We start from the raw sequence: 95,806 nt of genomic DNA on the forward strand, positions 1-95,806 counted from the left end.
CTGGCGTATTTTAAAGAATTTCTGCACAAATTGCAGGTGTTACTGTGTCGGCGGCCATTTTTGCTACAATGGCGCAGGCTATTTTTCAGGATAAGTTATGCATATTCATATACTGGGCATTTGCGGCACCTTTATGGGCGGCATTGCCGCCATTGCTAAAGCCCTGGGCCACAAGGTTACCGGCGCCGATGCCAACGTTTATCCGCCGATGAGCACCCAGCTGGAACAACTGGGTATTGAACTGACGCAGGGCTGGGACCCGGCGCAGCTGGAGCCAGCACCGGATTTGGTCATTATCGGTAATGCCTTATCACGTGGTAACCCGGCGGTAGAGTATGTGCTTAATACCAACCTGCGCTACAGCTCTGGCCCGCAGTGGCTGGCCGAGCAGGTGTTGTTTGACCGCTGGGTGCTGGCAGTATCGGGCACGCACGGCAAAACCACCACCAGCACCATGCTGGCCTGGATTTTAGACTGTGCCGGCTTGAAACCCGGCTTTTTAATTGGTGGCATACCACAAAACTTTGACTGCTCGGCCCGCTTAGGCGAGTCGCCATTTTTTGTTATTGAAGCTGACGAGTACGACACGGCCTTTTTTGATAAACGCTCCAAGTTTGTGCATTACCGGCCACGCACGCTAGTGATTAACAACCTGGAATATGATCACGCCGACATTTTCCCCGATCTGGCGGCCATTCAGCGCCAGTTCCACCATTTATTGCGCATGGTGCCGGCTAACGGCCTGGTGCTGTCACCGGAAGATACACCGGCAGTGCAGCAAACGCTGGAGATGGGCTGCTGGAGCGAACGGCAAAGTTATGGCAAAGACTGGCGCGCCGAGCTGATAAGCCCGGACGGCAGCCAGTTTGCGCTGTATTTACAGCAGCAGAAGCTGGGCGAGCTTCACTGGCAGTTAAGTGGCCAGCATAATGTGGACAACGCGGTAATGGCGATGGCCGCTGCGCGCCATGCCGGGGTGCCGGTTGAGGTGGCGCTGGAGGCGCTGACACGCTTTGTCGCGCCCAAACGGCGGATGGAGCTAAAAGCCGAGGTGGCCGGCATTAAGGTGTATGACGATTTCGCTCATCACCCCACCGCCATTAGCACCACCTTGCAGGGTATTCGCAATAAAGTGGGCCAGCAGCGCGTTATTGCCGTATTGGAACCACGCTCGAATACCATGCGGATGGGCGTGCACCAGGCGGCGCTGCCATTAGCCTTAGCCCTGGCCGATCAGGTGTTTTTATACGAGCCCGCCAATGCTAACTGGTCGCTGGAGCCGTTAACGCGGGCATTAGCCCCTAAAGCTGGTCTGAGCCGGGATATTGATGCTTTAGTTAACGAGTTAACCACACAGGCGGCCACGGGCGATAGTATCGTCATTATGAGTAACGGCGGCTTTGGCGGTATTCACGACAAGCTAATTAGCGCACTTAAGCAAAAATGGGAGCCATAATGGCCAAACCACAGGAAATTACGCTGGCCTTTAGTGGCGCTTCAGGTGCGCCCTATGGCTGGCGCTTGCTGCAAGTGTTACTGGCGCAGGGCATTAAGGTGCACTTGCTGGTGTCCAGCGCAGCGCGGGTGGTGTTTGCCACCGAGCATGATATTAAGCTGCCGGCGGCGCCGGATAAATGCACCGACATGCTGCAACAGCATTTTGCCTGCGCCCCCGAGCTGCTGAAAGTCTACGGCAAAGACGACTGGTTCTCACCGGTCGCTTCCGGTTCGGCGGCGCCGAAGCAAATGGTGATTTGCCCGTGCTCTACCGGCACCGTATCGGCTATTGCCTGTGGCGCCAGTGACAATCTGATAGAGCGCGCCGCTGATGTGGTGATAAAAGAAGCCGGCCAGCTGATTTTAGTGCCACGGGAAAGCCCGCTTAGCGCCATTCATCTGGAAAACCTGCTAAAGCTTGCCAAACTGGGTGTCACCATTATGCCGGCGGCGCCGGGTTTTTATCATCAGCCGAAACAGATAAGCGATTTAGTCGACTTTATGGTGGCGCGCATCTTAGACCACTTAAAACTGCCGCATCAGCTGACCCAGCGCTGGGGCTATGGCAATAGCGGGCAAACAGGAGAGCAAGATTGAGTTTAGCTTTAGATATTCAAGGCCTGCATAAGGTGTATAAAAGCGGTACCGTGGCACTAAGCGGTATCGATTTACAGGTAAAGCAGGGCGATTTTTTTGCCCTGTTAGGCCCCAACGGCGCCGGCAAAAGCACCACCCTTGGCATTATCAGCTCGCTGGTGAATAAAACCAGTGGCAGCGTTAAGGTGTTTGGCCATGATATTGATACCGAGCTTGAAGCGGCGAAAAGCCAGCTCGGTTTAGTGCCGCAGGAATTTAACTTTAACCAGTTTGAAACCCTGCTGCAGATCGTGGTGAATCAGGCCGGTTATTACGGCGTGCCGAAAAAACTGGCGCTGGAGCGGGCGGAAAAATACCTTGGCCAGCTGGGGCTGTGGGAGAAACGCCATGCCCGCTCGCGTGAGTTATCCGGCGGCATGAAGCGCCGGCTGATGATAGCCCGTGCCCTGATGCATGAGCCTAAGCTGTTGATCCTCGATGAGCCGACCGCCGGTGTTGATATTGAGCTGCGCCGCTCCATGTGGGAGTTTTTGCGCCAGATTAACCAGCAGGGCGTCACCATTATTCTGACCACCCATTATCTGGAAGAAGCCGAAATGCTGTGCCGCAATATCGCCATTATCGATAAAGGCCAGATCATCGAAAACACCAGTATGAAAGCGCTGTTAAGTAAGCTGACGGTCGAAACCTTTGTACTGGATGTGGCCGGTGACGTGGCCAGGGTGCAACTGGACGGCTTTAGCTGGCGCCAGCTGGACGACCACAGTATTGAGGTCGATGTCGAAAAATCTCAGGGTTTAAACCCGATTTTTGCCAGGCTAACGGCACAGGATATTAAGGTGTTATCGATGCGCAATAAAGCCAACCGGCTGGAAGAGCTGTTTGTCACCCTGGTAGAAAACGGCCGCGGAGGTGCCAAATGATTAAAGCAAATTATATGGTGGCACTGAAAAGCATTCTGGATAAGGAAACTAACCGCTTTTTGCGCATTTGGGTGCAAACCCTGGTACCGCCAGCCATTACCATGACACTGTATTTTGTGATCTTTGGTAGCCTTATTGGCTCGCGCATTGGCGATATGGGCGGTTTTAGTTATATGGAGTTTATTGTACCGGGCCTGATTATGATGTCGGTCATTACTAACTCCTATGCCAACGTGGCGTCGTCATTCTTTAGTGCCAAATTTCAGCGCAACGTGGAAGAGCTGTTGGTGGCGCCGGTGCCTAACTACATTATTGTGCTGGGGTTTGTCGGCGGCGGTATGGCGCGCGGTATGCTGGTGGGCTTAATTGTGACGATACTGTCGCTGTTTTTTGTCACCATTCAAATTCATAACCTGGCGGTGATTATTGTTACTGTCACGCTGACCTCGATGCTGTTTGCTTTAGGTGGCCTGATTAACGCGGTGTACGCGAAAACCTTTGACGATATCAGTATTATTCCGACCTTTGTGTTAACGCCGCTCACTTATTTAGGCGGGGTGTTTTACTCGTTAACCTTGTTGCCGGGCTTTTGGCAGCAGGTGGCCGCGTTAAACCCGGTGGTGTATATGGTTAATGCGTTTCGCTATGGCTTTTTGGGGGTTAGCGATGTCAGCCTCTGGCTGGCACTGGCCGTCGTGCTGGGCTTTATTGTGGTGCTGTTTAGCTATGCCATGTACCTGATTAACCGGGGTATTGGCCTGCGAAGCTGACAGCTGCAATTTGCTTGGCATAGTCGGACCGGATTACTCACACCAACCGATCTTTTTTTTGCAGACATTTTTCGGCGCTTGCAGTAAAGTGAGCGCCATTTTCCGGCTGTTTTAGCCACTGCTAAAGTGAACAGGCAGAGTAATTAGTTGATGACAGAATCAAGCAAACGACAGGCAACGGCTTCTGAAGACGCGTTATGGCGCATCTTTACCGTGCCTGAAGCACCTGACTCTACGCTGAGCATTATCGAGCAAAACCTGTCGCAGAATCTGGCCGGTTTTTTGCGCGAAAGTATTGTCGCGGTGGAAAAGCCACTGTGGCAAATTGAGCGCGATTTTCAGGCGCATCAAATTCCACAGCAGCCAAACTTTGTCTCTGATTACGCCGAAGGGTTAATGCAAAAACTGGTGGCGCACTCGGTACATACCGCTGCGCCCAGCTTTATTGGCCATATGACGTCGGCCTTGCCATATTTCGTGCTCTCGCTGTCCAAAATGATGGTGGGGCTAAACCAGAACCTGGTCAAAATTGAAACCTCCAAAGCCTTTACGCCAATGGAGCGGCAGGTGCTGGGCATGATGCACCACCTGGTGTATGGCGAGAACGATGGCTTTTATAAAAAATGGATGCACAGTGCTAACCATTCGCTGGGCGCGTTTTGCTCCGGCGGTACCATCGCCAACATTACGGCGCTTTGGATAGCGCGTAACCGGCTGCTAAAAGCCGATGGCGACTTTAAAGGCATTGCCCGCGAAGGCCTGTTTAAGGCCATGAAGTACTACGGCTATGACGGCCTGGCGATACTGGTGTCTGAACGCGGCCATTATTCGTTAGGTAAAGCGGCCGATGTATTGGGTATCGGCCGTGAGTCGCTGATTTCAATAAAAACCGATGCCGACAACAAAATTGACACCACGCTGTTGGCCGAAAAAATGGCCGAGCTTAAAGCCGCCAATATCCGGCCACTGGCGATTGTCGGCGTAGCCGGCACCACCGAAACCGGTAACGTAGACCCGCTGCATCAACTGGCCGATTTGGCCGAGCAGTATCAGTGTCACTTCCATGTCGATGCGGCCTGGGGCGGCGCGACCTTGTTATCAAACAAATACCGCCATCTGCTTGCCGGTATAGAACGCGCCGATTCGGTTACCATCGATGCACATAAACAAATGTATGTGCCGATGGGTGCCGGTATGGTGGTGTTTAAGCACCCCTCGGCGGCGCATGCTATCGAACACCATGCCGAGTATATTCTACGTAAAGGCTCAAAAGACTTAGGCAGCCAGACGCTGGAAGGCTCGCGCCCCGGTATGGCCATGCTGGTACACGCCTGTTTACAGGTAATTGGCCGCGAAGGTTATGAAATTCTGATTAACCGCAGTCTGGAAAAAGCGCGCTATTTTGCTACTTTAATCGCGCATAATATCGACTTTGAGCTGATCACTGAGCCCGAGCTGTGCCTGCTGACCTACCGTTATGTACCGGCGCAGGTGCAAAAAGCGATGAGCAAAGCCAGCCCCGAGCAACTGCAGCGTTTTAACGAACTGCTAAACGGCTTAACTAAGTTTATTCAAAAGCGCCAGCGCGAAGAAGGTAAGTCTTTTGTCTCGCGTACCCGCTTAACGCCGGCCAAATATCAGCGTCAGGAAACTATAGTGTTTCGCGTGGTGCTGGCTAACCCGCTGACCACTGAGCAAATTTTGCATGATGTATTGGTAGAGCAAGATCAAATTGCCCAGCAGGATAAAGAGTTTTACCCCAAGCTGCTGCAGCTGGCGAAAGAGCTGGCAGCCTAGGCTGCCAGCTATACCACTTTGCATTTGTTCTGCCCGGCTTAAGCGGCTATTATCAGCCGGTATTGTCTAAGCAACGGATTGAAACTATGCGCTATTTGACCCTTCTGTTTCCCCTATTTTTAAGCCTCACTGCTTGCCAAAGTGCGTATTATTCGGCAATGGAGAAAGTGGGCGTGCATAAGCGCGACATTTTGGTAGACCGGGTTGAAGAAGCCCAGCAATCACAACAAGAGGCGCAGCAGCAGTTCAAGTCTGCGCTGGAGCAATTTAGCAGCCTGATTAATTTTGATGGCGGCGATTTGCAGCGTATATACGAAGCCACCGACAGCGAATATCAGGCTTGCAGTAAAGCGGCTGAGGACGTCAGCGCCCGCATAAACAGTATAGAAAACGTAGCCGAGGCCCTGTTTGATGAATGGCAGGATGAGCTGGAGCAATACAGCAACGCCAAGTTAAAACAAGACAGTGCCCGCAAACTGGCCAACACGCGCAAGCAATACGCCAGCCTGCTAAAAACCATGCGCCGTGCTGAGCAAAGTATGCAGCCGGTGCTGGCATCGCTAAAAGATAATAGCCTGTATTTAAAACATAATTTAAATGCCAAAGCCATTGGTGCGCTGCAGGGCGAATTTGGCAGTATTCAGCGTGATATTAACCGGCTGATCAAAGAAATGAATCAGGCAATTGCCCAGTCAGAGCAATTTGTCGCCACCTTAAAACAATAACAGGAGAGTGTCATGTCAGGTCAGGGTTCTGGCGGTAATGTTATCGCCGCGTTATGTAATGTGTTTTTCCCCGGTTTAGGTCAGTTAGTTCAGGGCCGCATTTTGGCGGCGATTGTATTCTTTTTAGTGTGTGCAGTGGGTTATGCATTATTTTGGCTGGTCATTCCTGCCATTATCGCTGCCATTGTGCATCTGTGGGCCATTATCGACGCGGCTAAATTTAAGCCATAGGTTAATCCAGCGGCCGGGCGGCATGCCCGGCGCCGTAAGTTATTACAACATACTTTTAAGCACCTTATCTTTACGGATAACGTGGTGATGCAATGCGCCGGCAATATGCAGCATAATTAACGCTACCAGCGCTAATGCCAGGATGCCGTGCATTTCGCGAAAGAGTGAGTACAGGCCGATATTAACTTCCAGTGCAGCCGGCAGGCGAAACCAGCCGAATACCTCAACTGGCCGGCCGGCAAAATACTGCATGGCATAACCGGACAGTGGCATGGCAAACATCAGGCCGTACAGCAGATAATGCGACGCCCTGGCGATGGCTTTTTGTATTGCAGGTAAGCTGTCGGGCAATGCAGGTAGCTGCTGGCGCAAGCGGTTAACCAGCCTTAAGCTCACCAGCAGCAGTGCCAGCAGGCCAAAGGCTTTATGCAGGTTTAGTACGTTAAGCTGCCAGGGCTCCAGCGATTTCACCATCAATAGCCCTGCTGTCAGCATGGCCAGCATCAGCGCCGCCATGCCCCAGTGAAACAGCCGCATAGATAACGGGAAGCGTGTTGGCTTAGTCATGGCTGCTCTCCTCTAACGCGCCCTGAAACTGCTCTTTCGCCCGGCGCCGGTAGGATTCGGCATAGGCCGCCGAGCGTGCGCGTAAAATCGGATCTGCAGTGGCTTTAATGCCACTTGGCAGCACCAGTGGATCAAAGTTAATGCCATGGCAGTTGCTCTCAAGTTGTGCTGCTGTACCGGTGAGCACTATTTGCCCGGCGTTAACTTGCCTGCGGCTTGCTGGCCAGGCTTTAGTGGCATTGTTTTCATCGTCGCTGGCATCGGCCAGGGTAAATACCCAGTTAAACACCACCGGCCCCTCTGCAATGCGGGCGCTGATTTCTTGCTGCAGCGCGTTATCGCCGTCAAAAGCCATCGTGTCCGCGGTAACGGTGGGCATCAGTGCCCAGCGCACCGCTTGCTGCTGGCCATCGCTGTTAATCAGATAAAACGCATTGATGCTGTGATAGGTTTCGCCGGCGAAGCTGCCGCTGGGCTTGTACTGTGCAGCCCAGGTACGAAACTCGCTGCTTTCAGGGTGTGCAGCAAAAAATTGCTGAATGGCTTCAGGGCCAGCCTGAATCGCCTGTATTTGCTGATAAAAGGTGTGCGGATCGGCCACGGCCATCACCGGCGGGGTGTTCATTGCCAGGCGCCATTGCTCTGTGCGGCTTAGGCTGAAACTTAATGCCAGGCTGCGTACCGGCGCCTTCAGATCCGGTGCGGTGGGGTTATTGCCAGCAATAGATAAGCGACCGACAAAGGGCGTAACGCCCGCCTTAAACAGACTGGCGGAGCTGTAGGGTGCCAGCTCGCCGTTAGATCTGAACTCACCACTTACGCACAGGCCTTTGGCATGGGCGCGGCGAAAACCGGCAAACAGGCTGTTGCCCTGTTGCAAATCGACAAACTGCTGCGCGCTTACTTTGGGCGGGGTTTTGGCGGCTGCACTGCCGGCTGACAGCAGCAGTGTCAGTAAAGCTGGCAGCATCAGGGTGTTAGGTTGCATCATACAATACTCGTTGTTAGCAGTGATTATGGGAAAGATAGGTCAAAAACACCTTTCTGGTTCACCAAGACCTGAGTATTAGCAAAAATCTTTCCGGCGCTGAGAATAAGTGATGTATAAATGCAAAAGCCGCTGTGGGGCATTGCCCCACAGCGGCGTGTTATGACTGTTGCGCCAGATGTACCTGGTAAGCGGCTTAAAGCTCCAGATTATCAATCAGCCGGGTGCTGCCCAGGCGGGCAGCGGCCAGAATAACCTTTGGCTCTTGCGCAGAGGTGGCAAGCGCCAGACTGTGCTGATGGCTGATATTCACATAATCAGGCTCAAAACCGGCGGCGGTCAGCTGCGCTTTGGTCTGAAGCTCCAGCGCGCGATAGTCGTGATTGCCCGCCTCGATCTGCTGTTTCAGTTGCTGCAACAGCTGATACAGTTTGGGCGCAGTGGCACGTTGCTCAGCGGTTAAATAACCATTGCGCGAGCTCAGTGCCAGGCCATCGGCCGCACGCTCTGTCGGTACACCAATAATCTCAATCGGCATGGATAAATCAATCACCATCTGGCGGATAATCGCCAGTTGTTGATAGTCTTTCATGCCAAAGCAGGCGATATCCGGCTGCACCAGATTAAACAGCTTGCAGACGATGGTGGACACACCACGGAAATGGCCGGCCCGGCTGGCGCCGCAGTGTAAGTCGCCCAGCAGCGGTACTTCAACATAGGTTTGCACATCCAGCCCGCGCGGGTACATCAGTTGTGGTGTTGGCGTAAAGACGGCGTCAGCATGGTGCTCGGTTAGCCCGGCACAGTCATCTTCCAGTGTGCGTGGGTATTTGTCTAAATCTTCGTTTTTACCAAATTGCATCGGGTTAACAAAGATGCTGACAACCACTCTGTCGGCGCGGCTTTTCGCCACGTCGACCAGCTTCAAATGGCCGTTATGTAAATTGCCCATGGTAGGCACAAAGGCGATGGTTTCGCCCTTTTTGCGCCAGGCAGCAATTTGCGCCCGTAGCGCCTCAACAGTGGTAATAATGTTCATCTTGTTAAAAACTGTGCTGATCGGTAGGGAAGGCCTGGCTTTTTACTTCGCTGACATAAGCGGCTATCGCGCTTCTGATCTCGCCGGTTTGCGCCAGATAGTTCTTGGAAAACTTCGGAATATAGCCGCTGCTAATGCCCAGCAGATCATGCATTACCAGCACCTGGCCGTCGGTCACATTACCTGCGCCTATGCCGATAACCGGAATCGTCAGCGCGTCGGTAATGCGTTTGGCCAAGGTCTTTGGAATGCACTCCAGCACCAATAGCTGCGCGCCGGCATCCTGCAAGGCTTTGGCCTGCGCGACCATCGCATCGGCGGCAGCATCGGTTTTACCCTGCACTTTATAGCCACCAAAAATATGCACCGACTGTGGCGTTAAACCTAAATGACCACATACCGGCACGCCGCGCTCTGTTAAGGCTTTTACGGTCGGCAGTAAAAAGTCGCCGCCTTCCAGTTTTACCATATTGGCACCGGCTTGCATCAGCGGTACCACACTTTGCAGTGCCTGCTCCAGGGTGCCATAGCTCATAAAGGGCATATCGGCGATGACAAAAGCATCCGGCGCACCGGCGCGCACAGCGCGGGTATGGTAGGCAATATCGTTAATGGTAACCGGCAGCGTATCGCTGTGGCCTTGCAGCACCATACCCAGTGAGTCGCCAATTAACAGCACCTCGACGCCTTGCTCGGCAAACAATTTGGCAAAGCTGGCGTCGTAGGCGGTCAGCATGCTGATCTTGTCGCCTTGCTGTTTCATTTTCTGTAATACGGCAGTGGTGATCTTAGCCATAATAATCTCATCCGACCATTTAACGCAGGAGGCGCAAGATCGCACAAAGTGCCATCAGCTGCAACTGCTGTGAAGCTTTTGCAGGCCGTTAAGCGCTACCTGCTCAAGTAAAGAGGATAGTACAGTGCCATCAGGCAGCTGTAATTCAGCGGCAATTTCTGCCAAGGGGTACAACACAAATTCACGCTGCTTCAGGCCATAGTGCGGCACGGTCAGCCGTTCAGTGTTAATGATCTGCTCGCCATACAGCAAGATATCCAAATCCAGCGTGCGTGGCCCCCAGCGCTCAGCTTTGCGCTGCCGGCCCTGATTTTGCTCTATGCGCTGCAGTGCATCCAGTAGCTGCTCAGGTAGCAACGTGGTGTCAAGCGCAGCGACAGCATTCACATAGTCAGGCTGATCTTGCGGCCCCATAGGTTTAGAGCCATACAACGACGATACGGCCACTAAGCGGCTTAGTGGCACCTGATGCAAAGCGGCTATCGCCAACTCAAGTTGCTGCACCGGGTTGGCCAGGTTTGCCCCCAGCCCGATATAACAACGAACCTCTGAGCGTGTCTTTGAGCGCTTTTGTGACGGTATCTGGGCCATTATTCTGCGGTGCGCTTACGTTTGTAGTTGCGCCGCCGGCGCGGGCCTTTGTCGATGCCGTCTTTACCCAGCTGGTTAATCAGCTGTAGCCGGCCTGCTTCATCAGCAAACTGGAAGCGCTCCCACCACAGTGCCAGCTCGGTCAGCTCGCCGCCTTCAGCCTGGGCACGTAGCTGTAAAAAGTCAAAGGCGCCGCGAAACTTCGGTTGCTCCAGCAATTTAAAGGCACGACGGCCAGCACGCTTGGTTAAGCGGCTTTGCAGTGCCCAAATATCGCGCATCGACAGTGTAAAGCGTTTTGGAATAGCAATGGTGCGCTGCACATCGTCCAGTACTTCGGTCATGGCGATATTCATTGCGTCCATTTCGCTTAAGCCATCAATCACTAACGCCTGGCTGCGCCGCTCTACCGGGTACCACAGCAGGGCCGCGAAGATAAAGGCCGGCGTAACCGGCTTATCGGCATCGACTCTGGCGTCGGTGTCTTGCAGCGCCTTGGTTGCCAGTAAAAAGGCTTTGCCCTCGGGCTCTTGTTTTAGCAGTTTGTCCAGCTGCGGCAGCAGTTGCTTTAATACGCGGGTATCGCGCATCAGCATAAAGTTGTCAAAGGCTTTGCCGGCCAGCAAGAGTTTTACCAGCTCGTCAAATAGCCGCGGTGCCGGAATGTTTTTCAGCAACACCGCCAGCTCCGTAATAGGCGCGGCAGTGGCCGGCGCGATTTGCATATTCAGTTTGGTGGCAAAGCGGATAGCGCGCAAAATACGCACCGGATCTTCGCGGTAACGCGTTTGTGGGTCGCCAATCAGTTCAATTTTACGCTCGGCAATGGCCTGAAGGCCGTTGGCAAAGTCGTAAACGGAAAAGTCACTGACCGAGTAATACAGTGCATTAATGGTAAAGTCGCGCCGCTCGGCGTCTTCTTCAATAGTGCCGTACACATTGTCGCGTAAAATCTGGCCTTGCTCGCTGGAGCTGGCGGTTTTGGCTTTGGGCGTAGTGTCTTCATCGTCATCACTGCCGCTGTGGTGGCCACGAAAAGTAGCGACTTCTATCACTTCACGGCCAAACACCACATGGGCTAAGCGAAAACGCCGGCCAATCAGCCGGCAGTTACGGAACACCTGTTTTACCTGCTCTGGCTCGGCATTGGTCACCACATCAAAGTCTTTTGGTTTTAAACCCAACAGCAAATCGCGGATACAGCCACCGACTAAATAAGCATCAAAGCCGGCATCATTAAGCCGGTACAGCACTTTAAGCGCATTGGGGCTGATGTCTTTGCGCGAAATATTGTGCTGGTCACGGCTTAAGCGCTGTACTGCTGGCAGCAAGCTGGCGCCAGGTTTGGGCCGCGCTGCTTTGTGGCCTGAGGCTTTATGGCGTTCTGGCTGAGCCTGGTCAGTAGCAGCGTTGTCCGAAGCTGTTTTGCCCGCCTGGGGTTTGCTTTTAGCTACCTTTTTTGTTGCACCTACGCTGCGGCGCAAAAAATCTAACACTCGAGAAATAATGATCCATCTCCTGCACGATACCGCCACTGGCGGCCGTTTAAAAAAACCGGCTAATAATACCGCAGCTGCACGGAAAAAAGAACGCAGGCGCGCCGGGTTAGCTAAATTCTGTGCTGGGCATTTCCAGTTGGCGTGGAATGGCACCTAACTGCCAGTGTGCACAGGCCCAGCGTAGTTGCTCTGCTACCGGCGCCTGCTGCAGCTGTGCCGGTAGCGGCTGGCCTAAAAATGCCAATACTTTGGCCATTACCTGATTGGCTGGCCATTGGCTTATGGCTGCGGCATGGTTTTGTTTGCTTAATTTAAAGCCGGGCTTTACCACCGCCAGCGGTAAATGGCCGTAGCGGGGGGGCTGCTGGCGCAGCAAGTGGCACAGTGCCTGCTGCCGCGGGGTCATTTGCAGTAAATCGGCGCCGCGGATCACTTCAGTAATGCCCTGATCAATATCATCCACCACCACCACCAGCTGATAAGCGAACAAGCCATCGCGGCGTTTAATGATGTAGTCTTCCTCTGCCAGCGGGGCGTCAATTTGCTGCGGGCCAAAAATCAGATCAGTAAAGTTGCAGCTAACGCCCTGGCTGCGTAAACGCCAGGCCAGTGGCGGCTGGGTTAGCCCCAGGTGGGCGCAATGACCATCGTACAGGCCGCCCATTTCACTGATTTGCTTGCGGCTGCACTGACAGCCATACACTAATTGCTGCTGTTGTAACTGATGAAAAATATGCTGATAACGCTCCAGCCGCTGGCTTTGATACAGCACACTGTCGTCCCAGTGCAGGCCGAATTGCTCTAGCGTGCGCAAAATGTCGCTGTCGATACCGGCCACCATGCGTGGTGTGTCGATATCTTCCATTCGCACCAGCCATTTGCCGTGCTGACTTTTTGCTTGCAGGTAGCTGCCGACAGCAGCAATCAGGGAGCCAAAATGAAGCGGGCCGGAAGGCGAGGGCGCAAACCGGCCGATATAAGCAGGGGAGCCGGCCATGTTAGCCGCCGAGTTGCTTTTCCTTGATCTCTGCTAAGGTTTTGCAATCGATACACATATCCGCCGTAGGCCGGGCTTCTAAGCGCTTAATACCAATTTCAATACCGCAGGTGTCGCAATAGCCGAAGTCTTCGTCTTCGATTTTTTGCAGCGTTTTTTCAATTTTTTTCAGTAGCTTACGCTCACGGTCCCGGGCGCGCAGCTCTAAGCTGAACTCTTCTTCCTGGGCGGCACGGTCGACCGGATCCGGGAAGTTAGCCGCTTCGTCGGCCATATGGTTTTTGGTGCGGTCAACTTCTTCGCGTAATTGCTGGCGCCAGGCATCCAGAATGCGGCGGAAATGTTCCAGTTGCTTCGGGTTCATATATTCTTCCCCGACAGCTTCCTGATATGGCGCTACGCCTGCAAGGGCCAGTAAGCCCAGCGTTTTGGTAGTATTGCCCTCTGGCATAATCATCTCCTGTATAATGCCAAGCAAAAAATATGGCGGCTATAGATAGCAGAATATCGCTGGCATCGCAATCAGATTTAAAAAGACGCGGAAGTATACAGATTGCTTTGCTGGCCGTCATCATATTTAAACACTGGCTTTGCACGGTGCGGGCTATACACTGCCAGCTGTGGTGCCATTGACAGCTTGTGGTACACTGGCAGCCATTTTTCGGTATTGGCGAGAATAAGGACAACAGATGGCAGATCTGATCCAAATCCAGCTTCAGTTTAGTGCACCAGAGGCAAAGTGGGGCAAGGCCAGCGTGATCCCCAATACAACGGGATTTGCGCTCTGTGTCAATGAAACAGACCCGTTACGCAGTGTGCAAAAAGCGGCCCGTAGCCTTGATGCGCTGGGTATCAGCGAGGTAGCGCTGTGTGGTGATAACTGGACACTGGAGCTGCAATGGGCGTTTTATCAGGGCTTTTGTAACGCCAAACGTCACGCCGGCGTGCAATTTTGTGGTGACAAGGCCTGTCAGCGCCAACTGGCGCAGCTGCAGCAGTGTTTTAGTTTCGCCAAACAGCTCACTAACCAGACACCGGATGAACTGTACCCAGAGCAATTAGCACAGCAGGCAGCCGATTTTATCAGCAGCATTGCCGCCAAAGGCACAGTAAAAAGCCAGATCTTAGTGGGGCAGCAGTTAGTCGATGCCGGTTGGCACGGTTTGCACGCTGTGGGCCGCGGCAGTGCCAGAAAGCCTGCCATGCTGGTGCTGGATTACAACCCAACCGGCAATGCTGCTGCACCGGTGTCGGCAGCGCTGGTCGGTAAAGGCATTACCTTCGACAGTGGTGGCTATTCGATTAAAGCCACCGAAAGCATGCTGACGATGAAATGTGATATGGGCGGCGCGGCTACGGTAACGGCGGCGCTGGCGCTGGCGATATTGCAGGGGCTGAATAAACGCGTACAGCTGATTTTGTGCTGTGCGGAAAATCTGATCAGCGGTGATGCCTACAAGCTGGGCGATATTATCCGCTATAAAAACGGCACTACGGTGGAGATTGTTAACACCGACGCTGAAGGGCGTTTAGTGCTGGCCGATGGCTTAATGTGCGCCGGCGAGTCGGGCGCTGGCCTGATTATTGATGCGGCAACCTTAACCGGCGCGGCGATGACCGCAGTTGGGGCCGAATATAACGCGCTGTTTGCGCTGGACAAAGCGCTGGCGCAGCGCACCCTGGGCTATGCAGCGCAGGTGCGGGAGCTAACCTGGCAATTACCGCTGGAGCTGTGGCATCAGCAGCAGTGTCCGTCAGCTTATGCCGATACTGCCAACAGCCGGCCGGTAAAAGGCGGCGGCGCCGGCGGGGCCAGCAATGCGGCCGGTTTTTTAAGCCGCTTTGTGCCAAACGACGGCCAGGGCTGGCTGCACTTTGACCTGGCGGCAGCGTTTAATACCAGCAGCAATGCTTACTGGGCGGCCGGAGCAACCGGCCAGGGTATTCGCAGTATTTGCCATACCTTACTGGCTGAACTGGGTTAAAGGTTATTGGTGTTTGTATTTTGCATAGTGAACGGCCTGCCCGCTGAACGGCATTGGGTAGGCCGGCTGTTGTCCGTTAGCGGGGTAAATAGTGTTACCTGTTGCTGATATTCTGCCGCAGTTAACGGAACTGCTTGCCCGGCATAACCGGGTGGTGTTGTCGGCGCCGCCTGGTGCCGGTAAATCAACCTATCTGCCGCTGTACTTACTAAAGCATGCCGATTTTGCCGGTAAAACCCTGCTGATGCTCGAGCCTCGCCGCCTGGCGGCTAAAAGCATCGCGGCCTATCTGGCCAGCCAATTGGGTGAAGAGGTGGGCGTTACTGTCGGCTATCAGATCCGGCAAGAGCAAAAGCGCAGTAGCGCCACCCGTTTACTGATTGTGACCGAAGGCGTACTAACGCGAAAATTACAGCAAGACCCCGAACTTAGCGCGGTTGACCTGCTGCTGTTTGACGAATTTCATGAGCGCTCATTACATGCCGATCTTGCGCTGGCGCTGTGTTTAGAGGTGCAGCAGTTAAGACCTGAGCTTAAATTGCTTATTATGTCGGCCACGCTCGACACCGCTGAGCTGGCCAGCGCACTTGAGGCGCCGGTGCTGCAAAGTGAAGGGCGCAGCTATCCGGTAGCTATTGAGTATCTGTTACCGGATCAGCGGCCGTTAGCGGCGCAAATCGCCAGCGCGGTACAGCAGGCGCTGGCTAAACATGCTGGTAATATACTGGTGTTTCTGCCAGGACAGGCAGAAATAAACCAGACGGCGCAGTTATTGGAGCAGCAAGGCTTGCCGCCACAGGTACAATTACACCGCCTGCTTGGCAGCTTAACGCTGCAGCAACAGCAAGCCGCGATAGCCCCGCCTGCTGTGGGCCAGCGTAAAGTGGTGCTGTCGACCAATCTGGCCGAAACCAGCTTAACCATTGAAGGCATTACCGTGGTGATTGACAGCGGCCTATGCCGGCAAAGCCGGTTTTATCCGCGCCATGGTATCAGCCTGCTGGAAACTGCGGCGATTAGCCAGGCCGCTGCGATTCAGCGCGCCGGCCGGGCTGGCCGGCTGGCGCCGGGGCATTGTTACCGGTTAGACAGCAGCGACAAGTGGCAGCGGCGCGAACGGTTTACGGCACCGGAAATTGCGGTGGCAGATTTAACCGCCCTGCGCTTAGAAGTCGCTGCCTGGGGCTGCCAGGTGGCTGAACTGGCCTGGCTTACCCCGCCGCCTGCGCCACATCTGGCGGTGGCAGAGCAGTTGCTGCAGCAACTGCAGCTGCTGGATACTAAAGGCAGCATCACTGCCCTGGGCCGGCAGGCGCATCAACTGGGCACTGAGCCGAGGCTGGCAGCCATGCTGTTGCATGCCAAAGTGCTGGAGCAACAAGGCGCAACGGGGGCCATGGCGCTGGCCTGCATACTGGCCGCCGTGCTGGAAGATAGCCGGGTGCTGCAGGGCGATATTGCGCAGTTACTGGGCCGGGTGAAACACAGCCTGCCGCTACAGTGGCAGCAAGCGCAGCGCTTTGCCAGCTTGCTAGGGTGTAGCCTGACGCCACCGCTGCCGCTGCAGCTAAGCGCTGTGCTGGCGCTTAGGGCCTATCCGGACAGGCTGGCGCGTCAGCGTGGTCAGGGGTATCAGCTGGCCAACGGCAGTGGTGCTGTGCTATCACCAGAGCATGCGCTAAGCGGTCAGCCGCTTTTGGTGGCGCTGCATGTACAACAAATTGGCCGGGAAAACCGTATTTACCATGCGCTGCCCATTACGCTCACTGACGTGCTAAGCGACTGGCAGGACGATCTTAGTTGGCAAACCCTCACCCTGTGGGATGAGAACAGCGGCAGTTTTTACACCGAGCAGCAGCTCAATTTTGGCCAACTGGTGTTAAATGCCAAGCCGGCCAAATTGGCGCTCAGCGCCGAGCAAAAGCAGCAGGCCTGGCAGCGCTATATTGCTAATAAAGGCCTTAGCTGCTTGCCGTGGAATGACGCCGCCAGCCAGCTGTGCCACCGTATGCAGTTATTGGCGCAGTTACAGCCGGCTGCCAACTGGCCAGACTTTAGCGATGACGCCCTGCTTAGCACGCTGGACAGCTGGCTTGGGCCTTATCTTGGCAGTATCAGTAAAAGTGCTGCACTGGCGCAGCTGCCTCTGTATGAGGCCTTGCTGCAACGGCTGAGTTACCCACAGCAGCAGCAACTGCAACAGTTATTGCCAACACACTGGCAGGCACCTACCGGCTCAAAGCTGCCAATAGATTATGCTGGCGAGGGCGGGTCGCGTATTTCAGTGCGGGTTCAGGAAATGTATGGCCAGATCAGCTCGCCCACCGTGCTACAGGGCCAACTGGCAGTGACGGTTGAACTGTTGTCGCCATCGCGGCAACCACTGCAGGTAACACAAAATCTGGCCAGTTTCTGGCAGAATGCCTGGGTTGAGGTACGCAAAGAGATGCGAGGCCGTTATCCGAAACATTATTGGCCGGACGATCCGGCCGCAGCAGCACCTACCACCAAAACCAAAAAAGCGATGGCAAGATGAGCAGTAAAACCGGGCAACGTAAAAGCGCAAAAACCACGGCTAAAGCCAAAGCCATTCAATTTTGGCTAAAAAACGCCGCACTGTTTTTGGTAAAGCTGGCGTTGGTGTTAGTGCTGGTACTGGTGTTTTATCTGGTGTACCTGGACAGCAAAATCAGCAAAAAATTTGCCGGGCAAAAATGGCAGGTGCCGGCACAAATTTATGCCCGCAGTCTGGAGTTAGTACCGGGCAAAACCCTCAGTCAGCAGCAACTGATTAGTCAGCTCGATAACTTACAATATCAGCGCAACGCCAAGCTGGACGCACCCGGCCAGTACAGTGTATCGCGTAATCATGTCAGCGTTTACCGGCGCTCTTTTACCTATATTGATGGCTTTGAGCCCGCGCAGCTATTTAGTGTTGAATTTAATCGCAGCGGTATAAACCGCATTATGCAGCGCCAGCAAAAAGAGCCGCTGAATTTTGCCCGCATAGAGCCACAACTGATTGAGCACTTAGTGGCAGCACAGCAGGAAGACCGCGAGTTGGTGCAACTGCAACAGGTACCAGAGCTGTTTAAAGACACATTGTTACTAGTGGAAGACCGTGAGTTTTATCATCATCACGGCGTATCACCCTGGTCGGTGCTCAGAGCATTTTGGGTTAACCTGGTGGCGGGGCGCACAGTACAGGGCGGCTCTACCTTAACGCAGCAGCTGGCAAAAAACATGTTTCTTAGCAGCGATCGCACTTTGTGGCGCAAAGCCAACGAAGCGTTGATTGCACTGGTGCTGGATTACCGTTTTAACAAAGATCAAATTCTCGAAGCCTACTTAAATGAAGTCTTTGTCGGTCAGCATTATGCCAACGCTGTGCATGGTGTCGGCCTTGGCAGCCGCTTTTATTTCGGTAAGCCACTCTCTGAATTACAACCGGCTGAATACGCCTTGTTAATTGGCATTTTAAAAGGGCCGTCTTATTTTGACCCCCGGCGCTTCCCCAAGCGGGCGCAACAACGGCGCGACCTGGTACTGCGGCTAATGTTTGAGCAGCATTTGCTCAGCCGTCAGCAGTATCAGCAAGCGGTAGAGCAACCGCTTAAGGTGATCGCGCGTGAGCAATACCGGCGCAACAGCTCGGTAGCCTATCTGGATTTAGTGAAAAAAGAGCTGCGCCAGCTCAGTATTGACAGCAAATATCAGCATCAGGGCATTAAGGTATTCACTTACCTGGATCTACAGGCACAACAAGCGGCAGAGCGGGCAGTGCAGCAACAGCTGTCTAACCTTGATACTGAGCTGCAAGCCGCTATGGTGGTGGCTGATTACCGGCAGGCCGAGCTTATTGCGCTGGTAGGCGGCAAAGAGGCGCTGGCCGGTGGTTTTAACCGGGCGCTGGATGCTAAGCGGCAAATTGGCAGTATTGTTAAGCCGGTCATATACTTAGAGGCGTTGGCGCAGCGCGGCCGTTATACGCTGGCCAGCCGGCTGCAGGACGAGCCTATCCGGCTGCGCAGTAACGATCAGGACTGGCAGCCGCAGAACTTTGATAAGCAATTTCGCGGTGAAGTGAGTTTGCTGGATGCTTTAGCGAACTCGCTAAACGTACCCACCGTGCGTCTGGGATTGCAACTGGGGTTGCCGGCACTGAATGACGGTATGCGCAAGCTTGGCTTAAACCGTAAAGTGAAACTGCACCCGGCAGCACTGCTTGGCGCGGTGGAGTTAAGCCCGCTGGAAGTGACGCAGCTGTATCAAACCCTAGCCAATAATGGTCTGCATCAGCAGCTTACCACCTTGCAGGCGGTTACCGACCATACCGGTTTTACTCTGTATCAGCGCCAGCACCAGTTAACCCGCCGCTATGATGAGCAGGAAGTGTACCTGCTACAGTATGCACTGATGCAGGCAGCGAGAACGGGCACTGCTCGTGCATTGCAAAGCAGTTTTCCCGGTGTAACCTTGGCCGGCAAAACCGGCACCTCCAGTGATTACCGCGACAGCTGGTTTGCAGGCTTCGACCAGAATTTAGTCAGCACTGTCTGGCTGGGACGAGACGATAACAAAGCCATAGGGTTAACCGGCGCGAGCGGAGCGCTCGGTGTATTTAGCGGTTTTCACCGACATTACGGCGCAGAATCACTGATCCGTGCCATGCCTGAACAGGTATCTTTACAGGCGTTCTCGCTTAAAACCGGTTATCCACAAGCACAAAATTGTATTAACGTATTGTTATTACCTGCGATTTCAGTTGAAATGCCGGTAATGTCCGAATGTACCGACGACTAGCCGCAATTAGCAGACTTTATGAACATTAAACCTGACAGGCCATTACAGGTTGGCGATTGGCAATATTTACCCGAGCAGGACAAACTGGTGCAGTTTGATGCCGCCGGCAAAATTGCCGTTACCGCCGATCTGGACAACCTGTCACAGAAAGTCGCCAACTACTTTATTGTCAATGTCGGTAAGCTGATAACCAAAGACGAATTACTGCAAGACGTCTGGGGTATCCGTGATGTGTCTGATGGCCGCGTAACCCGGGTAATCCGGGTGCTGCGCGTCGCCTTGGGTGACGATACCCGCGAACCGACCTACATTGAAACCATCCCCAAACGCGGCTACCGCTTTATCGCCCCGGTAACCGAGATAGCAAAAGCCGAGCAAGTCGAAGAATCTGAACAGGCAGCGCAAGTTGCAGTAAACGTTACTCGCCGGCGTTATTGGCCTACTGTTGCCGCTTTAGCTGCAGTGTTCACGTTGTTTATTGGCGCTTTGACGTGGTGGTTATGGCCCAAAGCGGTGGATGACACTGAAAAGTCTATACCCTTATTGCGCTATAAACCGGTTACCGCGCTGGATGGGTTGGAGTTTTATCATAATATGTCAGATGATGAGCGTTACCTGGTATACAGCTACGCCAGTCCCGATAACGAAAATGTCACTGTGCTTATGCTGGAAGATCTTCAACAGCATAAACGTATCCAGCTAACCGAAGATTCTTACAGTAGTTTTGGCGCGGCGTTTAGTCCCGATGGAAGGTATATCGCATACCAACGGCTACTCAAAGATACTATATGCGAGATTCGATTAGTTGAAATGGATTTAGTTAGCTTTACGCCAATCTCTGATTCGGTGCTAACAGAATGCGGCAGAGCAGCTGTGTCAAGCAGGTTAAGTTGGTCACCAAATGGAGCTTTCTTGGTTTACCCCGATATGCCCGGCGGTGAGAAGCAAATGAGCATTCATTTATTGAGTTTGGCGTCCAAATCAGTAGAGAGAATAACGATACCGCCTGTAAGTAGTTTTGGCGATTATAGTGCTAGATTTTCTAGAAAAGGCGATAGGATAGCATTTTTACGTGAGTCGGCTGGTTCTGCTCAGATATGGCTGATGGATTTGAGCACGCGGGAAACCAACTTGCTCACAAAAATAGCAGACTCCTTTCCTGGTAATATCGATTGGGGATTGGATGATAGCTACATTATTTATCCGTCATCATCTGTAAGCCTAAGCAAAGTGAAACTTAACGGTGAAGCAGAAATAATTGCCTACACTGACGAGAGCAGCAACGAAATTCAGTTGACGAAATCAGGCAGTGTTGTAGCCACAGTAGGCAGCTTTTCGAGTATTAATTTACGTAAACTTGCCAACCGTATAAATAACAATGAACTTCTTAACGAAAAAGTATTTAGCTCTAATCGAAATGAAACTTATGTTGAAACGAGTCCGGTAAACTCGGGCCCTCTTGCTGTTTTGTCTAGAAGAACTGGGTTACCCCAGGTCTGGTTAATGTTTGCAGATGGTACACAAAGACAACTAACTCACTTTTCTGAGGTAGAGCGAATTCGTAGTCTAATGTTTTCACCTGATGGCACTAAACTTCTGATTCAAATGAATCAGAAGATTTTAGTTTACAGCATGAACTCATTTCTAAATGAAATTAAAGGCAATACTGGTGCAGTAATCGGAACTGCATCATGGCGAAGTGATGGCGAGGGAATATATTTTCCAGAGGTTAACAACGGAAAATGGCAGATCATCGAAGCGAGTATTGCAGACGTCACTGAGAGAAGAACAATATCTGTAGAAAAAGAGCTTTATCTGCCAAGCCATGATGGTGATTACGTTTTTTGGCGCGACAGCAACACGAAAAAGTTCTATATACAACGCAAAGGTTTAGAGCCTGAATTACTTCAATTTACCTTGCCTGAGACTCAGATTGCTTTTAAGTTCCAGGTAACTGCAGATGGCATATACTTCTCTAAACTTATTAGTGAGTTAGATTATGGTCTGTTTTATTACAATTTAGCCAAGCATAGTGTTGAACCCGTCGTAGAAAAAATGCGATTAAGTCGTTTTAGTGTTACCGCAGACCAAAAATATGTGTATTTATTGGATTATGAGTTGGGAGACCTTGATGTTGCCATTCTTCCAAATGTCATCGAGTCTTTATAAAGAATTTATCCAAAAATCATAGAGTTTCCCCCAACTGTTGGTACTACGTTGTTGACAACCAACAAAGGAGAAACTGCACATGAAAGCTTTAACTTTAATTTTAATCGCACTTGTATTATTCGTAGTCGAAGCCTCAACTGGGGTGTTGATAAAACAAACTGAAAGTAAGATTAAGCTAGAGAATACTTACGCTTGCATATGGTACACCTATTGCAACGATCCTGAATCATACAGCCCTATCCTACAACCCAAGAGCGACAAAACTGAAACTCAGGACACTAAAGACGAAAAACTAGCCTGATACATTGTCTTACAAATAGAGACGCTAAACCTTTCTAAGGCTTAAGGTATAATCCGCCCAGATAACATGTTATCGGGCGGACCTTAATTTACTTGCCATTACGCTTCGCCGTTACTCGCCATGCCATTCTTATATTCCGCATCAAGGTACGATCTGGTCCTTGCTCATTGACAAACCGACTTTCAACTGAAAAAATTCACCGTTAATTTTCGTTATGTTAACTTTCTCGTAAGGCAGCAGGATGCAAAACCAGCAATATAACGGCGTAATTCTTGAAGATAAATGGGGTAAAACCTATCTTTGCAGCAGTTGCTTATTGGCTTACGCTGATTTAGGAGAAGGCTATATTTCTGACGTCAACGACAAGGAATATGGCCGCTATTTTTTGCACGACTTAGAACCGCATTGGAATTTACGCCAAATTTGGGTCGAAATGTATCAACACGTCAAACCCTGGGCGTTAGATTTATCTAAGTTTACTGATTTTCAGTTGCGTGATGCTTTATTGCAAATATTTTCTGCTGGCGAAATGCGCGTCTGGCAACTCAGCGAGGGCTGGGGCAAACAACCGGAAGGCAACGGCATAGGCGAAGGTCGTTTAGCGCCACAAACCAGCAGCAACGTAGGCCCTGCAACTGTCAGCAAAAAAGCACTTAAACCCGGTGGTGGCGTAACGCCGGCAAATAGCAGTAACGCCACAACGGCAGTGCATAGCAGTATAACCACCAACACGGTAGCACCGACTGCGACAGATGATATTGCAAACAACCCGGCAGCCCGTAAAGCGTTGTATGTCAAGCATGGCATTGAAGTTGGCCCTTACAAAGAGCTGCAAAAAATCACCAAACCGGGTTACCAACGTGAGCACTTTATTCCGCATAGCTGTTTTATGGTGCGCTCTGTCGCCAGTGGTGAGAGCCGTGCTAATGTGCCTATTGGTGCGGCCTTTGGTTCTTATAATGAAGGCGATGCTATTACCTATTTTGTGTTTGATGACCAAAGCAAAGGTACAGAGCACCGCTATCTTACCGATATTGAAAAAAACTATGCCAAATCACTGAATGATGCTGGCGAGTATGCGACAGTGAATCAATGGTTAGACCATATGGAGCACGAAACCGCAACATCCTTATGTATGGACACCATAGAGCGCTCACCTGGCGTATATGAAGCGCGTGTACCAGACGACGAAGCAAAACTGGTGGCTAAGGCCATACGGATTGACACAGAAAGCTACTTGGACAGTGCTGGCGTGAATAAAAATGCACCGCTATCTAATCTGGTGGGTGGTGGAGATGTGCCAGGTGGCACAGAAATCGGTAGCGGTGATGACTTCTAATTAAGGTATTGAAAATGAACGTTAGAAATCAATATGACATTGTACATGCGATAGATGTTGCCCATTCTCAATATGGTTATCATGCCATTTTAACTTTTTACAACGAGTCAAACCCTTTAGCGGCGGTTGGGATGGTATCAGTAAATAATGAGCCCGTAGAGGGACTGATTAAGACATTCTTAGGCGCCAATTTCCAGCTAAACGCAATGTGGGTATCCGACAGCGGTAATTTATGGGTAGTTGATGATCAAGGCGATGTATTTACCACTGCTAAGGTCAGCTTTAGCCAGCCACCTTATCGCTTATTAAAGTTTAACGCGGGTAGTTTTGATATTGACTGGCAGGTAACTGAAGCCTTTAAAGGTCAACTAAACGGTATTTGGGGCACAACTGACAGTGATGTGTGGGTAACTTCCTTTAAAGGGCCGGCCTTACACTGGAATGGCAAAGACTGGACCGAGTACGCCCTACCGCAAGCACCTAACGCCATTGATGGCTCTGCCAGCGATGATATTTACATCGTTGGTTATCATGGCAATATTCACCATTTTGACGGTAGCCGTTGGCGCAAAGTAACTCTGCCTGCCAACATTCCCCAGCAAGATGCCTTTACTGATGTAAAAGTGGTATCAAAGCACTTAGTTTACATTACAGGGCGCAGCGGTTGCCTGTTGGTTGGTAATGCCGCTGACGGTTTTAAAGATATTGGTTCACCTAAGTTTAGTTGGTATGGCGTAGGCACTTTGGCTGAACGGGTATTTTTAGCCGGTGGTGAGGCAGGTATATTTGAGTTAATAGACAGCCAGTTTATTTGCCTGAAAGACAAAGGCCAACCGGTAGGCGTTTTTGAAACGCCAAACGCCATTAACTTTATTCCTGCTGAGCAGCAACCTAACCCATGGTTTGTCAGGTATGAACCTAGTGCTGCCCGCGAATGGACAAAGGTAAATACGTGATAAAACTCACTTACCTTGTTATTACAGCCACACAGGCCAAAGCTGAACTTAGGCTATGGCAACAACAGGGTAAAAACCTGCTGGCGCTGGTTAAATTACAACACAGCAAACCCGGCTTTAGCTTGTATATTCCCGGTTATCGCTGTAATAACTGGTATCGGTTGGATAGACAATACTACCCCAGCCAGCAAGCCGCATTAGCGGCTTATGGTGAATTATTGGACTCACTGACTGATGAGTATACTCAGAAGGGGGTGAGTAGCGTTCCTTTTATCGGACATTCAAAACTGAATCATCAAATTACAGAAGAGGCAAAATGATCAGATTTTTACTTTCAGTACTTTTAGCGATTGGATTATCAGCTTGTAGTCAGAACGCTGATCCAGACAAAGCCGATATATTAGCAGCGCTAAATGACTTAGCGACCAAGAAAGCTTGTGTCAGTTCCACTTTGTTCCAGGCGTTTCCAATTTCAAAGACCAACCAAACTGAAGCAAATCAAGATATTATTCAGCCGTTTGTCGAGCTCGGCTTTATTGCAAACAAACCAGATGAATATACGTTATCGGAAAAAGGGCAATTGGTTTACGACAAAAATCAAGCTGGGTTTTGTTACACAAACCAATTTAAAATCAGCGATATTTCAGTAGTTAAGAAAGAGTCTGATAATAATTTACCTCCTGGATTATCAGGAGTTTGGTATGTCAGATTCAACATTGAACCGGAAAGTACTGAAGAATGGGTTCTGAGTTCAGCAATGTTGCAAGTTGTAAGTCATTTGACGCCGGACCAAATTACCAAGACACACTCATTTACTGTGCGGTTAGCAAAAAAACATGGCGAAGAAGAGCTAATTATTGCGGACCCACGCTTTAGCTTTAACCCAGGTATGCGTTTAAATACCAAATTTACGTTTTAAAGCTTAATAGAGAAAATAGCTATTCTTGTCGCTTCCCGGTTAACGCTGCGAGACTAGGTATCGGGAGACTAAACAACTTTCGTCAGTGGGCGCAACATTTACCTGCCTTACCACCGATAATCTATTTAGGAGAATGATATGCGAAAAGTTTTAGTAGCGGTTATTTTAGGAACGATATTTTTTGTTGGCTTTTATATGTATTGCTTAGATTTGTCTTCCGATGCTCCGAAAGCTTTCGGTATAGCCGGTGTTGCTGGGGTAAGCCTTATGATCTTCTCTACGGCAGGTGGTTTTATCAGCATGGTACTGAAGAGAGCTACTTTCAAAAGCAATTTTGACAGGGGGCTTATGCTGTGTACGTATGGGGCTATTACTGCATTCATTCCGACTTTAATTCAGGCGTTTATGGCAAATAGACACGTGATATTGGACAGTGACCTTCAACTGATTATGTCGATACATATGATTTTTTTTACGACAATTGCATTTGCTTCAGCTGGAGCTGGAGGGAGCTTAATTGCCGCAGATATTGTTTTGAATAAAGAACCTTGAGAGAAGAAACTGACTCAAATCTAATCTGACAGACAACACTGAAAAACTGGGAACTGTCAGGTCAAGTTTGAGCCAGCACAAATTAGAAGGACTTGACGACTCGTTTATCATCCTTCCCATAGTAGACTTCACCATCAAGGATTTCGGCATAAAAGATACCTTCTCCTTCATCAAGCCTTACAAGCTTGAAGTAAAACATAGCTGGCAGTTCTCGATTGATTGTACCGCGTGAATTTTTCTTTTTCTGAAGGAATACCTTGGCTGCTTCTGGATCCATCTTCAAATTGCCAATGACCTCTGGATTTGTGAAATATAGTCTGAACTCACGAGGAAAATTATTGCTCGGCATGCGTAGACTATCTTGTTTAAAGCTATAGCTGGTTGTCGTTGTAAGGGAATCCAGTGGGAATTCGCTCTTTTCAAAGTCATAGGTGCCAAAATCCCACTCGGTGAAAAGCTGATGAACCCGTGTTTCATCAAATTCTTCCGTGGTTTGTTTAATTTTACTGACCGCGGCCTGTCTTTTGCTAGCCAGCTCGAATTCGTCATTCCGATATTTTGTATAAATATCAGGATAATAGATTCGCATTAGATCAGTTGCATTTTGATCATATGAAAAATACTTGGACATCTTTCTGTAGGCAGTGAAAAAGTAGGCCCAGTTATACCCCTCATCGTAGACATTTTGATGTCGGGACTGTTGCACTCGCGGGGAAACTTCTGCCATAACATCATCAGAAACTTGGTCACTTTGAGATTCGGCCTTTCCCCAAATCATTTCTGATACTGGGCCTCTCTTTACGCCCTCAGTCGGCTGAGGAAGCGTTGATTTACATGCTGTCATTGATAGCGCCACAAACAGCAATAGGACTGTTTTATTCATGTTTACAACTCCTCATATAAAACTCAGTCATACTTATTGAAATAGATATTTTTTCAAGCGGAAATGTCCCTTTGCCATCCCAAACAGCATTTCAGTCGCAACTGTCGCCATTAATCGGCTTCATCTATTTGAAATAGACGCGATGAATGTCGGCCAGTTTTCTGAGCATCTAAAAATGTACGGTGCGAGGACAAGTTCTAAATCCACATATGCGGAAAATTCTGTTATTTGTCGCCTGATATATTGTCTTACAAATAGAAACGCTAAACATTTCCAAGGCTTAAGGTATAATCCGCCCAGATAACAAGCTGTCGGGCGGACCTTAATGTCACATCTGGACCCTGTGGTACAAATTGGTGACTGGTATTATCAGGTGATCTACGGTCAGCTGTGGCCTGCTGCTGTACCCGTAAAGCCCGAACACATGGTGCGCTTGGAGCCACGACTACACAGCCTGCTGAATTTCTTTTTGCAACACCCCAACACCCTGTTAGCCAAAGATACCTTGATTGAAAAAGTCTGGCCGGCTGAAGAAGGTACCGATGCCGCAGTGATGCGTGCTGTCGGCGCACTGAGAAAAGTGCTGGGTGATGATGTGCGAGCGCCGGTCTACATAGCCACGATATCGAAAAAAGGTTACTGCTGGCTGGCCGATATTAACCCCGTTGCACCCGGCACCCTGTTGCCTCATGTTGAACTGCCTGAAACAGCGCAGCCGGCCCTTACCAAGCCTGATGTATTACCACCGCGCTGGCCCTGGCGCTTTATCAGTCTGACGGCTGCAGCGATACTGCTTGGCTGTGCCAGCGTCGCTTATGTGTTGGCGAGTCTCACTGCAGCGCCGCTGCTGAAGTTGCCTGATACGATTACACCAATTAGCGCGTTAAGCGGGCAGGAATACTGGCCTGTGCTAAATGACGCGCAAAGCCATGTGGTGTATCAACAGCGGCCGCTGGATGCTAACAGCCTGAACTGGAACCTGCAAAACCTGACTGATTTACGGGTAAGCCCATTACCGCAGCAGTTTAATGCCCTGTCACAACCACACTGGCTGGATGCCGAGCAGGTGCTGTTTCGTGGCGAAAAACCTGGCGAGTCATGTCAATTTTACCGGCAGCGGCTGTTACCGCAGCCGGCAGCGCCAGTCGCTTTGTGGTCTTGTACTGCTGTATTGCCGCAAGCGTTGGTGCGCTGGCAGCAGCAGTGGCTGTGGTTAGATAATACTGCTGACGATACTACGCAGGCGCTGTGGATTGCTGAAGCCCAGCGACCACCACAGCTGCTGCGAAGCCTAACCAGCCTGTACTGGCCAGTGCAGCATATGCTGATACAGGATGACATGCTGTACTTGCTGGTGCAGCAAACGCAAAACAGCAGCAGCTTGTTTAGGATGCAACTCCCTGATGGTGAGGCTGAAGTTGTCCGGCAGTTTCCTTATCTGATAGAGCAGTTCTCCTGGTGGGATCAGCATAAGTTGTTATTGTCACCCGCACAGCACGAGCTGCAACTGTATGATATTAAACGTGACACTAGTCAAAGCCTTGGACCGTTAACGCGTGAGTTGACTCAGGCACAGCGCTACGACAACCGTATCCTTGCTACGCAATATCTAGATTACACTACGGATATTTACCGGCTCGAGCCGTTTGACAACCCGGTAACGGTTACTCCCTGGCAAGTGTCAAACCGCAGCGAGCGCTTGGTGGCGCATGGTGACGCTGGTACTGCCTTTGTGTCAGACAGGGCGGGTATAAGCCAAATTTGGCTGGAGCAGGGCCGTGACAGCATACAGCTTAGCCGGTTAAACGAGCAGCAGCAGTTGCAGCAACTGCTGTGGCATCAGGGCGAGCTACTGGCGCTGCTGAACAGCCAGTTATACCGCTTAGCACCTGACAGCAGCGAGCTGAGCCTGTACCCGCTGCAAGCTAAGGCTGCCGGACGTTATGCCAGTTGTACCAACCAACTATATTGGACTGAGCGGCGCGAAGAGCAGTGGTGGTTAATGACAGCGCACCAGCAGCAGGCTAAGCCAGTACGTGCCGGCGTGGTTGATGTGCGCTGCGGGCCCGATGAGAGGCTGCTGCTGCAGTTAGCCGACGACCGCAGCCTGCATCTGTTGGAGCCAGGCGGTCAGTTAACTGCACTGCCGGTGCAACTGGACTGGCGTTACGTTAAGCCAGAGCAGTGGTTTAGCGACCAGAGCGGCATTTACTGGTTAACCGCACAAGGCACTGAAGTACAGGCGTATCTATGGCAGGAACAGCAGGTGTCCATATTTAACTTGCCGCTAGAAAAACGCGCCATCGCAATTTATAGCAACGGTGCAGGTTTGGGTTATCTGGTGCGGCCAAGGCCGCACGATACCGATATTGTCTGGCTGCACAACCGCCGTTAAAGCTGTTTAAAGCTATGCTCGGCCGCTGCGATAGTTTGGACTAAATCTTCTGCTGTATGCGCCAGTGATAAAAAGCCAGCTTCGTAGGCAGAAGGCGCCAGATAAACACCTTGCTGCAGCATCAGGTGGAAAAAGCGTTTGAAGGCGTCGATATTGCATTGCGTCGCCTGGGCAAAGTTATTCACCTGTGGCTCGCCGGTGAAGAAGAAACCAAACATACCGCCAACCTGGTTAGTGGCCAAAGGTACGCCGTGTTTGGCAGCGGCCGCGCGCAGGCCATTGACCAGTTGCGTCGTTTTAGCCGTAAGCGCCTGATAAACGCCGGGTTTGCTGATTTCAGTAAGGGCAGCTAAACCCGCTGCCATCGCAATAGGGTTGCCTGACAGCGTACCAGCCTGATACACCGGGCCTAACGGTGCAATAAACGACATAATGTCGCGTTTACCGCCAAAGGCACCTACTGGCATACCGCCGCCGATAATTTTACCTAAGGTGGTTAAATCCGGTTTCACCTCGTAAACGGCCTGGGCACCGCCTAATGCAACGCGAAAGCCGGTCATCACTTCATCAAAAATCAGTACCGAACCATAGTCGTCACAGAGTTTGCGCAGGCCTTGTAAAAACCCCTCTACCGGTGGAATACAGTTCATATTACCAGCGACTGGCTCTACGATAATACAGGCGATGTCATGGCCATGCTCGGCAAACAACTGCTCCAGCTGTGCCAGGTTATTAAACTCGCTGGTCAAGGTGTATTTGGCAAAGTCGGCCGGTACGCCGGGTGAGTTGGGGACTCCCAGGGTTAACGCGCCCGAGCCGGCTTTTACCAGTAAGGAATCGGCATGGCCGTGATAACAGCCTTCAAATTTTACGATCATATTGCGGCCGGTGTAGCCGCGCGCTAAACGGATGGCGCTCATGGTGGCTTCAGTGCCGGAGCTGACCATCCGCACCATTTCCATACTGGGTACTAACTTACTGACCAGTTCTGCCATGGTAACTTCCGCCGGGCAGGGTGCGCCAAAGCTCAGGCCCTTGCCGGCCGCTTCAATCACCGCATTACGAATAGCCGGGTGGTTATGCCCCAGCAGCATAGGGCCCCAGGAGCCGATGTAATCGATATAACGTTTGCCGTCGACATCATATAAATAAGCGCCATCGGCGCGGTCGATAAATACCGGAGTGCCGCCCACGCTTTTAAAGGCGCGTACCGGCGAGTTTACGCCGCCGGGAATGGTATGCTGGGCACGTTGAAACAATTCTGCAGATAAAGACATAAGGTAATTCCGCTTAAAAATTAACACAAACAGCCGGCTTAACCGCTGTGCTTGTTGCTATACCAGGGCACAGCACATTCATAATTGCCGACAATATTTTCTACCCCCAGCGTAAGGGCAAACAGCGCCATCCGCACCAGAATGCCGTTATCGGCCTGGCGGAAAATCGCCAGATTAGGGTTCAGGTTTAAGTCGTTATCCAGCTCGTTGGCTTCCTGACGTGAATCACGCGGCAGCGGGTGCATAATCACAGTATTGGATTTGCAGTAACGGGTATAAATTTCCTGATTTAACCGAAACTTACCGCGGTACAAATTCGCTTCAGCTTTGGACGGGAAACGCTCTTCCTGAATGCGGGTCTGGTAGACGATATCGGCGTTAAGGTTACCTTCCAGTACGTCGGTAATGCTAACCTGATGGCCGGCATTTTCGATGGCGCTGACAATCTCATCCGGCATTGCCAGCTCGTTGGGTGAAATTAAGGTAAAGCGCACATTTTTATACAGCTTTAACAGCTTAGACAGCGAGTGCACGGTGCGGCCGAATTTTAAATCACCCACCATAGCGATATGCATGCCGTCGATGCACTGGCCGCTGGCGGCCAGCTCGCGCTCTATGGTGAATAAATCCAGCAGCGCCTGGGTCGGGTGCTCATTGGCACCGTCGCCGCCATTTAGTACCGGTACCCGGCTGCCCTCAGCAAATTCGGCCACAGAGCCGGCCTGTGGGTGGCGCATGGCAATCACATCGCTGTAGCTACTGATCACGCGGGCAGTGTCGAACAGCGACTCACCTTTTGACAGTGCTGATGATTCCATACCGGTGGTTTCGCGCACTTCACCGCCCAGCAAGTTAAAGGCACAGCCAAAACTTACCCGGGTGCGGGTGCTGGGTTCAAAAAACAAATTGCCTAAAATTGCGCCTTCCAGCACCTTAGTGCGTTTCTGCCGGCTGGCATAAGGCTGCATATTGCGGGCAATATGAAAAACCTGTTGGATGGTATCGCGGTCAAACTGGCTTACTGAGAGGATGTGTTCGCCTTTAAAGCTCATAATCAGTGCTCTTTACGCTGAGAGTTAAGCCGCGCCAGAGGCCCCGGCGCCGGCAGTAGACGGCCGTTATTATACGGCAAAGTCGCCGTTAAAAGCGAATCGGCTGCTAAATAGGCTTTACGTAGGCCAGCAGTACCACCGCCAGCAAAAGCAGTACCGGCAATTCGTTAAAAATGCGGTAAAAGCGTGGGCTGCGCTTGTTACGGTTGTGTTTAAAGTCGGCCAGCAGCTTAAAGCAGTAAGCATGATAGCCATACAACAGGCCCACCAGCACTAATTTGTAATGCAGCCAGCTGCTAACGGCAAACCAGGCACGGCCATAGCTGTAAATCAGCAGCAGGCCAAACACTAAAGTCAGAATGGCGAAGGGGGTGACAAAGTAGAGTAAACGCCGCTCCATCACTTTGAATTCGGCGTCACAGTCAGGGCTTTGGTTGGCAGCGTGATAGACAAACAGCCTGGGCAGATAAAAAATGCCGGCAAACCAGGCCACCATAAAAAACACATGCAAGGCTTTGTACACAAGGATGGTTGTCATAATAAGTTGTTCTGTTTTACTAATAAGCTGCGTACCTGATCCCAGCGGATAATACCAATCAGCTGGCCGGGCTCCTGTTCACGGTAGATATACACGGCGCCTTCGCGTTTATCCTCTAAAATGGCAAACACTTCTGCCAGCGTGGCCTGATGGTTCAGGCCTTGCAACGGCTGATAATGTACAGCACTGGCGCCGGTCATCGATAACTGTACATCGTAGCTGGCCAGTAAAAACTCGACGCTGTCGGCGTGCTGACGGCGGATAATGAGTTGCTGCGGCGGCTCCAGCTGGTCCAGCGCTTGCGTTACCTGTGGCTCGTCCGGGTTATCCAGCAGCTGGTACTGATTATCCAGCATGGCCAGTACGCCAACTTTTTGCAGTACGTCATCGGCCGGTGACAGCTTATAAGGCATTTGCAGAAAATCCAGCTGCAGCAAAAACAATGATTTATTGTTAAAAAACTGCACGCCGGTAATGTAAGCGGTAGTGATCACTAACATGGCCGGTACAATAATACCCGGGTTGTGCGCCAGCTCCATCACCGCCACCAGCGCAGCTAAAGGCGCATGCATAGTGGCGGCCATCAAGCCGGCCATGCCCAGCACCGCATAGGTGCCGGCAACACTGTTATCGCCAATAATAGCCGATGGAATGATCGCTAAAATGGTACCCAGCACTATACCGATACCAAACACCGGGCCGATAACGCCGCCCGGCACGCCAAGGCCAAGGGCAAACAACGTTAGCAGCATTTTGCCGATAAAAATGGTCAGCAGCAGGGCAATATCATCAGGTGCATTAACTGCGTAGTGAATCGCGCCGGCTTCAGCGCCCATCGCATGCGGGATCAGGTAACCAATGGCGGCGGTTACTGCCCCGGCCAGGGTTAAGCGTAGCAGCAAGGGCCAGTTACGAAACAACTTAATCAGCCGCATCATATTGTTATTAAACACAAAAGCGATAGCGCCAAACACAATGCCGCACAGCACCAGATAAGGCAGATGCCAGCCGCTGATGGAGACGATATTCAGCAGGGCTAATTCCTTGTCACTGCCAAACACACCTTGGGTAACCAGGGCGCCGACCACCGAGGACAACATAATCGGAATAAACACATGCACGCGGTATTCGCGCAGCACCACTTCCATCACAAAGATCACAGCCGCTAAGGGGGTATTAAACGACGCTGAAATGCCGGCAGCGATACCGCAGCCGGCCAGAATACGGATACTGTTATACGGCAGCTGTAAATACTTGCCTAAAGTGCTGGCGCCATAGGCGCCCAAATGCACTGAGGGCCCTTCGCGGCCAACGGAAAAGCCGCTGCTTAGGGCCAAAATGCCGCCAAAAAACTGATTTAGCGTATTGCGCGTCGGCATGATGCCGTACTTCAGCTTCATCCGGTGGATAACAAAAGGAATACCCAGCCGGTAATGTTTGTAACCGGTTATCCAGGCAATCAGGCCAATCAGCACCGCCCCAACTAAGGGCAACAGCCAGCGTATTTCACTGTCAACACTGGAGAAATCATCGGTTTTATCAAGAAAAAAGCTTTGCAGGCCAATAATGGCCAGACGGAACAGGATTATAAGAATGGCCGCCGCTAAGCCGCCGAGCATGCCCAATATGCACAGTTGCAAAGATGTTTGTGGAAACGCCAAACGGCGTTGTAACGACACAAGCCTGATCTGCCAGCGCTGCATAGCCATAATACCTGTAAGAGTTAAGCCAAAGTTTAACATAAGTGGCTGAGCTTTCAGCTTAAAAATGAAGCTGCGCGTTAAACTGCCGGCTAATCCGGCTAATACTTGAATAAATTACTCAGGTATTAGATAATTTGCCGCCCGGCGAAACCCTTGGAGTTGTTATGTCAGAGCCCGTTGTACCTATTGAATTTACTGAAGCGGCGGCCCGTAAAGTCGCGCTGTTGGTCAGTGAGGAAGAAAATCCGGATCTGAAACTCAGGGTATATATCACCGGCGGTGGTTGCTCAGGTTTTCAGTATGGCTTTACCTTTGATGAAAAGGTGAACGAAGGTGATTTTGTCGTTGAGAAGCAAGGCGTTGCTATGGTAGTTGACCCCATGAGTTTGCAATACCTGATGGGCGGGGTAGTAGATTACACCGAAGGCTTACAAGGCAGCCGCTTTATTGTACAAAACCCTAACGCCACAACGACCTGTGGCTGTGGCTCATCATTTTCTGTTTAAAATTATTGTTTAATGTAAATTAAACAATACATTAACACTGTCCTGCCCGCTGCTCAGCTTAACGCTGTGTCAGCAGCAGGATCAGCCACAAGCTGGCGCCAATCGCCAGGTTAAAGCCAATAATATACGCGAAGCCTTTCTTACCCTGCGTTATGCTCCAGCCGTGTTGCCTAAGGTACCAGTACCAGGCCATACACATTAACAGTGGCAGCAAAAATAACAATTTGACCATGTGAGCTCCCAGTTTGTACCCGGTTATGCAGGCCAGCATAGCGGTATTTTTAGCATAGAAACAACAACTAAACGCTAATGTAAAGTGGCTGTACAGTTTTTAACGCTTGTAGCTGTACGCTTGTCGCGTCCTGTGGTTTAATTAACCGATTTTTATTGCTTATTGCGCTGGCAATAAGGTTTGGATTTTTTTTGCAGGAAGTATTTTTGACATAATAAAAGCGTAACACGCTGGGAGAAGAAAAAACATGAAAGGTACCAAAAGCGTTACTTCTGATGAGAACAAGCGTTTGTGTGTTTGGCTGAAGCGTCAGCGTCAGGAAAAAGGCCATACTATGCGCAGCTTATCGGAGATTTTAGGGACGCCGCATTCCTTTATTGGCAAAGTAGAAAATCAGGAACGCCGGTTGGACGTGGTTGAGTACGTCCGTTATTGCCAGGCACTGGGTGTTGACCCCACGGAAGGGCTAAAACAGGTATTAACAGCCTGACATTAACGCAAACGCCGCTACCCAGCGGCGTTTTGTTTTGTTAACCGTTGCTTTTCAATCAGTATAATTAAAAGCAGTGCCGGGATGCCCATGGCTGCTGTCATGGTAAAAAACGGGCTGTAGCCCATTTGTTCAACCCAGCTGCCGGAAAAACCGCCAACAAACTTCGGTAACAGCAACATCAATGAGCTAAACATTGCGTACTGGGTGGCGGTAAAGGCCAGGTTAACCAGTGAGGATAAATAGGCAATAAAGGCGCTGGTGGCAATGCCGGCACTTAGGTTGTCTGCCGAGATAATTAAGGTTAACCAGGCCAGGTCATAGCCAATCTGGCTAAGCAGGGCGAACAACAGATTGGTAGTTGCACTTAGTACACCACCTAAAAACAAAATCTTTGCCGTGCCAAACCGGTTTATCAGCACGCCGCCCAGCGCAGCGCCTGCCAGCGTCATGATCACACCATAGACTTTTGAGATGCTGGCCACTTCCTCTTTGCTGTATCCCATATCGACGTAAAAGGCATTGGCCATCACACCCATCACGATATCCGTTAACCGGTAGCAGGCGATAAGCGCCAGAATAAGCAGCGCCTGCCATTTATAGCGCTGAAAGAAATCAATAAAAGGCGCAACCACCGCTTGTTGTAACCAACCGAGCAGGCGCTGCCAGGCCGGGCCCTGTTTGCTAACATGCTGTTGCAGCTGCGTCAACGGCTCCTGGCATACCAAAGTGGTGACAATACCCGGCACCATGCACAGCGCCATCACCAGATAAGCGTGTTGCCAGCCGGCCAGATCATAGCCCTCGGTAGCGGAAAACAGCGCCGCCAGCCACAAGGTGCCGGCTGATGCCAGGATCATCGCCAACCGGTAGCCGGTTAAATAGGCCGCTGCCAGGGCGGCCTGCAGTTTCTCTGGTGCACTCTCAATGCGAAAGGCGTCGACGTTAATATCCTGAGTGGCCGAAGCAAAGGCCAGCAGCACGGCAAAGGCGGCCATTAACGCCAGGTCTTGTTGCGGATCGGTCATCGCCATACTCATCACTGCCAGCAATACCGCCAGTTGTGAGCTGAGCAGCCAACTGCGCCGCCGTCCCAGTTTGGCATGTAACAGCGGAATTTTCAGCTGATCACACAGTGGTGACCACAACCACTTGATTGCATAGGCCATTGCCACCCAGCTGAAATAGCCAATGTCAGCGCGGGATACGCCGGCCTCACGCAGCCAAAAGGATAACACGCCAAACACCAACATCAGCGGCAGGCCGCTGGAGAAGCCAAGGATAAAAATAGCCAGCACTCTACGCTGGAAGTAAATGGTCAGGCTGTTAAGCCAGGAGCGGGCGTGTGACAAAATCGTATCTTATAAAGGGCAACAATAACCGTAGCTTACCTGGCGTTGGCGTGCAGTCAACTGATTATGGCCGGATCCCCACACAGTCCGGTGGTGCAATACCCAGCCCTTTCAGATAGCAGATACAGTCCTGAATACTGCGTCTTAGCTTTCTGTCCTGTCGCAGCTGTTGCTCGGGCCAGTATTCCAGCTGATGAATTAAATGCCAGAACACCTGTTCGCGCCGGGTGCAAGGCTGCTGCGGGGTAATGTGAAGCTGCGCCCATTCCTCCAGCGTGTCCCAGACAAACAGATGCAGTTCGCTATGAGGTAAACGCCCGCGCAGATAACGCGAGATGTAAAAAACCAGCTGCTGCGATTTATGCTCAATAAACTGCTCTGACATAGCCTGGCTTAACAGCATCCTGTGGTTGGTGTTGTTAAGCCAAGTATAGCCGGTTTTATTGCTCTGGCAGGACGATAGCCGTTTTTAACAGCACCTTTTCTACCGGTACATTAGGCCAGCCTAGTTCGGCAGAAGTATCTGTCTGAATCGCCCTGATTTTTTCAAGCACCTCTGTGCCTTCGGTCACGTAACCAAATACCGCATAACCCCAGGTCCGGCCCGGGTCTAAATGCGGATTATCTTTTAAATTAAAGTAAAACTGACTGGTGGCACTGTGTGGATCGTTCAGCCTGGCCATAGCAACAGTGTAGAGCTGGTTTTTCAGGCCATTACCCGACTCATTAAAGACAGGCTTTAGCTCTTCTATCGGTTTGTAGTTGGCATCATAGCCGCCACCTTGCAGCACAAACTCCGGTTCCAGCCGGTGAAACAGCGTGTTGTCATAGCGCTTTTGCTTTACGTAGCTTAGGAAATTATTCACGCTAATAGGCGCGCGGCTGCGATCGAGCTCAATCACGATATCGCCTTGCGATGTCATCAGTTTTACTTTGGGAAATAAATTGTTTGGCTGTACAAACTGGCCTGCCTGGCTGCAAAAAGCAGCCAGCGCCAGCAGCAGGGTAATACCCAGGCGCATGTTACCCCCTTACTGCGTCATGCCAGCTGCGATCTTGCAGCAGCTGCGCCAGCACCTGTTCGGTTAACACCCGCAACTCGCGCTCTACGGCGGCAATGTCCATTTTAAAGGGGGCGGTAAAGCTGCTATCGCCCGAGTAGGTTTTGCTAAAGGTGCCCTGGTTGCTTTGAATAAACACGGTTAATGCCACCTGGTTCGTCACCGCATGCTCCAGGGTGCGCTGCTCAACCAGCGCCTGCAGCTGGGCAATACGTACTGTCATCTGGGTGCTGCTGTTTGGGTTCAGGCGCGCGCCTTGTTCGGTTAGCGCTGCGCTCAGGGTTTGCTCCAGCTGTGCACGTACGTCGTTACTGGTTTTAATTTGCTGTACTTTATCGGCGTTACGTAAGCGCAGGGTATAGCCTACCGGGCGCTCGTCCGATACGCTAAAAGCGAAACTGCTTTGCTGCAGCTGGTTTGACTGGGGCCAAAACACCTGAGGCGCCAGGATAAAGCCTGGGGTAGGGCTGCTGCAGCCGGCTAATAGCAATACAGCAATAAGTAAAGCGCGCATGGTTAACTCCTTTTTATCGTTTCTAGAATAATAAATTTCGGATCGGCTGCCAGTTGGCGGCAGTTGCCAAATAAGCGTTTTAAACTGTCCTGATAGGCCAGATGGCGGTTTGCCACAATACGCAAGCGGCCACCGGGCTTTAATACCCGTTTGGCGTCAATAAACATCTGGCTGGCAATGTGGCTGGTAATTGCCTGCTGCTGATGAAACGGCGGATTACACAATACCCAGTCACAACTGTTGTCAAGGTGGCGGGTTAAACAATCATCCACCACAAAATGGCATTGGCTCAACTGCTGTGGCAGGTTATAACCTATGCTCAATTTGGCCGACTCAACGGCCATATAAGACTCATCATAGCACCACAGCGACACAGCTTCTTTTGCCTGGTTTAACAGGCTAAGCGCCAGCACACCATTACCGCAGCCAAGATCTATCACAGTTTGGCCATCCTGCAGCCTGGGTAAATGCTGCAAGAAAAAGCGGGCTCCCTGATCCAGCTTTTCCCGGCTAAACACATTGGCATGGTTAAATAGCGTAAACTGGCTCTGTTCCAGCGGCCATTGCAGCGGAAAGCTTTCCAACTGGCGTGTTAATGCCGGGTCGAACTGACACTGAATTAAGCGGCACTTTTTTACCGTTAATGATGCTGAAGCCGGCCCCAGCGTGTGGTTAAAACGGGCCAGCACATTGCGGCTGATATCTTTGGCCTTGGCGCTGGCCAGGATCAGCGTTTGGTTGCTTACCACCTGTGCCAGTTGCTGCAATATATACTGCAGGTAACTGTGGTTGTTTGGCAGCTTTAACAGCACTATATCGGGTTTATCCGGATACGCCGCCAGGCTGGATTGCTGGCGAAAATGGCTGTTATCCAGCTGATTTTGCGCCCGGTTATGCTGGCTTGCCAGCTCGGCCAGCCAGGAGTCGTTTACCTGCACCTGCGGATAATCGGACAGTGCGCAGGACAGCGCACCAAAACTGTCGTTTATCAGCAGTAACACGGGCTTGCGCTGTTGGCGGCTACTAAACTGCGCCGCTGCCTCAAGCGTATATGCAATCAACAGCTCGTCGGCGGCATCCCAGGCTTGTAAACTGCCGTTGGGCTGGTTTAGCGGCCAGCGTTGTAATTGCCAGGTGCCGCTGGCACAGGTAAAAGTTGTATTCATCAGAACAAGGCCAAAGCAAGAAGATGTGCATTTTGACACGCCAGACCGATAGCGACAACCAACAAAGCCCGCCGCAGCAGTTTAACCTGCCGGATGCGCGCATCCGCTTCTGGCCAAACTGGCTTGACGAGGCTCTAGCGCAGCAGTTGCTTGAGCAGCTACAGCAGCAACTGAACTGGCAACAGGAGCGCATTATGATGTTTGGCAAGCCGGTACCGATCCCCAGACGGCAGGTGTGGATGGGTGACGCGCACTGTGTGTATACCTACTCGGGTAGCCGCTTTGTGCCGCAGCCCTGGCAGCCTCGTTTGCAGCAACTGGCGGCGCAGCTCAGCGAATTTTTGCAGCAACCGTTTAACTGTGTGTTGCTGAATTTATACGCAGACGGGCAGCAGCATATGGGCTGGCATGCTGACAATGAGCCGGAACTGGGGCATGATCCTGTTATTGCTTCGCTGAGTCTGGGCGCCAGCCGCCGCTTTGACTTAAAGCATCGCCGGCAGGACTGGCAGTTACAGTTGGCACTCGGCAGCGGCAGTTTGCTGGTGATGGACAACGGTTGTCAGCAGCATTGGCTGCACCGCTTACCGAAACAAACTAAGGTTAACAATGCACGGCTGAATCTGACCTTTCGTTATATTGCAGCGCCGTCTTAGACAAATTTATTTTTTACAGCAACGCCAGCTCTTTAGCATCGTTTATTTTGCTTGACAACAAAACGGGCTGGCAACTTTAACCGGCCCATCTAGAGTTAACAACAGGGATAAAAAAAGGATTAGGACTATGTTGATTCATACCGCTATTGAACAGAAGTTACTTAGTGCATTCGATCCTGTGTTCCTGGAGGTGGTAAACGAGAGCCACCTGCACAACGTGGCACCCGGCTCAGAGTCTCACTTTAAAGTGGTGATCGTTACCAAGCAGTTTGACGGCATGCGCCTGTTACAGCGCCATCGCGCCGTGAACGCTGTGGTGGCCTCAGAGCTGGCAGAGAAAATTCATGCACTGGCGCTGCACACCTACACGCCATCAGAATGGTACGAGTACTATGCTGAAAAGCCGCCGGTATCGCCGCGCTGCTACGGTGGCAGCAAACTGGATAAAGCAGAAAAAGCGTCAGTATGACGCTTTTTTTTCGCACTCTTTTTCGCACTAATGCCGCACAATAAACGCTTATTCTGCGATAAAACCGCTGATCAGACCTGTTTTCTGCGGTAAAGTTTTACACTATCGCCAATTTTGTTCAGACAACAGCAGGAGCTGTCATGGTTATCCAACCGAAAATTCGTGGTTTTATTTGTACTAACGCCCATCCTGTCGGCTGTGCCGAACATGTAAAAGAACAAATTGAATACGTAAAACAGTTAGGCCCGGTGGCTAATGGGCCGAAAAACGTGTTAGTTATCGGTGCTTCTACCGGTTATGGCCTGGCTTCGCGTATTACCGCGGCGTTTGGCTCAGGCGCGAAAACCTTAGGTATCTTCTTTGAAAAAGAGCCCAGCGATAACAAAACCGCCTCAGCCGGTTGGTACAATACGGCAGCCTTCGAGCAGGCGGCGGATGCCGCCGGCCTGTGGAACAAACACATCAACGGTGATGCCTTCACTGACGAGCTAAAAGCCCAGGCCATCGATATTATCCGCAGTGAAATGGGTAAAATTGATTTAGTGGTTTACAGCCTGGCGGCGCCACGGCGTAAAGATCCGGTTACCGGTGAGGTTTTCAGCTCGGTGCTAAAACCTATTGGCCAGGCCTACACGGCCCGCACCCTCAACACCAGCAAGCGCGAAATTGAAGAAGTATCAGTAGAGCCTGCCAACGATGAAGAAATTTACCACACGGTAAAAGTAATGGGGGGGGAAGACTGGGAACGCTGGCTGGATCAGTTAAACGCCGCCGGTGTGCTGGCAGATAACTGTCAGACCGTTGCTTATACCTATATTGGCAAAGAGTTAACCTGGCCTATTTACGGTAAAGCCACTATCGGCAGGGCAAAAGAAGATTTAGACCGCGCTGCCGCAGCGATTACCGCCAAATTAGCCGATAAAAAAGGCAAAGCCTATGTCGCATCGCTCAAAGCGTTGGTTACCCAAGCCAGTTCAGCCATTCCGATTATGCCGCTGTATATCTCTTTGCTCTACCGGGTAATGAAAGCAGAAGGTAGCCATGAGGGCTGTATCGAGCAGATCAACGGCTTATTCCGTCAAGGCTTGTATAGCGCGAACCCGGTGTTGGATGAGGCGGGCCGCTTACGTCAGGATGGTAAAGAGTTAAGCGAGCATATTCAGCAAGCAGTAAAAGATTTATGGGAGCAGGTGACGACCGACACCATCGACAGCCTGACGGATTACAAAGGCTATCATAACGAATTTTTAAGATTATTTGGCTTTGGCTACAGCCATGTAGATTATGATGCCGATGTGTCGCCAATGGTGCCACTGCGTAATATCGCCGGATAAAAATTTAAGCCGCCATCAGGCGGCTTTTGTTTAGCTGAAAATGGACTAAAGTTGACTACACTTTGTACTTAGTATTCGTTACAGTCGCACCGTTTTTTGTTCGCGCCCGGTTGCGGTTATAGCGGGGTAGATTGTTGGAAAATTTAGCGAACAGCATAGATAGCCAGCGGGTTTAATGCTAGAATCCGCGACTTTAATACGTGTATCTGGTGCAAAAATAACCAGCTGTAATGGCTGATATAATAATACCGGATGCGCTGCGCACTAAGCAGCTGAAAAACTAGGCCCTGTTTCTTCCCAAAATAGTAGTGCAAGTACGTATGATAAAACTCAAAAAAGGCTTGGACATTCCCCTCGCGGGCAGTCCTAAACAAGAGATCAGTGCGGGCAATGCCATTACAACTGTCGCCGTTCTAGGTGAAGAGTTTCATGGTATGCGGCCGACGATGGCGGTTGAAGTTGGTGATACGGTAAAAAAAGGCCAGGTACTTTTCGAAGACAAGAAAAACCCGGGCGTTAAATTTACTGCGCCACTGGCGGGAACTGTTACTGAAATTAACCGCGGTGCTAAGCGGGTGCTGCAATCAGTGGTGATTAAAGCGGCTGGCACTGATGCGGTGCAGTTTGCCAAGTACTCTGCTGAGCAGTTGGCCGGTTTAAGCCGCGAGCAGCGGGTACAAAACCTGGTCGACTCTGGCCTGTGGGTCGCACTGCGTACCCGGCCATTTAGCCAGACGCCTGCCATTGACAGCACACCGCGCGCCATTTTCGTTAATGCCATGGACACTAATCCGCTGGCGGCTGACCCGGCAGTGGTGATTGCGGCTGACAGCGAGGCCTTTACCCAGGGCTTAACAGTACTGGCTGGCTTAACTGACGGTAAGTTATACCTGAGCAAAAAAGCCGGCGTGGCTATTCCAACCGTGGCGCAGGCGCAGGTTGCTGAGTTTGACGGCCCGCACCCCGCTGGCCTGGTAGGCACGCATATCCATATGTTAGAGCCTGTCAGTGCGAAAAAAGTGGTGTGGCACATTGGCTATCAGGACGTTATTGCCATTGGTAAATTGTTCACTACCGGCGAGCTTAACAGCGAGCGCGTTATTGCTTTAGCCGGCCCGGCAGTGAAAAACCCACGTTTGGTGAAAACGGTGCTGGGCGCCTCTACGCAGGAACTGACTGCCGGTGAACTGCAAGATGGCACTAACCGTATTATTTCAGGCTCTGTACTGGCAGGTGCTACGGCGCATGGTGTACACGGTTATGTTGGCCGTTACCACAACCAGGTGTCTGTGTTGGCAGAAGGTACAGAGAAAGAGTTTATGGGCTGGATTGCACCAGGCGCCAAGAAGTTCTCGGTAACCCGTGCTTACCTGTCACATTTAAGCCCGAAACGCTTATTTAACATGACCACAACCACCAACGGCTCTGCCCGTGCCATGGTACCCATTGGTAACTATGAGCGCGTAATGCCACTGGATATCCTGCCCACTTTATTACTGCGTGACATGGTATCCGGAGACACTGACAGTGCGGTTTCGCTGGGTGTGCTGGAGCTGGATGAAGAAGATCTGGCGCTATGTACCTTTGTCTGTCCGGGTAAGTACGACTATGGCACGATCTTGCGCAACTGCCTGACGACCATTCAGAAGGAAGGCTAATCATGAGTTTAAAGCATTTTTTAGAGCGCATTGAGCCGTCATTCGAGAAAGGCGGCAAATATGAGAAGTGGTATGCGCTGTATGAAGCCGTTGCCACTGTACTTTATACGCCTGGTCTGGTAACAAAAAACGGTACTCACGTACGTGACAGTATCGACTTAAAGCGTATCATGATCTTTGTCTGGCTGGCGCTGTTCCCGGCACTGTTCTTCGGTATGTACAATATCGGTCATCAGGCGGTTATCGCGCTGCAGGCCGGTTTTGGTGCGCCGGACACCTGGCAGGTGGCTATATTCCAGGCCTTGGGCGGTGAACTGACTGCCGACTCCGGCTGGGGCAGTAAAATGTGGTACGGCGCCGTCTGGTTCCTGCCCATTTATGCTGTGACCTTTATTGTTGGTGGTTTCTGGGAAGTGTTGTTTGCTTCAGTGCGTAAGCATGAAGTTAACGAAGGCTTCTTCGTCAGCTCTATTCTGTTTGCCTTGATCCTGCCAGCCACTATTCCGCTGTGGCAGGTGGCTTTGGGTATTACCTTCGGTGTGGTTGTGGCGAAGGAAGTGTTTGGCGGTACAGGCCGTAACTTCTTAAACCCGGCGTTAGCTGGCCGTGCTTTCCTGTTCTTCGCTTATCCGGCGCAAATCTCTGGTGACGCTGTGTGGACCGTTGCTGATGGTTATTCAGGTGCCACCTGGTTAAGTAAAGCTGCCTCTGGCGAGCTGGACTACAGCGCTAACATGGAACTGTGGTGGGATGCCTTCTACGGCTTTATTCCCGGTTCAGTCGGTGAAACTTCGGTACTGGCGCTGTTAATCGGTGGTTTAGCGCTGATTTACTTCCGCATTGCATCATGGCGTATCGTTGCCGGTGTGATGGTGGGTATGGTGTTAACCGCTTACCTGTTCAATGCGATCGGCTCAGAGTCTAATACCATGTTCGCTATGCCGTGGCACTGGCACCTGGTATTGGGTGGTTTTGCTATCGGTATGTTCTTTATGGCAACCGATCCGGTATCAGCGTCTTTTACCAATCAGGGTAAGTGGGCTTACGGTATTTTAATTGGCTTTATGGTGGTGATGATCCGTGTGGCTAACCCGGCATACCCAGAGGGTATGATGTTAGCAATACTGTTCGCTAACCTGTTTGCGCCATTGTTCGATTTCTTCGTGGCTCAGGCCAATATCAAACGGAGGCTGGCACGTAATGTCTAGTAATAACGATAGCATCAGCAAAACGCTGATTGTAGTCATCTCTTTATGTTTAGTGTGTGCGGTTATCGTATCCACTGCGGCAGTACAGTTACGGCCGCAGCAAACGGCCAATAAGCTGCTTGACTCGCAGAAAAACGTGTTAGCGGTAACGGGCCTGTTAAGTGGCGGTAATGTGGCACAGCTATACAGCAAGCACATTGTTGAGCGGTTCGTTGATCTGGATAGCGGTGAATTTGTCGAAAAGCCGGCAAATTATGATTACCGTAAGTTTATGAAAGATCCCAAAGAAAGCACCCGTTTAAGCGGCGAGGAAGATTTAGCCTCAATCAAGAGTCGCGCCAACGTAGCACCCGTGTACCTGGCTTATGCCAATGGCGTTGAATCAGGCGAGCTTACTTCTATCGTGCTGCCAATCCACGGTTATGGCTTATGGTCTACTATGCACGCCTTTTTGGCCTTAGCACCGGATGGCGCGACCATTCAGGGGCTAAACTACTACGAGCAGGGCGAAACGGCCGGTTTGGGTGGTGAAGTGCAAAACCCAAACTGGGTAAAACAGTTTGAAGGTAAGAAGCTGTTAGATGCCGCTGGTGCCCCAGCCATTAAAGTGCGTAAACCTGGCAATGCCAGCCCTGATTCAAGCTACGAGGTTGATGGTTTATCAGGCGCCACCTTAACGGCTAATGGTGTGCAAAACACTTTTGATTTCTGGGCGGGTTCTAAGGGGTTTGCCCCTTTCCTGGCCAAAGTGCGTGACGGAGCATTAAACAATGGCTAATGCAAAAGAAATTAAAACCGTACTGTTTGGGCCGGTTTTTGCCAACAACCCTATCGCATTACAGGTACTGGGTATCTGTTCTGCGCTGGCGGTAACCACTAAGATGGATAAAGCGCTGGTAATGTGTATTGCACTTACCCTGGTAACAGCGTTTTCCAACTTCTTTATTTCGTTAATCCGTAATCACATTCCCTCCAGTGTGCGGATCATCGTACAAATGACCATTATTGCGTCATTGGTAATCGTAGTAGACCAGCTGTTAAAAGCCTTTGCTTACGATGTCGCCAAAGAGCTGTCGGTGTTTGTTGGTCTGATTATTACCAACTGTATCGTTATGGGCCGCGCTGAAGCCTTTGCCATGAAGAGCAAGCCTGGTATCAGCTTCCTCGATGGTATAGGCAATGGTTTGGGTTACAGCGTAGTGCTGATGACAGTAGCCTTTATCCGTGAGCTGGGTGGTTCTGGTACGGTGTTTGGCGTAGAAATACTGCCACTGGTAAAAGACGGGGGCTGGTATCAGCCAATGGGTTTACTGCTGATGCCTCCAAGTGCCTTTATTATTATCGCAGCCTTTATCTGGATACTGCGTACCTTCCGTACTGAACAAGTAGAGAAGGCATAAGGAGCGATAAATGGAACATTACATTAGTTTATTTGTACGCGCCGTATTTATTGAAAACCTGGCGCTGTCTTTCTTCCTCGGTATGTGTACCTTCCTTGCTGTGTCAAAGAAAGTCACTACCGCCTTTGGTCTGGGCGTTGCCGTTATCGTGGTATTAGGTATTTCGGTACCGGTGAATAATCTGGTTTACCAAAACTTACTGGCGCCGGGTGCACTGTCGTGGGCCGGTTTTCCGGAAGCCGACTTAAGTTTCCTTGGCTTTTTAACCTACATTGGTGTTATCGCTGCGCTGGTACAAATTCTGGAAATGACCTTAGACAAGTTTTTCCCGGCACTGTACAACGCTTTAGGTATCTTCCTGCCGTTAATTACGGTGAACTGCGCCATCTTCGGTGCCGTAGCCTTTATGGTTGAGCGGGATTACAACTTTGGCGAGAGCGTGGTGTTTGGCCTGGGTAGTGGTATTGGCTGGGCACTGGCAATTACCTTGCTGGCGGCTGTACGTGAGAAGTTAAAATATGCAGACATTCCGCACGGTTTACGTGGTCTGGGTATTACCTTCTTAATAGTGGGTTTGATGGGCTTTGGCTTTATGTCATTCTCTGGTGTATCACTGTAAGGGGGAAGGGAACACAAGATGGAAAATCTAGATATTATTCTTGGCGTTGCCATGTTCACCCTGGTGGTGCTGGCCCTGGTTATCATTATTTTGGTGGCCAAATCTAAGCTGGTAGCATCAGGCGACATTACGATCAGCATCAATGGCGATCCGAGCAAAGCTATTAAAACCAAAGCCGGCGGCAAGCTGCTGGGTGCCTTAGCTGACAACGGTATCTTCTTATCGTCAGCCTGTGGTGGTGGTGGTTCTTGTGGCCAGTGCCGTGTGCATGTGCACTCGGGCGGTGGCGAAATTCTGCCAACTGAGTTGGGCCACATTACCAAAGGCGAGGCGCGTGAAGGGTGCCGCTTATCCTGTCAGGTAAACGTAAAATCTGATATGGAAATTGAAGTTGAAGAGGAAATCTTCGGCATCAAAAAGTGGGAATGTACAGTTATCTCTAACGATAACAAAGCAACCTTCATTAAAGAGCTGAAGCTGCAAATTCCAGATGGCGAATCAGTACCGTTCCGTGCTGGTGGTTACATTCAGATTGAAGCACCGGCGCACCATGTGAAGTACAAGGATTTTGATATTCCTGCGCAGTTCCGCGGTGACTGGGAGCGCTTTAACTTCTTTAGTCTGGAGTCAAAAGTAGACGAGGAGACCATCCGCGCTTACTCAATGGCTAACTATCCGGAAGAAGAAGGCATTATTATGCTGAACGTGCGTATTGCTACGCCGCCACCAAATAACCTGAGCCTGCCTTGCGGTAAAATGTCGTCCTTTATCTGGAGCTTAAAAGCCGGTGACAAGGTAACGATTTCTGGCCCGTTCGGTGAATTCTTCGCTAAAGACACTGATGCGGAAATGGTATTTATCGGTGGTGGTGCCGGTATGGCGCCCATGCGCTCGCACATTTTCGACCAGCTACGCCGGTTAAAGTCAAAGCGTAAAATTACCTTCTGGTATGGTGCCCGCTCTAAGCGCGAAATGTTCTACGTAGAAGATTTCGACATGCTGGCGGCCGAGAACGACAACTTTGAGTGGCATGTCGCGCTGTCAGACCCTCAGCCCGAGGACAACTGGACAGGTTACACCGGTTTTATTCATAACGTCATTTATGAAAACTACCTGAAAAACCACAAAGCACCGGAAGACTGCGAGTTTTATATGTGCGGTCCACCGATGATGAACAAAGCCGTTATCAATATGCTCAAAGACTTAGGCGTAGAAGATGACAACATCCTGTTAGACGACTTCGGCGGCTAACAAAGTAAAAACCGCAGGGGCTCCTAACAGGCGCCCCTGCTGCTATCAGGAACCGCTATGCACGTTGTTTCTTTCCTGAAAATCTGGCTGGCCACTATTGCGCTGGCCGTTTTAGTTTCCTGTACCCCGGCGAAACCGGCTAACCAGCAATATCAGCTGGACGGTAACACCATGGGAACCTACTACGTGGTGAAGTTTTATAGCGACACTACACCGGATTTAACGGTGCTTAAGCAGCACATTGATACCGAGCTGGAGCTGGTTAACGACTTAATGTCGACCTACCGGCCAGAGTCTGAACTAATGCGCTTTAACCGTCATATGGACAGCAGCGCGTTCACCATTTCAGCGCAAACCCGCACTGTTATTACCGAAGCGCTGCGAATTGCCGAGCAAACCGGCGGGGTGCTGGATGTTACGGTCGGCCCTTTGGTTGAACTGTGGGGCTTTGGTGCAAAGGGCCGTATCGAGCGGGCACCCGATGAGGCGCTAATTGCACAAACCCGTGCCTGGGTCGGCTATGACAAGTTACAGCTGACCGAGGCCGGTTTAAGCAAAGACATTGCCCAATTGGCGGTCGATTTATCGCCGATCGCTAAAGGTTATGGCGTCGACCAGGTTGCCGCTGTGCTGGAGCAGCAAGGCATTACTGACTATCTGGTGGAAATTGGCGGTGAAATGCGCTTAAAAGGCGTAAAAGCCGAAAAGCAACCGTGGAAGATCGCCATAGAGAAACCGGTAAGCGCCGAGCGTGCTGTGCAGCGCATTCTGCTGCCAGGCGATATGAGCGTGGCGACGTCGGGCGACTATCGCAACTATTTTGAAGAAGATGGCGTGCGTTACTCGCATTTACTCGACCCACGTACCGGCAAGCCGATTACTAACCGCACTGTGTCTGTAACAGTATTACATCCGTCCTGTATGACAGCGGATGGCTACGCTACCGCATTAAATGTCATGGCAGCGCAGGAAGCACTGGCTTTTGCTGAGCAGCATCAACTGGCGGTGTTAATAGTGACAAAAACTGCCGATGGCTTTAACGAGTTAACCTCGTCAGCCATGTTGCCTTATCTGGCCGAATAACGGAGTTGTTATGAGTATTTTCTTACTAACCTTTGGTTTGTTTTTACTGGTCGTGATTGCCATGGCAATTGGTTATCTGGTGCAGCGTAAAACGATCGCGGGTAGCTGTGGTGGTCTGGGTGAGATTGGCATAGAAAAAGCCTGTGACTGTGATAAGCCCTGCGAAAAACGGCAAAAGCGCCTTGAGAAAGAAAAATTTTGGCAGCAGAACAAAATTATCTAACCTCACCAGGTTACTTTTTTTACCCAAAGCTGGCGTCTTGCCAGCTTTTCACTTTTCAGGAGGCCGGCGTTGCTGGATAAATGGTTTTTAATGAGTGCCCGCGGCAGTTCGGTCAAACGCGAGATGATGGCCGGCCTGACAACCTTTATGGCAATGTCTTACGTGCTGTTTGTTAACCCCGCTATGCTGGCACAAACCGGGATGGATCAGGGCGCCGTCTTTGTTGCTACCTGCTTAGCGGCGGCGCTCGGTTGTTTGTTGATGGGGCTGTTGGCTAACTTGCCGGTGGCACTGGCGCCGGGTATGGGGCTAAACGCGTTTTTTACCTATGTTATCGTGCTGGAGCAGGGCCACAGCTGGCAAACCGCACTGGCCTGTGTGTTTTTCTCCGGCTGTTTGTTTTTATTACTGAGCATTTTTAAAATACGCGAGTGGATCATTAACAGCATTCCGCTGCCACTGAAAATGGGAATCGCTGCTGGTATTGGTATGTTTCTGGCGCTGATTGCCCTTAAAACCGCCAACATTATTGTCGCAAGCCCGGCCACGCTGGTAACCCTGGGTGACTTACATAACCCGCAAGTGGTGCTGGCACTTTGCGGCTTTTTTGTTATTTTTGCGCTGGCACATCGAGGCTGGCATGCCGCAGTGCTAATCAGTATAGTGCTGGTTACCTTAGGTGCCTGGTATCTGGGTGACACCCGCTTTAGCGGCATTATTGCCACGCCGCCATCCCTGGCACCCACTTTTATGCAGCTTGATTTCGCCGCTGCCCTGCAGCTTAGTATGTTGCCGGTGATCTTAAGTTTGTTGTTTCTTGATCTGTTTGATACCTCGGGCACGTTGGTAGCGGTAAGCCATAAAGCCGGCTTAATGCAACAGGATGGCAAAGTACCGGATTTAAACAAAGCCTTAATTGCCGACAGCAGCGCTACTATCGCAGGCGCCATGTTCGGCACATCCACCACCACCAGCTATGTCGAGAGTACCAGTGGCGTAGCAGCCGGCGGCCGTACTGGCTTAATGGCGGTGGTGACCGGCTTGTTATTTCTGGCAGCATTGTGGTTCTCGCCGCTGGCGGCTATGGTACCCTCTTACGCCACCGCCGGCGCACTGTTGTATGTCGCTACCCTGATGCTGGGCAGTTTGCGGCATGTAGAGTGGGATGAAGTGATCCAGGCGGTGCCGGTCTGCGTTGTGTTGGTGATGATGCCACTGACTTTTTCCATCTCTGATGGTATAGGCATGGGGTTTATCAGTTACGCTGTGCTATGTTTAGTCACCGGTAACCTACATCGCACCACGCTCAGTGTTTGGGTGCTGACCTTGGTGTTTCTGGCCAAATTTATCTGGGGATAAGCTGAATGAAACTACAACTGTTTACCACGCTGGCGTTGCTGTTGGCCGTGGCGCCACTGCAAGCTGATCGTTTTAAAGAAGTGCAGGTGCAAGACACCAAACTGACCGAAAACCTGTATATGCTGACTGGTGCCGGCGGTAACATGGCGACCATAATTGCCGGTGATAAAGTGCTGCTGGTCGATAGCCAGTATGCTGAGCTGGCCGATAAAATTAAAGCTAAGCTTGGCGAGCTGGGCGCGACCTCTGGTGTCACCACGCTGGTCAACACGCACCTGCACGGTGACCATGTTGGCGGTAACAGCCAACTGGCAGCCGGTGTCGATATTATTGCCCACCACAATGTGCTAAGCCGGCTGACGCAGGATAGCCAGTTTCCGCGTAATGGCCTGCCGACCATTACCTTTAAAGAGCAGCTGAAACTGAGGCTTGGCGGTCAGACCATCCGGCTGGATTACCTGCCACCAAGTCATACCGACGGCGATATAGTGGTATGGTTTGAAGAGGCCAATGTGGTGCACTTTGGCGATTTGTTGTTTGAGGGCCGTTTTCCGTTTATCGACACCAACAACGGTGGCTCGGTAAAAGGCTATATTGACAACACCCGGCAACTGATGGGTATGTTAAACCAGCAAACCCGTGTTATCCCCGGTCATGGTCAGCTTACCGACAAAGCCGGCGTGCAGCGCTCGCTGGACATGATGCAAGCTACCCTGGCCATAGTACAGGGCTATAAAGCCGCAGGAATGACTGAGCAGCAGGCGGTAGAAAAAGGTCTGGGCGAGCAGTGGAAAAGCTGGCACTGGAATTTTATCACCGAAGAGCGCTGGATTAAGACGCTTTACCGGGCTGACGTAAACTAGCACTTGTCGGCGTGTAATGCGCTGGTTATGCTGTACGGCATGATAAGGGCAGGGCGCAAGCCCGCTGCTGCGCAGGACACGGATGAGGCTACGCGAAACACTTGTTGCTTATATGCTGCCATTACTGGTTATACCGGTAATGGCCTTTGGCTATATTGCTTACCAGTTCAGTAAGCAATATTGGCAGCAGCAGGCGTATTACGGTGCAGAAAAAGCCCTCAGCCAACAGCAATTACAGCTAAGCAGCTTTTTGCAGTTACAACAAGCCAGGTTAGCCATGCTGGCGCAGAACCCGCTGTTAGCGCAATATGTGCAGCAAGGCGACAACACCCAGTTGGCCGCGCTGCAACAACAGTTGCGCCAGTTTGCCAGTGCTGACAGAAATGTCGTGTCGGTTAAACTGCTGAATCTTAACGGTGATTATCAGCTGCAGGTACCGCACCGGACCGATTATTCTGCCATTCCTAACCGGTTTCGTAATGAATATTTTTCTCAACTGCAAGCACAGGTCGATGAAGCCAGCTATTTTCTGGCGCAAGACACTGACAGTAAAAGTCAGCAGCTGTTCTTTGCCCACAAGCTTTATGCCGGCAGTGTTAACGAGTCACGCCGTTTATGGGGCTATCTGGTGGTGGTGGTCAGCCCCAAGCCGCTGGCTGAGGTGGTTAGCTACCGGCATACCCCTAACAGCGTGACCTTATTGATCAGCAAAGCGGCCGCCATTACCTATGCTGACAATCCGGCGTTAATTGGCAGTGCCTTTGCGCCGACCAATTTTCGTGCTATCCAGCAAAGTATTGATGCTGACAGCTTCAGTGATGTGATTTTGCTGGGCCAGAGCCGCTTACTGTTGGGCAAAAGTTTGCCCGGTGCCTATCAGCTGTTATACGGCATTGATGAGCAGGAGCTGTTACAACAACAGCGTACCTTGTCGTTAGTGATCCTGCTGCTGACTTTACTGATGTGCGCTACGCTGCCACTGTTAGTGTATTGGCTGCTGATCCGCAATATTTTTGCCCCGATTAAACAGCTGACAGCGGCGAAAACGGCGGTAGGGCGCGGCGATTTGTCCACCTTGCTGGAGGTGACTAAACAGGACGAACTGGGCGACATGTTTGCCGCCTTTAATGTGATGGTGCGTCAGCTCAGGGTTTACCGCGAACGTGAGCGTGCCTACAAGCAGCAACTGGAAGACAAAGTACTGCGCCGCACCCAGGACTTAGCCCGCGCCAATGACGACTTAGCGGCAGCTAACCAGGAGCTTATTCTGGCGCGTGAGGCGGCCGAGCAGGCCAACCGGTTAAAAAGCGTATTTTTAGCCAATATGAGCCACGAGATCCGCACACCGCTGACGGCCATTATTGGCTTCTCTGAACAGGCACTAAGCGAGCAAAACCGCGATAAACTGCAAAACTACCTGCAGCGGGTGTTAAAAAGTGGCGACCATTTACTGGGGTTGATTAACGATATTCTGGACTTGTCAAAAATTGAGGCGGAAAAGCTGGAGCTGGACCGCGAGGCTTTTGATGTCCTCAGCGTGATTGAAGATGTGTTTCTGATAACCCGCAGCCAGGCCGAGGCCAAAGGTTTACAGTGTCTGCTACAGCTTAATTTTCCACTGCCACGCCAGCTTTATAATGATGCACTGCGTTTTCGTCAGGTGCTGTTAAACCTGACCAGTAACTCAGTGAAGTTTACCCAAAAAGGTAAAATTGTTATTAGTGTCAGCTTTGATGTGCTGACACAGCAGCTCAGCATCAAAGTAAAAGACAGCGGCATTGGTATGACACCGGATGAATTAAGCCGCATCTTCCAACCCTTTGTACAGGCAGATGCCACAGTAACCCGCCATTTTGGTGGTACCGGTCTGGGGCTTTGTATCTCGAAAAAGCTCATGCAACAGATGGATGGTGATATTCAGGTAGAAAGTGTAAAAGGCATTGGCAGCTGCTTTGAACTGCAGTTTGATTGCTCGCATCAGCAACCGGAACTGGTCGATGATGTCGCCAAACTGCCTGTGCTGCCGCCAGTACCGGCATTGCCGGCACAGCAGCAGCCGTTACATATCCTGGTAGCAGAGGACAACCCGGATAACCAGTTACTGCTGCAACTGATGCTGGAAAAGGTTAACGCCAGCTGTGTGATGGTAGAAAACGGTCATAAGGCGGTTGAGCGCGCGCTGGCAGAGGATTTTGATCTGATCTTTATGGACATGCAAATGCCGTTAATGGGCGGTGAAGAGGCGACCAGGCTGATTCGTCACGCCGGTATTGAAACACCGGTTATCGCCGTAACGGCCAACGTGATGTCAGAAGATTCAGAGCGTTATCGTCAGGCGGGCTGTCAGGGCTTACTGGCAAAACCTGTGATGCATGCTGAGTTAGTGGCTATACTGAGCAAATACGGCAAATCAACAACAACCGGTGTGGATAAGCTCACGCAACAGTTGGCGCAAGATCCGCAAATGCAGGCACTAAAGCAACAGTTCACTGCGCAATTGCCAGTGCTGCTGGATGAACTGCAGCAGGCTTTTGCCAACGCAGACTGGCATAGCCTGGCTTATGCCGCTCACAGTTTAAAAGGCAGTGCCGGCAGCATGGGCTACCCGCTATTAACAGAGCTGGCCGGTCAGCTCGAGGTTAGCGCCCGGCAGCAACTCAGTGAAGCCTGTGCCGCTTTACTGCAGCAGATGCAGCAGAGTGTTGCCAAAGGTGACGAATAACTAACGCCGGCCAGGGAGCTTTATGTCAGCACAGCAACGTTTGTTACAGCTTTTACAGTATAAAATTCAGCATGATCAGTTACTGCTACCCACCTTGCCGGATGTGGCGCTAAAGGTGCGTGAGCGCTCGTCTGAGCCTGATATCAGCCTGGCTGAGATGGCTGATGTGATAGCCCAGGATCCGGCGTTAGCGGCGCGTATGATCAAAGTGGCCAACAGTGCCTTTATGGGCCGTTCGATTAAAGTGACGTCGCTAAGCCAGGCGGTTACCCGTATTGGCCTGAGTCAAATTCGTAATATTGCCATCGCCATGGCGCTGGAGCAGGTGTTTGTTTCTAAACATAAGCAAGTACAGCAACAACTGGATCAACTGTGGCAACTGAGTGTACAAACCGCCTGTGTGGCAACGGCCTGCCTGAGCGTTTATCAAACGCTAGAGCCGCGCAGTGGCCTGAGTAAAGATGTGCTGAATCTGATGGCGCTGGTGCATAATATCGGCGCTTTGCCCATTATCAGTGAAGCGGAGCGTGAAACTGAGTTGCTGGGCGATCCGCGTTTTCTGCTGCATCTAGCCAACAGTCTGGCCAAAGACGTTAGCCTGCGTATTATGTATGCTTGGGGCTTTGCGCAGGAGTTTTATCAGGTAAGCCAGAGCTGGCAAAAATGTCAGCCAGATAACCCCGGGCCGGGGTATGCTGATTTTATCCGCCTGGCGGTGATTGCCCGCGACGGCTATGCCGACAAAGCACTGCAACAACGCCTGCTGGACTACTATGTGTCTGTTAAGCTGGTGCCGCAGCCACAGTTTATGCAACATCCTGATATCCAGCGGGTCTATCAGGACGTGCAAAGCGTGTTTCGTTAAAGCAGTGTTATTCTGCGGCGCTGTTGACCTGCTGCTGAATTGCGCTCAGCGCCTGGTTGACGGTGCTGGCCATCAGCAGTAAGTCGGCATCCAGCCTGGCCACCAGATCATCCCAGCCCAGCTCGTCGTTTTGCCCGGTCAGCAGTTCATGAAACTTCAGCCGCTTTAATGCCCCCTCGTCGGTGACAGCCAGTGACAAGCGGTCAGGCTGTTCCAGGCCGATACTGGTAACCAATTTATGCTGCAGATGGCTTTGTACTTCATCGGCACTGAGTAAATGGTTGCTGAATTTTACCTTAGCGCCTTCTTCATCCGGTGCTTTTAGCTCGGCGTCGGCGCCCAGGTCAAAACCCTGCGGTAGCGCCTGATTTTGCAGCCATAACTGTAAATGCGTGGTCAGTTTGGTGTTGTCCAGCCAGGGCAGAGCGGGTAACGAGCCTAACGCCTTACGCAGCAGCGCCAACACATCTTCTGCTTTGCTGGCACTGCCGCTGTTAATCACCAGCCACTGATTGTCGGGATCATAATAGCCCTGGGTTAGGGTTGAGCGGCTAAAGGCGCGTGGCAATAAACTCAGCTGTAATTCTTCTTTCAGGCTTTGCTTCTCTTTGCGGCTTAACGGCCGGCCTTTTTCCTGCTCCATCGCTTCCAGTTTTGGCTGCATCTCTTCATTGATGACAGCGGCGGGCAGGATCTTCTCCTGCCGTTTTACCGCAAAAAACAGCAGATGCTGACAAGCATGACAATACTGCTTCACACTGGCATGTAACGGGAAACTAAAGCCGGTTCTTACCGCTTCCTGTGCGCTTAACGGGCTGAACTTAAACTCGGCCAGCGCCTGCTCCCATACCGCAGTGTCGGTGCTCAGCGGGGCGCTGAGTTTATAAACACGAACATTTTTAAACCACATAATCTACTCTACTTCAAACATCCGGCTGCGGAGTATAACGTGGATTAGGCCGTAGGTTTTAGCTTTTTTGGAAAGCAAATATGGTAGTGCAGGCCTTTACCTGGCTCACTGCTGACACTGATGCTGCCGCCCAGTGTTTGCCGTACCAGGTTGTAGGTAATATGGGTGCCCAGGCCGCTGCCGCCCTGATCACGCTTGGTGGTAAAAAACGGATGAAACAGTTTTTCCAGTTGCTCCTGCGTCAGGCCTTTACCGTTGTCGCTGTATTTAATATCGACGTTTTCATCTTCATCCAGCACGGTAATGCGGATCAGGCCATTGTCCATCTCCTCAAAGCCGTGGATCAGTGAATTCATCAACAGGTTGGTGAAGATCTGCGAGATGGCACCCGCCGGGCAGCTGAGCATAATATTATCCGGGCAATTCACCTCTACCTGATGGTGCGTCTTTTTAAAGTTGGGTTGTAATGAGCGGATCACCTCGTGCAGGTATTCGGCCAGATTGATGGTGCGCACAGCCTCACTGGTCTGATCGACGGCGATTTGCTTAAAGCTGGCGATTAACTCAGACGCCCGCATCAGGTTAGATTGCAACAGCTCAGTACCCTGTGTCGCTTCTTCAATAAAATGTTCCAGCGTTTTAGGTGTCAGCGTTTTATCTTTATAGGCTTGCTCCAGCGTTTGCAGTTTTTCCGCCAGGAAACTGGTTGCCGTAACGCCTATGCCCACAGGCGTATTAACTTCATGGGTAATACCGGCCACCAGGCCACCTAAGGCCGCCATTTTTTCTGATTGCACCAGCCGGTCCTGCGCCTGTTTTAAATCATCAACAATTTTTTCCAGTTCGGTTTGTTTGGTGCGAAGGGCATCCTCGGTATGGCGGCGACGCTCTATTTCTTCGCGCAAACTTTGCTGCTTTACTTCCAGCTCTTGTTTTTGTTGTTGCAAGTCCATCATCGCCTGACTAAGGCCGGAGGTTTTGCGCGCCACTTCCTGCTCCAGCATCAGGTTTTGCTGGTCCAGTTTCTCATTCGACAACATCAGTTGTTTTTGTGTGGTTTCCAGCTGGGTTTTATAGTCCTGCACCCGGCCAATCAGCCGGTTAAAGGCATCGGCCATTACGCTGAGTTCTGAACTGTCACCATGCTGTATTTCCACTTTGGCACCTTCAAGTTGATCCAGCTCTAGATCTTCAATCTGCTGGGTCAGCTCCGTCAGCGGTACGGTCAGTTGTTTACGAAACGCCAGTAAAAACAGGATGATTAAAAAGGTGGTTTTTAGCATGGCATTACCAATTAAAAAGTAGATGCCGATTTTAATCCGATCAATCACCACCGCCCGGCTGGAGAACAGGGTAACATCACCTACCTGGGTGGCCCGGCCGGAGAACTCGAAAATAAGCGGGAAGGTATAACCAAAAATACCCGATTGTTGCTCGGTTAAGCGCACGCCTTCACGCACCAGCTGGGTGCTAAAACGCTCCTGAATATTGATATACAAGCCAAGCTGGGTAATCACAGCACCACTGTCATCGCGCACTATAATGCCTTCAATCGCCGGTATCGCCAGCAGGCCATCGGCAATAATCATTGCCTGTTGTGTATTAAGCTCCCAAATTGCGCGGGTTAAGCTGCCGGAAAAGGTTTGCTGCAGTGTTTCCAGTTCGCCGTTAATGTGGTTTTTGGTATTAAAGTATTCTGCAACAATCTGGCCTAAGGTGACGATAAAAGTCAGAATAAAATAAACCGACAAAACCTTGGTTAACAGCTTACGGGACAAGCTTTTCTGCTGCATGGAATAACCTTGTGTGGCAACGATATTATGAGTGTTATTGCACTACCATAACCAATAACCGGCAGTTTGCAAATAGCACTGGGGATTCTGAGCTATTTATAGCGCAGATATTGCTTTATAGTGGCGGTCTGTATATATTTTTTAGCCAACTTTGGCCCCAACGACAACAACAATACAGGCTATAGTACATGGCGTTAACGGTTTTAATATGTGACGACTCTTTGTTGGCACGCAACCAATTAAAGAAGGCGTTGCCGGCAGATTTTGATGCCAGTATCGTCACCGCAACAAATGGTTTAGAAGCACTGGCCGTGCTGCAATCGCAGGAAATTGGTCTGGTATTTTTAGATCTGACCATGCCCGAGCTTGACGGTGTCGGCGTGCTGGAAGCCATCAAAGCGCAACAACTCGATTGTCTGGTGATCGTGGTATCAGCCGATATCCAGCCGGAAATGCAAAAACGGGTGATGGAACTGGGAGCGCTGGCCTTTATTCAAAAACCGGCCAATGCCGACAAACTGGCTGCGGTGCTGCACAAGTATGGTTTGATATGACAACACTGCACTTCACGGAAGAACAGCGCGATTGCCTGCAGGAGCTGGTCAATGTTGCCATGGGACAGGCCAGTGACAAGCTGGCGCGTTATCTGGAAACCATGGTGCACTTACAGGTGCCGGCGATAAAACTGGTCGACACCCAACAACTGCCTGAACACTTCGCTAAACGCTATCAGCAACAAAGTGTCAGCCTGATAAGCCTGGGCTTTTTTGGTGATCAGGGCCTGCGTGGCGAAACCATTATGTTGTATCAGTTGGCCAATGTGGGTGTGCTGGCTAAACTGCTGGGTTATAGCGACGATGACAGCTCAGAAGATGAAATGCTGACCGACATCAGTTCGGTGCTCACTACCACCTTCTTAAACGGTTTGGCCGAGCAGCTGGATAACAGCTTTTCTTACGCCGCACCACGCATTTTGTCCAGCCGTGACGAGCATTTCGCCGATAAGCTGGCTGCGACGGCCCAGCAATGGCAGCTGGCGCTGCAGGTCGATATCCGCTATCAACTGACGGACTACAGTTTTCACTGTGACATGATTTTACTGATCCCCGGCGAAGCTGTATTGCGCCTGCGTCAGATGCTGGATCAGATCCTGGCGGACTTTTAATGCCATTAGCCGGGTTATTACAGCCGTTACTGTCACAACTAAACTCCGGGGTAGTGCTACTGGACGCCGAGTTAAAACTGGTGTTTATCAATCAGTTTATCGCCCGGCGAGCTGACCTTCAGCCAGAGGATGTGAAGGGTAAAAGCCTGTTCGAGGTGTTCAGCGACTTGCCACAAGCCTGGCTGCAACGCAAACTGCACGGCGTGTTAAGTTTACAGGTACCGGCGTTTAGCAGCTGGGAGCAGCGGCAATACATTTTTAAACTGCCGCATTTGCGTCCGCTTAGCAGCGACAGTGCTTATATGGCGCAAAATTGCAGTATGCTGCCCCTTACCGCCGCTGATACTGGCGAGCGCTATATCTGTATTCTGGTAGAAGATGCCACCGACGCCTATGTCTACCAGCAGCAGTTACAGCACAGTGTGGCGCGATTACAACTGGCAAACCGTACCGATGGCCTGACCGGCGTGTTTAACCGCAGCTACTGGCAGCAGCAGTTAGGCTATGAGATCCAGCGTGCTGAGCGCTACCAGCACCCGCTGTCGCTGCTGTTGTTTGATTTAGATAAGTTTAAGCAGTTAAACGATCACTATGGCCATTTGGGCGGTGATGCGGTGTTAATTGAAGTGGCCCGCTTAGTGGCGGCCTTACTGCGTGATACCGACTTGCTGGGCCGTTATGGTGGTGAAGAGTTTGGCATTATTCTGCCCGAAACCGATTTAACCGGCGCCATGCAGGTAGCACAGCGGCTGTGCAGCGCGGTAGCCGCGCACCGTGTTGCCTTTGAGCAGCAGCAGCTATTGGCCACCATTAGTCTGGGCGTAACCGGTTTCACCAGTGGGCTTAGCAGCGATCAGCTGATCCAGCAAGCCGATGAAGCCTTGTACAGTGCAAAACGGCAAGGGCGCAATCAGGCTGTTGCCTGGCGCGACAGCCAGAGTGTTTACCTTAAAAAGGTAAAGTGATCGCGCAGAAAAATTAGCCATTGACAGACGTCTATAAGTCTGTGCATAGTGTTGGCGATGAACATAACAACGACAGTCCTCACCACCATTATTATTACCACCAACCCTGCGGGGTAGGAGGTCGGCGGTGTGTTGTCTGTAAAAAGACCCGTGACCTCAACCGTCACGGGTCTTTTTTTTGGCTTAGTATTGCAAAGCCGGCATAACAACAAGCAAGCGTCACGGTAACGGAACTTTACAGATACTTTATGCGCAAGGAGTAATACATGAGGGTGCTAAAATTTGGCGGCTCGTCGCTGGCTTCGGTCGAGCGTTTTGTCAGCGTTGCCACTATCGTGCAGCAGCAAGCCGCCGACGATACGATTTGTCTGGTGTTATCGGCGCCGCAGGGGGTAACCAATACCTTGGTTGAGCTGACCGATTTGGCCTATCTGGGCTCAGACTTCAGTGCACTGCTCAGTCAGTTATCGACGCGCTACCAGACACTGGCTGAAGAGGCGGCGGCACAATTTCCCGGTGCTGAGTTATCAGCGCTGCAACAGGTGATGTCACAGCAATTGGCGCAACTGCAAAACCAGCTGACCGGTATTGCGCTGCTGCGCCACTGTCCTGATCATATCAAAGCGCAAATTCTCGGTTTAGGCGAACAGTTTAGCGTGGCACTGATGACGGCTTTGCTCAATGCCAAACAGCTGCCGGCGCTGGCACTGGACGCCGTGACACTGGTAAAAAGCACGGGTGATTATTTAAACGCCAGTGCCGATATTGCCGGCTGTGAGCAAACGCTACCACAGGCTATTGCCGCCATGCCGGCTAAGGTCTATGTCATTGCCGGCTTTGTTTCGAGCAATGCCGCCGGCGAAACCTGTTTGCTCGGCCGTAACGGTTCAGATTACTCAGCCGCTATTGTCGCAGCGGCTATCCGCGCGGCGGCTTGTGAGATCTGGACTGACGTGGACGGTGTGTACAGCGCCGATCCACGCCAGGTAAAAAATGCCAAACTGATTGACCGTTTGTCGTATGATGAAGCGATGGAGCTGTCCTACTTTGGCGCTAAAGTGTTGCACCCAAAAACCATAGGCCCGCTGGCGCGGTACAACATTCCCTGTTACATCAAAAATACCCTTAACCCCACAGCGCCGGGTACCTGCATTGATAACAGCGGCGGTGGTGATGCGCTGGTAAAAGGTATCTCCAGCCTGGAGCATCTGGCGCTGATTACGGTGTCGGGCCCGGGTTTAAAAGGTGTGGTTGGCATGGCCAGCCGGGTGTTTGCCTCTATGGCACGCGCGCAGATTTCGGTCAGCCTGATTACCCAGTCCTCGTCGGAGTTTAGCATCAGTTTTTGTGTACCCCAGCTGCATTTAGCTGCCGCGAAAAAAGCCTTGCAGCAAGAGTTTGAACTGGAGCTGCAAACCGGTTTGCTGCGCGAGCTGACCATTTTGTCGGATATGGCCATTGTCAGTCTGGTTGGCGATGGTATGCGTCAACACCGCGGTGTGGCAGCCAAGTTCTTTGCCTCGCTGGCGCAGGCCAGGGTGAACGTGGTGGCGATAGCGCAAGACAGCAGCGAGCGTTCTATCTCAGCGGTGGTAGAGCAGAGTGCCTGTAAAAACGCGGTAAAAGTGTGTCATGAAAACTTCTTCAGCCATGTGCCCAGTATTGATGTGTTCCTGGTCGGCTGCGGTGTGGTGGGTAGTGAGCTATTGGCACAAATTCAGCGCCAGCAGCGCTTTTTACAGCAGCGCCATGTTAAATTAACGGTGTACGGTATCGCTAACAGCAAAACCTGTTTACTCAATGGTGAAGGCATTGCATTAACCGACTGGCCAGCGCAGTTGCAACAGGCGCAGGGTAGTTTCTCTGTCGGGCAGCTGAGCCAGTTTGTGCAGCAGCACCATCTGACTAATCCGGTACTGGTCGATTGCACCAGCTCAGAGCAGGTGGCCGCACACTATACCGCCTTTCTGGCGGCCGGCTTTCATGTGGTGACACCGAACAAAAAAGCCAATACCGCCAGTTACAGCTATTATCAGCAACTGCGCGCACTGGCGCAGCAAAACCGGCGCCGCTTTTTGTATGAAACCACCGTAGGGGCCGGCTTGCCGGTAATAGACACCCTGCAGGGGCTGCTTAATGCCGGCGATGAATTGCTGGCGTTTGAAGGCATTCTATCCGGCTCTTTATCGTATATCTTTGGTGAGCTGGAGCAGGGTGTGGCCTTGTCAGAAGTGACGCAAAAAGCCAAAACTCTGGGCTTTACCGAACCGGACCCACGCGATGATTTATCCGGTATGGACGTCGCGCGTAAGCTGCTTATTCTGGCGCGCGAAGCCGGTATGACGCTGGAGCTTGATGACGTAGAGGTAGAGTCAGTGCTGCCGTCAGGCTTTGCCAAAGGTGCCAGCACTGAGGCATTTATGGCTGAATTGCCCGAGTTGGACCAGGCCTTTAGTCAGCGGATCAGCCAGGCCAAAGCCGAAGGTAAGGTGCTTAGGTATATTGGTGAAATCAGCGGTGGTAAATGTAAGGTAGCCATTAAGGCGCTGGCCGCTGAGCACCCGCTGGCCAAAGTGAAAGACGGTGAAAACGCGCTGGCTATTCATACCCGGTATTATCAGCCTATTCCTTTTGTGCTGCGCGGTTATGGTGCCGGTGCGGCGGTGACCTCCGCCGGGGTGTTTAGCGACATTATGCGTACCCTTGGCTGGCAGCAACAGGTGTAATAACGATGCAGGCAGAATTAGCTAACAAAACGTTAAGTTATCAAAAACGCTACTATGCCCCGGCCTCTACCGGCAACTTCTCGGTCGGCTTTGACTTACTGGGCGCGGCCTTTGAGCCATTAAACGGCGAATTGTTTGGTGACGTGCTGGATATAGTTGCGCCAAGCCGCACACTTGAGCTGGATATAGTCGGCCGTTACCGTCATCAGCTGCCGGCCGATAACAGTACTAATCTGGTGTTACAGTGTTTTGCGGCCTTTGAGCAAAAGCTGGGCCGGGTGTTACCCAAGCTGGCGCTTAGGCTACACAAAAACCTGCCGGTGGGCAGCGGGCTGGGCTCCAGTGCCTGCTCTATCGTGGTGGCCTGTTATGCTTTTAATGATTACTTTGGCAAACCGCTGTCGGATACCGAACTGTTAACGCTAATGGCAGAGGCTGAAGGCGGCGTCAGCGGCAGCGTGCATTATGACAATGTGGCACCGTCATTTTTAGGCGGCTTGCAGCTGATGCTGCCGCAAAGTGAGCGCATCTGCCGCAGCCTGCCGTGGTTTGAACATTGGCGGGTGGTGCTAAGCTATCCCGGCACTGTGCTGTCAACCAAGGCGGCGCGGGCAGTGCTGCCAAAAGAGCTTAGCCTGGCGCACAGCATTAACTTTGCCGGCATGCTAAGCCGTTTTGTCAGTGCACTCTATGCTGCTGACGAGGCCGATGCCGTTGCTGCGCTGCAGGATCTGGTGGCCGAGCCGGCGCGCACACCGCTTATTTCAGAGCTGCCAACACTGCGCCTGGCACTTGTTGAAATGGGCGTATTACATCTGGGCATCTCCGGCGCCGGGCCAACTTTGTTTGCCCTGTGCGCCAATGATGCGCAGGCCCAGCTTGCTGCGACATATTTATCACGGCATTATGAAAAAAATCAGGACGCGACCACGCAAATTTGTCGCTTGTCATTAGCCGGCGCCCGGGCGCTGTAGGAAGATTACCCATGTTGTTAACTAATATAAAAGTACCGCAAGAGCAGGTGAGTTTTTTACAGGCTGTCCGTCAGGGCCTGGGCGTTGAGCAGGGCTTATTTTTCCCCACCCAGTGGCCTAAGCTGGATATTGACGCCTTGTTAGCCATGCCGTTTGTCGCCCGTAGCAGCGCCATTTTACAGGCACTGATTGGCGATGAGCTAAGCGCTGCCGACATTGATGCGATGGTCAGTCAGGCCTTTACCTTTGCTGCGCCGCTGGCCAGTGTGGCTGACGACATCAGCTGCCTTGAGCTGTTTCACGGCCCGACCCTGGCGTTTAAAGACTTTGGCGGCCGCTTTATGGCGCAGGCACTGGCCAAAGCGCAGGGCGAGAAGAAAACTACCATTGTTACCGCAACCTCGGGTGATACCGGTGCGGCGGTCGCTCACGCGTTTTACCGCCAGCGTGGCGTGCAGGTGGTGATCCTGTTTCCCAAAGGCAAAATCAGCCCGTTGCAGGAGAAACTGTTTACCACCCTGGGGGACAATATCACTACCCTGGCGGTAGACGGTGACTTTGACCAGTGCCAGGCGCTGGTAAAGCAGGTATTTGACGATAAACCTCTGGTACAGCAGTTGGGCATTAACTCGGCCAATTCCATTAATATCAGCCGGTTATTTGCCCAGGTGTGTTATTACTTTGAAGCTGTAGCGCAAGTGCCGGCAGCCAAACGTCAGCAAGTGGTGATAGCAGTGCCAAGTGGCAACTTTGGTAATTTAACCGCCGGTTTAATTGCCAAAGCCATGGGCTTGCCAATCAAGCGGATGGTGGCCGCGACCAACAGCAACGACACGGTGCCACGCTATTGGCGCAGTGGTGACTGGCAACCTAAAGCAACGGTGGCCACCTTATCCAATGCGATGGATGTGGCCGCGCCGAACAACTGGCCGCGGGTAGAGGCACTGCTGGCGCAGGGTGTTATCAAGCGTGATGCAATTGAAGCAGTAATGGTCGATGAAGATGATACGGTACTGGGCGTACGTCAGCTGTATCAGCTGGGCTATTTAAGTGAGCCGCATGCGGCCGTGGCTTACAAGGCGTTAAAGCGCAGCCTGCAAAGCGGCGAGTACGGTATTTTCCTTGGTACCGCACACCCGGCCAAGTTTAAAGAGCAGGTGGAAAACATTTTAGGTACACCCATAGCGCTGCCAGAGGCGTTAGCCCGCTGCGCGGCCGAGCAGAGCCTGAGTAAAGAACTACCGGCCAGTTTCACTGCGCTTAAGCAGCAGTTATTAACGCTGGAGCAAGCCTGATGTCGTGGCAGCAGCTACTGGGGCCGGAGAAAAACCAGGCCTATTTTGTGGAGACGCTTAACCAGGTCAAACAAGCCAGGCTGGCCGGTCAGGTGATCTATCCGCCCGAGGCCGAGGTGTTTAACGCTTTTAAGCTAACCGAGCTTAATCAGCTCAAAGTGGTGTTATTGGGGCAGGATCCTTATCACGGGCCCAATCAGGCACATGGGCTGGCATTTTCGGTACGCAAAGGCGTGCGGGTGCCGCCCTCGTTACAAAACATGTATAAAGAGCTGGCGCTGGAATACCCGGACTTTCAGATCCCACAGCATGGCTGTCTGGAAGACTGGGCGAAACAAGGCGTGCTGCTGCTCAATACCGTGCTGACGGTGGTGGCTACCCAGGCCAACTCGCACCGCCATTTGGGCTGGGAGCGTTTTACCGATCAGGTTATTGCCCAGATCAACAGCCACTGCAGTGGCATAGTGTTTTTGCTGTGGGGCTCACATGCACAGAAAAAAGGCCGGCTGATTGACCGTCAGCGCCACTTTGTGCTGGAAGCACCGCATCCGTCACCGCTATCGGCCCACCGCGGTTTTCTCGGCTGTGGCCATTTTAAGCAGGCAAACGAGCTACTGGTTAAGCAGGGCAAGGCCCCGATTAACTGGCAATTAGCTTAAGCAAGCTGAGCAAAACAAAAAACGCCCACTGTTGCCAGCGGGCGTTTTTTTATAGTTCGATATCGGCCAGTTCCGGCTCTATCGTCCAGTCGATGTCGCTCAGCTCCTTTTTCAGGCGCTGGCGCTCTTTTAACTGCTCAATTTCGCGCCATTTACGCTTAGCGGCCCGCGGTTTGGCGGCCGGGCGTTCCAACATGTTCAGTAAGTCTTCGAAGCTTTCCATAATAATGCCTCTCTGAGTGTTGTTGTTGTTATTTTCAACAAAGGGTTTACCACACTTTGTCTGAAAATAAAACAACTAAGTGACAACACTATGACAGGTCGGCGCTGCTTAAGACTTTTTTTGCTGTAAAAACGCGGCGATTAACGCCTGGGTTGAACTGTCCAAAGCCGTGGCATCTTTGCCGGCCAGCGCCTGATAAATCGGGCCTGACAGCTGTTTGCCCAGTTCGACACCCCATTGATCGAACGAATTAATGCCCCACAGCACGCCCTGACAAAAAACCTTGTGCTCGTACAGTGCAATTAAGGCGCCTAAATAATAGGGTGACAACTCGGGCAGCAACAACGTATTACTGGGCTTATTACCCGGCGATACTTTGTGTGGTGCCAGTGCCTGTGCGTCTTGCTGGCTCATGCCGGCCGCCATACATTCAGCGCTGGCTTCAGCCAGCGTTTTACCCTGCATCAGTGCCTGGGTTTGCGCAAAGCAATGTGCCGCCAAACGCTGATGCTGGTCGCTTAGGGTATGCGCCGCGTTAAGCGGCAGAATAAAATCGGCCGGTACCGTTAAGGCGCTTTGGTGCAGCAACTGATGATAAGCATGCTGGCCGTTAGTGCCGGCATCGCCCCAAATCACCGGTGCGGTAGCATAGGGCAGTGGCGCACCCGCAGCGTCAACGGCCTTACCGTTAGATTCCATATCCAGCTGTTGCACATAAGAGGGCAGCAGGCGCAGATAGTGGCTGTAGGGCAGTAAGGCCTGCGCCTGACAACCAAAACCATTAATATACCAAATGCCCAGCAGCGCCAGTGTTAATGGCATATTGTCGCTAAGCGGCGCGCTGATAAAGTGCTCATCCATCGCCTCAGCACCTTTTAGCAACTGCGCAAACTGCGCGTTACCTATCATCAGCGCCACCGGCAGGCCAATGGCCGACCACAGCGAGTAACGCCCGCCCACCCAGTCCCACATCGGCAGAATATGCTCTGGCACTATGCCAAAGTCGGCTGCCGCCTTAATATTGGATGAGGTCGCCCAAAAATGCCGGGCAATGGCGCTGCTGTCAGCACCGTTATCAGTAAACCACTGGCGCAGTGCCAGCGCGTTTTGTTTGGTTTCTTCGGTGCCAAAGGATTTTGACGCCACAAACACCAGTGTGCTTTGTGGCCGCAGTGGTTTCATCACGTCGCTGACCACAGCGCCGTCGATATTGCCGGCAAAGTGCAGCCGCACCGGGCTGATGTGATAGGGCGTTAATGCCTCTACCGCCATTTGCGGGCCCAGTAAGGAGCCGCCAATACCCACCCAAATAACATCGGTAATGCGCTCACCGCTGTAGCCTGTGTACTGCCCCTGATGCAGCTGATTGACCAGCGCTGTCATTTTGTTGCGGCAATCCAGAATAGCCTCGCCGACAGCTTCACCGTCTAAGCTCAGGCCGGCAACCTGGCTTTTACGTAGCATCATATGCCAGACGGCGCGCTGTTCGGTGTGGTTAATTTTGTCGCCGGCCAGCATCGCGTTAAGCTGCTGCTTTAACGGGCTTGCTGCGGCCAGTTGCTGCAGCGCCTGCCAGCTTGATTCGTCAATCAGGTTTTTCGAGTAGTCCAGTGTAATGCCGCAGGCGCTGCTGCGATAGCGGCTGGCGCGGGCCGGATCAGTGGCAAAGGCCTGCCGTAATGACAACTGTTGCTGGCGGGCAAGCGCTGCCAGCCCCCCAAGGGTAACACCGGACATAGTCTACTCCTGTAACGGTTAAGGTTTATAACGCCTGCTTGATCAGTTGCTCCAGCTTACGCTGGTCAATGGCAAACTTACGGATCCCTTCAGCAAGCTTTTCTGTTGCCATGGCATCTTCATTCAGTGCCCAGCGAAAGGCTGCTTCGCTAAGCTGTGCAGGTGCCGGCGTTTTAATGCCATCGTCACGCAGGTGCACAGTGAGCTCGCCCTGCATTTGGCTCAGCTCAGACAGCAGTGCCGGGCTGATGGTTAAACGGTCACAACCGGCCAATGCCAGCACTTCACCGGTATTGCGAAAGCTGGCGCCCATTACCACGGTATTAAAGCCATGCTGTTTGTAAAAACGGTAAATCTCGCGCACCGATAACACACCAGGATCGGTTTCGCTGCTGTAATCCTGGCCGGTGCTGGCTTTATACCAGTCGAGAATGCGGCCAACAAAGGGCGAAATTAAATACACGCCAGCCTCAGCACAGGCGCGGGCCTGCGCCATATGAAACAGCAACGTCAGATTACACTGAATGCCTTGCTGCTCGAGCAGCCTGGCCGCTTGAATACCTTCCCAGGTGGAGGCTATTTTGATCAGAATGCGATCGGTCGCTACACCGTTTTCCTGATATAACGCCACTAACTGCCTGGCTTTGGCAACGGTGGCATCAGTGTCAAAAGATAAGCGGGCATCGACTTCGGTCGACACGCGGCCAGGTACCAGCTTGCTGATGGCGGTACCGACATCGACGGCAAATTTATCTGAGGCTAATGCCAGCTGGGTGGCACTGTCAGCGGCATGCTGTTTAGCATAACTGACTGCACCCTGTAACATCGGCTTGGCAAAATCCAACTGGCTGGCATTTAGCAGCAAGCTGGGGTTGGTGGTCGCATCTACCGGGCGAAACTGCTCGATGGCGGTTAAATCACCGCTGTCTACTACCACAGTGGTGACGGCTTTTAATTGGCTAAGTAAGTCGCTCATATTGTTTTATTACCATATTTTTGCTCACATTCTAGTGATGCAGGGTTAAATAAGCAATTAATGTAGGAATATTACAACAAAATCAGCTTTCGCCACATTAAGCAGGCTTAAATTGCATTGCAAGGCACAAAGTAAGTTACTATATTGCCAAATTTACCGGACAGGGCAGCCCGGTTTATATTTCAGAATAACTTAAATTTAGGCGTAACCTAGCACAGGATCACGATGATCTACCCAGCCAGCTTCTATAAAAGTAAAAAACTGCTGTTAATCGAAGACTGCGAGCCGGTGCGAGCCTCTATTAAGGGCATGCTACAGCAAATTGGTTTCGAAGATATTACCACTGTTACTGATGCGGTGCAGGCCATGCCACTGGCAAAACAGGATAATTTTGACGTTATTCTGGCAGATTTTGATTTAGGCCCGGGTAAAGATGCGCTGCAGTTCTTCACTGAGTTATCGCAACAAGCCCTACTGCGGCTTGGCTGCTGCTTTATCTTAATGAGTGCCGAGCCACGCCGCCTGCCGGTGCTGGGCGTTTTACAAGGCGCGCCGGATGCCTTTATTTTAAAGCCGTTTTCTTACGTTGAGCTGGAAAAGCGGCTGGCTAAAGCCTGGAGCACCCGCAGTAAACTGCGTAAGGCCTATCAGGCGCTACGTGACAAAGATTATACCAATGCGCAGCTGGAGCTGGATCAGCTGATTAATGCGGTGAACTCAGCCTCGTTACCGGCGCTTAGGATCATGGCCGAAGTGTTGCTGCAGCAGGGCAGTTATGACGCGGCGTTAAAGCTATACCAGCAGGTTATCCAGCAGCGTGAATTCAGTTGGGCGCTACTGGGGCGCGCTGTGGCGTTATTGCAGCTCGAAGATTTCGCTGGCGCTGGGGCGCAGTTACTGCCATTGGCCGAGCAGGACGATACCCGGCCAGAAGCGCTGGAATGGCTGGCCTGTTTGTATCTGCGCCAGCAGCAATATGAGCTGGCTAATCAGCAACTGACAGAACTGTTACGTTTGCAGACTAACCACTTCGCGGCGCACCGGGCTAAAGTGGCCTTGCTGCTGTTACAACAGCAAACCGATGGCGCAGTAAAATATTTACAGAAGCTGATCCAGCAGTACCGTTTCTCCGGCTTTGATCAGGCCGATTATTATTTCGAGTTGTGCCGTGTATTGCTGCAACAAGCTCAGCAAGCCAGTATGGCGACCATGGCGCCGCTGCTAAAAAAGGCTGCCGATGCGTTAGCCTCAATGCCGCAGAAATTACAATCTGACGACAGTGACACTGAGCACAGCCTGCTCAAAGCCAGAATTCAGCTGTTAAAAGGCCATATTGCTGATGCTAAACAGCAGTTTAGCCAGCTGTTGATGCCAGCTGACGCTGCTAAACCGGCGCTGTTGTTAGATTACGCCCGCCTGGCTTTTGCACTGGGTGAGGTGAAACAAGCCGACAGCTGTTTAAGCCGGCTTAAGCAGTACCAGGGCACGATGGCTGATCTGCACGGCTGTTGTGTGCGTTTAACTACGCAGCATGCGCTGCAGCAGGAGCTGGCGCTGCGTGAGCAAATTGCCCGCTGGAACCAGCAAGGTATGGCGCTGGCACAAAACGGCCAGGCCAAGGCCGCGCTGCTGGAGCTCAGACAAGCCTTTTTGGTTATGCCGTGCAATGCTTCACTGGTACTGAATATGCTACAGGCACTGAGCCAGCTGCCGGCCGACAAGGCGTGGTTGCCGCTGGCGCAGGCTGCGCTTACGGCACTGGAGTTCAGTACAAAAACGGCCGCCAACCAGCAGCGGCTGGCGCAGTTATTACCGCAGTTACCACAGCTGTACCTTGATTAACCCTAAGTTGTTACAGGAAAGACTATGTTGTTGCTTGTCTCACCGGCGAAAGATCTCGACTATCAGCCACTGGCAAAAAATTTAGCCGTTACTCAGCCGGCGTTGCTGGAGCACAGCAAGCAGCTGGCAGCAATTTGCAAAAACCTGACGCCAGCCGATTTAAGCAGCCTGATGCATATCAGCGATAAACTGGCCGGGTTAAATGCGGCCCGTTTTGCCCAGTGGCAGCCGTCTTTTAGCGAGCAAAATGCCAAAGCCGCGCTGTTTGCTTTTAACGGCGATGTGTATCAGGGGCTGGATGCCGCAAGTTTAACCGATGACGATATTACCTTTGCCCAGCAGCATCTGCGTATTTTAAGCGGTTTGTATGGTGTGTTGCGCCCGCTGGATTTAATGCAGCCGTACCGGCTGGAAATGGGCACTAAGCTGGCCAACGGTAAAGGCAAAGATTTATACGCCTTCTGGCAGGATATCATTACGCCAGTGCTGAACCAGCAACTGGCCGCACTGAATACCGACGTAGTGGTCAACCTGGCCTCACAGGAATACTTTAAAGCGGTGCAGCCAAAGCAGTTAACAGGCCGGGTTATTACGCCGGTGTTTAAAGACTTTAAACACGGCCAGTACAAAATTATCAGCTTTTTTGCCAAAAAAGCCCGCGGCCTGATGGCGCGCTATATTATTCAGCAGCGGCTGAGCCGCAGCGAGCAGTTACAACAGTTTGATCTGGCGGGTTATCAGTACAGCAGCGAGCAATCATCGGCTAACGAGCTGGTATTTTTACGCCACAGCGCTGAATAAGCGCTGCGGCAGCGTCGGGTTTTTTGTTACAATACGCGCTTTGCTTCTCTTAGCCTAACAGCGGCATAACAGCGGTATCACAGATGAAATTTCCCGGCCTGCGCAAAATTAAACACTACTTTCCGGTCTCCCAGCCCAAGCCTCAGCTGCCCAGCTTCGAGGTGCGGCCCAAGCTGGATACCTATATCGTTGGCCTGGATCAGACTATTGTCGATGTGGTCGCCAGTGTCAGTGACGAATTTCTGCAAAAATATGGCATTGGCAAAGGCTTGTCGAATCTGGTCGAGCACGGTAAGGCCAACCAGATTTATCAGGAGCTGGTGGCGCATAACGCCATATCAGACCATTTTGCCGGCGGTACCATCGGCAATACTATTCACAATTATTCGGTGCTGGCCGACGACAAATCGGTGCTGTTGGGCGTAATGTCGGCCAATATTGCGCTGGGCTCACCAGCCTATCACTATGTGTGTCATACCAGCTCTAAAGTGGATATGAACCACCTGCAGGGCGTTGCCGGCGACATTGGCCGGGGTATTACCATGATTACCCCTGATGGCGAGCGCACCTTTGTAATTGACCCCAGTGATATGGACCAGCTAAGCCCGGAGTACATTCCCACCGACATCATTGCCGGTGCAGCGGCTTTTGTTGTTAGCGCTTACCCGCTTAGGGCCGTTGGCCAGCCTATTCAGCAGGCCATGCTAAAAGCGCTTAGCGATGCCAAAGTGCACCAGGTGCCGGTGGTAATGAGCCTGGGCACCCGCCATCTGGTAGAGGAAAACCGCGAGCAAATTCTGCGCACCATCCATGATTACGTTAACGTACTGGCGATGAACGAGCTGGAAGCGCAGGCGCTGACCGGTTTTGCCGATCCGTTAAAAGCCGCCGAGGCGATACTGGAGCACACCGATATGGTGCTGATCACGGCCGGGCCGGATGGTTTGTATTTGTGTGGCCATACCGATGACAGCGTGAAGCGGGAAAGCAGCAACCCGATTAAATCGGCCAGCCTGGCTGATTTTAACCAGTACGAGTTTAGCCGGCCCATGCTGCGGGCTCATTGCGATAAACCGCTAAAAGTGTACTCGCATATCGACCCTTATTTAGGCGGCCCCGAGCGCATTATGAACACCAATGGTGCCGGCGACGGTGCTTTGTCGGCCATTTTGCATGATATGGCGGCAAATCATTACCATAAACAGGTGCAGCCGTTATCCGGTAAGCATGAACAGCCCTACCTGGCGTATTCGTCCTTTGCGCAAATTTGTAAGTACGCAAACCGGGTAAGCTATGAAATTCTGGTGCAAAATGCGCCAAGGTTGTCCAAAGGCTTACCCGAGCGCGAAGATAGCCTGGAAGAGGCATACTGGGAGCGCTAGTATCTGTGCTGAAGCTGTGTCGCTGCTTCAGTGAGCAATCCCGTTGTGCTCGCCACAGCAACTCGCAAGCCATCCCTGGCTTGCTCAGACACTCTGTGGCTGCGCATCGGGACGCCCACCTGCGCAGCTGTGGCAGAGCTGTTTGTTAACCCTGAAACACGCTATCTAATAAGCGGAAGCTGCCGGCATCGGCATCCAGTTCTACCTTGCCACCTACCGGCACAATAAACTGCTGTTTAATATGGCCAATCATGGCGCCGCGATAAGCCGGAATATTCAGCGGTTTAATATGGTCGTCAAAAATCTGATCCATCGTCAGCCAGCCATAACCGCCACCGGGGCGACAAGCGGTGCATTCACCAAAGATAAAACCGGCGATTTTATCCAGCGCGCCCATCAGCTTTAAGGTGCTGAGCATACGGTCAACCCGGTACGGCGCTTCTTCAACGTCTTCTAAAAACAATATTTTACCGCTAAAGTCGGGCAAATAAGGTGAACCCGCCAGCGCTGTTAATACCGTTAAATTGCCGCCAATCAGCTCGCCCTGCACCTTGCCGCTGTTAATGGTAATGGTGCGGTTTTGCCGCGGCACCAGTTCGTCTTTGGCGTCCAGCACATTTTGGTAGTGCATCAGCTCACGGTCAAAAAACAGCCGCTGAAACTGGTCGGCGTTAAAGCTGTTCCAGCTGCCGGTGCCATTGGGGCCATGAAAGGTGACTAAACCGGTTTGGGCATGAATGGCATTATGTAAGGCAGTAATGTCGGAGTAACCCAGCAACACTTTCGGGTTTTTCCTGATCAAATCGTAGTCTAACAGTGGTAGCAACCGTGCGGCGCCCGAGCCGCCGCGCAAACAAATAATGGCTTTTACGTCCTTGTCGGCAAACATGGCGTTAATGTCGCTGGCGCGCTCGGCGTCTGTGCCGGCTAAATGGCCGCGGCGCGCCGCCAGATGTTGACCGGTTTTTACCTTAAAGCCCAGCGCCTGCATCACTTCCTGAGCAATTTGCAGATCCAGTGCTTCGTCGGTGGCTTTAGAAGGGCTAACCAGGGCTACCGTATCACCTTTATTTAGTGCCTGCGGCAGCAAGCGCGCCCCGCTTGCCGGCGCAGCGGCCAGCACTGAACTGCAGCCTGCCAGTGGCAGCATGGCGGCAGTAAGGGCACAGGTTTTAATAAATTGGCGTTTATCCATCGGGCGCTCCGGTTATTGCAATAAATAAATTATTCACACTACCAATAGCATTGTTACTAAAAAATTCCAAGCGCCCTAAGTGAAAATGCCGCCAACTATCGATAGACGGCGATGGTAAAGCTTTGATTAACCCGCGGCTTTCTTGGCTGGCTTTTTACTACCGGCTTTTTTTGCCGCCACTTTACCCGGCTTTTTCTTTTTCACCGGCACTTTGGCTTCTTTATTTTTTGGCCGCAGGCTATCTACCACGCGCCGTTTCAGCTTTTGCTCGGTGTAGCGCTCTACCTTGGCCAGTATCGCCATGTCGTGCGCTTCTACCAGCGATATTGCTGTGCCTTTTTTACCGGCGCGGCCGGTGCGGCCAATACGGTGTACATACACATCGGCACTGCGCGGCATATCAAAGTTAATCACATGGCTAATATCATCAATATCTAACCCGCGTGCCGCCACATCGGTGGCCAGTAAAATATTCACCCGGCCGCTGCTAAAGCGCTCTACCGCCTGCATGCGTTTGTCCTGCGGCATTTCGCCCTGTAACCAGCCACAGCGCAGGCCGGCTGTTTCCAGCTGGCCGGTTAAACTGGCCAGCCGTTCACGGGTTTTAACAAAGACGATGGCTTTGCTGACATCGTCTTGCTTTAACAGATGAATAAGCAGCGCCAGTTTATGCTGGGCATCATCGGCCAGGTGTACCCACTGCAGAATTTTGGCTTTTTCTTTGCGTGAAGGTATGGCTTCTAACCGCTCAGGCTCTTTTAACGCATGGCCGGCAAACCGTTCAAGGTTATTGCCCTCTAAGGTTGCGGAGAACAGGAAGGTTTGGCGGCGGCGGCGCGCTTCCAGCACTATGCGGTTCATCTCGCCAATAAAGCCCATGTCCAGCATACGGTCAGCTTCATCCAGAATAAGCACTTCTACCTCATCGGCCTGAAAGCTTTCTTCGTCCAGGTATTCGGTTAAGCGGCCTGGCGTGGCAACTAAAATATCGTTGTTTTTCTCCAGCGTGTCTTTATGGCTGCCATAGTTAATGCCGCCGGTAATCACGCCGACATTCAGGCTGGTAAACTGGGTAAAGTGTTTAAATTCGTCATACACCTGATAGGCCAGCTCGCGGGTAGGTGTCATGACCAGCACGCGGGCAAAGCCCGGGTCTTTGCGGCCAAAATCGAGCAAGTACTGAATTGCCGGTAGCACAAAAGCCAGTGTTTTACCGGTGCCGGTGGGCGCACTGGCCAGAATATCTTTACCGTCCAGCGCCAGTGGGATCGCCATTTCCTGGATCAAAGTGGGTTTGTCATAACCGCGTAAACTGATGGCGCGGTTAATGTCATCGTCCAGTTGAAAGTCTGCGAATGTTGTCATGGTGTCCTCAGCCTGATTGCCTGTACGGTGACACCTGACCCGCTTCGCCGTAAACTGGCGGCGGAGGTGATGATGTCAGCCGGTTTTCAATGTAAAAAATTCTATGTTGCCCATGATCAGTGCGCGATGAAAGTGGGCACTGATGGTTTACTGCTGGGCGCCTTTGCACCGCTGCCTGCACCTGGCAGCACTATGCTGGATATTGGTGCCGGTTCAGGCTTAGTCAGCCTGATGCTGGCACAGCGCAGCCAGGGACTAAGCCCGATTGATGCGATAGAGCTGGATCCCGCCGCGGCCTGCCAGGCCGCGGCCAATGTAGCCGCTAGCCCCTGGCCGCAAGCGGTGCAGCTGATAAAGGGCGATATTCTAACCTATCAGCCGGGCAAACGTTACCGCTTAATTGTATCTAACCCGCCGTTTTTTCAGCAATCGCTGCTATCAAAGGATGCCCGGCGCAGCCAGGCGCGCCATACCAGCAGTTTGCCGCTGCCCAAACTGCTGCAAAAAGCGGCTGAATTGTTAGATGAGAAGGGGGTATTCGGCCTGGTGTTACCACTTAGCGAAGGCGAAATGCTGCTGCAGCAGGCGTTACACGCGGGCTGGTATCTGGCACAGCGCTGTGAGGTAAAAAGCAAAGCTGACAAACCGGTACAGCGTTTGCTGTTAACTTTACGCCGCACGCCTTGTCAGGCGCTGTTGTCTCAGCTGATTATTCATCAGGAAGACGGCAATTACAGTGACGAGTACCGCACACTGCTTAAAGATTTTTATCTGAAGTTTTAACCGCCCTGTACTGTTACAGCCGCTCAGCTATTTCGGTAAGAATTTGGCTTACCCAGGCATTTAACCGCTCGTCGGTTTGCTCGTACTGGTTTTCATCATCCAGTGCCAGGCCAACAAATTGTTCGCCATCTTCGGTTAAGGCTTTAGAGGCAATAAAGTCATAACCCTCTGTCGGCCAAAAGCCAATCCGTATGGGCTGTTGTGGTGCTATGGCGTCGTGCAGCATACCCACCGCATCGATAAACCACTCGGCATAACCAATCTGGTCACCCATGCCGTAAATAGCGATAATTTTGCCGTGTAAATTCACACCGGCAATGTCGTCCCAGCGTGCTTCCCAGTCTTCTTGTATTTCACCAAAATCCCAGGTCGATAAGCCCAAAATAAGCACGTCATAGTCGGCCATGTTGCTCAGCGGCACCTGCTTAATGTTGTTAAGCTCTACGGTATCTGCGCCAATCAGCGCCTGAATTTTCTCTGCCACGATTTCGGTATAGCAGGTGGTAGAGCCATAAAATAAACCGATTTTCATGCCGTGCTCACAACAGTGTCTGGACAACTAAAAGGCGCACAGTGTAGCAGATCTGCCGCAGCGGCAAAATGCTGGCTTTGCCAAAGGTTGCCGCTGCGTTACCATAGCAGCAGTTTTATCCGGAGCAGGTTATGGCCGTAGCAGCACAGCAGCACAACACCTTAGCCGATAGCGAGCAGGCGCTTATCAGCGCGTTTTTAGATCAGTTATGGCTGGATAAAGGCGTTAGTGAGCACACGCTAAGTGCCTACGGCACCGATTTAACCAAGTTTGCGCTGTTTTTGGCTAAACAGCAGCACAGTTTGGTCAGTTGCGACAGCGAGCTGATTAACCATTACCTGGCCAAACGCACCGACAGCGGCTTTAGCCCGCGCAGCACCTCGCGGGCGCTCAGTAGCCTGCGCCGTTTTTACAGCTATCTGCACCAGCAGGGCACTATTGCGCAAAACCCACTGGCCAGTGTGCAAAACCCCAAGTTAGGCCAAAGCCTGCCCAAGACCTTGTCTGAGCAGGATGTTGAAGCATTGCTTAATGCGCCTAATATCAGCGACCCCATTCAGTTTCGCGACAAAGCCATGCTGGAGCTGTTGTACGCCAGTGGCCTTAGGGTAACGGAATTAGTTAGCCTTAATATGCAACAAATTAACCTGCAGCACGGTCTGGTAAGGGTAGTGGGTAAGGGGCAAAAAGAGCGGCTGGTACCCATGGGCGAGGAGGCGGCCCATTGGTTGTTGCGTTACCTGCGTGAAGCGCGCGCGCTACTGCTTGGTGTGCAGCAGCAAGATGTGGTGTTTCCCAGTAGCCGGTTGCAACAAATGACGCGGCAAACCTTCTGGCACCGCATTAAGTTTTATGCCAAAGTAGCGCACATACAGGCGCCGTTGTCGCCGCACACGCTGCGACATGCTTTTGCCACGCACTTGCTAAACCACGGAGCCGATTTACGTGTGGTGCAAATGTTGTTGGGCCACAGCGATTTATCGACAACACAAATTTATACGCATGTTGCCAAAGCCAGGCTGCAAAGCCTGCACCGGCAACATCATCCGCGCCCTTAGGTGCTGTTACAGGAGATGTTATGAAAAAGTACGTGTTAGCGTTATGCAGTCTGGGTTTTATCGCCAGTGCCAGTGCCCAGTTAAAAGCGCCAGAGGCCGATTATGAGCAGGTGCGCCAGCAATTTAGCCAGTTAAATTTAACCGTCAATGCGGTATCAGAAGCACCACTTAATGGCTTATTGCAGGTATTTACCAACCGCGGTTTGTTTTTCAGCTCCAGCGATGGCCGCTATTTTATTGAAGGGAATATTTACGACTTAACCAACAAAGTGCTGGTTAACGACGAGCAAATGCGGCCTTACATTCAAAAAACCATCGAAGCCAACAAGGCCGGTGTGATTGAGTACAAAGCGAAGAACGAGCAGTACGTGATTAATGTGTTTACTGACCCCAGCTGTGGTTATTGCCGCAAGCTGCATAACGAAATGAAAGATTACAATAACGCCGGCATCACCGTGCGTTATCTGGCGTTTCCGCGCGGTGGTATTGGCTCTGAAACCTATTTGCAAATGCAGCATATCTGGTGCAGTAAAAACAGCCGTGGTGCGATGGATGCCGCCAAAGCCGGTGACGAGGTAAAACCTGCTATGTGTAGCAACCCGGTAAAAGCGCAGTATGAGCTGGGCCAGTCCTTTGGTATTAATGGCACACCGGCTATTATTCTGCCCAGCGGCCGGTTAATTCCGGGCTACCAGCCAGCTAAAGCCTTATTGGCACAATTACAGGCGGAATAAGCAGCCCTTATGTCTGTTGTTAACCGTTTTATACAGCGCCGGGCCTTACCCGGCGTTTTACCGTTATTAGACGGTGTCAATCACCCGGTGCTGCAGCGGCTGTATGCCAGCCGTGGCGTTAGCCACGCTGCTGAGCTAGACCGCAGTGCCGCCAGCTTATTGCCGTTCACGGCGCTAAAAGATATCGATAAAGCCATTGCCTTGTTGCTTGAAGCGCTGCGCCAGCAGCAGCAACTGGTGATCGTTGGTGACTTTGACGCCGACGGCGCCACCAGCACCGCTGTGCTGCTAACCGGCTTAAAAGCGCTGGGTTTTAAACGGGTTGAATACCTGGTGCCAAACCGCTTTGAGTATGGCTATGGCTTAACGCCCGAAATGGCTGAACTGGCGGTAGCGCAGGGCGCCGAGCTGATTATTACCGTCGATAACGGCATCTCGGCCATTGACGGCATAGTGCTGGCGAAAAAAGCCGGGGTGAAGGTATTAGTCACCGACCACCATTTAGCCGGCAGCGATTTACCGGCGGCCGATGCGATAGTTAACCCTAACCAACCGGGGTGTAGTTTCCCCAGTAAAGCGCTGGCCGGTGTTGGCGTGGCGTTTTATCTGTTGCTGGCGCTGCGCGCCGCACTGCGTGAGCAAGGCTATTTTACCGCAGCACAAACCGAGCCTAATTTAGCCGAGCTGCTGGATTTAGTCGCGCTGGGTACCGTGGCCGATGTAGTGCCGCTGGATGCCAACAACCGCATTTTGGTGCATCAGGGCTTAATGCGTATTCGTAGCGGTAAATGCCGGCCTGGTATTCAGGCCTTAATTGATGTGGCCAATCGCAGTGCGCAAAAGCTGACCGCCAGTGATTTTGGTTTTGCCCTGGCACCCAGGCTAAACGCCGCCGGCCGCTTAGATGATATGTCGCTGGGCATCAGTTGTTTGCTGGCACCGGATTTAGGCCTGGCACGGCAATATGCGGCAGAGCTGGATAGTTTAAACGTTGAACGCCGCGCCATAGAGCAAAGTATGCAAACCGAGGCGCAGGCGTTTTTAAGCCAGCTGTCATTTGACGGCAATGAGTTACCCGAATGCTTGTGTTTATATCGCCACGACTGGCATCAGGGCGTGATCGGTATTCTGGCCGGCCGGATTAAAGAGCAGTTTCACCGCCCGACTATCGTGTTTGCCCAGGGCGATGAGGGCGAGCTAAAAGGTTCGGCCCGCTCGATTAACGGCCTGCATATCCGTGACTTGCTGGAAGAAATCTCGACGCAATACCCCGGCCTGATTAAAAAATTTGGCGGCCATGCGATGGCGGCCGGCTTAACCATCAGTGCCGAGCGGCTGGACACCTTTAAGCTGGCGCTTAATTTAACGGCGAAAAAGCATTTAACGCCCGAGCAGCTAACGGCGGTGATTTACACCGACGGCGAGCTGCCGCCAGAGTGCTTTGATTTGGGCTTTAGCACGCTTTTGCAAAACGCCGGCCCCTGGGGGCAGGCCTTTCCCGAGCCGGTGTTTGACGGTGAATTTAGCCTGATAAATCAGAAAATGCTGGCCGACCGTCATTTAAAAATGATGCTGCAGCTGCCCAATGGCAACCTGATCGATGCCATCTGGTTTAATGCCGACAACAAAGCCTGGCCTAATGTGAATGTGCAAAAAGTGCAACTGGCCTATCAGCTGGACATTAATGAGTACCGCGACAAGCAAAGTTTGCAGCTGATTGTGCGGCATATGCAGGCACTGTAACGGACAACGCCCTCGCTTGCCTGAACCAGACAAGGCTGCTACACCTTAGAGGGATATTGTCAATACCACCTGTAGCGGCAGCGTGGGCTAAAGCATGCTAATACGGCAGCAAGAGGACAACGATGGCGAACAGCAGGCAGGGACCGCAATTACTGGCGTTGCAAGCACAAATTCTGGCCTCGCCACTGCTGTTTGCCAGAGAGACGGCAGTCGCCTGGCATTTTATCACCGAACAGATTAGTCGGGCATTGTATGCTGACAGAGTGAGTATTTGGTTGTTTCTGCAGCCTGACGAACTGCAGTGCATTGATTTGTATCAGTACAACAGCAAAAGCCATAGTGCCGGTGGCTCGCTACAGCGCAGTCAATTCCCGGCGTACTTTAGTGCTTTAGCCCAATACTCTCTTATTGCAGCGACAGATGCTGCAACCCACCCGGCCACGGCTGAGTTTAAACATAACTATTTACGTAGCTCGGGTGTGCGCTCGATGCTGGATGTCGTCATTCAATCTGAGCAGGGCCTTACCGGCGTTATTTGCATTGAGCAAGTGAGCGCAGCGCGGCAATGGACTGTAGACGAGCAACATTTTGCCGCGGCTATGGCCTCAGTCTCCAGTACGGTGCATACCTTTAGCCAGCACCTGAAGTTACAGCAAGAATATCAGCTGGTGCTGGAGCGGCAGGACATGGCCAGCCGCAATGCGCGCATCGGCTTTTGGGAGGCCAATATCAGCACCGGCAGCTTGTGGTGGTCGCCAATGGTATACGATATTTTTGGCCTCGACCCGCAACGCGATGTGCCAAGCGTGGCGTTATTCTACCGCTGTGTTCATCCGGATGATCTGGACCTGGTGCGGCGCAGTGAAGCCAATGCCAAACTCAGTGGTGAACATAACGTTGTGCACCGTATAGTGTTACCCGATGGCCGCCTGCGCTGGGTGCATGAGGTGGCCAACTGGACAACTCCAACAGCCAATCAGCCTGCCAGACTGATTGGCTCTGTGCAGGATGTTACCTTGCAGCAACAGAGCCTGTGTGAGCTGCAGCAATTTTTCGCTTTATCACGCGATATTTTGTGTATTGCCAATACCAACGGTTATTTCGAGCGGGTTAATTCGGCCTTTAGCCGGGTTACCGGTTACAGTGAAGCCGAGCTGCTCAACCGGCCTTTTACTGACTTTATTCATCCGGACGATCTTACCGATACCGAGAGCGAGGTTGCGCAGCAGCAACAGGGAGAGGTGACCTCTGGTTTTTGTAATCGCTATAAACATAAAAATGGCCATTACGTTACCCTGCAGTGGTCGTCGGTGTTAGATCCTGCCACCGGCAAAATGTATGGCTCGGCCCAGGATATTACTGAACGGCTGCAGTTAGAGCGGATTAAAAGTGAATTTGTTTCTACCGTTAGCCATGAGCTGCGCACACCGCTGACGTCCATCAACGGGGCATTGGCGTTGGTAGTGTCGGGTTGTTTGGGTGAGCTGCCGCCACAGATAGCGCAGTTATTAGATTTGGCCAACAATAACTGCCAGCGCTTAAGTCAGTTGATTAACGACTTGCTGGATATCGAAAAGTTGTCAGCCGGCATGATGCAATTTGTGTTGCAACCTCATTCCGTGCTCGCGCTGGTGCAGCAAAGTGTCGCCGACAACAGCCACTATGGCCAGGAGCGGGGTATTACGCTGGCATTAAACTGTAACGGCGTAGATGCGCAGCTAAAAATTGATGTTGATAGCCTGCGTTTCTCTCAGGTCTTGGCCAACTTACTGTCTAATGCCATTAAATTTTCACCCGATGCCGGTGTTGTGACTGTGGCGATTGAACGCCAGGCCGCGCGGGTTCGTATTAGTGTTACTGACACTGGCCCAGGCATCGACGACAGTTTCAAACAGGCCATTTTTCAGCGTTTTTCTCAGGCTGATAGCAGTGACACCCGGCAAAAAGGCGGCACCGGTCTGGGTTTGGCGTTATCAAAACAGCTCACTGAAACCATGCAGGGTAGCATTGGTTTTAGCTCAACACCCGGTGTTGGCGCCTGCTTTTATGTCGATTTCCCGCTGTCGTCATACACCGCTGTGTCAGGCACCGCAGTGTCACAGGCCTGAGGTAAGCTAAACCAAAAGACACTGCCCCCGTCGGCGGCAATGCGGTAACCGACCCTGCCGCCTAATCGCTCAATAATGCGCTTAACGATGGATAAACCCAGGCCATGCCCGTCAGCACTTTTGGGTGAAAAACGTTGAAAGCTGTTAAACAGGCCAGTTTGTTGCTGAGCAGAGAGCGCCGCTCCATTATCATGTAGCCAAAATACCACATCCCCGGTTTCGTCGGCTTGTGCACCCAAACGAAGCAGTGGTGGCCTACCGCCGTATTTGATGGCGTTTGACATATAGTTTACCCAAACCTCTTCCACCCATTGAGGGTAGCCGCTAACTTTTGGCCAGCTAACCGGCAGCTGTAAGACGGCCTGGTGTTGGTGAATAAAATCGCTCAGCCTGTCTTGTGCATTTCGCACAAGTTGTGCCATATCCAGCGTTTCAAGATTGATATGTTGTTGTTCTCGCGTGCTGGCTAATAACAAGAGTGCATTAATGATGTCATTCATTTTGTTTGGTAAGCTCTGCGGCTGTTTGCTGTTACAGGCAAGTTAATGGTTTGAACAATAGTTAGATAACAAGGGCTGAGGAAAAAACCGTCCCAGATGGCTGCACGTCTTCTGATAATTTTGCTACAATCGCCGCCTATTTTTTTATCGCAACCCAAAGGTTACGGCTACCAGCATGTTTGAAGTGAACCCGGTGTACAACAGCATTAAAGATTTAACTGAACGCACTAACGTGCTTCGGGGGTATCTTTGACTACGATGGCAAAAAAGAGCGCCTAGAAGAAGTTTCACGCGAGCTGGAAGACCCGGCCATCTGGAACACGCCGGATAAAGCCCAGGCACTGGGTAAAGAGCGTTCGGCGCTGGAGCAGGTGGTTGGCACCATCGACAAACTGGACCAGGGCCTGGAAGACGTAGCAGGCCTGCTGGAGCTGGCAGTAGAAGCCGAAGATGAAGCCACCTTTGAAGAAGCCAAGCTTGAACTGGCCGATTTAGATAAGCAGCTAAGCCTGCTGGAATTTCGCCGTATGTTCTCCGGCAAGCATGATCAGAATGACTGCTATCTGGATATTCAGGCCGGCTCGGGCGGTACCGAAGCGCAGGACTGGGCCAGCATGTTAATGCGCATGTACCTGCGCTGGGGTGAAGATAAAGGCTTCAAACCCGAGATTTATGAAGTGACCGACGGCGATGTGGCCGGTATTAAAGGCTGTACCATTAAATTTAGCGGCGAATATGCCTACGGCTGGCTGCGCACCGAAACCGGCGTACACCGCCTGGTGCGTAAAAGCCCGTTCGACAGCGGTAACCGCCGCCATACCTCGTTTGCCTCGGTGTTTGTGTCGCCGGAAATTGACGATGACATTGAAATTGAAATTAACCCGGCCGATTTACGTATCGACACCTACCGCGCCTCGGGTGCCGGTGGTCAGCACGTTAACCGCACCGACTCGGCGGTACGTATTACTCACTTGCCGACCAATATCGTGGTGCAGTGTCAGAACGACCGCTCGCAGCATAAAAACCGCGACAATGCTTACAAGCAACTGCGCGCCAAGCTGTATGAGTTTGAATTGCAAAAGCAAAACGCGGAAAAGCAGGCACTGGAAGATACCAAGTCGGATATCGGCTGGGGCAGCCAGATCCGCTCTTATGTGCTGGACGATTCGCGCATTAAAGATTTACGTACCGGTATTGAAACCCGCAACACCCAGTCGGTATTAGACGGCGATCTGGACAAATTTATCGAAGCCAGCTTAAAAGCCGGTTTGTAATTGTAATGCGAACAAATTGAGCGTGAATCGGTTTACCCTAAGCCAACCGTTGAAGGCATGGATGCCTGAATCGAGCCTACATGGATGTATTCACGGCGTGTTGGTGTGGGTAAACCGGTTCGTTAGCGCGGCTCACTGACAGGCAATAGCCTGCAGTAAAGACTTAACTAAAACTTCGACTTCAATCAGGAAACACACTATGTCTGACCAACAGCACCAACACGACGAAATTCAGGACGTAAACAAACTGATTGCTGAGCGAAAACATAAGCTGGCACAGCTGCGCGAAGACGGCTTTATGTTCCCGAACGATTTTCGCCGTGAGCACATCTCTGATGAAGTCTTAGCGAAGTACAACCACTTAAGCAAAGAAGAGTTAGAAGCGCAAAAAATTGAAGTTAGTCTGGGCGGCCGTATGATGACGCGCCGCATTATGGGTAAAGCCAGCTTCACGACCATGCAGGATATGGGCGGTAAGTTTCAGGTGTATGTGGCGCGCGACAGCCTGCCGGAAGGTTTATACAACGAGCAGTTTAAAAAGTGGGACTTGGGCGACATCTTAGGCGTTAAAGGCCACTTATTTAAAACCCAAACCGGTGAGCTTACCGTGTGGGCGACTGAAATCCGCTTATTAACCAAAGCGCTGCGCCCGCTGCCGGATAAATTCCACGGCTTAACCGACAACGAAGCGCGTTACCGCCAGCGCTACCTGGACCTTATTTCCAACGAGCAGTCACGCCACACCTTTTTAGTGCGCAGCAAAACCGTGGCCTACATTCGGAAGTTCTTTAACGAAGAGGGCTTTTTAGAAGTTGAAACGCCGATGCTGCAAGCCATTCCAGGTGGCGCCTCAGCACGGCCGTTTGAAACCCACCACAACGCGCTGGATATGCAGATGTTTTTGCGTATCGCCCCCGAGCTGTACTTAAAGCGTTTAGTGGTTGGCGGCTTTGAAAAGGTATTCGAGCTTAACCGTAACTTCCGTAACGAGGGCGTATCCACGCGCCATAACCCGGAATTTACTATGCTGGAATTCTACTGGGCCTACGCCGATTACAATGACTTAATGGATTTAACCGAAAAGTTATTCCGCGGCTTAGCACAGCATGTACTGGGCAGTACCGAAGTGCCATATCAGGGCGAAGTATTCGACTTTGGCAAGCCGTTTGCGCGTATGTCGGTAACCGAATCAATTCTGCACTACAACCCGGAGATTACCAAAGAGCAGCTGGCCACACGTGAGTCGGTAGCCGCACTGGCCAAAACACTGGGTATTGAAGTAAAAGACAACTATGGCCATGGCCGTATTTTAATGGAAGTGTTTGACGAGCTGGTAGAAACCAAACTGCGCCACCCTACCTTTATTACCGAATACCCGGCCGAAGTATCACCACTGGCACGTCGTAACGACCATAACCCGGAAATTACCGACCGCTTTGAATTCTTTATCGGCGGCCGCGAGCTGGGTAACGGCTTTAGCGAGTTAAACGACGCCGAAGATCAGGCCGAGCGTTTTCAGCATCAGGTGGCGCAAAAAGACGCCGGTGACGATGAAGCCATGTACTACGATGAAGACTTTGTCACCGCGTTAGAGCACGGCTTACCGCCAACAGCCGGTCAGGGTATCGGTATCGACCGCCTGGTCATGCTACTGGCCGACGCCGCCTCAATCCGCGACGTTATCCTGTTCCCGCATATGCGGTTACATCACGATAAGTAAAGCTTACTTACTGATCTGAAAAAGCCAGACCTTGCGTCTGGCTTTTTTGTTTTCTGGAACAAGCAAAAGCCGCACTATTTGTGTGACATTTGTGTTTTATTGTTGGTGTTTATTTGGCATTATGTGCAATAAATTGTAAATGAAAATGTGAAAGAGCATACCTGCAAGAAGGTTTTTCTGGCACGTTATTGTTTCTAATAGTAACACTAAAAGGATTTTTATATGATTAAATTCAATGATTTATGGCAAGCTCATGCGACGATAAGTGATGTAGATAATCCGTGTACAGTGAACAATGAGCCTGCATTCTCAAACCAATGCGCCATTCGTGTTGGCAATGCTTTATCGATATGTGGATTCGATACTACAACTTTACCAGGAGCGGAGCATTGCTGGCACCATCCTAAATCAGAAGGGCACATCTTAAGAGCTGAGCAGCTGGCGCACGCCTTGTCAAAAGTAAGGCCGACGTCTTTTGAACAGGGTATCAAAATACCGTCTAAAGATTTCAAAAAATACATTTCTGGCAAAAAAGGGATCATTTATTTTAAAGATTATTGGCTAAGAAGTACTGATCCGGTCAACAATCCAACCGGCGATCATATTGATTTATGGAATGGCTCAAGGTTGACCGATTGGTCGTCTTGGCTAAGGATCTCGACAGGACTGTCTATCGATGGCATTTGGTCAGACTTTGAAAAGTCGAAAGAGATAATTTTCTGGAGGTCGATCGTATGATGCGTTTTTTAACTGCCTTAGTCGGTGGTTTTATTGGCGTCGGCTTGAGTATCTTGATTTTCTATGTGATTGGAAATGTATTTGGCCCTTTATCTCAGGGGGAAGATGATGCAGCCAAATACTTCAAAATATTTTTGGCCGTTGCATTTGTTCTATTTATTGCTGGCAGTGTAGGTGCTTCTATAATTTATAAACGCTTGGTTAATAAGAAACCGTAACAAGGTGGCATTGGAAGCCAGGGGTTGTAAGGATGCCAACCTGTTGTACGAATTATTTCCAACCGCCGGTCAGGATATCGATTGTTTGGTAATGCTACTGGCTGACGCCGCTTCAATGCGTGACGTTATCCTGTTCCCGCATATGCGGTTACATCACGATAAGTAAGTTATCACTCACCCCACAACAGCCAGGCGTTGCCTGGCTGTTTTGTTTTTGCAGCATCCTCAGTCAACGCAACCTGATAACAGGAAGAAAAGGTATCAAAACAGATAGTCACGGCTAAAATGTCTGTAAATTAATTGTTCCATAAATAAACAAAATCTATTAGCATCAGTTATACCAAAAATTAAGTGAATCGTGTTGCTCAAAAGGCGCTTAGCTGTTACTGAATTACGTACCAGATAAAACGCTAAAGCGTTATACACAAAAGGAAGTTCAGTATTGTTTGACTTAAATGAGAAACGAACAGCGAAAGACGTAATAGACGACGCTATCAGGGAAAATAATTCAGCTGCATGGCTGTTATATGGATTTGCAATTGTCTTTGTTTTAGTTGGATTGGCAATCTTGGTCATCGGCCTACTTAACAATAACGATACTGCCAGTATTTTAGGAACTGTTGCATCAATAATGTTCTGGCCTGCCATGTCTGCTGCTAGAAAAACCAGGAGAGAGAATATTGCAATAAGGTTATTGGAAGCCCCTTTAAGTCAATCTAGTACTTCTATTGATGCAGCTGCAATGCTTCACCATTTGGTAGAAAAAATTCTAAATGACGATAAAGGTGATGGGAAATGATAAGTATCTTCAAACCTAAGAATACTTTGTTAAGCGTCGCACAAGATTTGAAATTAGGGATAGATAACCAAAGTGTGTATATAAATGACCAGGAACTAAATGAAGCAGGTTATGAGGCTCATGACGTTTCAAGTTACACGTTGTTTGAAACAATTTCTCATACGGCGTTTTTGCTGTTACCCATTATTTTTGTCTCTATGATTCATGTGTTGCCTTACATAGAATCGTCTCATTCATTGTTTGCTTTCTTGCAGACAACAGGACTGGACCTAATGGCAACATACATAGCTGTTGTCTCAGCTTTTATTGGAGGTAGATTTAGAAACAGTAGGAAGCGTTATATAACAAAAAAATCAAGCCGACGCTAAAGCATGGTTTATTTCGGCGTTACAAGGAAAATATGAAAGGTCACGTAAATTCATCAGGATTTCCGCTTCAGATAGCTATAAAAAATCGTGTCAATGACACCTATAACAAGCACGGGTGGCGTACTCGCTATACCGAGCATTCCTGGCGAAATAGAACTACAGGAGAGTCTGGATTTATAGACTTGGTCCTTGCAAGTCAAAATGGAACGCAATTCCTCGTTGTTGAGTGCAAACGGGTAAAAGACACCTCTTGGATATTCTTGGTTGAGGGACAAGATAAAAAAACAAGACGCCACACAAAATGCTTCGTTCTGAATAAGTCGGGAGTGGACATGAAAAGGTTTGAATGGCTTGATTTAACGCTAGAACCTTCGACGCCTCAATCTCAGTTTTGTGTGGTGCCAGGCACTGACAATCGCTCCCAATCTCTAATTGAAAGAGCATCAGCAGAACTCGTGTCGGCAACGGAGGCACTTGCTCTTGAAGACAATTCGTTGACTTTAAATGATAGAGATGATCTGAAAATATACTTCAATGTTATTGTCACAACCGCGAAGCTTCAAGTCTGCCGCTTTGACCCGGCTGCAATTTCACTGGTGGACGGAACTATAGCTGATGCTGAGTTTGAGGAAGTTCCCTATGTGCGCTTTCGAAAACAGTTGAATCCAGTTTATGAGATTCCGGAAGTCTATGCCGTTGCTGGAAGTATTGATGTGGCGAGGGTAAAGGAGAACACTGTTTTTGTCGTGAATTCAGAGTACATTTCAAATTTTCTAGAAGATTTTGAGATCGATGATGGGCATGCAAATTCACGGTATTTGCGCTAACAAATTGCTGCAACCGACATGGGCAGCGTTAGCCTTTTAAAGGGTAAAAATAGATGCCAGAAACTCTATCAAATCAACCACGCAAAATCCAACTTTCTGAAGGCGTCGTTCTCGGGATTATTCCTGTAGTTGTTTATGCCTTGGGTTTTTCGTACGAAAGCGGATACTTGTCATATTACGGTATACCTTCCGAGTTAATTGCAATTGATGCTCCTGCTATGATTCGTGCTGCGGTTTTCGGTGCAATCTATGCTTTTGTGGCACTGTTATGGTTATCTTTGGCAGTAGATAGTTCAGTAGGTGAGTCTTACTCGGAGAAATCAATCGGCATCATCATGCTCTATTTGGGTTTTTTTCCGGTTCTTTACTTGCTATCGAAAGGATCGGATTATCTCAGCATCGTAATGATGCTTTCTTTTGGAATAATTTTTCTCGTAGTGCTTCTAAGAAAGCTAGAAGATAAGTTGCCATGGCTGCAAAGAGCTTCAGTGAAAACTCATGCTTTATTGGCAGAGGCATTCCAGTCGGAAGATGAGAAACAAGAAATACCTTCATTATTCGGCTGGCTCCAGAAAGCCGCGGCTTTGTTTTTGCTGACCATGATTCCTTTTGTCCTCGCCTTTACAGCTGGCAAGCACAGCGCTGAAGATGATTCCGTTCTCGATGTGTTCGAGCGCGAGAGAATTGGGGAACTGGCAGTAATCCGAATCTATGGGGATAAAGTTATTGCAATCCCCTTTCATCGAGAAAAACAGGAGTTTAGAAAACAGTATGTTGTTTTTGAAATCGGCACGTTGAGCAGCGTGGTATTTACGAATGAGCACATTGGGCCATTAAAAGAGGTGGAGACTGTAGCAAAGCCTAAGTAAGTTAACTCGTTCCCCTGCGGCTCAATACGGTGCTAAACATTGAACCTTAACTCTGAACTTTCGGGGATAGCTCGAACTATTAAACTTTTGAAAAGGAAATCTTCCTGAAAAAATTATTTATCTGTTTGGCAGGGTTCACGTTTCTCAGTGCAAGTACTTTAGTTTATGAATTTGACTACGAGGCTTTTGTAAAAGCCTATTACGATGCCGCGGTACAAATGCAGCAACCTGATGCTACTGCTGAAGATTTAGAGCATTATCTATCCTTTTGACCGACGATGTTGGTAACCAGCATTTCCCTAATACACTGGACGACTAACGCGAGCCCGATGGCAAAGCCCTTATGCGCCAAGGTATGAGCCGCTATCTTGGTGTGCATAGCGAATATCAGGCCGAAATGATTGACTACCAATATGGTTACAACGCAGTGTCAATTAAGTACAGGTTTTCTGCCAAAGGTAAAATAGCTGATGGCTCAGACTTTAGCTACAGCAAGTTCGCGCTGGATGTGCTTGAGCTGGAAAACGGCAAAGTGTCGGTGATCCGCCGCTACAGTGAATAATAATAATTCACCTAACACATATGAGCCTTCTCGGAGTCAATAGGTAAAGCCGCTCTTCTGGCCGCGTTAGCGGCCAGTCTGTTGTTCCATCAGCAAGATAGACTGCTTCATCTGTCATCATGGTTGCCAGGCGATAGCCTGCAGCAAACACATATCGGGGCTCTCTTATCTCATGCTCAATGAGCGCCTGCTGATTTCAGCATCCTTGCCCACAGCAGGGGCACCAGACATTCATCGGTTAACCTGTTGCTGGCACTATTCAAGGCGTCTAATTAAGACAATCTGGTTACGGCAATGTGCCAGAAGGCGGGGGACAGCTTATTGCTAAGGGCTAAGGTGTTAATAAATTGAGTAGATTTTCTGGCAATGCCTTGATTTCGCGGTGTAAGATGGTGTCACCATCTGCATCCAGAATACAGACGCACAAAGAGCGGGCATGCAAATCAATTCCACAATAGTACGGATGTTGTGTAGTATAAAATTTCATTGGGTCTTCTCCTTTTTGGTTTGGTCGCCTTCCAGCTTAGCCAAATGGCTGGGCTGGGGAGAAGGCTCAATGAGTATCAAGCAAAGCCAGCCGACGCGTACCGCGCAGCTGCTTTGAGCGTTATAAAGTCTAGGAAATATTGTGCATCTCATAGGCCATAGGATAATGCTGTCACCACTCGATACTTCTGATAGAGAGCTGTTTATTCGAATATCAACGTGTCCGAAAATGATGGCTCATGTATATGAACCTTGCACATATGAAGAGGCAATAGCCGCTTTTGAAGTCAAAGCTCAGCCCTGGGACAGTAATGGCGCTGGATGGCTTTCCTTTGGTACATCTGACTTATCGTCAACCGAAAAGCTTGGAAATATTGGACTTAAAATAGTGGACCAGGAAGCAAAAATCGCTGAAGTCGGCTTTATGATTAAGCTAGAAGCTCAAGGTAAAGGCTTCGCGGCTGAAGCTTTGAAGTTAGTTCGAGATTTTGCGTTAACCGAGCTGGGTTTAAATAAGTTAGTTGCAACATGCTCGGTCAGTAATATTGGTTCTTTTAAAGTGCTGGAAAAGCTGGGGTTTGTTCGAGAAGCGTGCTTAAGGAAAAATACCCTAATTAAGGGGCAACTTGTTGATGATTACATTTACCATCTATGCAAATCGACTTTATAACAAGTTGCTTAATTTCGTTCTGGCCACAAACGGCGAGGCCTCCACTGGACTGCCTACGCTACGCTGCGGCAGCCAATTAGCAAAGCGTTATACAAAAAGGACAGTTCAGTGAAATCGATTTGGTTCTTAATTCTTTTTTCGTTCGGTTGGCAAGTACATGCCGATATCTGTGAGCCGAAGGTGTCAGAGGAGCAAGAAAAATTTATTTATACCAACTTAGCTCAGTTGTCTTTTGAGCAACAACTTTCTTTTTTAAATTTTCTAGCTATTACCCGAAAAAGAGCTTTTGAGGAAGGCGCATTAAATACCTTGTCTTCAATAGACGATGAAATGTCTGTAATCATTCATTCGATAATAACATTTGCTAATTCCAGCAAATATATTGAAAAAACTGCCGTGTTAGAGGCGCTGGATTTATTCTTGAAAGGTTTCAATTACCACCCGCTCACTTGGACTACGGACTCGACTGACTCAATAAATAATAAAATTAGTGAGCTAAGGAAGAATGTATAACAAACGCAGTCACAATCGGCCACTACGTGGCCTGGACCTCAACGCTCGGCCGCTGTTGGCAGCGTTATAAGAAGATTCAATGAAACAGATATTCTTAGCATTATTAATAACGATTGTTGCTGGCTGCGCTAGCAACAAAAGGGATTATATATTTGATGGTTCAACAGTTGAATCAACGAAGCAGGGGGTTACTGAGGTAACCAAGCGTTTAAAGCCGGCAGAGAAAATTGAGTTTGTAATGGCGTTAATGGCAATACAGTTTTCAGACGTTACCAGTGTTTATGACATCTTAGGCGACCCTACGATGACAGACGAAATGAACTATTTCATTATTGGTAAGAAAATTGACGGTTTAAATTACTATCAGGTTTTAGAGCTGGCAAAATCCTCGCCGACGAAAGTCAGTGTGTCTTCAAAATAAATAGCACTAAATACCCTGCTGCCTATGGCTCGGCGTTGCCAGCAACTCAGCAGCGTCAGGTTTATTGGTGCAGTTTCGCCGGTTTAGTAGTTTTGCTTATCGCTACTGCAACGGCTATCGGGTTTAACAGCTGATAGCCGCTGGCCTAAAAAGCGCATCGGCGATGTTGATGCACACATTGCCTTTGAATAGGCGCTAATACATACAGGACTTTAACATGCCACATTTTGTCGTAGATTGTTCAGCTGAGATATTACAACACCACAGCGAAGAGGCTATCGCGTTGCAACTGCACCGGGTCGCGGCCGCGTCTGACTTATTTGATATTGGTGACATTAAAGTACGGCTAAACCCTTATGCTAAATACCTGGTAGGCGGCAAGCCAGAGCCGTTTATCCATGTGTTTGCCAGCATTATGCAAGGCCGAACCATAGAGCAACGCGCTGCGTTATCGCGTGCTGTAGTAGAAAAGTTAGTCGAGTTGTTTCCGCATGTGCCTAATATTGCTATGAATGTCAGTGAGTTTGAAAAGGCAACTTACTGCAACCGTAGTATGCTACAGCCACCCTGTTAAACAGGGTGGTTCTGCGTAACGGCTTAATCGGGCAGCGTCGCTAATACTTTACCACCAGTTGGTTTAACTCATCGCCATTACCAATCTAGCGGTTGACGATGAGTAAATCATTTTCCTTATCGATATAAATCGCACCAGCGCCAGGTAGAACAAGCACTAATCGGCTGCATAATCTGTTTGTTGAATAGCTCAGGCCGCGGTTAACGGCGACGGGTTTTGCGGTTGTGGCAGTAAAGCGGAAGTAGCCACCTCAGTCAGAGGTGGCTTATTACTTACAGTGATACATCTGCCTGTTGTGGTTTAGCGGCCGTGTTAACCCGGCGGTACCGCGCCAGCGGGTTTATTAGTGTGCCGGAAAACTTCAGGCTTTTGGCCGGATCGGCCAAATCGAGCATTTGCTGGTTATTTCCCAGTTGCAACCGGTTTAAGCATGACAAGGTAAACTCCCCGGCGAATAAATCATAACGGTCAAACTTATGCTGTAACTGCGGCTGTTGTGCCTGATAGGTATAGATACAGTCGGCCACCAGCTGCCAGAACTGGTCTTCGCTGAAGTTTAACTGCTGCGCCAGTATCGGCGTCAGATAGCGGAAGAAGCAGTCAAAGATATCAGTGGTTAGCGACAGTATTTTCAGCTGTTCCGGCACGTCGACCACCAGCCGCTGTATCTTGGCGGGCAGTTGCAGCTCTTTGTTTAAAAAGGCGCACTCTTCACCGATGTCTTTCATCAGCATCCGTTTCGGTTGATTATGCTCAAGCAGCATAATCAGGTTTTCGCCGTGCGGCATAAACACCAGATCATGGGCGTAAAAGCAGTGCAATAACGGCGTCAGATAGCCGGCTAAATAGCGGCTTAGCCACTGCGCGGTATCAAGCCCGGAGGCGTTAATTAATTCTGCCAGCAGCGCCTTGCCGTCTTTATCAATATGCAGCAGGGCGGCCATCGTCATCAGGCGTTGGTTAGCTTCAAGCTGCGGCAGCGGGCTTTCCCGCCATAAGGCCGACAGCATCTTCCGGTACGGGCTGTGCTGGCTGCAGGCGCGTTCTAACAATGGGCTGCGATAGCCTATGGCGGCAATTTCTTTTAGCAGACTAAAGCCGGTCGTTTTTAAAAAAGGATCCTGTGCCACCAGTGCCGCCAGCCAGTCGTTGATGGCCGGGGTCGATGCCATGTAATAAGGCGACAGCCCGCGCATAAAGCCCATATTAACAATAGACAGCGCGGTCTTAACGTAGCACTTATGCCCCTGGCTGCGGTTAAAAAAGGTACGGATGGACTGTTGTGGCTGATAATCATCCTCGCCGCTACCGAGAAAGACGAGTTGACGGTTGGCAATATCCCCGGCAAACACCGTTTGCAGTTTGTTTGACCATTGCCAGGGGTGAGCCGGCATAAAATAGTAATCGTCATGCGCTAGCCCCAGTTGCTGCAACTGCTGCTCAAAGGCTTGCCGACAGCTTGCTGATAACTCCTGTTGCAGCAATTGCTGATAGTCTAATGTGGCGCTGGCGCTAAATTCGGCGTTTTGCTTACTCACCGCCAGCCAGACCAGCTTAATGCTGTTACCCAGCTCCGGCGCGTATTGCTGGTAATCGGTGGCATCAAAACCAATGCGGCCATTGTTGGCGACAAAGCCGGGGTGGCCTTCGGTCATGGCGCTTTCGACGCTCTGAAAGTCGGCACTTAGCAGCTCGCGGGCTGTGGGGCGGGGGTAATGCAGCTTAAACGCCGCCGACGCCAGGGTGCTGGCGATCTCCTCCAGATAAGTCGGCAGCCGCTCGTCACTGATACCCAGGCGGGATTTAATCTCCAGCATAAAGTCCAGTGAGCTCAGCGGGGCCAGCAGGCCAGCTTGCTGTTTTTCAATCGAATTGGCATCGATACACCAGTGATTAAGCTGCATGAGCTGGGCCCGGAACCGGTATTCGATATCGGCCTGATCGGTGCTGAGTTTAAAGCAGGCCCAGTTTCCGTCGCGGCCAAGCTGCTGCGGCGCAATAATACGCTCGTGGGCAAATTCGCTTAGCACCTTGGCAAGATGCTGGCGGTTAACCTGTTGCCACACGGCCGGGTTTAAATGCTGTGGGGCTAACAGCGCAGTAGGGCGAAGTAAATAGCTTGGTATCATGGTGAGATTTTCCTTAGTTAGGGCCTGGTAAAAGTGATGCCGGCTACAAAAACACAGGTCGGCGGTTTTATCGGCCAGCCGTATTTGTTGACTAAACTGAAAGCCGGCGCGGCGGTTAAGCCGGGCAATTTTGTGATTCGCGCTATCGGGCTCTACCACAACGCGCTGTGCCTGGCGTTCGGCAAACAGAAACTGCAACACGTAACAAAACACGCGCCAGCTAAACCCCGGCAGCGGCTGCTGACAGGGCGCAAGTAAAATATGCATACCAATATCACCCGGCTGCACCGGGTAATGCTGCCCCACCTCGTGCTCCCGGGGCTGATAAACCTCCAGCAAGAAGGCGGGCTGGTGCTGGATCAGGCCAATAAACACCTGGCTATTGCGACAAACAGCCTGGTAGGCATCAGCAACCTGCTGCCGGCTACAGCCTTGCAGCCCCCAAAACCGGGCGTAGTCCTGGCTTACCCAGCCGTGCAGCAAGCCGATATCGTCAACCTGATGAAAGGCGCGTAATGCGATGCTGCCCAGCACAGTGTCATATTGTGGAAACAACAGCGCCGGCTCGGCTGTTCCGGTTGTAAGCTGTTTGGTGATAAGTTGTGCGTTCATAGGCTTCCTTATTGCAGGCGTTGGCTGGCGTCAGTTGCGGTAGCGCTTGGCTGCCAGCCTGGGTCAAATAACAGCAGATAACAGAGCCAGGTCAGTGCCAAGGTGGCCGTGGCAACCAGCAATGGCATACTGAGCCTGGTTGCGGCCACAACAGCGCCGGCACAGTAAGAGGCCAGTAACACCCCCAGGCTTTGCGCCATATAAATTTTGCTAAAGTCAGTGGCATAGCGCTCTGGCCTGCTCAGGCGAAACAGCAACAGATCCAACCGCACCGTTGCGAGGAACAGGCCAAGACCAAACAGGCAGCGCCCGGCAATAACCAGCAGTGGCTGCGGCAATGCCTGCAGCGCCAGGCCAGAGCCGGTTAGCCACAGCGCCCTGTGTAGCCCGGTATGGTGAGTTTGTGCCGGCGCAAAGCGGTATTGCCACAGCAACACCAGCAGGGCGACAAAGGCAGGAATGGCAAAGACCAAGGCCGCTGTTACCTGATTGGCAGAGGCAGAGATCTGCTGCCAGTAGCTGACAAAAAACGGCTGCATCAGGTAGGCACTGAAGTAAAACAGCAACATCAACAGCGCCAGTTTGGCCAGCGGCGGCGTGTGCGCCGTGGCCACAGGCCCGGCGCTGGCTTGGGCTGCCG

At 51.1% G+C, this 95,806-nt stretch carries 93 protein-coding genes; 63 read left to right on the top strand and 30 right to left on the bottom strand.

Annotated elements, in window-relative coordinates; all coding sequences use genetic code 11:
- Positions 1-97: 97 nt before the first annotated feature.
- The 7 genes from mpl (at position 98) to RNAN_RS01135 (ending at position 6,540) form a co-directional block, all read left to right on the top strand.
- A complete protein-coding gene (gene mpl / locus RNAN_RS01105) occupies positions 98-1,456 on the top strand; it encodes a UDP-N-acetylmuramate:L-alanyl-gamma-D-glutamyl-meso-diaminopimelate ligase (RefSeq protein ID WP_008217877.1) in 1,359 nt (452 codons plus the stop codon).
- Positions 1,453-2,094: a flavin prenyltransferase UbiX gene (locus RNAN_RS01110; RefSeq protein WP_272942680.1), complete on the top strand. Its 642-nt coding sequence runs from the start codon at positions 1,453-1,455 to the stop codon at positions 2,092-2,094. Before mpl ends, RNAN_RS01110 begins: the two co-directional genes overlap by 4 nt.
- Positions 2,091-3,017: an ABC transporter ATP-binding protein gene (locus RNAN_RS01115; protein ID WP_008217880.1), complete on the top strand. Its 927-nt coding sequence runs from the start codon at positions 2,091-2,093 to the stop codon at positions 3,015-3,017. The genes RNAN_RS01110 and RNAN_RS01115 overlap by 4 nt, the downstream gene beginning before the upstream one ends.
- A complete protein-coding gene (locus RNAN_RS01120; protein ID WP_008217883.1) occupies positions 3,014-3,787 on the top strand; it encodes an ABC transporter permease in 774 nt (257 codons plus the stop codon). The genes RNAN_RS01115 and RNAN_RS01120 overlap by 4 nt, the downstream gene beginning before the upstream one ends.
- Positions 3,788-3,937: 150 nt before the next feature.
- Positions 3,938-5,584 carry a pyridoxal-dependent aspartate 1-decarboxylase PanP gene (panP, locus tag RNAN_RS01125; protein WP_040551367.1) on the top strand — a complete coding sequence of 549 codons (1,647 nt, stop codon included), beginning with the start codon at positions 3,938-3,940 and terminating at the stop codon, positions 5,582-5,584.
- Between the two features lie 86 nt (positions 5,585-5,670).
- A complete protein-coding gene (locus RNAN_RS01130; protein ID WP_040551368.1) occupies positions 5,671-6,309 on the top strand; it encodes a DUF2959 domain-containing protein in 639 nt (212 codons plus the stop codon).
- 12 nt (positions 6,310-6,321) lie between these two features.
- The gene (locus tag RNAN_RS01135; RefSeq protein WP_008217890.1) at positions 6,322-6,540 is read left to right on the top strand and encodes a hypothetical protein; all 219 of its coding nucleotides are present in this window, start codon (positions 6,322-6,324) and stop codon (positions 6,538-6,540) included.
- Positions 6,541-6,582: 42 nt separating this feature from the next.
- Here the strand turns inward: RNAN_RS01135 and RNAN_RS01140 are convergent, their stop codons facing one another.
- The 8 genes from RNAN_RS01140 to dksA form a co-directional block, all read right to left on the bottom strand.
- Complete coding sequence (locus tag RNAN_RS01140; protein ID WP_008217892.1) at positions 6,583-7,107, bottom strand: cytochrome b; 525 nt, start codon at positions 7,105-7,107, stop codon at positions 6,583-6,585.
- Complete coding sequence (locus RNAN_RS01145; RefSeq protein WP_008217894.1) at positions 7,100-8,098, bottom strand: catalase family peroxidase; 999 nt, start codon at positions 8,096-8,098, stop codon at positions 7,100-7,102. Before RNAN_RS01145 ends, RNAN_RS01140 begins: the two co-directional genes overlap by 8 nt.
- A 193-nt stretch (positions 8,099-8,291) precedes the next feature.
- Positions 8,292-9,134 carry a pantoate--beta-alanine ligase gene (gene panC, locus RNAN_RS01150; protein ID WP_008217896.1) on the bottom strand — a complete coding sequence of 281 codons (843 nt, stop codon included), beginning with the start codon at positions 9,132-9,134 and terminating at the stop codon, positions 8,292-8,294.
- Positions 9,135-9,138: 4 nt separating this feature from the next.
- The gene (panB, locus tag RNAN_RS01155) at positions 9,139-9,930 is read right to left on the bottom strand and encodes a 3-methyl-2-oxobutanoate hydroxymethyltransferase (protein ID WP_008217898.1); all 792 of its coding nucleotides are present in this window, start codon (positions 9,928-9,930) and stop codon (positions 9,139-9,141) included.
- A gap of 54 nt (positions 9,931-9,984) precedes the next feature.
- Positions 9,985-10,521: a 2-amino-4-hydroxy-6-hydroxymethyldihydropteridine diphosphokinase gene (folK, locus tag RNAN_RS01160; protein WP_008217900.1), complete on the bottom strand. Its 537-nt coding sequence runs from the start codon at positions 10,519-10,521 to the stop codon at positions 9,985-9,987.
- On the bottom strand, positions 10,521-11,852 hold the full coding sequence (gene pcnB, locus RNAN_RS01165) for a polynucleotide adenylyltransferase PcnB (RefSeq protein WP_193385540.1): 1,332 nt from the start codon (positions 11,850-11,852) through the stop codon (positions 10,521-10,523). The genes folK and pcnB overlap by 1 nt, the downstream gene beginning before the upstream one ends.
- Positions 11,853-12,126: 274 nt before the next feature.
- A complete protein-coding gene (gluQRS, locus tag RNAN_RS01170; protein ID WP_008217903.1) occupies positions 12,127-13,017 on the bottom strand; it encodes a tRNA glutamyl-Q(34) synthetase GluQRS in 891 nt (296 codons plus the stop codon).
- Between the two features lies 1 nt (position 13,018).
- Positions 13,019-13,468: an RNA polymerase-binding protein DksA gene (gene dksA / locus RNAN_RS01175; protein WP_008217905.1), complete on the bottom strand. Its 450-nt coding sequence runs from the start codon at positions 13,466-13,468 to the stop codon at positions 13,019-13,021.
- A 238-nt stretch (positions 13,469-13,706) separates the two neighbouring features.
- Between dksA and pepB the strand changes: the two genes are divergently transcribed.
- From pepB to RNAN_RS01225, 9 genes are all read left to right on the top strand, one after another.
- On the top strand, positions 13,707-15,002 hold the full coding sequence (gene pepB, locus RNAN_RS01180; protein ID WP_008217909.1) for an aminopeptidase PepB: 1,296 nt from the start codon (positions 13,707-13,709) through the stop codon (positions 15,000-15,002).
- Between the two features lie 91 nt (positions 15,003-15,093).
- Positions 15,094-17,538 (top strand): ATP-dependent helicase HrpB, encoded by a 2,445-nt coding sequence (hrpB, locus tag RNAN_RS01185; RefSeq protein ID WP_008217912.1) that lies wholly within the window; start codon positions 15,094-15,096, stop codon positions 17,536-17,538.
- On the top strand, positions 17,535-19,805 hold the full coding sequence (gene mrcB, locus RNAN_RS01190) for a penicillin-binding protein 1B (RefSeq protein ID WP_008217914.1): 2,271 nt from the start codon (positions 17,535-17,537) through the stop codon (positions 19,803-19,805). The genes hrpB and mrcB overlap by 4 nt, the downstream gene beginning before the upstream one ends.
- A gap of 18 nt (positions 19,806-19,823) precedes the next feature.
- Entirely contained in the window at positions 19,824-21,974 is a 2,151-nt protein-coding gene (locus RNAN_RS01195) for a winged helix-turn-helix domain-containing protein (RefSeq protein ID WP_008217917.1), read from the top strand.
- Between the two features lie 542 nt (positions 21,975-22,516).
- Positions 22,517-23,614: a hypothetical protein gene (locus RNAN_RS01205; protein ID WP_008217919.1), complete on the top strand. Its 1,098-nt coding sequence runs from the start codon at positions 22,517-22,519 to the stop codon at positions 23,612-23,614.
- 14 nt (positions 23,615-23,628) lie between these two features.
- Entirely contained in the window at positions 23,629-24,570 is a 942-nt protein-coding gene (locus RNAN_RS01210) for a hypothetical protein (RefSeq protein WP_008217922.1), read from the top strand.
- Positions 24,567-24,890: a hypothetical protein gene (locus tag RNAN_RS01215; protein WP_008217924.1), complete on the top strand. Its 324-nt coding sequence runs from the start codon at positions 24,567-24,569 to the stop codon at positions 24,888-24,890. Before RNAN_RS01210 ends, RNAN_RS01215 begins: the two co-directional genes overlap by 4 nt.
- Entirely contained in the window at positions 24,887-25,489 is a 603-nt protein-coding gene (locus tag RNAN_RS01220) for an SEN1982 family lipoprotein (RefSeq protein WP_040551371.1), read from the top strand. Before RNAN_RS01215 ends, RNAN_RS01220 begins: the two co-directional genes overlap by 4 nt.
- A gap of 138 nt (positions 25,490-25,627) precedes the next feature.
- Complete coding sequence (locus RNAN_RS01225) at positions 25,628-26,041, top strand: hypothetical protein (RefSeq protein ID WP_040551372.1); 414 nt, start codon at positions 25,628-25,630, stop codon at positions 26,039-26,041.
- Between the two features lie 82 nt (positions 26,042-26,123).
- Here RNAN_RS01225 and RNAN_RS01230 read toward each other — a convergent pair whose 3' ends face one another.
- Positions 26,124-26,924, bottom strand: a complete 801-nt coding sequence (locus RNAN_RS01230; protein ID WP_008217931.1) for a DUF4852 domain-containing protein — start codon at positions 26,922-26,924, stop codon at positions 26,124-26,126.
- A 325-nt stretch (positions 26,925-27,249) separates the two neighbouring features.
- On the opposite strand from RNAN_RS01230, the gene RNAN_RS01235 reads away from it, so the two are divergent.
- Positions 27,250-29,319: a winged helix-turn-helix domain-containing protein gene (locus tag RNAN_RS01235; RefSeq protein ID WP_008217933.1), complete on the top strand. Its 2,070-nt coding sequence runs from the start codon at positions 27,250-27,252 to the stop codon at positions 29,317-29,319.
- Here RNAN_RS01235 and hemL read toward each other — a convergent pair.
- From hemL to RNAN_RS01255, 4 genes are all read right to left on the bottom strand, one after another.
- Positions 29,316-30,596: a glutamate-1-semialdehyde 2,1-aminomutase gene (gene hemL, locus RNAN_RS01240; protein WP_008217935.1), complete on the bottom strand. Its 1,281-nt coding sequence runs from the start codon at positions 30,594-30,596 to the stop codon at positions 29,316-29,318. The genes RNAN_RS01235 and hemL overlap by 4 nt on opposite strands.
- Before the next feature lie 38 nt (positions 30,597-30,634).
- Positions 30,635-31,648: an aspartate carbamoyltransferase gene (locus RNAN_RS01245; RefSeq protein ID WP_008217937.1), complete on the bottom strand. Its 1,014-nt coding sequence runs from the start codon at positions 31,646-31,648 to the stop codon at positions 30,635-30,637.
- Between the two features lie 106 nt (positions 31,649-31,754).
- Positions 31,755-32,186, bottom strand: coding sequence for a CopD family protein (locus RNAN_RS01250; RefSeq protein WP_040551373.1), 432 nt, complete (start codon positions 32,184-32,186; stop codon positions 31,755-31,757).
- Complete coding sequence (locus RNAN_RS01255) at positions 32,183-33,889, bottom strand: chloride channel protein (protein ID WP_008217940.1); 1,707 nt, start codon at positions 33,887-33,889, stop codon at positions 32,183-32,185. Before RNAN_RS01255 ends, RNAN_RS01250 begins: the two co-directional genes overlap by 4 nt.
- 164 nt (positions 33,890-34,053) lie before the next feature.
- Here RNAN_RS01255 and erpA point away from each other — a divergent pair, with 164 nt between their 5' ends.
- Positions 34,054-34,395: an iron-sulfur cluster insertion protein ErpA gene (gene erpA, locus RNAN_RS01260; protein WP_008217942.1), complete on the top strand. Its 342-nt coding sequence runs from the start codon at positions 34,054-34,056 to the stop codon at positions 34,393-34,395.
- 58 nt (positions 34,396-34,453) lie between these two features.
- On the opposite strand, the gene RNAN_RS19310 is transcribed toward erpA, so the two are convergent.
- A complete protein-coding gene (locus RNAN_RS19310) occupies positions 34,454-34,627 on the bottom strand; it encodes a hypothetical protein (RefSeq protein ID WP_008217944.1) in 174 nt (57 codons plus the stop codon).
- A gap of 247 nt (positions 34,628-34,874) precedes the next feature.
- On the opposite strand from RNAN_RS19310, the gene RNAN_RS01265 reads away from it, so the two are divergent.
- Complete coding sequence (locus tag RNAN_RS01265) at positions 34,875-35,117, top strand: helix-turn-helix domain-containing protein (protein WP_008217946.1); 243 nt, start codon at positions 34,875-34,877, stop codon at positions 35,115-35,117.
- Positions 35,118-35,134: 17 nt separating this feature from the next.
- Here the strand turns inward: RNAN_RS01265 and RNAN_RS01270 are convergent, their stop codons facing one another.
- The 5 genes from RNAN_RS01270 to RNAN_RS01290 form a co-directional block, all read right to left on the bottom strand.
- A complete protein-coding gene (locus RNAN_RS01270) occupies positions 35,135-36,469 on the bottom strand; it encodes an AmpG family muropeptide MFS transporter (RefSeq protein ID WP_008217949.1) in 1,335 nt (444 codons plus the stop codon).
- 64 nt (positions 36,470-36,533) lie between these two features.
- Positions 36,534-36,854 carry a hypothetical protein gene (locus tag RNAN_RS01275; RefSeq protein ID WP_040551417.1) on the bottom strand — a complete coding sequence of 107 codons (321 nt, stop codon included), beginning with the start codon at positions 36,852-36,854 and terminating at the stop codon, positions 36,534-36,536.
- A gap of 55 nt (positions 36,855-36,909) precedes the next feature.
- The gene (locus RNAN_RS01280; RefSeq protein WP_008217951.1) at positions 36,910-37,491 is read right to left on the bottom strand and encodes a peptidylprolyl isomerase; all 582 of its coding nucleotides are present in this window, start codon (positions 37,489-37,491) and stop codon (positions 36,910-36,912) included.
- Between the two features lies 1 nt (position 37,492).
- Positions 37,493-38,044 (bottom strand): YajG family lipoprotein, encoded by a 552-nt coding sequence (locus RNAN_RS01285; protein WP_008217952.1) that lies wholly within the window; start codon positions 38,042-38,044, stop codon positions 37,493-37,495.
- Positions 38,045-38,046: 2 nt separating this feature from the next.
- Positions 38,047-39,210: a methyltransferase gene (locus tag RNAN_RS01290; protein WP_008217953.1), complete on the bottom strand. Its 1,164-nt coding sequence runs from the start codon at positions 39,208-39,210 to the stop codon at positions 38,047-38,049.
- A gap of 23 nt (positions 39,211-39,233) precedes the next feature.
- Here RNAN_RS01290 and RNAN_RS01295 point away from each other — a divergent pair, with 23 nt between their 5' ends.
- The 15 genes from RNAN_RS01295 to RNAN_RS01365 all read left to right on the top strand — a co-directional run bounded on the left by RNAN_RS01295 (position 39,234) and on the right by RNAN_RS01365 (position 54,920).
- On the top strand, positions 39,234-39,866 hold the full coding sequence (locus RNAN_RS01295) for an alpha-ketoglutarate-dependent dioxygenase AlkB family protein (RefSeq protein WP_008217954.1): 633 nt from the start codon (positions 39,234-39,236) through the stop codon (positions 39,864-39,866).
- A 127-nt stretch (positions 39,867-39,993) separates the two neighbouring features.
- The gene (locus tag RNAN_RS01300; protein WP_040551375.1) at positions 39,994-40,335 is read left to right on the top strand and encodes a BolA family protein; all 342 of its coding nucleotides are present in this window, start codon (positions 39,994-39,996) and stop codon (positions 40,333-40,335) included.
- 140 nt (positions 40,336-40,475) lie between these two features.
- Positions 40,476-41,669 carry an enoyl-ACP reductase FabV gene (gene fabV / locus RNAN_RS01305; RefSeq protein ID WP_008217956.1) on the top strand — a complete coding sequence of 398 codons (1,194 nt, stop codon included), beginning with the start codon at positions 40,476-40,478 and terminating at the stop codon, positions 41,667-41,669.
- Between the two features lie 320 nt (positions 41,670-41,989).
- The gene (locus RNAN_RS01310; RefSeq protein ID WP_040551376.1) at positions 41,990-43,327 is read left to right on the top strand and encodes a Na(+)-translocating NADH-quinone reductase subunit A; all 1,338 of its coding nucleotides are present in this window, start codon (positions 41,990-41,992) and stop codon (positions 43,325-43,327) included.
- A gap of 2 nt (positions 43,328-43,329) precedes the next feature.
- Positions 43,330-44,535 (top strand): NADH:ubiquinone reductase (Na(+)-transporting) subunit B, encoded by a 1,206-nt coding sequence (locus tag RNAN_RS01315; RefSeq protein WP_008217958.1) that lies wholly within the window; start codon positions 43,330-43,332, stop codon positions 44,533-44,535.
- A complete protein-coding gene (locus tag RNAN_RS01320) occupies positions 44,528-45,313 on the top strand; it encodes a Na(+)-translocating NADH-quinone reductase subunit C (RefSeq protein ID WP_008217959.1) in 786 nt (261 codons plus the stop codon). The genes RNAN_RS01315 and RNAN_RS01320 overlap by 8 nt, the downstream gene beginning before the upstream one ends.
- On the top strand, positions 45,306-45,935 hold the full coding sequence (locus tag RNAN_RS01325; RefSeq protein ID WP_008217960.1) for an NADH:ubiquinone reductase (Na(+)-transporting) subunit D: 630 nt from the start codon (positions 45,306-45,308) through the stop codon (positions 45,933-45,935). The genes RNAN_RS01320 and RNAN_RS01325 overlap by 8 nt, the downstream gene beginning before the upstream one ends.
- A 10-nt stretch (positions 45,936-45,945) precedes the next feature.
- Positions 45,946-46,554: an NADH:ubiquinone reductase (Na(+)-transporting) subunit E gene (gene nqrE / locus RNAN_RS01330; protein ID WP_008217961.1), complete on the top strand. Its 609-nt coding sequence runs from the start codon at positions 45,946-45,948 to the stop codon at positions 46,552-46,554.
- 18 nt (positions 46,555-46,572) lie between these two features.
- Positions 46,573-47,805, top strand: a complete 1,233-nt coding sequence (nqrF, locus tag RNAN_RS01335) for an NADH:ubiquinone reductase (Na(+)-transporting) subunit F (protein WP_008217962.1) — start codon at positions 46,573-46,575, stop codon at positions 47,803-47,805.
- A 57-nt stretch (positions 47,806-47,862) separates the two neighbouring features.
- A complete protein-coding gene (locus tag RNAN_RS01340) occupies positions 47,863-48,888 on the top strand; it encodes an FAD:protein FMN transferase (RefSeq protein WP_008217963.1) in 1,026 nt (341 codons plus the stop codon).
- Between the two features lie 10 nt (positions 48,889-48,898).
- Positions 48,899-49,111 carry a (Na+)-NQR maturation NqrM gene (nqrM, locus tag RNAN_RS01345; protein ID WP_008217964.1) on the top strand — a complete coding sequence of 71 codons (213 nt, stop codon included), beginning with the start codon at positions 48,899-48,901 and terminating at the stop codon, positions 49,109-49,111.
- A gap of 69 nt (positions 49,112-49,180) precedes the next feature.
- On the top strand, positions 49,181-50,470 hold the full coding sequence (locus RNAN_RS01350; RefSeq protein ID WP_008217965.1) for an NCS2 family permease: 1,290 nt from the start codon (positions 49,181-49,183) through the stop codon (positions 50,468-50,470).
- 5 nt (positions 50,471-50,475) lie between these two features.
- Positions 50,476-51,333, top strand: coding sequence for an MBL fold metallo-hydrolase (locus RNAN_RS01355; RefSeq protein ID WP_008217966.1), 858 nt, complete (start codon positions 50,476-50,478; stop codon positions 51,331-51,333).
- An 82-nt stretch (positions 51,334-51,415) separates the two neighbouring features.
- Positions 51,416-54,055 (top strand): HAMP domain-containing hybrid sensor histidine kinase/response regulator, encoded by a 2,640-nt coding sequence (locus RNAN_RS01360; protein ID WP_008217968.1) that lies wholly within the window; start codon positions 51,416-51,418, stop codon positions 54,053-54,055.
- A gap of 22 nt (positions 54,056-54,077) precedes the next feature.
- On the top strand, positions 54,078-54,920 hold the full coding sequence (locus RNAN_RS01365; RefSeq protein WP_008217971.1) for an HDOD domain-containing protein: 843 nt from the start codon (positions 54,078-54,080) through the stop codon (positions 54,918-54,920).
- 7 nt (positions 54,921-54,927) lie between these two features.
- Here RNAN_RS01365 and RNAN_RS01370 read toward each other — a convergent pair whose 3' ends face one another.
- Together RNAN_RS01370 and RNAN_RS01375 are read right to left on the bottom strand one after the other, a co-directional pair.
- Entirely contained in the window at positions 54,928-55,830 is a 903-nt protein-coding gene (locus tag RNAN_RS01370) for a recombination-associated protein RdgC (RefSeq protein WP_008217973.1), read from the bottom strand.
- Between the two features lie 44 nt (positions 55,831-55,874).
- Positions 55,875-57,623, bottom strand: coding sequence for a sensor histidine kinase (locus RNAN_RS01375; RefSeq protein WP_008217975.1), 1,749 nt, complete (start codon positions 57,621-57,623; stop codon positions 55,875-55,877).
- A gap of 188 nt (positions 57,624-57,811) precedes the next feature.
- Here RNAN_RS01375 and RNAN_RS01380 point away from each other — a divergent pair, with 188 nt between their 5' ends.
- The 7 genes from RNAN_RS01380 (at position 57,812) to ung (ending at position 65,407) form a co-directional block, all read left to right on the top strand.
- Positions 57,812-58,177, top strand: coding sequence for a response regulator (locus RNAN_RS01380; RefSeq protein WP_008217977.1), 366 nt, complete (start codon positions 57,812-57,814; stop codon positions 58,175-58,177).
- The gene (locus tag RNAN_RS01385; RefSeq protein ID WP_008217979.1) at positions 58,174-58,788 is read left to right on the top strand and encodes a hypothetical protein; all 615 of its coding nucleotides are present in this window, start codon (positions 58,174-58,176) and stop codon (positions 58,786-58,788) included. The genes RNAN_RS01380 and RNAN_RS01385 overlap by 4 nt, the downstream gene beginning before the upstream one ends.
- Positions 58,788-59,753, top strand: a complete 966-nt coding sequence (locus RNAN_RS01390; protein ID WP_008217981.1) for a sensor domain-containing diguanylate cyclase — start codon at positions 58,788-58,790, stop codon at positions 59,751-59,753. The genes RNAN_RS01385 and RNAN_RS01390 overlap by 1 nt, the downstream gene beginning before the upstream one ends.
- Positions 59,754-60,019: 266 nt before the next feature.
- Positions 60,020-62,479, top strand: a complete 2,460-nt coding sequence (gene thrA / locus RNAN_RS01395) for a bifunctional aspartate kinase/homoserine dehydrogenase I (protein ID WP_008217983.1) — start codon at positions 60,020-60,022, stop codon at positions 62,477-62,479.
- A gap of 5 nt (positions 62,480-62,484) precedes the next feature.
- Positions 62,485-63,453: a homoserine kinase gene (thrB, locus tag RNAN_RS01400; RefSeq protein ID WP_008217984.1), complete on the top strand. Its 969-nt coding sequence runs from the start codon at positions 62,485-62,487 to the stop codon at positions 63,451-63,453.
- An 11-nt stretch (positions 63,454-63,464) separates the two neighbouring features.
- A complete protein-coding gene (gene thrC, locus RNAN_RS01405; protein ID WP_008217987.1) occupies positions 63,465-64,748 on the top strand; it encodes a threonine synthase in 1,284 nt (427 codons plus the stop codon).
- Positions 64,748-65,407 (top strand): uracil-DNA glycosylase, encoded by a 660-nt coding sequence (ung, locus tag RNAN_RS01410; RefSeq protein ID WP_008217989.1) that lies wholly within the window; start codon positions 64,748-64,750, stop codon positions 65,405-65,407. The genes thrC and ung overlap by 1 nt, the downstream gene beginning before the upstream one ends.
- Positions 65,408-65,456: 49 nt before the next feature.
- Here ung and RNAN_RS18815 read toward each other — a convergent pair whose 3' ends face one another.
- From RNAN_RS18815 to tal, 3 genes are all read right to left on the bottom strand, one after another.
- Entirely contained in the window at positions 65,457-65,630 is a 174-nt protein-coding gene (locus RNAN_RS18815) for a DUF3545 family protein (RefSeq protein ID WP_081502255.1), read from the bottom strand.
- 108 nt (positions 65,631-65,738) lie between these two features.
- Complete coding sequence (gene pgi / locus RNAN_RS01415; protein WP_008217993.1) at positions 65,739-67,367, bottom strand: glucose-6-phosphate isomerase; 1,629 nt, start codon at positions 67,365-67,367, stop codon at positions 65,739-65,741.
- A 25-nt stretch (positions 67,368-67,392) separates the two neighbouring features.
- Positions 67,393-68,343, bottom strand: a complete 951-nt coding sequence (tal, locus tag RNAN_RS01420; RefSeq protein ID WP_008217996.1) for a transaldolase — start codon at positions 68,341-68,343, stop codon at positions 67,393-67,395.
- A gap of 225 nt (positions 68,344-68,568) precedes the next feature.
- On the opposite strand from tal, the gene RNAN_RS01425 reads away from it, so the two are divergent.
- The 3 genes from RNAN_RS01425 to RNAN_RS01435 all read left to right on the top strand — a co-directional run bounded on the left by RNAN_RS01425 (position 68,569) and on the right by RNAN_RS01435 (position 72,368).
- Positions 68,569-70,185 (top strand): tetratricopeptide repeat protein, encoded by a 1,617-nt coding sequence (locus RNAN_RS01425; RefSeq protein ID WP_008217998.1) that lies wholly within the window; start codon positions 68,569-68,571, stop codon positions 70,183-70,185.
- 24 nt (positions 70,186-70,209) lie between these two features.
- Positions 70,210-70,986 carry a peroxide stress protein YaaA gene (yaaA, locus tag RNAN_RS01430; protein WP_008218000.1) on the top strand — a complete coding sequence of 259 codons (777 nt, stop codon included), beginning with the start codon at positions 70,210-70,212 and terminating at the stop codon, positions 70,984-70,986.
- An 83-nt stretch (positions 70,987-71,069) separates the two neighbouring features.
- Positions 71,070-72,368 carry an inosine/guanosine kinase gene (locus tag RNAN_RS01435; RefSeq protein WP_008218002.1) on the top strand — a complete coding sequence of 433 codons (1,299 nt, stop codon included), beginning with the start codon at positions 71,070-71,072 and terminating at the stop codon, positions 72,366-72,368.
- Between the two features lie 145 nt (positions 72,369-72,513).
- Here RNAN_RS01435 and RNAN_RS01440 read toward each other — a convergent pair whose 3' ends face one another.
- Together RNAN_RS01440 and srmB are read right to left on the bottom strand one after the other, a co-directional pair.
- Positions 72,514-73,563 carry a S66 peptidase family protein gene (locus tag RNAN_RS01440; protein ID WP_008218004.1) on the bottom strand — a complete coding sequence of 350 codons (1,050 nt, stop codon included), beginning with the start codon at positions 73,561-73,563 and terminating at the stop codon, positions 72,514-72,516.
- A gap of 126 nt (positions 73,564-73,689) precedes the next feature.
- Positions 73,690-74,928 carry an ATP-dependent RNA helicase SrmB gene (srmB, locus tag RNAN_RS01445; protein WP_008218005.1) on the bottom strand — a complete coding sequence of 413 codons (1,239 nt, stop codon included), beginning with the start codon at positions 74,926-74,928 and terminating at the stop codon, positions 73,690-73,692.
- Positions 74,929-74,955: 27 nt separating this feature from the next.
- Between srmB and RNAN_RS01450 the strand changes: the two genes are divergently transcribed.
- Complete coding sequence (locus tag RNAN_RS01450; protein WP_237739870.1) at positions 74,956-75,711, top strand: tRNA1(Val) (adenine(37)-N6)-methyltransferase; 756 nt, start codon at positions 74,956-74,958, stop codon at positions 75,709-75,711.
- Positions 75,712-75,724: 13 nt separating this feature from the next.
- Here the strand turns inward: RNAN_RS01450 and fldB are convergent, their stop codons facing one another.
- The gene (gene fldB, locus RNAN_RS01455; protein ID WP_008218010.1) at positions 75,725-76,243 is read right to left on the bottom strand and encodes a flavodoxin FldB; all 519 of its coding nucleotides are present in this window, start codon (positions 76,241-76,243) and stop codon (positions 75,725-75,727) included.
- 131 nt (positions 76,244-76,374) lie between these two features.
- Here fldB and xerD point away from each other — a divergent pair, with 131 nt between their 5' ends.
- From xerD to RNAN_RS18580, 4 genes are all read left to right on the top strand, one after another.
- Positions 76,375-77,301, top strand: coding sequence for a site-specific tyrosine recombinase XerD (xerD, locus tag RNAN_RS01460; RefSeq protein WP_008218012.1), 927 nt, complete (start codon positions 76,375-76,377; stop codon positions 77,299-77,301).
- A gap of 20 nt (positions 77,302-77,321) precedes the next feature.
- On the top strand, positions 77,322-78,035 hold the full coding sequence (gene dsbC, locus RNAN_RS01465; protein WP_008218013.1) for a bifunctional protein-disulfide isomerase/oxidoreductase DsbC: 714 nt from the start codon (positions 77,322-77,324) through the stop codon (positions 78,033-78,035).
- 9 nt (positions 78,036-78,044) lie between these two features.
- Positions 78,045-79,778: a single-stranded-DNA-specific exonuclease RecJ gene (gene recJ, locus RNAN_RS01470; protein ID WP_008218015.1), complete on the top strand. Its 1,734-nt coding sequence runs from the start codon at positions 78,045-78,047 to the stop codon at positions 79,776-79,778.
- Positions 79,779-79,900: 122 nt separating this feature from the next.
- Positions 79,901-81,886: a sensor histidine kinase gene (locus RNAN_RS18580; protein WP_008218017.1), complete on the top strand. Its 1,986-nt coding sequence runs from the start codon at positions 79,901-79,903 to the stop codon at positions 81,884-81,886.
- Here the strand turns inward: RNAN_RS18580 and RNAN_RS01480 are convergent.
- On the bottom strand, positions 81,823-82,386 hold the full coding sequence (locus RNAN_RS01480; RefSeq protein WP_052027240.1) for a sensor histidine kinase: 564 nt from the start codon (positions 82,384-82,386) through the stop codon (positions 81,823-81,825). The genes RNAN_RS18580 and RNAN_RS01480 overlap by 64 nt on opposite strands.
- Positions 82,387-82,561: 175 nt before the next feature.
- Between RNAN_RS01480 and prfB the strand changes: the two genes are divergently transcribed.
- The 14 genes from prfB to RNAN_RS01545 all read left to right on the top strand — a co-directional run bounded on the left by prfB (position 82,562) and on the right by RNAN_RS01545 (position 92,425).
- A protein-coding gene (gene prfB / locus RNAN_RS01485) for a peptide chain release factor 2 (protein ID WP_148275624.1) occupies positions 82,562-83,660 on the top strand; the annotation gives its coding sequence in 2 pieces (ribosomal slippage) (positions 82,562-82,636 and positions 82,638-83,660; 1,098 coding nt in all).
- 199 nt (positions 83,661-83,859) lie between these two features.
- Positions 83,860-85,380, top strand: coding sequence for a lysine--tRNA ligase (gene lysS, locus RNAN_RS01490; protein ID WP_008218021.1), 1,521 nt, complete (start codon positions 83,860-83,862; stop codon positions 85,378-85,380).
- A 222-nt stretch (positions 85,381-85,602) separates the two neighbouring features.
- Positions 85,603-86,118 (top strand): type VI secretion system amidase effector protein Tae4, encoded by a 516-nt coding sequence (locus RNAN_RS18820; RefSeq protein WP_040551379.1) that lies wholly within the window; start codon positions 85,603-85,605, stop codon positions 86,116-86,118.
- Positions 86,115-86,336, top strand: coding sequence for a hypothetical protein (locus tag RNAN_RS01500; protein ID WP_008218023.1), 222 nt, complete (start codon positions 86,115-86,117; stop codon positions 86,334-86,336). Before RNAN_RS18820 ends, RNAN_RS01500 begins: the two co-directional genes overlap by 4 nt.
- Positions 86,337-86,379: 43 nt before the next feature.
- Positions 86,380-86,502: a hypothetical protein gene (locus tag RNAN_RS19480; protein ID WP_008218025.1), complete on the top strand. Its 123-nt coding sequence runs from the start codon at positions 86,380-86,382 to the stop codon at positions 86,500-86,502.
- A 276-nt stretch (positions 86,503-86,778) separates the two neighbouring features.
- Complete coding sequence (locus RNAN_RS01505; protein ID WP_040551381.1) at positions 86,779-87,135, top strand: hypothetical protein; 357 nt, start codon at positions 86,779-86,781, stop codon at positions 87,133-87,135.
- The gene (locus tag RNAN_RS01510) at positions 87,132-87,503 is read left to right on the top strand and encodes a hypothetical protein (protein ID WP_040551383.1); all 372 of its coding nucleotides are present in this window, start codon (positions 87,132-87,134) and stop codon (positions 87,501-87,503) included. Before RNAN_RS01505 ends, RNAN_RS01510 begins: the two co-directional genes overlap by 4 nt.
- Before the next feature lie 32 nt (positions 87,504-87,535).
- Positions 87,536-88,330, top strand: coding sequence for a hypothetical protein (locus tag RNAN_RS01515; protein ID WP_008218030.1), 795 nt, complete (start codon positions 87,536-87,538; stop codon positions 88,328-88,330).
- 53 nt (positions 88,331-88,383) lie between these two features.
- Entirely contained in the window at positions 88,384-89,199 is an 816-nt protein-coding gene (locus tag RNAN_RS01520; RefSeq protein ID WP_008218032.1) for a hypothetical protein, read from the top strand.
- Positions 89,200-89,542: 343 nt separating this feature from the next.
- On the top strand, positions 89,543-89,761 hold the full coding sequence (locus tag RNAN_RS19350) for a hypothetical protein (protein ID WP_008218035.1): 219 nt from the start codon (positions 89,543-89,545) through the stop codon (positions 89,759-89,761).
- Between the two features lie 652 nt (positions 89,762-90,413).
- Complete coding sequence (locus RNAN_RS01530) at positions 90,414-90,917, top strand: GNAT family N-acetyltransferase (protein WP_040551385.1); 504 nt, start codon at positions 90,414-90,416, stop codon at positions 90,915-90,917.
- Positions 90,918-91,025: 108 nt separating this feature from the next.
- Positions 91,026-91,430 (top strand): hypothetical protein, encoded by a 405-nt coding sequence (locus tag RNAN_RS01535; RefSeq protein ID WP_040551386.1) that lies wholly within the window; start codon positions 91,026-91,028, stop codon positions 91,428-91,430.
- A gap of 79 nt (positions 91,431-91,509) precedes the next feature.
- Positions 91,510-91,851, top strand: coding sequence for a DUF6694 family lipoprotein (locus RNAN_RS01540; protein WP_008218039.1), 342 nt, complete (start codon positions 91,510-91,512; stop codon positions 91,849-91,851).
- Between the two features lie 217 nt (positions 91,852-92,068).
- The gene (locus RNAN_RS01545; RefSeq protein ID WP_008218041.1) at positions 92,069-92,425 is read left to right on the top strand and encodes a 5-carboxymethyl-2-hydroxymuconate Delta-isomerase; all 357 of its coding nucleotides are present in this window, start codon (positions 92,069-92,071) and stop codon (positions 92,423-92,425) included.
- A gap of 272 nt (positions 92,426-92,697) precedes the next feature.
- On the opposite strand, the gene RNAN_RS01550 is transcribed toward RNAN_RS01545, so the two are convergent.
- A complete protein-coding gene (locus tag RNAN_RS01550) occupies positions 92,698-95,166 on the bottom strand; it encodes a GNAT family N-acetyltransferase (protein WP_008218042.1) in 2,469 nt (822 codons plus the stop codon).
- 8 nt (positions 95,167-95,174) lie between these two features.
- Positions 95,175-95,806, bottom strand: a 632-nt coding sequence (locus tag RNAN_RS19205; protein ID WP_202802240.1) for a hypothetical protein, incomplete at its 5' end; no start/stop codon positions are given.

This window comes from Rheinheimera nanhaiensis E407-8, from assembly GCF_000296695.1.
In the GTDB taxonomy this organism is placed as follows: Bacteria; Pseudomonadota; Gammaproteobacteria; order Enterobacterales; family Alteromonadaceae; genus Alishewanella; species Alishewanella nanhaiensis.

Excerpts from the sequence above, each read along its gene's own strand:
- RNAN_RS01225 (WP_040551372.1), top strand. The coding sequence starts at position 25,628 with ATGCGAAAAGTTTTAGTAGCGGTTATTTTAGGAACGATATTTTTTGTT.
- RNAN_RS01220 (WP_040551371.1), top strand. The coding sequence starts at position 24,887 with ATGATCAGATTTTTACTTTCAGTACTTTTAGCGATTGGATTATCAGCT.
- RNAN_RS01340 (WP_008217963.1), top strand. The coding sequence starts at position 47,863 with ATGCACGTTGTTTCTTTCCTGAAAATCTGGCTGGCCACTATTGCGCTG.
- RNAN_RS01230 (WP_008217931.1), bottom strand. The coding sequence starts at position 26,924 with ATGAATAAAACAGTCCTATTGCTGTTTGTGGCGCTATCAATGACAGCA.
- RNAN_RS01320 (WP_008217959.1), top strand. The coding sequence starts at position 44,528 with ATGTCTAGTAATAACGATAGCATCAGCAAAACGCTGATTGTAGTCATC.
- RNAN_RS01440 (WP_008218004.1), bottom strand. The coding sequence starts at position 73,563 with ATGGATAAACGCCAATTTATTAAAACCTGTGCCCTTACTGCCGCCATG.
- RNAN_RS01275 (WP_040551417.1), bottom strand. The coding sequence starts at position 36,854 with ATGTCAGAGCAGTTTATTGAGCATAAATCGCAGCAGCTGGTTTTTTAC.
- RNAN_RS19350 (WP_008218035.1), top strand. The coding sequence starts at position 89,543 with ATGCGCCAAGGTATGAGCCGCTATCTTGGTGTGCATAGCGAATATCAG.
- lysS (WP_008218021.1), top strand. The coding sequence starts at position 83,860 with ATGTCTGACCAACAGCACCAACACGACGAAATTCAGGACGTAAACAAA.
- RNAN_RS01210 (WP_008217922.1), top strand. The coding sequence starts at position 23,629 with ATGAACGTTAGAAATCAATATGACATTGTACATGCGATAGATGTTGCC.
- RNAN_RS01325 (WP_008217960.1), top strand. The coding sequence starts at position 45,306 with ATGGCTAATGCAAAAGAAATTAAAACCGTACTGTTTGGGCCGGTTTTT.
- hemL (WP_008217935.1), bottom strand. The coding sequence starts at position 30,596 with ATGTCTTTATCTGCAGAATTGTTTCAACGTGCCCAGCATACCATTCCC.
- RNAN_RS01120 (WP_008217883.1), top strand. The coding sequence starts at position 3,014 with ATGATTAAAGCAAATTATATGGTGGCACTGAAAAGCATTCTGGATAAG.
- pgi (WP_008217993.1), bottom strand. The coding sequence starts at position 67,367 with ATGTCCGGTGTTACCCTTGGGGGGCTGGCAGCGCTTGCCCGCCAGCAA.
- RNAN_RS01285 (WP_008217952.1), bottom strand. The coding sequence starts at position 38,044 with ATGCGCGCTTTACTTATTGCTGTATTGCTATTAGCCGGCTGCAGCAGC.
- RNAN_RS01365 (WP_008217971.1), top strand. The coding sequence starts at position 54,078 with ATGTCAGCACAGCAACGTTTGTTACAGCTTTTACAGTATAAAATTCAG.
- nqrM (WP_008217964.1), top strand. The coding sequence starts at position 48,899 with ATGAGTATTTTCTTACTAACCTTTGGTTTGTTTTTACTGGTCGTGATT.
- pepB (WP_008217909.1), top strand. The coding sequence starts at position 13,707 with ATGGCAGATCTGATCCAAATCCAGCTTCAGTTTAGTGCACCAGAGGCA.
- RNAN_RS01545 (WP_008218041.1), top strand. The coding sequence starts at position 92,069 with ATGCCACATTTTGTCGTAGATTGTTCAGCTGAGATATTACAACACCAC.
- thrA (WP_008217983.1), top strand. The coding sequence starts at position 60,020 with ATGAGGGTGCTAAAATTTGGCGGCTCGTCGCTGGCTTCGGTCGAGCGT.
- RNAN_RS01435 (WP_008218002.1), top strand. The coding sequence starts at position 71,070 with ATGAAATTTCCCGGCCTGCGCAAAATTAAACACTACTTTCCGGTCTCC.
- RNAN_RS01390 (WP_008217981.1), top strand. The coding sequence starts at position 58,788 with ATGCCATTAGCCGGGTTATTACAGCCGTTACTGTCACAACTAAACTCC.
- tal (WP_008217996.1), bottom strand. The coding sequence starts at position 68,343 with ATGAGCGACTTACTTAGCCAATTAAAAGCCGTCACCACTGTGGTAGTA.
- RNAN_RS01380 (WP_008217977.1), top strand. The coding sequence starts at position 57,812 with ATGGCGTTAACGGTTTTAATATGTGACGACTCTTTGTTGGCACGCAAC.
- erpA (WP_008217942.1), top strand. The coding sequence starts at position 34,054 with ATGTCAGAGCCCGTTGTACCTATTGAATTTACTGAAGCGGCGGCCCGT.
- fabV (WP_008217956.1), top strand. The coding sequence starts at position 40,476 with ATGGTTATCCAACCGAAAATTCGTGGTTTTATTTGTACTAACGCCCAT.
- RNAN_RS01205 (WP_008217919.1), top strand. The coding sequence starts at position 22,517 with ATGCAAAACCAGCAATATAACGGCGTAATTCTTGAAGATAAATGGGGT.
- mpl (WP_008217877.1), top strand. The coding sequence starts at position 98 with ATGCATATTCATATACTGGGCATTTGCGGCACCTTTATGGGCGGCATT.
- yaaA (WP_008218000.1), top strand. The coding sequence starts at position 70,210 with ATGTTGTTGCTTGTCTCACCGGCGAAAGATCTCGACTATCAGCCACTG.
- mrcB (WP_008217914.1), top strand. The coding sequence starts at position 17,535 with ATGAGCAGTAAAACCGGGCAACGTAAAAGCGCAAAAACCACGGCTAAA.
- RNAN_RS01425 (WP_008217998.1), top strand. The coding sequence starts at position 68,569 with ATGATCTACCCAGCCAGCTTCTATAAAAGTAAAAAACTGCTGTTAATC.
- RNAN_RS01300 (WP_040551375.1), top strand. The coding sequence starts at position 39,994 with ATGTTGATTCATACCGCTATTGAACAGAAGTTACTTAGTGCATTCGAT.
- RNAN_RS19310 (WP_008217944.1), bottom strand. The coding sequence starts at position 34,627 with ATGGTCAAATTGTTATTTTTGCTGCCACTGTTAATGTGTATGGCCTGG.
- RNAN_RS01195 (WP_008217917.1), top strand. The coding sequence starts at position 19,824 with ATGAACATTAAACCTGACAGGCCATTACAGGTTGGCGATTGGCAATAT.
- gluQRS (WP_008217903.1), bottom strand. The coding sequence starts at position 13,017 with ATGGCCGGCTCCCCTGCTTATATCGGCCGGTTTGCGCCCTCGCCTTCC.
- RNAN_RS01375 (WP_008217975.1), bottom strand. The coding sequence starts at position 57,623 with ATGCAGCAGAAAAGCTTGTCCCGTAAGCTGTTAACCAAGGTTTTGTCG.
- RNAN_RS01235 (WP_008217933.1), top strand. The coding sequence starts at position 27,250 with ATGTCACATCTGGACCCTGTGGTACAAATTGGTGACTGGTATTATCAG.
- recJ (WP_008218015.1), top strand. The coding sequence starts at position 78,045 with ATGTCTGTTGTTAACCGTTTTATACAGCGCCGGGCCTTACCCGGCGTT.
- RNAN_RS01265 (WP_008217946.1), top strand. The coding sequence starts at position 34,875 with ATGAAAGGTACCAAAAGCGTTACTTCTGATGAGAACAAGCGTTTGTGT.
- RNAN_RS01500 (WP_008218023.1), top strand. The coding sequence starts at position 86,115 with ATGATGCGTTTTTTAACTGCCTTAGTCGGTGGTTTTATTGGCGTCGGC.
- RNAN_RS01385 (WP_008217979.1), top strand. The coding sequence starts at position 58,174 with ATGACAACACTGCACTTCACGGAAGAACAGCGCGATTGCCTGCAGGAG.
- RNAN_RS01540 (WP_008218039.1), top strand. The coding sequence starts at position 91,510 with ATGAAACAGATATTCTTAGCATTATTAATAACGATTGTTGCTGGCTGC.
- RNAN_RS01515 (WP_008218030.1), top strand. The coding sequence starts at position 87,536 with ATGAAAGGTCACGTAAATTCATCAGGATTTCCGCTTCAGATAGCTATA.
- RNAN_RS01250 (WP_040551373.1), bottom strand. The coding sequence starts at position 32,186 with ATGACAACCATCCTTGTGTACAAAGCCTTGCATGTGTTTTTTATGGTG.
- nqrE (WP_008217961.1), top strand. The coding sequence starts at position 45,946 with ATGGAACATTACATTAGTTTATTTGTACGCGCCGTATTTATTGAAAAC.
- RNAN_RS01130 (WP_040551368.1), top strand. The coding sequence starts at position 5,671 with ATGCGCTATTTGACCCTTCTGTTTCCCCTATTTTTAAGCCTCACTGCT.
- ung (WP_008217989.1), top strand. The coding sequence starts at position 64,748 with ATGTCGTGGCAGCAGCTACTGGGGCCGGAGAAAAACCAGGCCTATTTT.
- thrC (WP_008217987.1), top strand. The coding sequence starts at position 63,465 with ATGTTGTTAACTAATATAAAAGTACCGCAAGAGCAGGTGAGTTTTTTA.
- RNAN_RS01280 (WP_008217951.1), bottom strand. The coding sequence starts at position 37,491 with ATGCGCCTGGGTATTACCCTGCTGCTGGCGCTGGCTGCTTTTTGCAGC.
- xerD (WP_008218012.1), top strand. The coding sequence starts at position 76,375 with ATGGCCGTAGCAGCACAGCAGCACAACACCTTAGCCGATAGCGAGCAG.
- RNAN_RS01520 (WP_008218032.1), top strand. The coding sequence starts at position 88,384 with ATGCCAGAAACTCTATCAAATCAACCACGCAAAATCCAACTTTCTGAA.
- RNAN_RS01315 (WP_008217958.1), top strand. The coding sequence starts at position 43,330 with ATGAGTTTAAAGCATTTTTTAGAGCGCATTGAGCCGTCATTCGAGAAA.
- RNAN_RS18580 (WP_008218017.1), top strand. The coding sequence starts at position 79,901 with ATGGCGAACAGCAGGCAGGGACCGCAATTACTGGCGTTGCAAGCACAA.
- RNAN_RS01135 (WP_008217890.1), top strand. The coding sequence starts at position 6,322 with ATGTCAGGTCAGGGTTCTGGCGGTAATGTTATCGCCGCGTTATGTAAT.
- panC (WP_008217896.1), bottom strand. The coding sequence starts at position 9,134 with ATGAACATTATTACCACTGTTGAGGCGCTACGGGCGCAAATTGCTGCC.
- RNAN_RS01550 (WP_008218042.1), bottom strand. The coding sequence starts at position 95,166 with ATGAACGCACAACTTATCACCAAACAGCTTACAACCGGAACAGCCGAG.
- RNAN_RS01480 (WP_052027240.1), bottom strand. The coding sequence starts at position 82,386 with ATGAATGACATCATTAATGCACTCTTGTTATTAGCCAGCACGCGAGAA.
- dksA (WP_008217905.1), bottom strand. The coding sequence starts at position 13,468 with ATGCCAGAGGGCAATACTACCAAAACGCTGGGCTTACTGGCCCTTGCA.
- nqrF (WP_008217962.1), top strand. The coding sequence starts at position 46,573 with ATGGAAAATCTAGATATTATTCTTGGCGTTGCCATGTTCACCCTGGTG.
- thrB (WP_008217984.1), top strand. The coding sequence starts at position 62,485 with ATGCAGGCAGAATTAGCTAACAAAACGTTAAGTTATCAAAAACGCTAC.
- RNAN_RS01145 (WP_008217894.1), bottom strand. The coding sequence starts at position 8,098 with ATGATGCAACCTAACACCCTGATGCTGCCAGCTTTACTGACACTGCTG.
- RNAN_RS01355 (WP_008217966.1), top strand. The coding sequence starts at position 50,476 with ATGAAACTACAACTGTTTACCACGCTGGCGTTGCTGTTGGCCGTGGCG.
- dsbC (WP_008218013.1), top strand. The coding sequence starts at position 77,322 with ATGAAAAAGTACGTGTTAGCGTTATGCAGTCTGGGTTTTATCGCCAGT.
- RNAN_RS01295 (WP_008217954.1), top strand. The coding sequence starts at position 39,234 with ATGTGCATTTTGACACGCCAGACCGATAGCGACAACCAACAAAGCCCG.
- RNAN_RS01530 (WP_040551385.1), top strand. The coding sequence starts at position 90,414 with ATGCTGTCACCACTCGATACTTCTGATAGAGAGCTGTTTATTCGAATA.
- RNAN_RS01290 (WP_008217953.1), bottom strand. The coding sequence starts at position 39,210 with ATGAATACAACTTTTACCTGTGCCAGCGGCACCTGGCAATTACAACGC.
- panP (WP_040551367.1), top strand. The coding sequence starts at position 3,938 with ATGACAGAATCAAGCAAACGACAGGCAACGGCTTCTGAAGACGCGTTA.
- RNAN_RS18820 (WP_040551379.1), top strand. The coding sequence starts at position 85,603 with ATGATTAAATTCAATGATTTATGGCAAGCTCATGCGACGATAAGTGAT.
- RNAN_RS01360 (WP_008217968.1), top strand. The coding sequence starts at position 51,416 with ATGAGGCTACGCGAAACACTTGTTGCTTATATGCTGCCATTACTGGTT.
- RNAN_RS01310 (WP_040551376.1), top strand. The coding sequence starts at position 41,990 with ATGATAAAACTCAAAAAAGGCTTGGACATTCCCCTCGCGGGCAGTCCT.
- RNAN_RS18815 (WP_081502255.1), bottom strand. The coding sequence starts at position 65,630 with ATGGAAAGCTTCGAAGACTTACTGAACATGTTGGAACGCCCGGCCGCC.
- RNAN_RS01245 (WP_008217937.1), bottom strand. The coding sequence starts at position 31,648 with ATGAGCTTTAAAGGCGAACACATCCTCTCAGTAAGCCAGTTTGACCGC.
- folK (WP_008217900.1), bottom strand. The coding sequence starts at position 10,521 with ATGGCCCAGATACCGTCACAAAAGCGCTCAAAGACACGCTCAGAGGTT.
- RNAN_RS01255 (WP_008217940.1), bottom strand. The coding sequence starts at position 33,889 with ATGCAGCGCTGGCAGATCAGGCTTGTGTCGTTACAACGCCGTTTGGCG.
- RNAN_RS01140 (WP_008217892.1), bottom strand. The coding sequence starts at position 7,107 with ATGACTAAGCCAACACGCTTCCCGTTATCTATGCGGCTGTTTCACTGG.
- RNAN_RS01510 (WP_040551383.1), top strand. The coding sequence starts at position 87,132 with ATGATAAGTATCTTCAAACCTAAGAATACTTTGTTAAGCGTCGCACAA.
- RNAN_RS01370 (WP_008217973.1), bottom strand. The coding sequence starts at position 55,830 with ATGTGGTTTAAAAATGTTCGTGTTTATAAACTCAGCGCCCCGCTGAGC.
- fldB (WP_008218010.1), bottom strand. The coding sequence starts at position 76,243 with ATGAAAATCGGTTTATTTTATGGCTCTACCACCTGCTATACCGAAATC.
- srmB (WP_008218005.1), bottom strand. The coding sequence starts at position 74,928 with ATGACAACATTCGCAGACTTTCAACTGGACGATGACATTAACCGCGCC.
- panB (WP_008217898.1), bottom strand. The coding sequence starts at position 9,930 with ATGGCTAAGATCACCACTGCCGTATTACAGAAAATGAAACAGCAAGGC.